The following is a 109,342-nucleotide window of genomic DNA, read 5'->3' as shown; positions in this document are numbered from 1 at the left end:
AAACTTCTCTCCCTTTCGGTACGTTGATGTTGTGCGCGCGACCCTTTCAGGGGCGACGCGTGCGGGCAAGGCCGCGGTCGGAAATCAAAGCGAACGCCGATCGAACAGGTGGTGTCGTCATTGTGCGCATCGCAAACGAAATCCTCTCGCGATTCGAATGAGTAGGCCCTCCTGCCCGCTAATGTCCGTTCCGGCGAGGTTGATCGGGATCGCGTCGGCCAGATCGCACTCGAGACCAAGGTCGACCGCCCGTCCGGCTGGCCGGAATCGATACTGGCCGCAGCGACAGGCCGTTGTAATGTCGCGATCGTTTCATCGCGCTCGCAATCGTGCATATCCTCGCGCCCACGCCTCGACCCTGTCATCGTGCCGCATTCATCTTCGACCAAGGAGGAAAAGCCTCGTGAACTCATCGCGACTGACCGCCCCGATTCTGCTGGCTGCCGCGGTGGCTATAGCCGGCTGCGACAGCGCCGCGTCCTCGCAGAAAGCAGCTTCGAGTGCGATGCCAGCCAAGCCGCCGGTGCTGACGCCGCCGGCGAATCGATCGCCGGCGGCGGTGGTCACGCTGGCGGATTATCGCCACGACGATCTGCTGTGGGAGAATGACCGGACGGCGCACCGCATCTATGGTCATGCGCTCGAAGCGGTCGAGCCGCCTTCGGGCTCCGGTATCGACAGCTGGGGCAAGCAATATCCTTGGCCATTCGCCGATCGCCAGCTGCGCACCGGCGACCAGCACGGCTATCACGGCGAAGGGTTGGACTTCTACAATGTCGGCACCGGCCGCGGAGCGGGTGGGCTCGGCATCTGGCACGACAACAAGCTTTGGACCTCGCGTAACTATGTCGCGCATCGCGTGCTTGCGAGCGGCGGCGACGCCGCCGATTTCGAAGTCGACTATGCCCCCTGGCCGGTCGGCGTCGATCGCCAGGTGAGCGAGACGAGGCGGTTCACCCTGCCGCTCGGCACGCATTTCACGCGAATGGTCTCGACGCTCTCGTCCGACCGCCCCGAACCCTTGCTGGTGGGGATCGGCATCGGCCGGCGGACGACCGGGCCCGACGGCGGCGAGGTGACGATTGATCGCGCTGGGGGGCTGATGACCTGGTGGGGACCGGACGATGACGCGCATGGCCGGATGGCGATCGCGCTGCGCGTCGATCCGTCGGCTATCGTCGAGGTGCGCGATGACGCCGACAACCATCTGATCATCGTCCGTGTCACACCGGGGACGCCGCTCGTCTATTATTCCGGCTCGGCGTGGAGCCGGGGCGCGGGCGGCTTCGACACTCGCGAAAAGTGGAACGCCTACGCCGCCGGGGAGCAACTCGACTTCAGCGTGCCGGCGCCGGCGACGCAGTGATCGCGTCGTTCAGCTTCGTCCGACCATGCCTTTCACAGCCGGGATAATTGCCCGATGTTCGACGCCAGCCAAAGGAGGATGCTAGGACAGCAGGATCGACGCGCCGTTGACCGCCTCGGCATCGTCGGAGATCAGGAAGGCCACGACCTTGGCGATCGCCTCCGGTCGCACCCAATCGACGGGATCGGCATCGGGCATGTCGCGCCGGTTGGCAGGGGTGTCGATGATGGTGGGCAGGATCGCGTTCACGCGCACGCATGCCCCTTTCAGTTCCTGCGCCAGGCTTTCGGTCAGTGCGCGAACACCGGCCTTCGACGCGGCATAGGGGGCCATGCCGACGCCGGGCTGGGTCGCGCCGGCGGCCCCCACATTGACGATGGCGCCGCCGTTCGTGGTGAGATGCGGCAATGCCGCGCGGCAGGAGACCGCCGCGGTGCGGACGTTCATCCGGTACATCAGGTCCCAATTGGCGACCTCGCCGCTCTCGACCTTTTCCCAAAGGAAGCCGCCCGCGACGTTGACCACCGCGCCAATGCCACCCAGCGAATCGGCGATCGTTCGATACGCCGCGGCGACCGCCGACGGATCGGTCAGGTCGACGCCGGCGCAAGCCAGATCGCCCCCTTCCCTCGGTTCCGAAAGGTCTACTATGGCAACTCGATGGCCCCGCGCCCGCAATTCGGCCGCCACCGCCTGGCCCAGCACGCCCGCGCCGCCCGCGACGATCACCGCGCCCATCAGACGATCGCCATCGCGTTGGACGGCGATCCCACGCCGCCGCGCATGTTGAGCGGCATCGAGGTGAAGAAGCCCGCGTAGCTGCCGCCCGCGGCGCAATCGTCCGCCAGCGCTTCCAGATCGAACATCTCGCCCAGCTTCATGCCGAGCCGCGCGATCGACAGATGCAGGCTCATCGGCTTGCCGGTGATCGGAAAGACCTCGACCGTCACATTGTCAGCGGCGACCGCGGCGACACGCCGGTCCCAAAGCAATTCCCACATATCCTCTCCACCCGACAGACCCGAATAGGTGCGGTCGCGGAACAGCGATAGCCGTTCGGCGGGCGCTGCGTCCAGAAAGGCGCGCAGCCAGCCGGTGCGCACCAGCAAACGTCGCCGCGCTGCAGTTCGGTCCCGGTCCGGTCGAGGCATGCGATGACGGCCTCGGCGCTCGCGACATGCCCGTCCACCACCATCCAATCGCGTCCCGTCGCGGCGAAGCACCTTTAATGCAGCACTATATTTTAGCCTTCGGCCACGTGTGACAAAGTACAATTCCTCTCACCCGCTCCAGCACAACATCTCGCTGATCTGAATCGACCCTCGCTGTTCGACCGGCGGCGAAAGCGTGGTGCGCTTTCGGCAGATGGGCCGCGACGCAAACCATATTGCCAAAAGATAGCTTTATAGTATTACAGTTTTTGCCGCCCGACATCTCGGCGGGCGAGCTTGCCCGAGGGAGATATTGGCTCGCGATGGTTCGCGCATCCCACACGACCTGAAGCGCATGGAGACCCGGCGCCTCGAATATTTCCTGCACATCGCCGATGCCGGCAGCATCAGCAAGGCGGCGCAGAACCTGGAGATCGCCCAGCCGGCCATGAGCCGCCAGCTCGCCATTCTGGAACATGAGCTTCGTTGCCAGCTGGTGGAGCGCTCCCCGCATGGGATTCGACTGACCGAAGCCGGCCGATCGCTCTATACCCGCGCCCAGATCATCGTCCGGCAGGTTTCCGGCCTCAGGTTCGACGTCGGCGTGGACGGCGGCGGCCTCACCGGATCGGTGGCGATCGGCCTGCCGCCAAGCCATGAGCGGTTCATCGGGATCGCGCTCGTCGCCGAAACCCTTGCCCGCTATCCCCAGATCAGCCTGCAGGTGAACAGCGGGAGCAACCTGCTGGCGCAACTCCACGCCGGGACGATCGATCTCGCCCTCGCGCCGGTCGAGAGCGCCGATGCGAGCGTGCAGGTGACGCGGCTGTTCCGCGAGGAGTTGGTCCTCGTCCAGAGCGCGGGCGCGCCGCCACCGCCGACGGACATCGCCGCGCTCGCTGAGCTGCCGTGGATCGTGACGCGCGCGCAGAGCGCGGTGCACGGCGTGCTGGCGACGATCTTTCAGGGCAGCGACTTGCAGCCGCGGATCGCTGCGGAGATCGGCTCGCTCGCACTCGTCCTGCAAGCCGTCCAGCGGGGCCTTGGCGTCACCGTTCTGCCCCGCGCGGCGATCCTGCCCGAGCTCGCCCGCGGCGAAGTATCGGTAGCGCCGGCGGCTGATCCGCCGCCCTGCCGCATAATGTCGCTTTGCCTGCGCCGCGGATCGACCTCGATCCGCAGCGTGGCCGCCGTCGCCGGGCTGATCGAGGAACTCGTCAAGCGCGAATGCGGGGCGGCGACGGGGGTCGATCGGCCGCGCGTACTGCTTTCGCCATAGCCGCCGGGGGCCACGCGCCATGCGCATACCCCCATAGCCTTAACGTGTTGGGCAAGGCCGGATCGGCCATGTCACACCTCCTCGCGCCAGGACCCGAACGGGCGCGGCTGACCCGGACCGGAGGCGCATGCGACGCCAGCGGCCGGCACATCGGAGGAGAGGAGCACCGATGATGAAAGGATTGTGCACGCCGCGCAGGCGCACCCGCCGCGCGCTCGCGCTGACGACGGCCGCCCTGATGTGCGGAGCATCGGGAACTGCGTTGGCCCAGGACGCCGCCCAGCCGGCCGCCGGCGTGAACGCGCCGCCGCAGGACATTGCCGAGCCAACGCCCGAGGAAACGACCGCCGAGGATATCATCGTCACCGGCAGCCGGATCCGCGGGGTCGCCCCGGTCGGCTCGAGCGTGATCACCCTCGGCTCCGAAAGCCTCGAGAAGACGCCGGCGACCAACGTCGTCGACCTGCTGCGCCGCGTGCCGCAGGTCTCCGGCGCGGGCATCAACGAATCGGTCAGCGGGGTCGTCGGCCCCGGCGTTTCATCGAGCAACGCGACCCGCACCGGCGCGATCAACCTGCGCGGCGTCGGCCCCAAGGCGACGCTGGTGCTGTTCGGCGGCCAGCGGCTCGCAACGTCGGGTTTGAACGGCGCGCAGACCGACCCGGCCAGCATCCCGTCCTCGGTGCTCGAACGTGTCGAGGTTGTCGCCGACGGCGCTTCGGCGATCTACGGCTCCGACGCGGTGGCCGGCGTGGTCAACTTCATACCGCGCACCCGTTATGACGGCCTCGTCGCGCGCGCGCGCCTGTCGGAAGCCGACGATTATTCGCAGCGCCAGCTTTCGATCATGGGCGGCGTCGATTGGGACAATGGCGGCCTGATCGTCGCGTTCCAGCATGATTACAACTCGCGGCTGCGCGGGGTCGATCGCGACTATTACCGCTCCGACCTCACCGATCGCGGCGGCGACGATTATCGCAGCCAGCAGTGCAACCCGGGCAACATCATCGTCGACGGGATTCCCTACGCGATCCCCGAAGGCGGGGTGACGAGCGCCAATGCGGACCAGCTCGTGCCCAACACCCGCAACCTGTGCGAGGTCTACCGGCTGGGCGACATATTGGGGCAGCAGGAACGCAATGCCGGCTATGCGAGCATCACCCAGGAGCTGACGCCCGGTCTCTCGGTCTTCGCGCGTGGCTTCTATGCGGAACGGCGCTTCGACGCGAACGACACGCAGCAAGGCTCCACCAGCAGCGTCGCCAACCTGACGGTGCCCAGCACCAATCCCTATTTCGTCGCGCCGCCAGGGACCGATCCCTCGTCGGTCGTCGTCCAGTATTTCTTCGGCGCGGATGCGCCGCTCGCCTTCAGCGGCCTCAGCAAGTCGCACCTCGCGACGATCGGCGCGGACCTTGAGCTCGGCGGCACATGGAAGGTGTCGACGACGGCGAACTGGGCGCACAGCTCCGATGTGGTGAACGCGTTCTTCGCCCTGCCCGCGGCGTTGACCGCGGCGCTCAACAGCACCGATCCGGCAACGGCGTTCAATCCCTTCGGCGGCGGCAACAGCCAAGCCGTGCGCGACGCGGTGTTCTCGAGCTATTTCAACTCGCGCCCGCGCAGCAGGATATTTTCGAGCCAGGCGGAGCTAAGCGGCACGCTGTTCGACATTTCCGGCGGCGCGGTGCGGCTGGCGGCCGGGTTCGACTATACCCGGATGCACTTCCGCGGTGAGAGTAACCGCGGAACCCAGGCCGCGCCCGTCACGACGGTGGCGCAGAACCAGCGCAGCATCCATTCCGGCTATGCGGAGCTTTACGTTCCGCTCTTCGGATCGGCCAATGCCACGCCGGGGTTCGAGCGCCTGGAGCTGTCGCTCGCCGGCCGGTACGACGACTATTCGGACGTCGGCGGCACCTTCAATCCGAAGTTCGGGGTGAACTGGTCGCCGGTGCGCGACCTGACCTTCAAGGGCAGCTACGGCACGTCGTTCAAGGCGCCCTACCTCAGCGATACGCTGTCGCCGAAATCGGGGGCCGCGCTGGTCGTCACGACCCAGCCCGATCCGAGTTCGCCGACCGGATCGAGCACGGGCCTTCAGATCAACGACGGCAATCCGGGCCTGAGCCCGGAGGAGGCGACCACCTGGACGATCGGCGCCGAATGGCGGCCCACCAGCGACCTCACGCTGACCGCCACCTATTTCAACCTCGATTACACCGGCCAGATCACGGCGCCCGCAATCAATACGGTGCTGGTCAACCCGCTCTTCGCAGGCACGGTGATCCGCAACCCGACGCAGCAGCAGGTGGACGATCTGATCGCCAATTCCGGGCTTCGGATCAACGGCGTCCTGCCCGCGCAGGTGGATTTCATCTTCGACGGTCGGCCGTCGAACCTGAGCGCCACGCAGGCGGCCGGCTTCGATTTCGTGCTGAGCTACGACAAGCGGCTCGACTGGGGTGATATCTACGCCTCGGTCGGCGGGACGCTGGTCACGCAGTACGATATCAAGGTGACCGACGCCGCGCCGGCGCAGAACGTGCTCAACACCATCTACTATCCACCGCGTTTCCGCTTCAACGCGGATGCCGGCTGGTCGAACGCCGGCTGGGCGGCATCGGCGACGCTCAGGTTCCTGAACGGCTACACCAACAACCTCGTCACGCCGGACGAGAAGATCGACGCGAACGCGACGCTCGATCTGCGCGTCGGCTACGAATTCGAACAGGGATCGCCCTGGCTCGAAGGGCTGGGCGTCAGCCTGGAGGTCACCAACGTGTTCGATACCGACCCGCCGTTCGTCAATATTCAAGGTGGTGTTGACGCGAGTGCGGCGAGCCTGTTCGGCCGCATGTTCACCCTGGTTCTGGAGAAGAAATTCTGATGACGATCGGCCGAAATACCATGCGCGAGCGGCTGCGATGAAGGCGCTGGAAGGCGTCCGCGTGCTCGACTTCACGCACGCGATCTCCGGACCGACCTGCACCGGCATGCTCGCCCTGCTGGGCGCAGAGGTGATCAAGGTCGAGAAACCCGGCGTTGGCGATTCATTGAGAAGCTATACCGAGCATGCCGGCCCGCCGCTGATGAGCACGCCGTTCGGCGCGGTGAACAACGGCAAGCGATCGATCGTCGCCGATCTGAAGCACCCCGCCGCGCGCGAGGTGCTGCTGCAGATGGCCGAAACGGTCGATATCGTCGTCGAGAATTTTCGCCCCGGCGTGCTCAAGAGGCTGGGCTATGGCCCGGATGTGCTGCGTGCGCGCAATCCCCGGCTGATCTACGCCTCCATCACCGGCTTCGGCCAGACGGGCAGCCTACGTAACTGGGGCGCCTACGACCATATCGTCCAGGCGATGTCGGGCCTGGCGATGCTGAACGCCGCGGTCGATGGACCGAAGATGATCGGCATTCCGCTGATCGACGCGTTCAGCGGCTATGTCGGGGTGATGGCGATCCTCGCCTCGCTGCAGAAGCGGCATGTGACCGGCGAGGGCGAGACGATCGACGTCGCCATGCTCGATTCCGCGCTGCGGCTGATGAACACCAACGTCTCGACCTATTTCTGGACGGGCGTCGCGCCGAAATCGATGGCCAACCGTGGTTTCCGGCTGGTCGCGACGTCGGAATTCTACCAGACGCGCGACGGCTGGATCGCGCTGGGCGCCAATCACCAGGATCAGATCAAGGCGTTCCTCGATGTCGTCGGCCATCCCGAGATCCTGGATGATCCCCGCTTCGCGACGCACAAACTGCGCGTCGAAAATTATGATGCGCTGAAGGCGTGGCTGACCGATTTCTTCCTGACGCAATCGGCCGAGGAGCTTGAGCCCCGCCTGGCGGCGGCGAAGGTTCCCGTATCGAGGATCCGCGATATCGAGCAGATCGCCAGCCATCCGCATTTCCAGGAGCGCGCGCTGTTCCACGAGGCGGAGATCCCCGGATCGGACAAGCCGCTGGTCGCCGTCGGCCCCGGCTTCCTGCTCGAAAGCGGGCCGATCGAACCGGGGCCCGTGCCGCGCCTGGGCGAAAGCACCGATGCGGTGCTGGGCGAGCTCGGCATCGCGCCGGATGAGATCGCCAGGCTTCGCGAGGAGGGCGCCTTCGGGTGACGGACGCGCCGATCGTCGAGACCGCCGCCGGGCGCGTGCGCGGCGAACGGATCAATGGGATGCTCTGGTTCCGCGGCATTCCCTACGCCCGCGCCGAGCGCTTTCAGGCTCCCATCTCCGTAACTCCCTGGGCCGGCGTCCGTGACGCGTTGGCCTATGCGCCAAGCTGCCCGCAGCCGATGCGCGGCCGTCCCGATCGGCCGCCGCCGATCTGGGTGGACGGTCGCGAGATCGGCACCGATGAGGATTGCCTCGCGCTGAACATCTGGACGGCGGAGGCGGCGGACCATTGCCGGCGACCGGTCATGGTCTGGCTTCATACCGGCGGGTTCGGCAGCGGCTCGGGCTCCGCGCCGTTGTTCGAGGGCGATCGGCTGGCGCGTCGCGACATGGTGGTGGTCAGCCTCAATCACCGCCTCGGCGCGCTCGGGTTTCTCGATCTCGAGTCGTTCGATCCGGCGTTCGCCGGCGCCGCCAACGCCGGGATCGCCGACATCGTCGCGGCGCTGCGCTGGATCAGGGACAATATCGCGGCATTCGGCGGCGATCCCGAACGCGTCACCCTGTTCGGCGAATCGGGCGGCGCGCTGAAAATCTCGACGCTGCTCGCGATGCCCGATGCCGTCCCGCTGTTCCACCGCGCGATCATGCAGAGCGGGCCGAGGGTGCGGCATCTCGATCGCGATCGCGCGCGGGCGGCGACCGAAGCGCTGTTCGCGCAGCTCGATCTTCCGCTGGGGGACATCGAAGCGCTGCGGGCGCTGCCCGCCGATGCGATCGTCGCTGCGGCGGCGCGCGTGACGAAGGCGATGCCGTCGCGCGGGCCGGGTTTTCCCGGCATATTCAGCCCGGTGGTCGATGCCGCGCTGATCCCGCGCGATCCCTTCGCCCAGGGCGCGCCCGCCATCTCCGCGCATATCCCGCTGATCATCGGCTACAATCGCACCGAAGCGAGCTATTTCTCGCGAATGGGCTTCGGTCCCAACGATCCGGCGATGGAATGGGACGAGGTGCGGCGCCGCCTCGCGCCGGTGCTGCGCGATGGCATGGAGCCGTTGCTCGCCGCGTGGCGTGGCGCGGCGCCTGGGCTTTCGCCGTTCGAGACCTACCTCGCCATCTTTACCGAATTCCCGACCGGACACTTTGCCCGCACCATCGCGGCGCGGCGTGCCGCGGCCGGTTCCGCTCCGACCTATCTCTACCGCTTCGACTGGGCGACCGACGCCTGGGGATCGGTCGGCCCCAGCCCGCACATGATCGAGTTGCCCTTCGTGTTCGATGCCGTCGACCGCGCGCCCGAGATGGTCGGTCCGGCAACGGACGACACGCGCGCGATAGCGGCCGACGTCAGCGGCGCCTGGCGCGCCTTCGCCGGGACCGGAAGCCCCGCCGCCGAGGGGCAGCCAGCCTGGCCCGCCTATGACGCGGCGACCCGCCGCCGCATGCACATCGACCGCCGATGGAATGTCGGCCCCGACCTTCATCCCGATCTTGCCGCCGCGCTCGACAGCGCGCTGGACCTTACTCCCGAAAGGCCGTCATGACCGATCCCCAAGCAGGAACGCCCACCGCCCTGTCCGGCATCCGCGTGATCGATTTCTCCCGCTTCCTGCCGGCGTCCTATGTCGGATGGCTGATGGCCGACATGGGCGCCGACGTCATCCGCATCGAGCATCCGCGCGAACTCGCCAAGCAGACCTTCGTCGCCGGCGCAGCGGGCGAGAGCGAGGCCGCCTTCCACCGCCGCCGCGCCTTGCAGACCCAGGCGCGCAACAAGCGGAGCGTGCTGCTCAACCCCGGCAATGAAAAGGCGCGCGAGGCGATCCACCGGCTGATCGAAACCGCCGACGTGCTGGTCGAGGACTATCGTCCCGGCACGCTGGCCAGGATGGGCTATGGCTGGCCGGAGATGCAGGCGCTCAACCCGCGGCTGGTCTACACCTCGGTGTCGTTCACCGGGCAGACGGGGCCATATGCTGGGCGCGCCGGCCACGATCCCGCCGCGCTGTCGCTCGCCGGCGCGCTGTCGCGGCTGAACGGCCTGCCGACGCCCACCATGCCGGGCCTGCAGGTCGCCGATGTGCTGTCCGGGTCGCACGCGACGATCGCGACATTGATGGCGCTGATGGCGCGCGATCGCACCGGCCGGGGCCAGCGCGTCGACGTGGCGATGAGCGACGCCTCCGCACCGCTGATGATGGTGACGATGGCGCGCAACCCGGATGCGTCGAAGCTCGGCCCTCCCGATGCCAGATGGCAGCCGAAGGGCGGCGTATGGGAGTGCGCCGACGGCGGCTATATCTGCACCACCGACATGGAGACGGCGTATTGGCGGCGCTTCTGCGACCTTGTCGATCGCCCGCACTATGCCGACCTCCAGCACGCGACCGATCAGCACCCCGCGATGCAGCAGGACTTGAAGGCGATCTTCCGCACCAGGCCGCGTGACGAATGGGCGGCGATCTTCGCCGAGGCGGACACCCAGGCCATGCCCGTCCTCTCGCTCGCCGAAGCGATCGCGAACGAGCATAATCGCGCCCGGGGCGTCTATGTCGACGTCGCCCATGGCGATGAGACGCTGATCCATGTCGGCACGCCGTTCCATCTTTCCGACACGCCCGGACGCGTGCGGCACGCGGCGACGCTGCCCGGCGCGCATACCGAGGAGATTCTCGACTCGCTGGGGCTGAGCGCGGCGGACATCGACGCGATCCGCGCCGAAGGCGGGTTCGATGGCTGACGCGGCGACCCGTCTGCCGCCAACCCCGCGCGAACGTTGGACGCGCTATCAGTGGTTGGCGATCGGGCTGCTGTTGCTGGTCAACATCTCCAGCGCGCTCGATCGTTACGCGCTGTCGAACCTGCAGGAGCATCTGAAGGTCGACCTGCAGCTCACCGACACGCAACTTGGTTTCATCGCAGGCCCGGCCTTCTCGCTGTTCTACACGCTGTCGGCGATCCCGATCGCGCGGCTGGCCGAACGGGTGAACCGCGCGCGGCTGCTCGCCGCGGTGCTCAGCTTCTGGTCGGGGGCGACGGCGCTTTGCGGCGCGGCGACGGGCTTCGTCTCGCTGGCCTTGTGCCGGATGGGCGTCGGCATGGGCGAAGGCGGCTGCCACCCGATCAGCCAGTCGACCATCGCGGACAGCTTCGCACCGCGCCAGCGCGGATCGGCGATGGCGATCTACGCCGCCGGCCCGCCGATCGCCGCTATCGTCGCCCCCGTGCTCACCGGCGCGGTGGCGCACTGGTTCGGCTGGCGGGTGGCGTTCCTCGCGGTCGGCTTGCCCGGACTGGCCCTGGCCGTCGTGCTATGGGCGATCCTGCGCGAGCCGCGCCACGCCGCCGGTCACGTCGCCCGGCCGGTCCAGCCGCTGCTGGCCGATCTGGGATGGGCGTTCCGCAACCGCGCGTTCCTGTTCATCTTCATCGCCGGCGCGTTCAACGGCATCGGTATCACCGGCATCGGCGCCTTCACCACATCGTTCGTGATGAGGACGCAGGGTTTCAATATCGCATCGGCGGGGCTGGTCGTGGGCGCGCTCGGCGCGATGGGGCTGGTCGGCACCTTCCTCGGCGGATGGCTGGCGGATCGCTTCGCGGATTCGCGCGGGCGATCCTATGTTCTCGTCTGCGCGACGGGCGCGCTCCTCTCATTCATCTTCTATCTGATCGCCTTCAGCATGAGCGCGTGGCCGCTGGTCTTGCTGGGCCTGCTCAGCGCCAACCTGGCGACCGACCTGAAGAACGGTCCCAACTTCGCCGCCATCCAGAATATCGTGCCTTCCCACATGCGGGCGACCGCCGCAGCGATCTTCACCGTCGCGTCGAACGTCATCGGTATGGGACTGGGCGCGTTGCTGGTCGGCCTGCTGAGCGACGCGCTCACCGCGCAGATGTTCGGCGACGCTTACGGCGCGTTCACCACAGCCTGTCCGGGCGGCCACGCGCCGGCCGGCGCGACCGCAGCCCTCGCAGATGCGTGCCGCACCGCATCGGCCGAAGGGCTGCGGCTGGCGCTCGGCCTGGTCACCACCTCGTTCCTCGGCGCGGCCTTCTTCTTCTGGCTGGCCAATCGCCATTGCACGATCAACGAGGAGTGATCGCGGCCTTCAGCCGAACAGCAGGCGCGCGGCGTTTCCCTTCAGGATCGGTTCGCGCAGCTCCGGCTTGAACCCCGCCTGGTCGAACGCCGCGATCCACTTGTCGGGCGGGATCAGGGGAAAATCGCTGCCGAACAGGAATTTGTCGCCCAGCTGACCGTTGGCGTAGGTTACGATCTGCTTGGGGAAATAGCGCGGCGACCAGCCCGACAGATCGATGAAGACATTGGGCTTGTGCAGCGCCATCGACAGCGATTCGTCGGTCCACGGCCAGCCGGGATGGGCAAGGACGATCCGGATGTCGGGAAAGGCGACCGCGACCTCGTCGACCAGCATCGGCTGACCGTATTTCAGGCGGATGCCCCCGCCGCCCGGCATGCCGGCGCCCAGCCCCGAATGGCCGGTGTGGAAGATCGCCGGCAGCTTGTAATGGTTGATGACCTCGTACAGCGGCCAGGCCATGCGGTCGCCCGGGTCGAAATTCTGCAGCGGCGGATGGAACTTGAAGCCCTTGACCCCATGCTTCTCGATCAGGTCGCGCGCCTCGATCGCGCCGCGCTTGCCCTTGTGCGGGTCGATCGAGGCAAAGGCGATCATGATGTCGCCGTTCGCCGCCGCGGCTTCGGCGATCTCCTCGTTGCGGATGCGCTTGACGCCGGTGCCCGCCTCCATGTCGACGGTGAACATGACGAAGCCGATATTGCGCTCGCGATAATGCGCGATCGTCTCGGGGATGGTCGGACGGCGACGCTCGGCCTTGAAATAGCGCGTGCTGGCGTCGAGGAACTCGCCGAAGATCGGGTCCTCCGGATCGTGGCACGACACCTCGGCATGGACGTGGATGTCGATCGCCGCCAGCTTGTCCACGTCCATCGCTCGCCTCCTATCCGGCGAGGATCAGCGCATCGAGCGCGACCGCGCCTTGTCCTTCGGGATAGACGACGACCGGATTGAGGTCGATCTCCCGGATCGATGGTGTGCCGGCGAGCACGCGGCCAAGCACGCCGATGAGGCGCGCCGCCGCGTCGATATCGAGCGCGGGCGACCCCCGATAGCCGTCGAGCAGCACCCCCTGCTTGAGCAGGCGCAGCTCGGCGACGATCGCCTCGTGCGTCAGGTCGTGCGGCAGCAGCCGGACGTCGTGCAGCAGCTCGGCGGTGACACCGCCGAAGCCGACCAGGATCACCGGCCCCCATTCGGGATCGTTGCGCGCGCCGACGATCAGTTCCAAGCCCCGCGCGCCCATCGCCTCCACCAGCGCGCCGTCGAGCGCAATCGACGCGTCATAGGCGGAGACGTTGGCGAACAGCCGTTCCCACGCTCCATGCAGCGCGACATCATCGGCGATGTTGAGGATGACGCCACCGGCGTCGCTCTTGTGGCTGAGCGCGGCCGCCTGCGCCTTCAGCACCACCGGATAGCCGACCCGTCCGGCGATCGCACGCGCCTCTTCCACGGTCGCCGCGAAGCCGCCCGGGGGGAAGGCGAGACCGAGCGGCGCGAGCAGCGCCTTGGCCTGATATTCGGGAATGACCCTGCCGGCCAGCAGCGCCGCCGGCACCGGATCGATCGCCGCTCTCGCCTGCCCCCGCCGGCCCGCGTCGGCGAGACGCGCCAGCGCCCGGAACGCGCGATCCGGCGACGGGAAGTAAGGCACGCCCAGATTCCGCAGCCCGGCGATATATTGGGCCGGCACCGACGCGCCGTCATCGAGCCCAGCGAAGATCACCGGCTTGGTCGGCGACAAGGCGCGGATCGCCTCAATGATCGGCTCGAACTTCAGCTTCGAGGTGGCGATGTCGGTCTGGATAATGCCGAGCACGATCGCGCCGTAACGGTCATCGGCCAGCAGCGGCGCCAGCGTGCGCCGGTAGAGATCGGGATCGACCAGCGCCTGCGCGGTCAGGTCCATCGGGTTCGATACCGGGATGAAATCGGGGATCGCCGCGCGCAGCGCTTCGTGCGTCGCATCGGCGGGCGCGGGCAGCGGCAGCCCGATCGTCTCGCACAGGTCGAGCGTCAGCGCCTTGAACGCGCCCGATTCGGTCAGCACGGCGGCGCCTGAGGCCGAGACCCCGCCGCAGCGGACGGTGAGATCGACGACGTCGCCCAATTCCTCCAGCCCGTCGACCAGCACGACGCCGGCATGCTCGACCAGCGTCTTCATCACCTGCCAGTCGCCGGCCATCGCGCCGGTATGCGTCGCGGCCGATTCGCGGGCGGCGCTCGATTTGCCGGGATGCAGCAGCACGATCGTCTTGCCGAGCGCCCGCGCGCGTTCGGCGAGCGCAAGGAAGCGCTTGGGCTGGCGGAACTGCTCGACGATCATCGCGATCACGCGCGTGTGATCGGCCTTGAGCAGATACTCGATATAATCCTCGGCGCCCGACGCCGCCTCGTTGCCTGTCGACACGGAGATGGAGATGCCTAGCCGCTTGGCCATCAACGTGGTGCCGAGCACCACGGCCATCGCGCCCGACTGGGAAACGATGCCCACGCCGGGCCGGTCTCCGAGCCGCTCCGCCGGCGTCTCGACGAAGGTGAGCGCGACGCCATCGACATAGTTGGTCATGCCGAGGCAGTTGGGCCCCTCGATCACCATGCCGCTCTCGGCCGCAATGCGCGCCACCTCGCGCTGCGCGGCGAGGCCCTCCTCGCCCCCTTCGGCGAAGCCGGCGGCGAAGATCACCGCGGCGCCCACGCCGCGCGCCGCGAGCGCGCGCACCGTATCGAGCACCGCCGCGCCGGGGATCGCCAGCACCGCTGCGTCGATGCCTTCGGGCAGGTCGGCGACCGAGCGCAGGCACGGACGCCCGGCCAGCGTCTCATGCTTCGGATTGATCAGGTGGATGTCGCCGTCGAAACCGTGGCGCTCAAGATTGGCGAGCACCTGATTGCCGAGCGCGCCCGGCCGCTCCGACACGCCGAGGATGGCGACCGAGCGGGCCTTGATCAGCCGATCGAGCGAGCGGGTCCGCGGCGGCGCGATGGTGGCGGCATCCATGATCGTTCAGGCCGACTGACGGCTCTTGTCGTACACGCCCAGCCCAGGCTTGTAGCTCTTTTCGTCGATGAACTGCCGGATGCCCTCCTTGCGCCCTTCGTTATCGTAGCTGTTGGCCGCCTCCTGCGCGCGGATCAGATAATCCTCGGCCTCGTCATAGGGCAGGATCGACACCCGGCGGACCGCGTCCTTGGTCGCCTTGAGCGCGACCGGATTTTTCTTGAGCAGCGCCTTGGCCACGGCGGTCACACGCTCCTTGAGCGCGGTGAGCGGATGCGCCTCGTTGACCAGGCCCCATTCGGCGGCGGTCTTGCCGTCGATATTCTCGCCCATCATCGCGTGGTACATCGCCTTGCGGAAGGGCATCAGCTCTACCGCCACCTTGGTCGCACCGCCGCCGGGCAGGATGCCCCAGTTGATTTCGGACAGGCCGAACTGCGCTTCCTCGGCGGCAAAGGCCAGATCACACGAGAATAGCGGGCCATAGGCGCCGCCGAAGCACCAGCCGTTGACCATCGCGATGGTCGGCTTCTGATACCAGCGCAGCCGCCGCCACCAGCCATAGGCCTCGCGCTGCGCCCGGCGCGTGCCGCCAAGACCCTGGGCTTCGGTATCGCGAAAATATTCCTTGAGGTCCATGCCCGCGCAGAACGCCTCGCCCTCGCCCGTCAGCACGAGCACGCCGACATCGTCGCGATATTCGAGCGCATCGATCACCTCCATCATGTCGCGATTGAGTGTCGGGCTCTGCGCGTTGCGCTTCTCGGGACGATTATACTTCACCCACGCGATGCCGTCCGCGACATCATAGGCGACGACGCCGTTGCTACTCAGTTCGGTCATGCAATTTTTTCCTGTTCAGATCGGGTAGTGGCCGGGCTGGGTTTCGATCGTGATCCAGCGCAGCTCCGTGAAAGCGTCGATGCCGGCCTTCCCGCCGAAGCGGCCGTATCCGGAGGCCTTGACGCCGCCGAACGGCATCTGCGCCTCGTCGTGCACGGTCGGGCCGTTGACATGGCAGATGCCCGACTTGATCTGCCGCGCGACCTTCAGCCCGCGCGCGGTGTCGCGGGTGAAGACCGAGGCGGAGAGCCCGTAATCGGTGTCGTTGGCGAGTTCGATCGCGTGCGCCTCGTCCCTCGCGCGCACGATCGCCACGACCGGCCCGAAGCTTTCGTCGCGGAACAGCTTCATCGCCGGCGTCACCTTGTCGATGACATGCGCGGGCATCAGCACGCCGTCCGCCTCGCCGCCATTGACCTGCACCGCGCCGCCCTGCAGCGCGTCGTCGATCAGGCCGCGCACATGGTCGACCGTCTTTAGGTCGACCACCGCGCCGAGCGGCGTCTTACCCTCGCGCGGGTCGCCGACGGGCATGCCGCTCACCTTTTCCCCGAACTTCGCGACGAATTCGTCGGCCACCGCGTCGACGACGATGATCCGCTCGGTCGACATGCAGATCTGGCCCTGGTTCATGAAGGCGCCGAACGCCGCCGCCTTGACCGCCTCGTCGAGATCGGCGTCATCGAGAACGATGAGCGGCGCCTTGCCGCCCAGTTCCAGCAGCACGGGCTTCAGATGTTCGGCCGCGCGCCTGGCGATGATCTTCCCGACCGCGGTCGATCCGGTGAAGTTGATGCGCTTGATCTCCGGATGGTCGATCAGCGCGCCGACGATCCCGGCAGCATCCTCCGGCGCATTGGTGACGATGCCGACGGCCCCGGCCGGCAAGCCGGCCTCCGCGAACGCCTCGGCGATCAACGCGTGCGTGCGCGGGCATTGTTCGCTCGCCTTGAGCACGACGGTATTGCCGCAGGCGAGCGGCACGGCGACCGCGCGGACACCCAGGATGATCGGCGCGTTCCAAGGGGCGATGCCGAGCATCACACCGACGGGTTCGCGCAGCGCCATCGCGATGCAGCCCGGCTTGTCCGAAGGAATGACCTCGCCGCCGATCTGGGTGGTGAGCGACGCCGCCTCGCGGATCATGCCCGCCGCCAGCATCAGGTTGAAACGCGCCCAGCCTTCGGTCGCGCCGATCTCGCCCATCATCGCATCGACGAACTGATCGGCCTTGGCTTCAAGCGCGGCGGCCGCCTTGGTCAGCAGCGCGCGCCGTGCATTGGGCCCCATTGCCGACCACGCCGGAAACGCAGCCGCGGCTGCCTCGACCACCGCATCGGCGTCCGCCACGCTCGATGCCCGCGCCGTGCTCGCGATCTCACCGGTCACGGGACTGATCCGCGTAAAGGTCGGTCCTTCAGGTTCCGCCAGCGCCGCCATAATCCTCTCCATCGCTGATTGTTATGTGAAATAGCGTAATAGCGTAAAGGCGACAAGTGGCAAAATAGGCAATTGTTTTCAGGGCATCGGTGGCGGCTGGATGTTTGCGATGATCATGCCGGCAGGCGGAATCGGGCCCGCCGCCACGCTTCCCGCTCCTGCCTATTCGGGGTCGAGCAGCCGGTGGTAGATCTTGTCGAGCGCGTTCATGAACGCGTCGAGCTCGGCGGGCGTCAGCGCCTCGCGCGCGGGCCGCTCGTTCTCCTGCGCCCGCGCCATCAGCCCGTCGAGCGCTTCGCGGCCGGCGGCGGTGGCGACGATGCGATGGCGGCGGCGATCGTCGGGGTCCTTGGCCCGTCCCGCCCAGCCGCGCCGTTCGAGATCGTCCATGATCCCCACCAGCGAGGTCTGGTCGAATCCCCCGACGCGCGCGAGATCGATCTGCGAGATGCCGGGATTGGCGACGATCAACGCAAGCGTGGTGAACTCGCCGGGCTTCAGTCCGTCGCGCCAGCCGCCCGCGCGGAACGACTCGGTCATATGGTTGCGAATACGCCGCAGCCGGAAGACGATCACGTCCCGCAGCACGCCGATGTCGTATTCGCCCTGCCCCCGTGACGCGTGGCTCGGCACGAGATCGTTGAGCCCGGTGGTCACGCCGCGATTCGCTCCTCGATGAAACGACCGACCTTAGCGATCATCGCGTCATTGTCCCACAGGCGAGAATCGACCATGCTGGCGGTCAGCTCCAGCGTCGGGATGCCCGCCTGTTCCAGCGCGAGCTGGCAGATCTTGGTGCCGAACGAGCTCATCCGGTCGCCGATCGGCACCAGGACCACTGCGCCGTCGCACTGATAGTCCTTCGCCTGCTGGACGATCCATTCGGCCATCCAGCCGGGCAGATGAAGCTGCTCGTTCATGCTGATGTGCCGCGCCGCCAGCGCGCGGAGCGGATCGACCCCGTCGTCGAAATATTTGCGATACCCGTCCGACAGGAAGTTCGAATACATCGACCACACAAAGGTCGCGCCGTGGCTCTCCTCGAAGGCGCGGTAGAAGCCGGTGTTGAACCACAGGCCGTTGTTGACCCACAGCAGGCGGACCTTCTCGTTCGGGCAGATCGCATAGCCTTTATCGATCCGCTCCTCGATCTCGTCGCAATAGGCGGTCAGATGATCGACCGCCCACTGCCCGCCGCGATTCCATGTCGCGGCCATGATGTTGGTCAGCTGCTCGGGCAGCGACACCGGCACCGGCTTGGTCCCGCCGATCAGCCGCTTGGCGCGATCGACCTGCTCACCGGCCTGGTTGACCAGATGCATCACCTTGCGCAGCTCCTCGGGATCGAGCGCGCGATGCGTCAGCGCCTCGGTGAGCGCGATCACGCCCTTCAACTGCTCGACCTGGAAATCCAGCCGGTCGGAGCCGTAGAGTTCCTCCCAGCCGTGCTGGTTGCGGTCGAACCACGGGCTGCCGAGATCGGCGAGCGACGAGCTGTCGAGCGAAACCAGCGGCACGTCCCCGCCGAAGGCGCGCGCCCATTGCTCGCCGATCTTCTGTCCGAAATCGCCGCGCAGCCGTTCGAGGATCATCAGCGGCTTCGGCAGGCCGCCATAGGGTGCGCGGTCGCGGTCCCCGTCCAGCGTCGTCATGAACGGCAGCGATCCGTAACGCGGCAGGCCGTCATGATAGCCGAGCTTGTCCATCAGCCCGAAATAATAGGGCGAGAGCTGCTTGGCGGAGATGATCGCCGAATACCAAGGCAGCGAGATCACCGGAATGTCGAGCGCGTGGAAGATCTCATGCGGAGTCACCGCCTCGGCGATCACATAGGGCGCGCCGCCGGCGATCACCTCTTCGCGGAAGCGCGCCTGCCCGGCCTTCTGATAGGCATTGGCGGCATGGGTCGCGGCCATCCGTGTGTCTTCGGTCATGCCGGCACCTTCGCGATCTGGCTGAGGAAATCGGAGATCGCGGCGCGCTGGTCCTCGGCCGGCGGATCGAAATAGGGTTGGCGTTTCAGGAACAGCGACGGGATGCCTCGCGCCTCGAGCAACTGGCGCTGGTCGGGATATTCCCAGCCCAGCGTGTCGTCCCATTCATCGTGGAAGAAGATCACGCCATCGATGGCCGCCTCTTGCGCCAGTGCGATGAAATGCGCGTCCTGATCGGCCTGCGGATGCACGCGGGGACCCAGAATATGTCGTTGATAGTGACCGGCGAGCGCCTCCCAGGGCGCGTCGTTCTCCGCGACCAGCGCGCGGAAGGTCGGGTCGCCGGCGACATGATCGTGCGCGACGACGCGGCCGCCCGCCGCCTCGATCAGCGCGGTGACGTGCGGGTCGCTCTGCGGACTGCCCTTAAGGAGCAGGCGTGGGGCCGATGGCAGCGGTTCCGGGGGATCGGCAGCCAACGCGTCGAGCGCGGCGATCGCGTCCTCGGGCGCGAGCACGGACGCGGCGCCGATCACCTTGAGCGCATCGATTCCGTCGAGCCGGGTCTCGCCGCGCCACAAACTGCTCGCCGCCTGGAGCGCCGACCGCAGCCGGTTGCACAGTCTTATCGCCTCGGCGAGCGCACCGTCGTCGACCGGCCGGCCGCCGAGCGTCTCCAGCCGCTTCGCGAACGACCGCATGCGCGATTCGTCCCAGCGCGCGGTCAGCCAGTGCGGCGATTGGAGCAGGTCGAACAGATAGGTTTCGGGAACCGGCGCATCCGGTTCCCAGCGCGGCATCTCGCGCAGGAAGTAATAGAGCTGCAGATAGACTTCGGACGTGCGCGGGATCACCACCAGGTCGGCGAAATCGAAATCGCCGGTGAGCATCGATCCGAAGATCGAGCGCACCTCGCCGTCCATATATTCTTCCATGTAGCGATCGGCGATGGATGCGCGGCGTCCCGGATCGCCGACCAGACGGACAGGATCGAGACCGACGGCGACGATCAGTTCGACAGGCACGGAATTGAGGAAATAGCCGACGATCGTCGCGCCCGCCGCCTTGCGCCGACGCGCCTCGCCCAGACGATCGTCATAGGCCGCGGTCAACCGCGCCAGCGCTTCGGCGCCGGTCATGCCGACACCATGACGACGAGCTTGCCCAGCGCGCCGCGCGTGGCGATGGCGTCGATCGCCTCGGGCGCGTCCTCGAAAGCGAAGCGGCGCGTGATGCGGGGGTGAAGCTTGCCTTCTCCGTAGAGCGCAATCAGTTTGCGGGTGTTGGCGGCGGCCACTTCGGGTTCGTTCGCCTGGAAACCGCCATTGAACACGCCGACGATCTCGCACCCTTTGAGCAACGGCAGATTGAACGGAAGCGCGGGTATCCCGGCGGTGAAGCCGACCACCAGATAACGCCCGCGCCATCCCATCGCGCGCAGCGCCGGCTCGGCATAGTCGCCGCCGACAGGATCATAGACCACGTCGAATCCCTTGGGCGCGGCCGCCTTGAACGCCTCGCCCAAAGCGCGCGAGGCGCTCTTGTCCAGCGGTCCCGAGGGATAGACGATGCCGTCGTCCGCGCCGCATTCTCGCGCGAACGCCACCTTCTCCTCGCTCGACGCCGCCGCGACGACGCGCGCGCCGGACGCCTTGGCGATCTCAATCGCGGCGACCCCGGTGCCGCCCGCTGCGCCGAGGACGAGCACGGTCTCACCCGCCGCGAGCCGGGCGCGTTGCCTGAGCGCGTGATAGGAGGTGCCGTAGGTGAACAGGAACGCCGCGCCTTCGTCGAACGGCATGGCGCCGGGCATCGTGATGCATTTGTCCGCCGCCACCACGACCTGCTCGGCAAGGCCGCCCCAGCCGGTCCGCGCGATGACGCGGTCGCCGGCAGCGAAGCCGTTGACGCCATCGCCCACGGCGCTGACCACTCCGGCCACCTCGCCACCGGGCGCGAAGGGACGCTGCGGCTTGAACTGATAGAGATCGCGAATGATGAGGCTGTCGGGGAAATTGATGCCGCACGCGCGGACATCGACCAGCAGTTCGCCCGGCCCGGGAAGGGGCGGATCGACCTGCGCGATGGCGAGGGCGTCGGACCCGCCGACTTCGGTGCTGTGCCAGATCCTCATTTCCTGTCTCCAACTGCCGCGATCGCCTGAACCGCCACGCGCAGCGCCGCGACGAGCGCGATCGGTTGATCGACCATGATGTGATGGCGCGCGTGCGGGATCGCGATCGCGATCGGACAGTTGCGCAGCCGCGCCTGCATCGCCTGCGCGGCTTCCGCGCGGACCAGCAGCGATTCCTCGCCGAAGATCAAGGCGACCGGCACATCGACGCGCTCCAGCAGCGCGTCTGCCCCGGTCCGGTCCATCGTCGCCCACAGCGTCGGATCGAACTTCCAGGTCCATCCCGCCTCGCCATGGGCGTCGGCTTCCATCCAGCGCAGCGACGTGCGCGCGAGATGGTCGACCACTTCCGGCCATTGGCTGTCCTGTTCGGGGGCGAAGCGATAGCGCGCCAGCGCGTCGGCCAATTGCGGATAGCGCCGCGTCGGCGCGCCGCGCGTCGTCCAGCGCGGCTTGCGGTCGGGCGGCGGCACGAAGCTGTCGACCATGATTCCGCCGGCTATGCGGTCGGCATGATGGGCGCCGACCTGCATCAGCGGCATGCCGCCGAACGAATGCGCGATCGCCACCGGCTTGACCGAAGCGCGATCGAGCCCGGCGGCGGCGATCGCGTCGCACGCCTCCGCTCCGAACGTCGGAAGGTCGTACGCCTCGCGCCAGCCGGACCCGCCCATGCCAGACCAGCTGATTGCGGCGCAGCGATAGTCCCGCGCGAAATAGGGGGCGATGAAGCTCCACCAGTCCGCGTGCGCGCCGTTGCCGTGCAGGAACAACAGGCCGGGCTTGCCGATCTCGCCCCAGGTCAACAGTTCGATGTCGACCCCGCCCGATGCGAATGTCGATCGGCTGGGCTCTACCGCTATCGCTTCGGCGAACCAGGCGGACGCCTCCGGCCGCTCCCCTCGGAAGCGGCCGAGAAGCGATCCGTCATCCGCATCCGTCGTCGGGTCGGCTTCCTTGTCGTCGGTTGCGGTCGCCATCCTCAACTCAGAACTTCTTCGTGACGGTCAGATTGACGAAGCGGCCGAGCGCGCTCGCCTGCCCCGGATCGAAGCCGTTCTGGATGTTCACGAACGGCGCGCGTTCGTTGAAGAAGTTGGTGCCGTCCAGGCTGATCTCCAGCCCTTCCAGCAGGCCGCTGTCCTGCTGGAATTCGTACCCCAGGTGGAAATCGACCGTGGTCAGCGATTCGACCCGCTGGACCGGGCTCACCAGAACATTGTTGTAGCCGTTGAGATAGTTGACCGTGACCTCGACCGAAGCGCCGGCGTTGGACCAGCCCACCGATCCGCGCGCGCGGAAGTCGACCGGGAAGTTGATGTTCGATTTCTGCTGCTCGAGCGGCGCGTCGGGGCTGATCGCCACCTTGTAGTTGAACAGATAGGTGCCGTTGAGGCCCAGGCCGAACTCGCCGACATCGGTGTCGATGTCGTAGAGCAGGTTGAAGTCGACGCCGTCGGTCTGGATCGACCCCAGATTCCGCGCCTGGCCGTTATAGAAGAATCCGACCACCGGCGGACGGATGCCCGCGATGGTGAAGCCCTGATCAAGATAGGACTGGATGAGCTCGTCGCTCGGGTTGCGCGTCACGACGAAGCTGTAGTTCGGATCGAGCAGGCTGTTCGCGGTGCGCGGCGGGAAACCGATTACGTCGCTGTAATCGATGTTGAAATAGGTCGCCGAGAGAAGCAGCCCGGGCGTGCTGCGCGGGCTGAACTCAACGGTGCCCGACCATGTCGTCGCCTTTTCCGGCGTGAGATCCGGATTGCCCGCGTTGAGCGACAGGCCCACGCTGCTGCCGGTCGGCGATTCGGGATCGAGCCAGGTGACGACCGCGAGACCCGCGCCCGTCCGCAACAGCGGCAGGTCCTGCAGGTTGGGCGCGCGGAACGACTGGCCGTAGCTGCCCTTCAGCACCAGCCCGTCCACCGGAGACCAGTTGACGCCGAACTTGGGATTGGTGGTCGAACCGACATCGCTATAATCGTCGATGCGCCCGGCGATCGACAGGTCGAGCCGCTCGAACCCCGGAACCGCGTTGCCTGAGCCGAAAATGGGGATGAAAAGCTCGCCATAGGCGGACTTCTGGTTACGCTCCTGCTTCTGATAGAGCAGGTTCGGGCTGTCGATCCTGCCCATCGCCGACCCGCCGTCGATCGTATAGCGAATGAACTCGGCCCCCACCGCCAGTCGCACGTCGCCGCCGGGCAGGCTGAGCAGCGAGCCGCTCAGATTCACCTGGCCGCCGCGCGTGCGGTTGATCGCATAGGGATTGAAGATGCCGACGAAGATCGAATCGAGCACCGCCTGGCTGTTGCCGCCGCCAAAGGGATTGAACGCCGCCGCCGGATCGGTGCTGCCGAGCGCCGCGTTCAGCGCGCCTGAATCAATCCGCCGCGTCACCTGCGCGCTGTCGTCGACGCCGTAGAAGCCGGAGATGTTGAACTCCCAGTCCTGGGAAATCTCCCACTCCAGCCCGCCGCTGAAGCGCCTGTCGCGCGTATAGCCGGTCTGGTTGATGAGGCCGAGCTCGCGTGTGAAATCATATTCGACCGTCACGCTCGCGGGATTGGTTCCCGGCGGCGCGACGAAATAGGGATTGCGACTTGGTACGCTGAGGTTGACCAGATTGGATGTCGATCCCTGCTGCAGCGCCTTGGCTTCGTAGCTGCGGTTGCTGAACAGCACCTGCGCGTTGAGCGTCAGCCCTTCGGCGATCTCCTGGTGCGCGTTGAACACGAAACTGTCGCGCGTCTCGGAGGGCAGAATGTCGCCGAAGCGCAGATTTTCGCAATAGTTGCGCGTTCCGGGTATCAGCAAGGCCGCAGTCTCCGGCGTCACACCGCCAACCGGGATCGCGTAGGACCTGCCACCCGTGACGATATTGCCCGGGTTGCACTGGCTGTTGCGATAGTCGTTACCGCCGAGCCCGGTCAGGTCCGAACGGATGTAGCTGCGCTCGCCGCCGTTGAGATTATCGGTCTCGGTATGCTCGTAGGAGAGGGCGAAGCCGCCCGTGCCCCACCGCTTGCCGACAACTGCGCCGGCCTGGGCAAGCCAATAATCTTCTGCAAGACCGCCGCGGGCGCGGACCATGACGCCGTCATAATCACGGCGCGTGATGAAATTCACCACGCCGGCGACAGCATCCGATCCGTAGATCGCCGACGCCCCGTCCGCCACCACCTCGACGCGTTCGATCGCGATCGCCGGAATGGCATTGGGATCGATGTAGTTGCCCGAAACGCCGCTCGACGGCAGGCGCTGGCCGTCGAGCAGGGTTAGCGTCGCGCCCGGCCCCAGGCCGCGCAGGTTGATCGAGCTGCCGCGAGTGGTGTTGGTGCCGCCCTGGCCGGACACCGTGGGCGACGAGGCGTCGACGCCGAAGCCCTGCACCTGCGGAATCTTGCGGAGGAAGTCGGTCACGGTCGCGGTCGGCTGCCGCTCGAGCTGCTCGGCGCCCACCGCGATCACGTTCGAACCCACAGGCGCGATGCCGCGGATGCGCGAACCCGTCACGATGATGCCGGCCTCCTGCGGCGGAGCGGCGTCGCCCTCGACGCCCTGAGGATCGACCGTGGTCTCCGGCGCGACGTCCTCCTGCGTCAGCGGCGCGGGCTGCGTCGTCGCGGGGGGCGCCGCCTGATCGGCCGGCGCCGGACTGGTCTGGGCGAAGGCCGACGTGCCGGCCAACAACAGGGACGCCGGAACCATGAAACGGTGAGCCATCTTCCTATCCTCCCCCGCCGGACCGGCGGCTGCAGCGCTCTTTGTGAGCGTCGAGTTGGTTATAACTAGAAACAGTTTGCCATGTAAAGGGTTTGCTGCTCAGATGAAGGCGAAGGAGAGACACATGGCGGATTCAGACGTTCTGATCGTCGAGCGCCGCGGCACGGTGGCGCTGTTGCGGATGAACCGGCCCGATGCGCGCAACGCCGTGAACGAGGCGTTGCGGCATGCGCTGATCGCGGCGATCGAAAACGCCGCTGCGGACGAAACGGTGCGGGCGCTGGTGCTGACCGGGGAAGGCTCCGCCTTTTCCGCCGGCGGCGACATCGCCGCGATGAAGGCCCGGCTGGAACGCGATCCCGGCGCGGTCGCCGCCCAGGGATGGCTGCACCAGCGTCGCAACACGCACCGGCTGGTGACGCTGCTCGCGAGCATCGAGAAGCCGGTGATCGCGGCGGTCAACGGGGCAGCCGCCGGCCTTGGCGCCGATCTCGCGATCGCGTGCGATCTGGTGATCGCCTCGGATCGCGCCAAATTCGCCTACAGCTACATCCTGCGCGGCCTGATCCCCGATGGCGGCGGCATGTTCCTGCTGCCCCGCAGGATCGGGCTGGCGCGGGCCAAGAACCTGATCTTCACCGGCCGCACCGTCCTTGTGCACGAAGCGTTGGCGATCGGCCTGGCCGACGAGATCGCCGCGCCCGACGTGTTGGTCGATACTGCGGTGGAGCGCGCGGCCGCCTATGGCGCCGGATCGCCGGTGGCGCTGGGGCTTGCCAAGTCGATCCTCAACCATAGTCATGAAACGTCGCTCGACGACGTGCTCTCGGCGGGCGCGGCGGCGCAGGGCATCTGCTACGCGAGCAGCGAGCACCGCCAGTCTGTGACCGATTTTCTCGCCGGAAAGCGCTAGGCCGTGCGCGGCGCGGTCGCCACCTTCGCGCGGACCAGGCCGGCGATCGTGTCCAGGGTCGGCGTGTCGAGGCCGGCCGCCCGCGCGAAGAGCTGCGGCGCGGTAACGAGCCCGTCGACCTCCTGCGCGCGTCCGCGCTCGTAATCCTGCAGCATCGAGGATTTGTGCCCGGGCGACGGCCCGTGGTCGTCGATCGCGCAGGTGACGCCATGCGCCGCCGCGATCGCCACCGCCTCCGCGCCCAGCCGATCGATCACCGGCCTGAGGTCGGGATCGTCATAGACCTCGCGCGAGGTCCGCTCGGTCAGGAAGGCGAGCAGCGACACGCGCATATTGGCGATCAGCTTGTCCCAGATCCGCGCGCGAAGGTCATCGGTCGCGGGCGATTCGATGCCCGCCTCCTCCAACATGCCGCGCAGCATCGCGATACGCGGGCTGGTGGAGTCGTCGATCTCCCCGATGATCAGCCGATTGCGCCGCGGCGAATTGTTCTGGACCACGCCGGGCGCGGCGAGATCGTTGGAGGAATAGATCACCCCGCCGATCACGCGTTCCATCCCGATGCGATCTGCGAGCAGCGCCGGGTTGAGCAGCGACAGGTCCGGCGGCGCGCGGCGCGCGACGTCCAGGCCGCTCGCATACCACCAGGGCACGCCGTTTTGCGCGAAGATCACCGGGGTGTCCGGGCCGAGCAGCGGTGCGATCCGCTGGGCGACTTCGGGAAGGGCGTGTGCTTTGAGGGTGACGATCACGACGTCCTGGGGGCCGAGATCGGCCGGATCGTCCGACGCGGCGACGCGCGCGGTCAGGCGCTCGCCGGCGCGGATCAGGGTCAGGCCGTCGGCGCGGATCGCGGCCAGGTGCGCGCCGCGGGCGACGACCGACACCCGGTGCCCCGCCGCCGCCAGCCGCACCGCGAAATGCCCGCCGACCGCGCCGGCGCCGTAGACGCAGATCCTGAGCGCGCCGTCAGCGGCGGGCACGCTGCGCCTCCCATTCGGCGTCGCTTCGCTTCAGCAGATCCTCGACGCCCGAGTTGCGCAGGTGCCGCCCGCCATCGAGCACGACCATCTCGCCGTTGATATAGTCGGCGGCGGGCGACAGCAGATAGGTGGCGAGGTCGGCAAGCTCGTCGGGACGCCCCGGCCGCTCCAGCGTATTGTCGCCCGGAGCCTCGGGCTCGCCCTCCCGGCCCGCCGCCACCTTGGCCATGAAGCCGGCGGTCGGAATGGTCCCCGGCGCGATGGCGACCAGCCGGATGCGCTTCGACGCCCATTCCACCGCGAGGCTCTTGGTCATGGCGAGCACGCCGGTCTTCGACACGACCGTCGGCACGGTGAAGCCCCGCCCGGTGATCGCCGCGGTCGACAGGATGCTGAGCACGCTGCCGGGCCGGCCGGCCGCGATCCACCGCTTGCCCGCCGCGAGCGTGCAGTAGATCGAGCCGTGAAGCGAGGTGGCGAGCACCGCGTCGAATGCGCGGTGCGACAGATGCTCTGACCGGGCGACGAAGATCGCCCCGGCATTGTTCACCAGCGAATCGACCGGGCCGCCCGCCCAGGCGGCGTCGAACAGCGCGTCGACATCGGCCGGATCGCGGATGTCGCAGCGGATGGCGTCGACGCGAGCTCCCGTCGCCGCGGCGATGCGCTCGCCGGTCTCGCGCAGCACCTCCTCGCGGCGGCCGCACAGGACGAGGCTCGCGCCCAGCCCGGCGAAGCGCTCGGCCATCGCCGCGCCAAGCCCGGTGCCGCCGCCGGTGATGAGGATGCGTTTGCCCGCCAGCAGACCATCGGCGAACATCAGACCGCCCCCGCGGCGCGCAGCGCCTCGATCCCGCCGGCATCATAGCCGAGCCCGGCGAGTATCTCGTCGGTGTGCTGGCCCAGCGTCGGCACGGCGCCCGCCTCCAGCCTGCCGCTGCCGAGCTGGAAGCCGGGGCCGACCAGCTTCAGCGGATCGTCCGCGCCGGGAAGCTCGGCATCGAGGAAGATCTCGCGTTCCTTGAAATGCGGATGATTGAGCACCTGGCCGAGGTTGCGGACGAAGGCGACCGGGACGTGCGCGGCCGCCAACCGCGGTTCGATCTCTTCGCCATTATGCTCGCGGAAGATGTCCGACAACGCCATGCGTAGCTCCTCATGGTTTCTCACCCGTGACTTGTGGTCGGCGAAGCGCTCGTCCTGCAGCAGCGACTCGCAGTGCAGCACCCGGCACATCGCCTCGATCTGATGCTGGTGATTGGCGCCGATCGCGATGTAGCCGTCCGCCGTGCGATAGGTCTCCGAGGTCGCGACCAGGCGATAGCCGCGATTGCCGGTGCGGCCGCGCACCTCTCCGGTGTAGAAGTAGGTCGGGATCGCGCCGCCCATCAGGCTGAACGCGCTGTCGAGCATCGCCACGTCGACGAAATCGCCCTCGCCCGTCTTGTCGCGGCGGTGCAGCGCGGCGAGCAGGCCGATCACCGCCATATAGCCGCTGAACGTGTCGATGATCGGAAAGCCGACCTTCATCGGCCCGCCGTCGGGATCCCCGTTCATCCACATGATGCCGGACATCGCCTGGACGATATGGTCATAGGCGGTCCAGTCGCGGAACTTGCCGGTCTGCCCGAAGCCGCTGATCGAGGCGTAGACCAGCCCCTTGTTGACCTGACGCAGCGTATCGTAATCGAGACCCAGCTTGGTGGCGACGCCGGGCCGGAAATTCTCCACCAGCAGATCGCTCCGTTCGGCGAGCTTCAGGATCACCTCGCGCGCCTCCGGCTTCTTGAAATCGAGCGTGATCGACTTCTTGCCGGTGTTGACGCCCGCGAACGGGACGCTCATCCCGGCCATGCCGGCATGTTCGGTATAGTGGCGGAAGTCGTCGCCGACCCCCGGCCGCTCCACCTTGACGACGTCGGCGCCAAGCAGCGCCAGCATGTTGGTGCAGGTCGGCCCCGACAATGCGTGGCTGAGATCAAGCACGCGGACCCCTTCAAGCGGCTTCATGCGTCCATCTTTTCCTTGTTCTTTTCGAGGGCATTCTCGATGAAATCGACAACGAGCGCGCGCATGCGATCGTCGTTCCAGCTGCGCGCATCGACCGGATCGACCGGCAGATCGAGCACCGGCACGCCCGCATCGCGCAGCGCGCGCGTGATGAAGGCGATGCCGCGATTGGAATCGAGCTGGAGCGCGCCGGACACGCGGTGCTCGCGCGCCTCGTGCACCGCCCATGCGCCGCCGAGCGGCGGAATCCACATCTGCTTGGCGAGCACCGTGTAGCGGCTGGCGAGCGCGCGGATCGGATCGCGCGCGCCGTAGCGCAGATACCCGTCGCTCGCGATCGACAGATAGTTGGAGCGGACGAAGACGACGCCGTGGCTGTCCTCGAAGCTGTCGAAGAAATCGAGCTTCTGCCACAGCCCCGCGCCGACATACATCAGCCGGTGGCGCTCGTTGGGGCAGACCCATGCTTCCGCATCGGCCAGCGCCTTCACCTCGGCGTGGAACGCCGCCGCCTGATCTAGCGCCCATTGGCTGCCGCGATGCCACTGGATGCCCATCGTCTGGCTCATCACCTCGCCCAGCCGCGCGGGCAGCTTGGGCGAATCGACGATGATCCGGCGGATCGCGTCGAAATGCTCCTCCTGCCGGTTCACCCGATCGACGATCCCGGCGAGCCGGTCGCGGTCGAGCTTCCGTCCCGCGACGCGTTCGGCCAGGCGCACCACCTCTTCGAACTGCGCGGCCATCATGTCGATGCGGTCGGTCTCGTCATAATCCTCCCACTGGCGGCGCTGCATCGACCACCATTCGGGATGCATCACCCGCATCGCGGGCTGGTCGAGACCGAGATAGGGAATGCCCCACATCCGGGCGAGCTCGGCCGCGCCGCCACCGCCTTCGTTGGTCGTCACCACCGCGGAGGCCCTGGGCAGCCCGCCCCAGGGCTTGTCGGGATGATCCGGATCGAGCACCACGCCCAGGCCGAGCGCCATGTAGCGCCTGAGCCCGTCATGATAGCCGTGCGCGCTCATCACGTTCGAGAAATGCGCCGACTGGCGCCGCGCGGCGACCAGGCCCGAATACCAGGCATCGGTGATGTAGAGCAGGTCGAGCGCCTCGAAGATCTCGTGCGGCGCGATCGGGCTGGTCAGGATATAGGGCTCGCCATCGGCGACCCGCGCCTGGAGATCGGCATACCATTGGCGCTGGTGCGCGCGCAGGCTGTGCGAGACCTGGAGCTGGGTGACGCGCTCGGGGCGCTGGCGCTCGCCGCTCATGCCGCCGCCTCCCGCCCCAGCGTCGCGACGAATCCCGCGACCGCCGCCGTCACCGAAGCGGGATCGGCCCGCGGATCGTCGCGCAGCAGCAGCTGCGGCAATCCCAGCCCGGCGGCGCGATCGCGCAGGCCGGGATAGTCCCAGCCGAACCGGCGGTCGCCGGGCGGGACCGCGAACACCACGCCGGCGATGTCGTCGCGCGCCATCGCCGCCTCGGCCCAGGCGAGCCGCGCCGAGCGCGGGCTGACGTCCGGGCCGCAGGCGATCGCATGGAGATCGTCGAGCAGCGCATCGAGCGGATCGTCTCCCGCCGCGATATCGGGCGTCGCGGCGCGCGCGCCCCATTCGCTGTCTTCCGCGACGACGACGACGCCCGCCGCCTCGATCGCACGATGAAGCGCGCCATCCTCCGCCGGGTCGCTCGCGAGGAGCAGCAGGCGCGGGCCGGATGGCGGCGAAAGCCCCTCGACCCACGCTTCCGCCTGGTCGGCAAACGTCTCCGGGCCGAGGACGTGGCTGGCGGCGATCATCGCGACCGCATCCGCGCCGCCCAGCAAGCCGGCGTCGCGCCGCCGCTGGACATCGCGCAGCGCCGCCCTGCGCCGGTTGGCGACGGCGATCGCACGTTCAAGCGCGGCGGATGTCGGCACGACGCCGATCGCGCGCGCGACCGCTTCGGCCAGCCGTTCGAGCCGCTGGCGGTTATAGGCGCGCAGCGACGCCTCGGCGCTGGGCACGAGATCATGCATGTGCAGCGGTGGAACCCCCTCCGCGCCCAGACGCACCGCCTCCTTCAGATAATAATAGAGCCATTCATGCGGCCGCGTGATCACCAGCAGATCGGCGAAGGCGAGCCCGCCACCCAGCGCCTGCTCGATCAGCGCGCGCATCTCGGCCGATTCGGCCGTTCCGACAAGATCGTCCGCCGCCGGGGTGGCGCCGCCCGCATCGGCCACGATCCGCACCGGCATCGCGCCGCACGCCAGAACCAGCTCGATCGGGACACCCGGACCGACCACGGCGACGACCGCACGCCCCGCCGCCTTCGCCGCGCGCGCCGCCGCCATGCGATCCACCGCCGCCATGTTGATGCTCTCCGCCATCGGCTCTCCCGTCATAGTTTGCCAAGGTGATGATTGGCAACACAACTGGTTATATCTTGAAACATTTATAGCCTTGCGCGCGGCGCACATCAAGCTAATATTCAGGTCAACTTAATAACAGATGGGCGGAGAACGATGGTTGAAGGCGCGGCGGGACCCCTGGCGGGGGTCCGAATCCTCGATCTGACGCGCGCGCTGGCCGGCCCCTTCGCCACCTTGCTGCTGGGCGGCCTCGGCGCGCAGATCGTCCGCATCGAGGAGCCCAAGGGCGACGGGCGCGAGAACGCCCCCTTCCTGGGCCGCGACGGCGCCAGCCTGAAGCGCCTGCACGACGACGACGTGGCGATCGGCCATCTGATCCGCCATCGCGGCAAGCGTTCGATCACGCTCAACCTCAAGCATCCGGAGGCGAAGGGCATCTTCGCCCGCCTGGTTCCCCATTTCGACGTGGTGGTGGAGAATTACACGCGCGGCACCGCCGAGCGCCTGGGCGTCGGCTACACCGCCGCCCGCGCCGCGCGCGAGGACATCGTCTATTGCTCGATCAGCGGGTTCGGCCAGGAGGGCGCGCCCGGCGGCGGCAAGGCGATGGACGGCATCATCCAGGCGATGAGCGGGATCATGCTGACCAGCGGCGACGAAGGCGATGCGCCGGTCCGCATCGGCGTGCCGTTCGCCGATCTGAACACGCCGTTGTTCGCGGTGATCGGCATCGTCTCCGCGCTCTTCCACCATGCCCGCACGGGCGAAGGGCAGCATATCGACGTGTCGATGCTGGGCGCGCTGAGCGCGCTGCAGGCGTCCGAGCCGTTCAAGCTGCTCGAGGAGCTCGGCATACCGATGCGCACCGGCGCAACGGTGCCGCGCCTGACCCCGTTCGGTGTCTATCCGGCGAGCGACGGCGATGTCGTCATCTGCTGTTCGGGCGACCGCAACTTCAAGCGGCTGGCGATCGCGATGGACCGCGTGGACCTGGAGCATGATCCGCGCTTCGAGACGCAGGTCGCGCGCATCCACCATTATCGCGAGCTCGACGCGATCGTCGGCGGCTGGACCAGGGCGCGCGGGCGCGAAGAGGTGATCGCGCGGCTGGAGGCGGAGGGCATCGCCGCCGCGCCGGTGCGATCGCCCGACGAGGCCAACCGCGATCCGCGCGTGCTCGCCCGCGGCGAGGTGATCGAGCTGGCGCACCCCGTTCACGGGCGCACCGCCGAGGTGTTCGGCCCGGGCGTTCCCATCGTCTTTTCGGCGACGCCGGCGCGGATGGCGGCCGCGGGCGCGCCGCTGGGCGCGGACAACCAGGCGATCTACGGCGACATGCTCGGCCTGGGCGAGGACGCGATCGCGCGGCTCCGCGCGGAGCAGGCGATCTGAAGGCGGCCGGGCATATGGCGACGACCGATCAGGCGGCCCCGGACGCACCGTCCGCCGAAACCGCGACGGCGCAGCCGCCCGCGAAATGGAGCCGGTATCAGGTCTGGCTGCTCGCCGTGCTCGTCATGGTCAGCGTGTGCAACACGATGGACCGGGGCATCGTCTCGCTGCTGCAGGAGGCGATCAAGACCGACCTGAAGCTGAGCGACGCGCAGCTGGGCCTGATCAGCGGCCCCGCCTTCGCCCTGTTCTATTCGATCGCCGGGCTGCCCGTGGCGCGGCTGGCGGAGCGCGCCAACCGCCCCAACCTGCTCGCGCTCGCGGTCGCCTTCTGGTCGTCGATGACCGCGCTGTGCGGGTTCGCCGTCAACTTCGTCCAGCTCGCCCTGCTGCGCGCAGGCGTCGGCATCGGCGAAGGCGGGGCCAATCCGATCAGCCACTCGCTGGTCGCCGATCAATTCTCCGTGCGGCAGCGCGGCATCGCCATGGCGGTGCTGTCGGCGGCGACGCCGATTTCGGGCATCATCATCCCGCTGACCGCCGGCGTGATCGCGCATTTCCACGGCTGGCGCATCGCCTTCATCGCCGCGGCGGTGCCGGGGCTGATCCTGGCGGTCGTTCTCAAGCTGACGATCCGCGAGCCGCGGCTGGCCGATCCCGAGCGGCCGCGCCCGTCGCATTTCGCCGCCGATCTCGGCTGGCTGGCGCGCAATCGCGCGTTCGTCTTCGTGTTCCTCGCCGCGGCGTTCAACGGCATCGGCATCCAGGGGACGGGCATCTTCACCACCTCGTTCCTGATCCGCAACCACGACCTCGACCTCGCCCAGGCGGGGACGGTGATGGGGGCGATCGGCGGGGTCGGGCTGCTCGGCACCTTCATCGGCGGCTATCTCGCCGATCGCTTCGCCGATTCGCGCGGGCGATCCTATGTCCTCGTGCCCGCGGCGGGCGCGGTGCTGTCGTTCCTGTGCTTCATGTTCGCGTTCCGGCTGGGCGCGTTCGCGCCGGCGCTCGCCGCCCTGCTGCTCGCCAACGTCGCGACCGATCTGAAGAACGGCCCCAATTTCGCGGCCGTGCAGAACATCGTCCCGTCGCGGATGCGCGCCACCGCGGCGGCGATGTTCTTCCTCGCCGCGACGGTGGTGGGCATGGGCCTCGGCGCAACGCTGGTGGGCGCGATGAGCGATCTCGCCGCGAGCGGCGCCTTCACCGCCGGCGATTATGGCGCGCTGTGCCGCGGCGGGCACGCCGTCGCTGGGGCGGCGCCGGGGGTCGAGGCGGCTTGCGTGGACGCCTCGGCGGCGGGGCTGCGCATCGCGCTCGGCATCCTGCCCTGCACCTTCCTGTTCGCCGCGCTGTTCTTCTGGCTCGCCAGCCGCACGATCCGGATCAACGAGGAATGAGCGCGCTCGCGCTCCTCCGCGCCGCGGCGGCGGATCCCGAGGCGGCGGCGCGCGCGCACAAGGCGGCGGGCGGGCGGGTGATCGCCTTTCTGTGCGACAATGTGCCGAGCGAGCTGATCGCGGCGGCCGGGGCGTTTCCGCTGAGGCTCCACGGTCGCCCGGCGATGCGCACCCGCGCGGCCGAGCGGCTGATCGACACGCTCTATCCGCCCGACGTCACGCAGCGCCCGCCCTTCGTCGCCTCGATGCTCGACATGCTGATCGACAGGGTGGTCGACTTCGTCGACGCGGTGATCGTGCCGCACAATCGCAACGCGGTGCAGGCGATCCACCGCGAGCTGAACGACGCCGCCGCCGAGCACGGGATCGGCGTGCCGAGGACATGGTATCTGGACAAGGCGTGGTCGCCGGACGCCGCCGGCCGGGCCTATGACCGCGCCGCCATTCTTGGGTTGCACGAGCGCCTCGAAGCCTTCGCCGGGCGGGCGATCCCCGATGCCGACCTGGCCGCGGCGATCGTCGACGGCAATGCGGCCAGGGCGATGGTCGGGCGCATCTCCGCGCTGCGCGGCGCCGAAATCCAGGGAAGCGACGCGCTCCAGCTGATCGCGGCCTTCTGGGCGCTGCCCCACGCGCGGTTCGCCGAGCTCGCCGCCGCGGCGCTCGGCGAGCTCGCCCCGCCCCCGCCCGGCCCCCGCCTCTATCTGGGCGGCAGCCCGCAGGATCATACCGGCCTCTACACGCTGGTCGAGCGCCTGGGCGCGACGATCGTCACGGAGGATCATTGCTGGGGCGTTCGCGCGGCCGACGGAATGCTGCCGGCGGACGTCGCTCCGCTCGACGCGATCGCCGCGCGCTTCCAGGACTTTCCCGCCTGTTCGATCCGCTTTCCGCTGCAGCGGACGATCGACGCCAACCTGGCGCGGGCGCGCGCGGCGCGCGTCGACGCGGCGATCTTCGCCGTCGCCGACCGGGACTCGACGCAAGCCTGGGAGACGCCCGAGCAGGTCGCCGCATTCCGCGGCGCCGGCATCCCGACCCTGCACCTGCGCCGCCAGCCCTACGAGCCCGACGGCGCGGCGACCGACCTGATCGGCGCGTTCCTGCAAGGACTGCCGCGATGACGGCCGAAAAGCCCCGTCGCCTGGCGAGCGTCGATGCGATCCGCGCGCACCAGCGCAGCTGGCTTGAGCAGACACGCCGGCGCGTCGCCGCCGGCGAGCCGTTCGCGATCTGCAACGCCGACGATTTCGAGGAGATCTTCACCGCCTTCGACATTCCCGCGCTGGTCATCAACTACTGGAACTCGGTCATCACCTTTTCGGAACGCAAGGGGCCCCATTTCTCCCAGGTGCTGGACGAGGCCGGCTACGAACCGTCCAACTTCGGCATGGGCCTCGCCGCGACGATCGCGCCGGCGGAGGCGCCATGGGGCGGCCTGCCCAAACCGGCGATCATCGTCGGCACGACCCGCGACGAAGCGCAGCTGCGCGTGACCGAGCTTTGGGCGCGCGCGTTCGACTGCGAATGCTATCCGCTCGATTTCAGCTGGGTATCGCAGTTCAGCCATCCCCTGCCGGCCGACTGGTGGGCGTGGCACCGCAGCCGCAGCGGCGAAATGACCGACCCCGCCCGGGTCGATCTGCGTGTCGCCCAGCTTCGCGGCCTGATCGCGCATCTGGAGCGCAAGCTGGGCCGCCGGTTCGATGAAGCCGCCTTCGCCGACATCATGAACCGGCTCAACACCCAGATGGATCGCTGGCGGGAGGCGATGGACCTGATCGCGGCGGCGCGGCCGCTGCCGGTCAGCCTGCGCGAACAGATGGCCGCCTATCAGACCGTCTGGCAGCGCGGCACGCCCGAGAATCTCCAGCTGGTCGAGGATTTCCTGGCGGAGGTCCGCGGCCTTGCCGCCGACGGCGTCGCCGCGCACCCCGAAGAACGCGTCCGCATCTACATGGCGACCAGCGGGAACGACCCGCAGTTCCACGGCCATCTGCGCGAGCGCTGGGGCGCGGCGATCGTCTCCAACCGCTATAGCGCGATCGCCCCGATGTACGCCCGCGATTTCGACGGCGATCCGCTGCGCGCGCTCGCGCGGCGGCAGCTGTTCCTGTTCGACAAGGAGCCCCACTGGGAGGTCCATGAGGCGAAGCGCTGGGGCGCGGAAATCGTCATCGGAATCGAACCCGAAGGCGCCGGCGAGACGCGGTATCGGCGCGTCGTCGAGAGCGCCGGCCTTACCTATATCCCCATTCCACGCGACGGCGACACGCCGGAAATCCGCGAGATTCTAGACCGCGCCCTTACCGCGCACCTCGCCTAGAAGGCAGTCCCACTTAACAATTGACGATTATATAGTATTGAAGCATAACTTACTATCGAACCCGCGCCAGAGAGTCGGGTCGGTTTGGGGAGACGGACATGACTGGAAAGCGTTTCGCGTCGCCATCGCGGTTCTTGATCGGGAGTGCCGTCGCCGTTCTGTCGGCCGCCATCGCCTCAGCGCCCGCGACGGCGCAGGCGGTCGCGGAGCCGGTCCAGCAGGATGTGCCGCCGCCGCAGGAAACGGCTGCGCCGTCGCAACCGGACATCATCGTCACCGGCAGCCTGATCCGCGGCGCGGCGCCCGTCGGTTCGCCGCTGATCGCCGTCGGCCGCGAATCCCTGACGGAATCGGGCACCCTCACCGTCTCCGACGCGCTGAAGGAGGTGCCGCAGATCACCGGCCTGGGCGTCGACGAATCGCACCGCGGCGCGCAGGGCGGATCGTCCAACATCTTCTACAACAACCAGGTCAACCTGCGCTCTATCGGCCCGCAGGCGACGCTGACGCTGGTCAACGGACACCGCGCTCCCTCGACCGGCACGGCCGGATACAGCATCGACCCGTCGATCATCCCGACGCTCGCCGTGGAGCGGCTGGAGGTCGTCGCCGACGGCGCTTCGGCCACCTATGGCTCCGATGCGATCGCCGGCGTCGCGAACATCATCACGCGCAACCGTTTCGACGGGCTGGAGGTGAGCGCGCGGCTGGGCGGCGCGGACGATTACAACGAGAATCAGCAAGGCCTGATCGTCGGCAAGCAATGGGCGAACGCAGGCGTGATGCTGGCGTTCGAGCACAGCTATCATAGCCGGCTCGAGGGCGCCGATCGCCCCTATTTCAGATATGACCAGACCGAGTTCGGCGGACGCGATTATCGCCCGAACCAGTGCAATCCCGGCACCATCCTGGTCGGCGGCGTGCGCTACGCCATTCCGGCGGGCGGCGTCACCCCGGACACCGCGGACCTGCTGGTCCCGAACACACGCAACACCTGCGACGTGTGGAACACCCGCACCATCCTTCCCGAACAGGACCGCATCAGCTTTTTCGGCGCGGCGCACTGGGAACCGACCGAAGGCGTGCGGATCTTCGCCGAGGGCTATTATTACGATCGCCGCTTCAACCTGAGCGCCCCCAACACCACGCCGGCGCAGACGATCACCGTTCCAAGCTCCAACCCGTTCTTCGTGCTGCCGCCCGGCGTCGATCCGGCGACCGAAAGCGTCCGGATCGAATATTACGTCCCCGGCGTCGGACCGCAGTTCGTCCACAAGGGGGGCGCGCGGTCGTGGCAGGCGTTCGGCGGCGTCGAGGTCGATCTGCTCGGCGATTTCCGCGCGACGGTGCAGGGCGCGTACGGCAAGGACAAATCGGAAGCCGAATATCCCCAGCTCAATTCCGCCGCGTTGACCGCGGCGCTGAGCGATCCCGATCCGGCGACCGCGCTCAATCCCTTCGCGTCGGGCATCGGCGGCAACAATCCCGCGACGCTCGCCTCCATTTTCAGCAACTATTTCTACGCGCCCGGCGACACCGAGCAGAAATTCGTCGAGGCCAAGGTGGACGGTTCGCTGTTCATGCTCCCGGGCGGGGCGGTGCGGATCGCGGTCGGCGGCACCTACCGCGAGGAAAGCCTCGTCGCGGGCAGCATCGCCGGGCCGCCGGGCGGGATCAGGACCTCGGTCACCTCCGGCGCGCGCGACATCAAGGCGGTCTATGCCGAGGTGCTGGTGCCGCTGTTCGGCGCGGACAATGCGACGACCTTCTTCAACCGCCTGACACTCAACGCGGCGATCCGGCACGAGGATTACAGCGACGTCGGTCCGACCACCAATCCGAAGTTCGGCATCGAGTGGTCGCCGGTCGCGGGGCTCTCGCTGCGCGGCAGCTACGGCACGTCGTTCCGCGCGCCCTCGCTCGGCGAGATCTACAATCCCAATCCCGCGCTCAACGTGAACAACTTCGTCGATCCGCAATCGCCGACCGGGCGGTCGGACGTGCTGGGGTGGAGCGACAACAACCCGGATCTGAAGCCGGAAACCGCCGAAACCTACTCCTTCGGCTTCGAGCTGGCGCCGACCGGCCTGCCGGGACTGCGCGCGAGCGGCAATTATTTCAACATCGATTACGAAGGTCAGATCGCCCGCTACCTGAACGTCAACACGGTGCTGCAGCAGGAAGCCTTCTTCGCGCCGATCATCATCCGCGAATATTCGCAGGAATTCCTGGATTCGCTGGTGGCGCGCCTGCCGGTCCGCAACGGGGTGCTGCCGGCGAACCCGGTCATCATCGACGCGCGCTACCGCAATCTGGGCGCGCTCAAGGTATCGGGCCTGGACGGCACGCTGAGCTATCGCTTCGACACCGGCATCGGCCAGCTGCGCGCGGCGGTCGCGGGCACCTATTTCCTCAACTACGACGTCGCGATCTCTCCGACGTCGGGTTTCGTCAGCCGGCTGGACACGCTCGACTATCCGCAGCGGCTGAACCTTCGCGGGACGCTGGGCTGGTCGCTCGACCAGCTCAACGCCTCGGTGCAGGTCGCCTATACCTCGCCCTATGACAACACGTCGGTCGAGCCGGTGCAGCGGATCAAGGGCAGCACCGTGACCGACCTGCACCTGGGCTACGAGTTCGAATCGAGCGGCGTGCTGAAGAACGCGACGATCGCGATCGACATATCCAACCTGTTCGACGTCGATCCGCCCTTCGCCGATCTGATCGGCGGCTTCGATCCCAACGTCGCCTCCGCGCTGGGCCGCCGGGTGCTGGTCTCGCTCGGCTGGAAGATATGATCCGCAAGCGCGGCGCGCGGGCTTGCCCGCCGCCGCGCGCGAGGCCACAGTCGAGGCGATGACAGGCCGACGATCACCCGCCCCAAGCAAGTTTCCCGTTTCCCCCGTCGCCTCCGGCAAATCGGGCAGGCGTGCGCGGCCGCTCGGCTTCCCGCGCCCCTTCTACCTGATCGCCCAGCTCAACATGGAGGTGATCAACCGCCTCGAACGCGACATGAAGCCCACCGGCATAACGCCGGCGGTCGGCCGCGTGCTCAACGCGATCGCGACGCGCCCGCATATCTCCTCCTCCGAGCTCGCGCGCATGTTCGGCATCGCGCCGCAATCGATCAAACAGTCGATCCAGCAGCTTGAGGACAAGGGGCTGATCAAGCGCACCACGTCGCGCAACGATCAGCGCGTGCTGGGCGCGGAGCTGACCGAGGCGGGGTGGCGCGCCCGCGCCGGCCAGCAGGAGGCGCTGGTCAAGATGTACGCCGAGGTGTTCGACATATTGGAGCCGGCCGAACTCGACGAGCTGGCGCGGCTGCTGATCAAGGTGCTGCTCAATGCGCGCCCGTCCGCGCTGGAATATTATGCCGACCTGGCGCAGGACGTCAGCCGGGCGAAGGCGCGCAAGGCCACCGGCTGACCGCGAATATTGTTATCCTTGAAAACATAAGATAGCCTTCACGATCAGGCGCATCGAGACGCCGATCGGAGGGCGCGATGACGGGTATCAAAAGGGATGCGGCCGGCGAGGATGCAGCCCGCGCGCCGATGGAAACCGATCTCGCGCCCGCCCGGCGCATGTGGACCGGGCGGCAGATCGCCGTGCTGGCGCTGCTGCTCGCCACCAGCGTGTGCAGCTATGTCGATCGCTACATCCTTCCGCTGCTGCAGGAGGTCATCAAGCTAGAGCTCAGCCTGTCGGATTCGGCGCTCGGGCTCGCGACCGGGCCCGCCTTCGCCATGTTCTACGCGCTGTCGGGGGTGCCGGTCGCGCGGCTGGCCGAACGGTTCGACCGGCGCAGGCTGCTGGCGGCGGCGGTGGGATTCTGGTCGCTGATGACCGCGCTCAGCGGAACCGCCACCTCGCTTTTCACCTTGGTCGCGTACCGGTTCGGGGTCGGCGCGGGCGAAGGCGGCGGCGTGCCCACCAGCCATTCGCTGCTGTCGGACCATTTCCCGCGCCACCAGCGCGGCATGGCGATGGCGGTGCTGAGCATGGGCGCGCCGATCGCCGGAATATTGATGCCGCTCGTCGGCGGCTATGTCGCGCATGTCTGGGGATGGCGCGCGGCCTTCTTCGTGCTCGGCGGCGCGGGCCTGATCCTAGCGCTGGTCATCCTGGTCACGTTGCGCGATCCCCGCGTCGAGGGCGCGGCGCCGCGGCCCGAGGCGGCCAACTTCCGGACCGATCTCCGCTGGCTGTTCGGTAGCCCGGCCTTCGTCTGGCTGTTCGTCGCGGGGGCGCTGATGGGGATCGGCCAGGGCGGGTTCGGCACCTTCCTTCCCTCCTTCCTGATGCGGGTCCACGCCCTCGACCTGGTCGAGGCCGGCGCGGTGCTGGGCATCGGCGGCGTGGTCGGCGTGGCGGGGACGTTCATCGGCGGCTATCTGGCCGACCGGTTCGCGGGCGCGCGCGGCCGATCCTATCCGCTGGTCTGCGCGCTGAGCGGCGCGACGACCGGCGCATGCTATCTGGGCGCGCTGTTCCAGTCGGCCTGGCCGGTCGCCTTCGCGCTGCTGATCGTCGCGAGTTGCACGTCCGACATGAAGACCGGCCCCAACTATGCCGCCGTGCAGAACCTGGTGCCGGCGCGGATGCGGGCGACCGCGGCGGCGGTGTTCATGATCGCCGCCACGCTGATCGGCAGCAGCATCGGCCCGCTGCTGGCCGGCATCGTCTCCGACCTGACCGCGAGCGCCGCCTTCCCCGCCGCGTTCGGCGATTTCTTTCGGGCCTGTCCCGGCGGCCGGGCGCCCGAAGGGTCGGCGGCGATGCTGGTCGAGGCGTGCCGCGCGGCGAGCGCGGGCGGGCTGGAGACGGCGCTGAAGCTGATTGCGCTCGCCTATCTGGGCGCGGCGATCGCCTTCTACCTGTGCAGCAGGCACTTTGCGCCGCATGAGGACGACGCGGCCTGAGATCAGATCACCGCGTCCTTCCGCAGCGCCTCGAGGCGTTCCGCCGTCACGCCGAAGCGGCCCAGCGCGGCTTCGGTCTGCGCGCCCAATGCCGGCACCTCGCCGGGCGCAGCGCGGATCGTGCGGCCGCTGAAGGTCGCCCCGGCGGCGCGCTGCGCCTTGCCGCGCGCCTGCGACCAGACGTCGTGGATCATGCCGGCGTCGTCATAATAGCCGCTTTCCACCAGCGATCGCAGCTGCACCACGGCGGCGCTGGGCACGCCCGCGGCGAGCAGCGCGTCCTGCCATTCGACCGCGTCGCGCGCGGCCAACCGCGCCTCGATCGTCTCGCGCAGCGCTTCGGCATTGGCATCGCGCGCGGCCGGGGTGGCGAAGCGCTCGTCGTCGAGCAGCGAGGGCGCGCCCAGCACCTCGGCGAGCTTGCCGAACCAACGCTGGTGCGCCGCCATCACGAACACGCGCCCGTCGCGCGCCTTGAAGCGGCCGACCGCCGGCCGCCGCTTGACCTTGCCGACCCGTTCTCCGGACAATTGCTGGGCGAGCCCCGAGGAGGCGAGCGTCAGCGCGGCGTCGGCCATCGTCACCTCCAGCCGCCGCCCCTCGCCCGTCCGGCGCTGCTCCAGGATCGCCGACAGGATCGCGATCACCGCGCTGGTGCCGGAGAAGATATCGAGCATGCCGATGCCGAGATCGCGCGGATCGGCGTCGTCGTCCAGATACATCGCGCTGAGGCCGGCGGCGGCCTGCACCGACCATTCGACCGCCGGCCACGCCGCGCGCGGACCCGAAGCGCCGAAGCCGCTGATCGAGCAATAGACGAGCTTCGGATTGGCGGCGCGCAGCACGTCCCAGTCGACGCCCAGCTTGCGCGCGGCGTCGGGACGGAAATTCTCGATCAGCACATCGGCGCCGCGCGCCAGATCGTGGAGCAGCGCGCGACCCGCTTCCTGCTTGAGATCGATGGTGACCGACTGCTTGCCGCCGTTCACCGCATCGAAGGTGTCGGGCGCGAAATCGCGGAAGTCGTCGCCGACCCTGGGCGGTTCGACCTTGACGATCTCCGCGCCGAGCAGGCCCAGATGATAGGTGCAGAACGGCCCCGCCAGCGCATGGGTGAGGTCGAGGATGCGGACGCCCTTCAGCGGTGTCATGGATGGCTCTCCTTGGTCTGGCCGGCCGCGCCGCGCAGGCGATCGACCAGCGATGCCGGATCGGCAGGGATGGCGTCGCCGCGCCAGCCGACATGCATGTCCGGCCGCGCGACGACGAAGCGGTGGCGATAGCTGTCCGGCAGTGTCTCGTTCGATAGATCGAGCACAGCCAGCGGCATGCCGACGGCCCGCGCCGCATCCGCCAGGCGCGCGGCGTCCGCGAGACCGGCCGCTTCGGTCACCAGCACGGCGTGATCGGCGCCGATGCGATCGTACAGCGCGGCCCCGGCCGCCAGCGGCAGATGCGGCAGGCGGCATCCGGGCACGGTCGACGGGGTATAGTCGGCCATCGTGTAATCCGGCGGCGCGTCCTCGTCATAACCGATGATCGGCGAGCTATCGTAGAAATAGCCGAAATTGAGCCCTGCGCAGGCGAATTGCTGGACGTTGAGGCGATAGGCCGCCTCACCGACGCGCGCGCGCGCGGCCGCGCCTTCCGGCGTGTCCTCCTCGATCTCCTCCGGCAGCGTGGTGCGTTCGCGGATCGCCCGTTCGGCATGGCTCATCGCGAAGCGCGACACCTGCTCCGTGATCGGCTGACGTTCAGCCACATAGGCGTCAAGGATCCCGGCGGGCGCCCACCCGGCGATATGCGCGGCGAGCAGCCAGCTGAGCCCCAGCCCGTCGGCGATGCCCGCGTTCATGCCATAGCCGCCATAGGGCACCCACAGATGCGCGGCGTCACCGCATAGGAATATCCGGCGGTCGCGGAACCGATCGGCGACGAGGCGCCGGCCGACCCAATCCTCCTGCCTGAGGATCTCATAGGGCTCGGCCGGACCGACGCCGAGAATGGCGCGCAGGCAGGCGTCGCGATCCACATCGTCCTCCACCTCGTGCGGCAGCAGATAATTGTGGACCAGCCATTCCTCACGCCCGTCGATCGCGAGCACGGTTCCGGCGCGCTCGGAATTGTAGCAATAGGTCATCCACGCCGGCGGGCGCGGCACCTGCGCAAGCAGGCCGGGCATGCGGATATGGCTGCTCTGCACGCGCTGGATCACCGCGTCGCCCCGCAGCTTTCCGCCGATCGCCTTGCGCACCATCGACCTGCCGCCGTCGCAGCCGATCAGGAATCGCCCGCTGAGGGTCCGCTCGTCTCCCGCGGCTAGATCGCGGATGGCGGCGCGCACGCCGTCGGCGTCCTGCTCGACCGAAAGCGCCTCATGACGGTTGAGGATGCGGACGCCCGGCGTCGCGACGACGTGGCGGAACAGGATCGGCTCGAAATAGATCTGGTTGATGCGGTGCGGCGGCTCGGGCGTCGGCCAATCGACATCGGGACCGACCGGATCGCCGCGCCTGCCGTCGCGCGACGGGATCGGGATGCGCGCCATCTCCCGACCGATCATCCGCGTGCGAAAGGCGATGTCGTGCGGAAAGTCATGGGGCAGGCCGGCATCGCGGACCTCGTCGGCGATGCCGAACCGGCGCAGCGCCTCCATGCTGCGCGCGGAGATGTGATTGCACTTGGCGCTCGGCACCTCCGCCGGCCGCCGCGTCTCGATGACGATCACGCTCGCGCCGCGCCGGGCGAGATCCATCGCGGTGACCAGGCCGACCGGCCCGCCCCCGATGATCAACACGTCGGCATGGTGGCTCATATCCGCAACCTCCGTGGATCGCGAAAGCGGAAGATCGTGACCGCGAGCGCCGCGGCGGCGAACACCAGCGAGATGCCGAAAATGGCGGGATAGCCCGCCCACAGCATCAGCGCGCCGCCGGCAAGCGGCGAAAGCGTGGCGAGCGCGCCCTCGACGGTGGTCGAGATCGCCAGGCGCATCGGCAGATCCTCGCGCGGGCCGAATTCGAGGACGATCAGGAGCGAGCTCATCAGATATCCCGAGGACGCCCCGCCGAGACCGAGAAAGGCGACGAACAGCCAGGCGAGGTCGTCCGACGAGAGCAGCACGACGGTCGCCATGACGCTGAGCGACAGCGACGCGATCAGCGGCGCGCGAAAGCCATGGCGGTCGCCCAGCTGGCCCCAGATCGCGTTGGCGATCATGTCCGCGCCCAGGAAGGCGAACGACAGCAGCCCGACCGTCTTCCCGTCCAGCCCGTGCGCCTGCCCGGCGAACAGGATGTAGAAGGGCGCGGCCAGCCGCGAAGCCATCGTCAGCGACTGGATCAGCAGGAAGGTCTGATAATTGGGATCGCTGCGCACCATGCCGGGCATGCGGCGGATGCGCGCGAGCAATGTGTCCGGCCCGGCCCGCGCGGGGGTGTGCGGCTCGCGCATCACGATCAGCGCGGCGAGGCCGAGCGCGGTCAGCACGAACGACAGGAGGAAGACCATCGAATAGCCGTCGTCACCGCCACCCTCACCGATCAGCAGGCGGCCGGCGGCGTAGGACGTGACCGCGGCGAGCCCACCGCCGCAGACATTGCGCCAGCCCTGAAGGCGGCCGCGCCTGGCGAGCGGAATCACCTTGCCGAACAGGGCCTGGAACGCGACGCGCTGCGCCCCCGTGAAGAAGCCGATCGCGAAGATCAGCACCAGCGCGGCGAACACCTGCACCGCGCCCCTCAGGAAAAACCCCGACAGCGCGAGCAGCAATATCTGGAGGCACATCAGGCCGCCGATGACGAAGGCGCTGGGGCGGACCTGGGTGCTTCGTTCCAGCCGCGCGGCGCCCGCTATCGGCGACAGCATCGTTCCGAGGTAGAGCAGCGAGGCGCCGATTCCGACGACCAGCGTCGATTGAGTAAGCGCAAACAGATAGGCGGGAACGAAGGTGGGCGCGAACACCAGCCGGAAACCAGTCATCCCCAGCATGCCATGGGCGAAATGCGCGGCGTAGTTGCGCGGCAGGTCGCGTTCGATCTGCGCCTCGAACGCCGCATCGTCCCACGCCGGACGCGGGCTTTCCACCAACGGATCGGGGGTGCTCGAAGGCGACATCGCGCGCCTATATCAATAAGTATGACTGCATAACAAGACGGATATAGAATGCTATGTCAAAAAACCATTTTCAAAATGATTGGTTATGTCTCTTGACAATTTGTCGCGCAGAGCCTCCAATCGCCCCGCCGTCCGGGAGAGGCGGCTGGAGAGGATAATGGCGCGCAATCAGTTCTGGATGACCGAGCGCATCCGCGTGAGGTTCACCGAGGTCGATCGGCAGAGCATCGTCCAGAACGGCGCCTATTTCACCTATTTCAGCGTCGCGCTGAACGAATATTTCCGCGCGCTGCCGTTCGATCGCGACGGCGAGAATCCGGGGGCCGGGTTCCACGTCGTCAGCGCCGAGATCCAGTACCGCGCGCCGCTGCGCTTCGACGAGCTGTTCGACATCGGCGCGCGCATCTCGCGCGTCGGCAGGTCGAGCTTCACCATGGCCTACGAGATTTTCCGCGCGGATGGCGAGGACGCCATCATCACCGGCAGCCAGGTCTGGGTGAACACCGATCAGACGACGCGCAAGGCGACGCCACTGCCCGACAGCTTCCGCGACCGGGTCGCCGCGGCGGAGAAGCAGAATGTCGAGTTCGCCTGAGGTCACGGCAGCGGAGCCCGCCCGCACCGGCTGGCGGATGTGGACGCGAACGCAGGTCTATGTGCTGCTGCTGCTCATGCTGCTCAACATGTCGAACTATCTCGACCGCGGCATCATCTCCATCCTGCAGGAGCCGATGAAGCACGATCTCGGGCTGCAGGACTGGCAGCTCGGCATGATCAGCGGACCGGCCTTCGCGCTGCTCTATTCGGTGGCGGGGATCCCGATCGCCCGGTTCGCCGACAGGTCAAACCGCATCACCCTGCTGTCGATCGCGCTCGCCGTCTGGTCGACGCTGACCGCCGTCTGCGGCCTCGCCACCAGCTTCGCCCACCTCGTGCTCGCGCGTATCGGCGTCGGCGCGGCTGAGGGCGCGTGCACGCCGACCAGCCATTCGCTGATCGCCGACACCTTCGAGCCGCGCCAGCGGGGACTGGCGCTGTCGATCCTGACCACCTCGATCCCGGTCGCCCAGCTCATCGCGCCGCTGATCGGCGGGGTGGTCGCGATGACGCTGGGGTGGCGTGCGGCGTTCGTCATCGTCGGCCTGCCGGGCCTCGCGCTCGCGCTGCTGCTGTGGCTGACGGTGCGCGATCCGCGCCATGCCGCGAAGGCGGAGCCGGCCCAGCCCAGGAACTTCTTCGCCGACATGCGGACATTGTTCGCCAAGCGGTCATTCTTCTGGCTGTTCGTCGCGAGCGCCTTCATGGGCATGTCGATCACCGCGACCAACGCCTTCACCGCCTCCTACTTCCTGCGCCAATACCATTTCACGCTCGCCGAAGTCGGCGCGCTGATGGCTGCCGGGCTGGGAATCGCGGGACTGACGGGCACCTTCCTCGGCGGATGGATGGCGGATCGCTACGCGGGCAGCCATGGCCGGTCCTATCCCTGGACCTGCGCGTTCGGGGCGGTGCTCGCCAGCCTGTTCTTCGTCATCGTCTTCACCGCCGACAATTGGCTCCTGGCGATCCCGTTCCTGCTGCTTGCCAACATCTCCACCGATCTCAAGAACGGCCCGAACACCGCGGTCGCGCAGAACATCGCGCCGCCCGGCATGCGCTCGACCACATCGGCGGTGATGATGCTCGCCGTCGTCGCGATCGGCGCGACGCTGGGCCCGCTCATCATCGGCACGGTCAGCGACATCGCAGCGGCGCGCGCCTTCCCCGATCTGCTGGGCGATTTCGTGGCGATGTGCCCCGGCGGCAAGCCGATCGCCGGCGGAGCGGCCTCGCTCGGCGAGGCATGCGCCGCCGCGTCGGCGCAAGGGCTGCGCACCGCCCTGCTGATCCCCTGCGTCACCTATGTGCTGGCGGGGGCGAGCTTCTACATGTGCGGCCGCGTGATCGAGGAACCGCTGGAGAAATGACGCTCACGCTCCACTGGTCGCCGCGCTCGCCCTTCGTGCGCAAGGTGATGGTCGCGGCGCACGAGCGCGGCGTCGCCGATCGGCTGACTTTGGTGCGCAGCGTCGCGATCACCACCGATCCCAATCCCGCGCTGATGGCGGCCAACCCGCTCAACAAGATTCCGACGCTCGAGCGCGATGACGGTCCGCCGCTTACCGACTCGCGCGTGATCTGCGAGTTCCTCGACACGATCGGCGACGCGCCGCCGCTGATCCCGGAGGGCGAAGCGCGGTGGCCGGCATTGCGGCGGCAGGCGATGGCGGACGGCCTGACCGACCTCCTCGTGCTGTGGCGCGGCGAGCGCGGCCGCCCACAGCCGTCCCGGCCCCATCTGGACGCCTATCGCGTCAAGGCCATCGCCACGCTCGATCGCCTCGAGCTGGAAGCCGTCGAGTTTCCCGCCCGGCCCGACATCGGCGACATCGCCGTCGGCTGCGCGCTCGCTTATGCCGACTTCCGCTTCGCCGACCTGGCGTGGCGCGGCGGCCGACCGCGTCTGGCGTCCTGGCAGGCGGGTTTCGATGCGCGGCCGGCGGCGCAGGCCACCGCCATTGTCGACGACGAGGCCAAGCCGATGGCGCCCGCCTGATGCCGGGGCCGCTGGAACATATCACCGTGCTCGATTTGAGCCGGGTGATGGCGGGGCCCTGGGCCGGCCAGATCCTGGCCGATCTCGGCGCAAAGGTGATCAAGGTGGAGCGTCCGCATGAGGGCGACGACACCCGCGCCTGGGGCCCGCCCTTCCTTGCCGGCGACGAGGGGCCGGGCGGCACGTCGGGCTATTTCCTGAGCGTCAATCGCGGCAAGCGTTCGGTCACCGCCGATATCGCCTCCGCGGAGGGCCAGGCCTTCATCCGCGGGCTCGCGGCCGATGCCGATATCGTGCTCGAGAATTTCAAGGTGGGCACGCTGGCCCGCTACGGCCTCGATCATGCGAGCCTGTCGGCGATCAATCCGCGGCTGATCTACGCATCGATCACCGGGTTCGGGCAGGATGGGCCGCGCGCGACGCAACCGGCCTATGACTTCATCATCCAGGCGATGAGCGGGCTGATGAGCATCACCGGCCGCGCCGACGACGAACCAGGCGGCGGGCCGCAAAAGGTCGGCGTGCCGATCATCGACATCATGACGGGCATGTATGCGGCGATCGGCGTGCTCGCCGCACTCGAACGGCGGCGCGAGACCGGCCGGGGCGATCATATCGATCTGGCGATGCTCGATGTCGGCGCCGCCTTCCTCGCCAACCAGGCGATGAACCATCTGCTGACCGGTGCAGTGCCGCGGCGCACCGGGAACCGCCATCCCAACATCCAGCCGCAGAACGTCTATCCCTGCCGCGAAGGCCATCTCGCGCTCGCGGTCGGCAACGACCGGCAGTTCGTGAAGCTGACCGAAGCGCTTGGATGCGCCCACCTCGGCGGCGATCCGCGCTTCGCCACCAATGCCGCCCGGGTGCGCAATCTCACCGAGCTGGAGCCGCTGCTGATCGACGCCTTCGCCGCGCGCTCCGCAGAGGACTGGCAGGAGGCGCTCGACACGGCCGGCGTCCCAGCCTCGCGGATCAACAGCGTCGCCGACGTTTTCGCCGAACCGCAGGTCCGCCACCGCGCCATGGTGCGCCAATTGCCGCACGGATCGGGCGCACAGGTTCCGAGCGTCGTCAGCCCGCTGCGCTTCGCCGGAGCGCCGCTCGCCTATCGCAACGCCGCGCCGCGGCTGGGCGAGGACGATCAGGACCTGGCAGGCTGACGATGGCGCGGATCACGCTCTACGAGAATCTCGCCGACCCGACGCCCGAGCAGCGCGCGATCCACCAAGCCATTCTTGACGGGCCCCGCGGCAAGCTGGTGGGGCCGCTGCGCGCAGTGCTGCGGGTGCCGGCGCTCGCCGGCCCGTGGCAGGAAATCGGCGCCCATCTGCGCTACCGGACCGCCTTGACCCCGCGCCAGTCCGAGCTGGTGATCGTGACGGTCGCGCGGCACTGGTCGAGCGAGCTGGAATGGCAGATCCATGCGCGCGAGGCGGCAGCCACCGGGATCGATGAGCGCGTCATCACCGCGATCCGCGACCGATCGCCGCCGCCGTTCGGCGACGCGCTTGAGGCGGACCTTCACGATTTCACCGCGACGCTGCTCGCGCGCGGCGACGTCGCCGACGCTCTCCACGCCCGCATCACGGCGGCGATCGGCGAGCCGGCGATGGTCGAGCTGGTGGCGTTGATCGGCTATTATTCGATGGTCGCGCTGATGCTGAACGCCCAGGCGATCCTGCCGCCCGACGGCGCCCGTCCGCTGGCCGAGAGCGACCGGCGATGAGCGGCTGGCCGATGCCGACGACGCCCGCCTTCACCGCGCCGCCGGGGGCGTGCGACTGCCACACCCATATCTTCTCGCCCGGCGCGCCGACCGAGGGCGCGCCGGCCTATCCCCTTCCCGCCGCGCCCTTTGCCGCGCATCGCGCGGTGCTCGAAGCGGTCGGGCTGGCGCGCGGCGTGATCGTCCAGCCTTCCGCCTATGGCAGCGATCACCGCGTCCTCGTCGACGCGCTGGCGCGATCGAAGGGCCGGCTGCGCGGCGTGGCCTTGCTGGACGGGGACAGCGACGAGGCCGAATTCGACAGGCTCGATGCCGCGGGCGTCACCGCCGTGCGCTTCGTCGAGGCGCGCGTGCCCGGCACCGGCGCGCGCTATCCGGGCAATGTCGCCATCGCACAGCTCGACGCCCTGCGTCCCCGGCTCGCCGCGCGTGCCTGGCATGCCGAGGTCTGGGCTTCGCTCACCGACGCCGCCGCGATCTGCGACGAACATGGCGGGCGCGGCGTTCCGATCGTGCTCGATCATCTCGCCGGGGCATCGGCCGAGACCGATCCGGACGATCCCGATTTCAGGCGCGTCCTGCGCCATGTCGCCGCGGGCGCCGTCTGGGTGAAGCTGGTGCTGTGCCGCACCGCGCGGCGGCTGGAGGACGCGCTGCCCGCACGCCGGCTGCAGGACGCACTGATCGCAGCGAATCCGGCGCGGCTCGTCTGGGGCACCGATTTCCCGTTCATCCGCAAGGGCGAGGACGCGCCGGACGTCGCCCGTCTGCTCGATCTGATCGCCGACTGGGCCGGACCGCACGCGGGCGCGATCCTGTCCGCCAATCCCGCGGCGCTTTACCGCTTTCCCACTATCGAGGACTGACTGCATGGCTGGAATTCGTATCGAGCAGGACGGACGCATCGCCCATGTGATCATGGACCACGCGCCGGTGAACGCGCTCACGTCCGCGCTTTACGCCGAGCTCGGCGACGTGTTCCTCCGCATGGTCGCGCGCGACGACATCAGCGTCGTCGTGTTGCGGTCAGGATGCGAGAAGGCGTTCTGCGCCGGCAAGGATCTGAAGGAGTTCCTGGGCGCAACGATCGAGGACGATCCCGCCAGCGCCTATAATGTCCGCCGCACGTTCGAGGCGATCCGCCACTGCCCGATCCCGGTGATCGCCGCCGTCGATGGCCCCGCGCTGGGCGCCGGATGCGTCATCGCCGCCTGCGCGGACATCCGCATCGCATCGACCCGCGCGCGCTTCGGCATGCCGGAGATCAATGTCGGGCGCTGCGGCGGCACTGCGCATGTCGGCCGCCTCGTCCCGCAAGGCGCGATGCGGCTGATGTGGTTCACCGGCGATCCGATCGACGCGGCGGAGGCATATCGCATCGGCCTGATCGACCAGCTGGTCGAGCCCGACGCCCTTTCCGGTGCGGTCGACGCGCTCGCCGCCAGGATCGCCGCCAAGAGCCCGCTGGGCCTGCGCGTGGGCAAGAAATCGATGAACGAGGCCGAGGAGCTGCCGGTCGATATCGGCTATGCGCACGAACAGCGCTATTCGACGCAACTGATGCGCAGCGACGACGCCCGCGAGGCGACCCGCGCCATCGTCGAGAAGCGCCCGCCGGTCTTCACGGGCAAATGACCGATCGTCGCGGCGCACTGAAGGCGGCGGCCGGAGCGCTGGCCGCGGCGGCCGTCGCGGAAGGCGCGGCGCAGCCCGCCCGCTGGCGTCCCGAGCCGGAGCAACGCCCCGCACGCCGTCACGCGATCGACGTCGGCGGCACGCGGCTCGATTGCTGGGATACGGGCGGCCCCGGCGAGGCGGTGGTGCTGCTCCATCCCAATACCGGCAGCAACGCTGTCTGGGGCTATCAGCAGCCCGTGTTCGCCGATGCGGGATACCGCGTCATCGCCTATTCGCGGCGCGGCCGAGGGCTGTCGGAGCCGGGATCGGTGGACACCCCGGGAACCGCCGTCGACGACCTGTTCGCCGTACTCGATGCGCTGGAGGTGGAGCGCTGCCACCTGATCGGATCGGCCGCCGGCGGATTTATCGTGCCCGATGCGGCGCTGAGCCGGGCCGAGCGGCTGCGGACGATCACCATCGCCTGCAGCCTTGCCGGTATCGTCGAAGAGCGTTGGCGCAGCGACAGCGCCATGCTCACTCCGCCCGGGTTCCGGCAGATGCCGCCGGATTTCCGCGAGCTGTGCGGTTCCTACCGCTTCGCCAATCCAGCGGGCCGCGCGCGCTGGATCGAGCTGGAGCACGCCGCCACCGCATCGGGCCGACGCGTTGACCAGCCGGCGCGGAACCGGATCGATTTCGCCGCGCTTGGCCGCATCACCGTTCCCGCGCTGATCGTCACCGGCGACGCCGATCCCTATCTTCCCCCGGCACGCGCGCGGGCCTTGGCCGCGATGATACCGCGCGCGCGATCGGCGGTGATCGCCGAGGCCGGGCATTCGGCCTATTGGGAGCAGCCGGACGCGTTCAACCGCACGGTGCTGGATTTCCTCCGCGCCCATGCGGGACGAGGCTGAGGGTCAGGCTTCCTTCGCCTCTATACGGCTGAGCATGGCGATCAGCGCCGTCCTCTCCTTCGCCGAAAGATCGGCGAGGAGGCGCGCTTCATGCGCTTCGATCAGCTTCACGCATTGGGCGACTATTTTCCGGCCGGCCGGCGTCAGGGTGAGCGAGAAGGCGCGGCGATCATCGGCGGCGACCTCGCGCAGGACGAGGTCGCGATCGACCAGCTCGTTGACCAGGCTGACCATGTTGGCCCGCTGGATGCCGAGCGCGCGGCCGACATTTCCCTGATTGATTCGCGGGTTCGCGGCGATGATCGACAGAATGCCGAACAGCACCTGCCGCATGCCCGTTCCCGCCAGGGCGCGCGCGAAATCGTTGGCGAAGACCGACGAGGCGCGGCGCAGATGATATCCGGCCAGGTCGTCAAGAATGCCGAGGGCGATATCGTCGCCATTGCCCGCCCGCGTAGCTATACCCCTGCCCTCCATTGGCGATCCAGGCGGCGACTATAGCGCAAGCGCCCGCGCCCTCAAGCGCTCACCGTCCGTCGGCGCATGCCGAGCAGCGCGATCGCCGCCAGCGCCGATCCCATCGCCATGAGGATCGCCACCGTCGGCAGGCCGTAGCCGGCGGCGAACAGGAAGCCCGCCAGCGCGGGAGCAAGCGCCGATCCCCCCCGCCCCACACCGATGACGAACCCCGTCGCGGTCGCACGGACCCCGGTGGGGAATGTCTGGGCGATCAGCGCGTAGAGCCCGACCACGCCCGCATTGGTGGCGAAGCCCGCCAGCGCGGCGACGGTCGACAGCGCGGCGAGATCGGTCTGCGCGCGGCCGAACACGATCACCAGCGCGGTCGAGAGCAGCATCGCGACGATGGTGAGCGCGAGCAGCCGGATCTTGCCCGTCAGCAGCCCCAGGATCAGCGAGCCGGTCGCGCCGCCGATGCTCGCCCACACCAGCACGCCCGCGGCCTCGGGCGGCGGAAAGCCCATGTCCACCACGATCTTCGGAATCCATTTGAGGATGAAGTAGAAGGTCATGATGTGCGCGAGATAGGCGAGCGTGAGCAGCACCGTCGGGCGCACCAGCACGGGCGAGAAGAGATCGATCAGCGGCGCCTTGCGCGCCGCCGGCTCCGGAGCGGGCAAGACATCGACCGGCGGGTGACCCATCCGCGCGAGCGCCGCGTTGATCCGCTCGAGCGCATCCGGCGGGCGCTGGTGCATCAGGAAGGCGACGGACTCGGGCGCGCGCCACAAGACCAGCGGGATGAACAATATCGAACAGGCCGCGCCGAACACGAACACCGCGCGCCAATCATATATCGACAGCAGCACGGCGGAAATCGATCCGCCGATAATGGTGCCGACCGGATAGCCCGCCGCCATCAGCACCACGGCGAGCGAGCGGTGCTTCGCATTCGCCGCCTCCGCCACCGCCGCGTTGGTCGCGGCGAGCATGCCGCCGATGCCGAGCCCGGTCAGCACGCGCCATGCCGAGAGCATTTCCACGCCGTTCGCGCTCGCGGCGCCAAGCATGCCGACGGTCATCAAGGCGAGACAGGAAAGGATCGTCGCGCGCCGTCCAATCCGATCGGCGATGCCGCCGAGGAACAGCGATCCCACCGCCATGCCGATCAGCTCCATCGACAGCACGATGCCCAACGCCGCGCGGTCGATCCCCCAGTCCGCGGCGATTCCGGGAGAAGCGAAACTGATCGAGAGCACGTCGAACCCGTCGAGCGCGTTCAGCCCGACCATCGTCGCGACGACGCCCCATTGGAAGCGCGACATCGGTTCGCGGTCGATCACCGCGCGCGGATCGGTAGCCATATCCCCTCCAAGGCTCTCCGGTTTGTTATGTCCTTTAACAAGTTCAGCGATAGATGCGCGCGAGCATTTCCTCAAGCGCCGTCAGCTCGGCGTTGTTGAACCGTCCCTTCAGCCATGCCTCATGCTCGGCGATCGCGGTCTTCGCCTGAGCCAGCAGCGCCTCGCCCGCGCCGGTGAGACGGAATGCGATCCGCCGTCCATCGGTGGTGGAGGGGCTGCGCGATACGAACCCGCGCTTCTCCAGGCCATGTACCAGCGCCATCGTCGTCGCCCGGTCCATGTCGAGCGCGCCGGCCAGGTCGGTCTGGGCGAGGTCGGGATGATCCCCGGTCAGCCACAGCACCGACACCTGCTTCTGCGTCAGCCCCAGTCCGGCGAAATGCTCCCCGAAGTGCCGCTGCACGGCGCCATGCGCCCGACGCAGCCTCAGCCCCAGATTCCTGTCGAGTTCGCCGCGGGAGATTTTCGCCATCAGGCCGCCTCGGCCTCGACCAGCCGCTTGATGATCGCCCGCGCCCGAACGCTGCCCTGGTCCATCGAATAGCCGCGCAGCTTCATGTCGGGGTTGACCACGATGCTGCGCTGCTGCGCCTCGAGCACCTCGACATCCTCGTCGAACACCTGGCCCTGCTGCGCCTTGAACCGCGCGGTGAAGCCGGCATCGTCGATGTCGAAGTTGCGCGCCATGCCCCAGAAATAGTGAGTCGTGGTTTCGGTCTCGGGCGTCATGGCATCCACCACGAAACCGCGCACCCCCGAATCGTGCCGCTCGATCGTATCCCCCGCCTCGCTCGGCGAAACCCCGACATCGATCAGCACCGATGAGGGCGGCAGGAAGTGACACACCTGCCAGCGATCGACCGGTCCCGCCGATTTGAGCGCGTCGCGCCAGAAGGGCGGCGGCTCGATTCCCGGCATCCAGCGCCGCACGAGCACCTCCTCGCCGTCCACTACCGTCTCGATCGGCGCCTCGGTGATCTCGTGCTGCCCGATCGACCCCTGGTGCACCCAGGTCTCGTGGGACAGGTCCATGAGGTTATCGATCACCAGCCGGTAATCGCAGGCGATGCGATTATACCCGCCGTCGAACGTCCAGCCCGGTGCGCTGCACGGCCAGAAATCGGGGATCAGCGCCGGATCGGCCTTGGCAGCCTCGCCGATCCACACCCACACGAAGCGATGCTTCTCGACCACCGGATACAGCGTCGCGCACACCGCCTTGGGCACCTTTTCCGACCTGATCGGCATCTCGGTCGCGCACCCGTCCGGCCCCAGCAGCAGCCCGTGGTAGCGGCAACGCACCGAATCGCCTTCCTTGAACCCCATCGACAGCGGCAGCAGCCGGTGCGGGCAGGCGTCTCGCATCGCCACCACGCTGCGGTCCAGCTTGCGATAGAGCATCACCGGCTCGCCGCAGAGGGTGCGCGCGATCGGCGCGCGGTCAACCTCCGAATCCCATGCGGCGACATACCAGCGGTTGGTGATCCAGGTCATTGCCTTCTCCATCATGCTGCAGTATCGATCGTCGCAGCATTTTGTATGTAACACTTACAAATGTCGCAAGGAGAATCCGGATGCCCACGCCCCCCTTCCGCGCCGACCATGTCGGCAGCTTCCTCCGCCCCAAGGCGCTGATCGACGCCCGCGCCGCGTTCAAGGCGGACAAGATCGACGCCGCCGCGCTGCGCGTGGCCGAGGATGAGGCGATCCGCGGCGTGGTCAAATTCCAGGAGGAGCTCGGCCTTCGCGGCATTACCGACGGCGAGTTCCGCCGCACCTATTTCCATACCGATTTCCTGCTCCAGCTCGATGGCGTGGAAGAGGCCGGCGGGACCGCGGTGCATTTCCATCAGCATGGCGGCAAGGAACTGGAATATGCGCCGCCGATAATGAAGATCACGGGCAAGGTGGCGCATGTCCACGACATCCAGCGTCGCGATTATGAGTTTCTGGCAAATGCGACGCGCGCGACGCCCAAGGTGACGATCCCGTCGCCGACGATGCTGCACTTCCGCGGCGGCCGCGAGGCGATCGATGTTGCCGCCTATCCCGATCTCGACGCATTCTACGCCGATCTGTCGGCCGCCTATCGCGCGGAGATCGCCAGCCTCGCCGAGGCCGGCTGCCGCTACCTCCAGCTCGACGACACCAACCTCGCCTATTTGTGCGACGCGACCCAGCGTGAGAATGCCCGGAAGCGCGGCATGGATCCGGACGCGCTGCCGCGCCTCTATGCCCGCATCATCAACGACGCGATCCGGGACAGGCCCGCCCAGATGACCGTCTGCGTGCATCTGTGCCGCGGCAATTTCCGTTCGTCATGGGCGGCCGAAGGCGGTTACGAGCCGGTCGCCGAGGTGCTGTTCAACGAACTCGCGGTCGATGGGTATTTCCTCGAATATGACGATCCGCGCTCCGGCGACTTCGCGCCGCTGCGCCATGTGCCGAAGGGCAAGAGGGTGGTGCTGGGCCTGGTCACCACCAAGCTGGGCGCACTCGAGGAAGCCGACGACGTCAAGCGGCGCATCGACCAGGCCGCACGGCACATGCCGCTGGAGCAGATGGCGCTTTCACCGCAATGCGGCTTTTCCTCCACCGTTCACGGCAACGACATCGCGATCGAGCAGCAGGCGGCGAAGCTGCGGCTGGTGATCGATGTGGCGCGGGACGTATGGGGCGATATCTGAGGCCCCTGCCTACGCCGCTTCGAGCTCTTCGTCGGGCAGCAGCTCGGTGTCGATCTGCGCCTGCGCGCCCGCCGGGTAGCGCGCGCCGCTGATCGCGCCCGGCGCGAAAATCTCCTCGATCTCACCGAGCGCCGCCTCGTCGAGCGAGATCGACGCCGCAGCGACATTTTCCTCGAGATGCGCAATCCGCCGCGTGCCGGGGATCGGCACGACGTGATCGCCGCGCGACAGCAGCCAGGCGAGCGAGAGCTGCGCGGGCGCGATGCCCAGCCTTGCCGCGAGCGCATCGAAACGGTCGACCACCGCCAGATTGTGGCGCAGGCGATCGCCCATGAAGCGCGGCATGGTGAGGCGAAGATCATGCTCGGTGTAATCGTCGCCGCGGACCGCGCCGGCGAGCAGCCCGCGCGCGACCGGCGAGAACGCCACGAATGCGATCCCCAGCCGCCGGCAGGTCTCCAGCACCGCGACCTCGGGATTACGGACGGCGGGCGAATATTCGCTCTGCACCGCCGCGATCGGGTGAATGGCATGCGCCCGCTCGATGGTGGCCGCCGACATCTCCGAAAGGCCGATCGCGCCGATCTTGCCGGCTTCCTTCGCGCGGACCAGCGCGCCGACCGAGTCCTCGATCGGCACACGCCGGTCGAGGCGGTGGAGATAGAGAAGGTCGATATGATTGGTGTTTAGACGTTCGAGCGAGCCGTCCAAGGTGCGTGCGATGGCTTCGGGCGAACCGTCGAGCCCGCGCTTGCCGTCATAGACGTCGAGAACGCATTTGCTCGCCAGGGTGAATTCGGCGCGGCGGTGCATCACCGATCTGGCGATCAGCCGCTCGTTCTTGCCGAAGCCGTAGAGCGCCGCGGTGTCGAGCAGCGTCACGCCCAGATCGAGCGCGCGGTTGAGCAGCGCCGCGCCGTCCTCCTCAGAGGGCGGCACGCCGTAGGCGTGGCTGAGGTTCATGCAGCCGAGGCCGATCGCGGAGACGCTGAACGGGCCGAGCGGGCGGGTCGGAAGATCGGTCATAACGGCAACCCCACATAGTTTTCCGCGATCGCGGTCTGCATCGCGCGCGAGCCGGCGACATAATCGAGCTCGGCGACCTGCATGCGGTGCTCGAACGCGCCCTCATCCGGAAAGCGGTGCATCAGCCTGGTCAGCGACCAGCTGAACCGCTCCGCCTTCCATATCCGCTCCAGCGCTCTGGCCTGGTAGCCGGCGAGGCCGCTCTCGTCATCCCGGGCGAGCCGGGCGATCAGCGCATCGGCGAGATAGACGACGTCGGACGCGGCGAGGTTCAGCCCCTTCGCCCCGGTCGGCGGCACGATATGCGCGGCGTCGCCGGCGAGGAACAGCCGCCCGCGCCGCATCGTCTCGAACACATAGGAACGCAGCGGCGCGATCGATATCTCGAGCGCCGGGCCGCGCACCACCGGCCGGTCGGCGAGCGGGGTGAAGCGACGTTCGAGCTCGTCCCACAGCCGATCCTCGGGCCAGTCCTCGACCCGATCGGTCAGCGGCACCTGGATATAATAGCGGCTGCGCGTGCGCGACCGCATCGATGCGAGCGCGAAGCCGTCCGCGGTGTTGGCGTAGATCAGTTCGGGATGGCATGGCGGCACGTCGGCGAGGATACCCAGCCAGCCGAACGGATAGGCGCGCTCGAACTCGGCCCCGGCACCGATCGCCTTGCGCGAGGGCCCGTGGAACCCGTCGCAGCCGGCGATGAAGGCGGCGTCGAGCCGCCGCGCCGCGCCGTCCGCGACATAGGTGACGAAGGGCGCGTCGCTTTCGATGTCGTGCAGCTCGACATCCTTCGCCTCGAATATGATCTCCAGCCCGCGCTCGGGCGCGGCCTCTATCAGATCGCGTGTGACTTCGGTCTGCCCGTAGACGGTGACGTGCTTGCCGGTCAGCGCCTTCAGATCGACGCGGATGACCTGATCGTCGGTCGCCAGGTTGAAGCCGTCCTCGACCAGCCCTTCCGCGTTCAGGCGCGCATCAATGCCCAGCCGGCGCAGCAGATCGGTGGTCACCGTCTCCAGCACCCCCGCGCGAATGCGGCTTTCGACATAGGCGCGCGACTGGCGTTCGAGGATGATGCAGTCGATCCCCTCCGCGCGCAGCAAATGGCCGAGCAGCAGCCCGGCCGGGCCGGCGCCGATGATCGCGACCCGCGTTCGCGCCGGCTTCGTCACGCCGCCGCCAATTGCTGTTCCAGCTCGCCGAGCACGCGGTAGCAGGGCAGCACCTGCGCCACGCTGGAGTTCGGCTCGCGCCCTTCGCGGATGGCGGCGACGAACTCGCGGTCCTGCAGCTCGATGCCGTTGTTCGACACCGCGACGCCGGCGAGATCGACCGGTTCCTCCCTGCCCGTCACCAGATCGTCGTAGCGCGCGATCCAGGTGCCGGTGTCGCAGATGTAGCGGAAGAAGGTGCCGAGCGGCCCGTCATTGTTGAACGACAGGCTGAGCGTGCAGATCGCGCCGCTTTCTGCCTTCAGCTGGATCGACATGTCCATCGCGATGCCGAGATCGGGATGGACCGGCCCTTCGACCGCGTTGGCCTTGACGATGGGTCCGGCCTGATAGGCGAACAGATCGACCGTGTGCGCGGCGTGGTGCCACAGCAGATGATCGGTCCAGCTGCGCGGCTCGCCCTTGGCGTTCATGTTCTGGCGGCGGAAGAAATAGGTCTGGACGTCCATCTGCTGGACGCGCGCCTCGCCCCCCGCGAACTTCGCATGGAGATACTGGTGGCTGGGATTGAAGCGCCGCGTGTGTCCGACCATGCAGGTGAGCCCGGTTTCCTGCTGCTTCTTCAGGACCGCCTCGCTGTCCGCCCAGCTATCGGCGAGCGGGATTTCGACCTGGACGTGCTTGCCCCCGTCCATGCACTGGATCGCCTGCGCGGCGTGCATCTGCGTGGGCGTGCAGAGGATCACCGCGTCGACATCCTGCTGCAATGCCTCGGCAAGGTCGGTGCAGGCATGGCCGATGCCGTATTTCGCGGCGACGGCCCGGGTCGGCTCCAGCCGGCGGCCGACGAGGCTGACGACCTCGACGCCGTCGATGTTCCTCAGCCCGTCCAGGTGCTTTTCGCCGAATGCGCCGGCGCCGGCGAGGGCGATCTTCATGGCTTGCTCTCCGTAGAATTCGGTGCGCCGGGGCGCAGCACGATGTGCCCGACCGCGGTGTTGCTCGCCGGGACGTGGTAGAAGCGATTGAGCTCCTCGGCATGCTCGCCGAGCGCGCCGCGCATGATGAGCCACATGACCAGCTCGATCCCTTCGCTGCCCGCCTCGCGCAGATATTCGATATGCGGCATGTGCCTGAGCGCCGCCGGATCGGCCGTCAGCCTGTCGAGGAAGGCGGTGTCCCACGGCGTGTTGATCAGGCCGGCGCGCGGCCCCTGGAGCTGGTGGCTCATGCCGCCCGTCCCCCAGATCTGGACGTTCAGATCCTCCTCGAAACTCTCGACCGCGCGCGCGATCGCCTCGCCCAGCGCCCAGCAGCGATTGCCCGAGGGCGGCGGATAGGTGACGACGTTGACCGCGAGCGGGATCACCCTGACCGGCCACGCCTCCGGCTGGCCGAACATCAGGCTCATGGGCACGGTCAGGCCGTGATCGACGTCCATCTCGTTGATGATCGTCATGTCGAATTCGTCGAGGATCAGGCTCTGCGCGATGTGCCAGGCGAGATCGGGATGCCCCTTGACCACCGGCACCGGCCGCGGCCCCCAGCCTTCATCGGCCGGCGCGAATTCCTCGCCGCAGCCGATCGCGAAGGTCGGGATGATCCGCATGTCGAAGGCGGAAGCATGGTCGTTATAGACCAGGATGACGACGTCGGGCTTTTCCGCGGCCTCGAACGCCTTTGCCCAGTCATAGCCGGCGAAAACCGGCTTCCAGTAATCGTCCCCCGTCTTGCCGTTGTCGAGCGCGGCGCCAACGGCGGGGATGTGGCTGGTGGCGATGCCGGCGGTGATGCGGGCCATCAGCATTTCTCCCTGATCGAACGGACGCCCTCGGGCGAGCGGCCGCCGGCGATCATCATCGCCTGATAATCCTCCGGGCTCATCCCCGTCATCGTGCCGACCGCCTGGAGGAAACTCTTGCCGTCGGTCGAGAAGACCTTGGCGAGGAAATAGATGTTGCCCCCCAGATCGAGGCAGCGGTTGTAGTCACGGTCGAGGATCGCCTGCTTCTGCTCCCCGCTGAGCTTCCATTCGTCGAGATAGGCGCGTTCGTCGGCCTTGAAGCGGGCGCGGTTCTCCGGCTTCATCAGGCTCATCGCGAACTGGTTCATGTGATAGCCCTGCCGCGCGCGCTTCGCGGTATAGACGCGCGTTCCGGGGATATCGTCGAACTCCGCCAGATAGGCGTGGATGTCGCGCGGTGCGTTCATGCCGCCTGCTCCTCAGGCCAATAGAGGCGCATCGGATTGTCGACGAGCAGCTTGCGCCGCAGCTCGGCGGTGGGCGCGATGCGCGGGATCATGTCGACCAGCCAGCCGTCATCCGGCATGTGGCCGACCATGGCGAGGTTGGGATGGGGCCAGTCAGTGCCCCAAAGCACGCGATCGGGGAAGCGTTCGACCACGCTGCGCGCGAACGGCACGAAATCGTCATAGGTCGGCGGGCCGGACTTCGACAGCCGCTCGGGACAGGTCACCTTCGACCAGACATTCTCCCGCTCCATGAAGCGCAGGAACTGCGCGAACTCGGGGCCGTCGGCGGATTTCGTGACGTCGGGCCGGCCCATGTGATCGACCACCACCGTCGTCGGCAGCGAGGTGAAGAAATCCCATTTCTCGGCGAGGTCGGCCGCCTCGAAATAGATGACGATGTGCCAGCCGAACTCGGCGATCCTGTCGATGATAGCCCGATAATAGGCATCGGGCTTGGGATCGACGAGACGCCTGACATAGTTGAACCTGACCCCGCGAACGCCGGCTTCGTGCATCGCCGCAAGCTCGTCGCGGGTGATGTCGGCGCCGACCGTCGCGACGCCCCGCGCCTTGCCCTCCGAATGGATCAGCGCATCGACCATCGCGGCGTTGTCGGTCCCGTGGCAGGTCGCCTGGACGACGACGTTGCGGCTGAAGCCGAGCAGGTCGCGCAGTGCGAAGAGCTGCTCGCGCCCCGCGTCGCACGGCGTGTATTTGCGCTCGGCCGCGTAGGGGAAGGCGTCGCCGGGGCCGAAGACGTGGCAATGCGCATCGACCGCACCCGGCGGCGGCGTGTAGGCCGGCCTGGTCGGGCTGGGGTGGAAGGGCAGCCAGTCGGCGTCCATGGCGAAGGCGCTCATGCAATCCTCCCCACTTGTGGGGAGGGGGACCATCGCGCAGCGATGGTGGAGGGGGTAGGCCGGCAAATGTGAGGCTGCGTCGGGAGGCACGCCCCCTCCACCATGCTTCGCATGGTCCCCCTCCCCGTGCCGGGGAGGAACTGAAGGAGCCCCTTCACAGCCCCCGCGCCTTCAGCTTCGCGTCGAGCCGGGGGAATACGCGGCGGGCATTGCCCTCGTAGATCGCGTGGCGCTGTTCGTCGGTGATCGGCAGCGCGTCGACATAGCGCTTGGTGTCGTCGAAATAATGGCCGGTGGTGGGATCGATCCCGCGCACCGCGCCGACCATCTCGCTGCCGAACAGGATGTTCTTCGTCTCGATCACGCCGGCCAGCAGATCGATGCCCGGCTGATGGTAGACGCAGGTGTCGAAGAACACGTTGTTCATGACATGCCCGTCGAGCGCCGGCTTCCTGAGCATGTCGGCAAGCCCGCGATAGCGGCCCCAATGATAGGGCACGGCGCCGCCGCCGTGCGGGATGATGAACCGGAGCGTCGGGAAATCGGCGAACAGATCGCCTTCGACCAGCTGCATGAAGGCGATGGTGTCGGCGGCGATGTAATAGGCGCCGGTCGCGTGCATCGCCGGATTGCAGCTGCCGGAGACATGGATCATCGCCGGCACGTCCAGCGCGACCATCGCCTCGTAGAAGGGATACCAGAAGCGGTCGGTGAGCGGCGGATGCTCGAACCGGCCGCCTCCGGGATCGGGGTTGAGGTTGCAGCCGACGAAACCCAGTTCCTCGACGCAGCGGCGCAGCTCGGCGATCGATCCCGCCATGTCGGCCCTGGGGCTCTGCGGCAGCATGCAGACGCCCGCGAAGGTCTCGGGATAGAGACCGACGCAGCGCGCGATCAGATCGTTGTTGGCGCGCGCCCAGGCGATCGCCACCGCCTCGTCCCCCACATGCGGCGCCATCGCCGATGCGCGGGGGGAAAAGATCGTCATGTCCGCGCCGCGCTCGCGCAGCAGCCGCAGCTGGTTCGCCTCCAGCGTCTCGCGGATCTCGTCGTCCGTGATGGCGGGATAGGCGGGCGGCCTCTCGCCCGATTTGAACGCGGCCTTCTGCGCCTCGCGCCATTCGGAATGGGCGGCGGGCGCCGTGGTGTAATGGCCGTGGCAATCGATGATCAACGTCATGCCGCGCGCTCCCTGACCACCACCGGGCGAAGCGCTGCGAGCTTGGCGTCCAGCCCCTGGGGCGACGCGATGCCGAGACCGCCGATGGCGCGCTGACGCGCCGCGGCCGCCCGGCTCATCGCGCTGCCCGCGCCCAGCGTGTCGAGCATCGCCACCGCCTCGTCCATCTCCGCCGCGCGCCGCGCGCCGTGGACGATCATCCGGTCGAGATTATAATCGAAGCGCCGCGCCCAGTCGGCGCCCGGCCAACTCGCATCGAGCGAGGCAATCACCGCATCGCGCACGCCGGCGGCTTCTGCGGCGAGCACGCATTCGGCGGAAAGCGCCTCGATCCCCTTGACCATGATCGACCGGATCAGCTTGATCGCCGACGCCGCGCCAACCGGGCCATCGACAACGCTCACGCTGGCGAAGCCGATCGCGCGCAGCAGGGCTGCCCCCTCGGCTGCGTCGGGACCGCTCGCCAGCAACGGCACCGCGGCGCGCGCGGGATGGACCGGCGCCATCACCGCGACGTCGACATAGCGCCCGCCGCGCCGCGCGATCGCCTGCGCGGCGGCGCGCTTGGTGCCCGGGGCGACGCTGTTCATGTCGAACCAGAACGCATTCGTCGCGATGCCCTCGGCCGCCTCCGCCGCGGCGAGCGCCTGATCGGCCGTGACCAGAGACAGCGCGGCGTCGGCACCCGCCAGCGCGTCGCACGGGGACGCCTGCCCGGCCACGGCGTGCGAGGCGAACTCGGCCTGCTTGGCGGCACGCGTCTCCGCCGCGTCGGTCTTACGGTCATAGGCCGAAAGCGTGCCGGCCAGGGCGCCGGCGAAAGCTTGTGCGGCCTCGCCGAAACCGATCAGGGCGATGCGTCTCTCCATGTCGCGACTATCGCTCAGGGCACCGAACCGTCGCCAATCGGAACTGTCCGTCCGTTATCCAATTTCCGGAATTATGTCGTTCGGACGTATTCCTCGACGAGATCGACGAAGCGGGCCTGCAGCAGCGAGGGACGCCAGCCGGCGCGCGTGGTGAGCCCGATCGTCCGCCGCATCTCGCCGCGCGGCGGGCCGATCGGCGTCAGCAGCCCCGCCTCCACCTCCAGCGCGATCTGATCGGGCGAGAGCAGCGTCAGGCAATCGCTGTCGAGAAGGATGCCGCGGATCGTCATCACCGATCCGCACTCGATCGGCGCGGGCGGCGGAGGTCCTCCCGCGAACAACGCGCGCCAATGTTCGCGCAGCGGCGTGCCCGCCGATCCGACGATCCAGGGATAGCGGGCGAGCGCCGCGCGGTCGGGAACGTCGTCCCCGACGAGCGGATGCCCGGCCCGCGCCACCACCGCCAGCCGGTCTTCGAACAACGCCTGCTGTTCGAGGCCGACGGGTCCGGGCGGCTCGCGCAGGGCGCCGATCATCAGATCGATGACGCCGTCGCGCAGCGGCTCGACCAGCTCGCGCCACGATCCCTCGACCACGTCGACCGTCGCGCGGGGGGCGGCGCGGATCAGCGCGGCGATCGCCGCGGGCAGCAGCAGGGCGCGCGACAACGGCATCGCCCCGATGACGATGCGCCCGCCGAAGCTGGTGTCCGGGCTGAGCGCGGCGATTCCCGCGTCGATCTCGGCGCGCGCAAGGCGGATGCCGCGGGCGAGCCGTCTGCCCTCCCTGGTCAGCACTACCCCGCGTCCGCGCCGTTCGACGAGCGGCAGCGCGCCGAGCTGTTCAAGATCGCGCACCGCGCGGTGCAGCGCGGGCTGGGACAGGCCGGTGGCGCGCGCCGCCTCGACGAAGCTGCCGGCCTGGGCGAGCGCGAGGAAGGCGCGCAGCTGCGTCGCGGTCATCAGCCGATCGGGCCGGGTGAAGCCGCGTCCGCCGCGCGCCGCGCCGCGAACCGCATCCGCCAGATGCGCGAAGGCGAGATCGATCCGCTCGCTGAGCCCCGCCCCTTCCTCGGTCGCGACCATGCCGTCGGACCGGCGCTCGAACAGCCGCGCGCCCAGCTGCCGCTCCACCTTGGCCAACCCTTGCGTCAGCGCGGGCTGCGACAGGCCGGTCGCGCGCGCCGCCGCGCTCATGCTGTTGCGCCGCCCGATCAGCGGGATCGCGCGCAGGTGGCGCAGGTTGAGATCGAACATGTCGTTCATCGCCCTCCTATAGCGAAAACTTATCGCCCGGCGGCAAATTCCGATTTCCGCGCGCGAACGGCTGCTGGCAGGATGCGACCGAAGGAGACGGGCATGGCTGGACGGGTGGTGCGCACCATCGCGCGGGCGAAGGACGACGTGATCGACGGGCTCGCGGCGCTGGGCGTGGCGACCGTGCATGAGGCGCAGGGCCGCGTCGGGCTGCTCGCCAGCCGCATGCGGCCGATCTATCCCGGCGCGCGCATCGCCGGCAGCGCCGTGACGATCTCGGCCCCGCCGGGAGACAACTGGATGGTGCATGTCGCGATCGAGCAACTGACCGCTGGCGACATATTGGTGCTGGCGCCGACGAGCCCGTGCGAGGACGGCTATTTCGGCGATCTGCTCGCCACCTCGGCGATGGCGCGCGGCTGCTGCGGGCTGGTGATCGATGCGGGCGTGCGCGACGTGCGCGACCTGACCGAAATGGGCTTCCCGGTCTGGTCGAAGGCGGTGTTCGCGCAAGGGACGGTCAAGGCGACGCTCGGCAGCGTCAACGTGCCGATCGTCTGCGCGGGCGCCGCGATCGATCCGGGCGACGTCATCGTCGCCGACGACGACGGCGTCTGCGTCGTCCGCCGCGCCGATGCCGAAGCGGTGCTCGACGCCGCGCGCAAACGCGAAGCGGCCGAGACGGACAAGCGCGCGCGGCTGGCGGCTGGCGAGCTCGGGCTCGACATCTACGACATGCGCGGGCGGTTGGAGGCGATGGGGCTGCGCTATGAGTGACGGCGTGCCGTGCATGTGGATGCGCGGGGGCACGTCCAAGGGCGGCTATTTCATGAAGGAGGATCTTCCCGCCGACGATGCCGCGCGCGACGCCTTCCTGCTTCGCGTAATGGGCTCCCCCGATGCGCGGCAAATCGACGGGATGGGCGGGGCCGACCCGCTGACCAGCAAGGTCGCCGTCGTATCGCGATCCGAACGCCCCGGAATCGACGTCGATTACCTGTTCCTGCAGGTGTTCGTCGAGCAGGCGCTGGTGAGCGATCAGCAGAATTGCGGCAACATCCTTGCCGGCGTCGGTCCCTTTGCCATCGAACGCGGGCTGGTCGCGGCGGCCGATGGAGAAACGCGCGTCGCCATCTTCATGGAGAATACCGGGCAGATCGCGGTCGCCACCGTCCAGACTCCCGGCCGCATGGTCAGCTACACCGGCGACGCGCGGATCGATGGCGTTCCGGGCACGGCGGCTCCGGTGCCGCTCGCATTTCGCGATACGGCAGGATCGTCGTGCGGCGCCTTGTTGCCCACTGGCAACGTGGTCGACCAAATCGACGGGATACCCTGCACGCTGATCGACAACGGCATGCCCTGCGTTGTGTTCAAGGCGGCCGATGTCGGCGCGACCGGCTATGAGGACCGCGATACGCTCGATGCCGCGGACGATCTGAAGGCGAGGATCGAATCGATTCGGCTTCAGGCCGGACCGCGCATGAATTTGGGCGACGTGTCGGATAAGTCCGTTCCCAAGATGATGCTGGTCGCGCCTCCGCGAAGTGGCGGCGCGGTGACCGTTCGCAGCTTCATCCCCAAACGGGCCCACGCGTCGATCGGCGTGCTGGGGGCGGTCAGCGTGGCGACCGCATGCATGCTCGAAGGCTCACCTGCCGCCGCGGTGGCCAACATTCCAGCCGGCACCCGGAAAATCGTGCCGATCGAACACCCTACGGGTGAAATGAGCTGTGTGCTCACCGTGAACGATGAAGGATCGGTGGTCTCTTCGGCCTTGCTGCGAACCGCCCGCAAGTTGATGGATGGCTATGTCTTCATTTGATGCGGCCGCGCTTCCTCTGTCCTTAGATTTGGCGTTTCGTACTGCCGCGTCACTGAGCATCGAGGCCTCCGCAAATACAGTATCGAAGACCTCTCGGCGGATCGGAGGCTCGCGAACAGCTTCAATCGACTTATAGATTGAAAACGTCGATCTTCTGCGGAAACAGTCAATCCCCCAAGCCTGTTGCGAACCGCCACGCGGGGTGAATGGCGGAGAGGGTGGGATTCGAACCCACGGTACCCGCAAAGGCACAACGGTTTTCGAGACCGCCCCGATCGACCACTCCGGCACCTCTCCGCGAGGTTTGGCGGGGCCTGGGAAGGCGCCGCCGGGTCATGAGGGCGCGGCCTTAGCCCAATCGCGCGGCGCTATGCAAGCGGCCGCTTGTGCCTTCATCGCGATGACTTAAATAGGACGCATGAAGGCCCAGCACCGCATCATCGAAACCCCTGTCGCCCCGCCCGTATCGCACGCGCGCTTCGCGATCGGCGCGGTCGTGCGCCACCGGTTGCTGGCGTTTCGCGGGGTCATTTTCGACGTCGATCCGGTCTTCGCCAACACCGAGGAATGGTACCAGTCGATCCCCGAAACGATGCGGCCGAGCAAGGATCAGCCCTTTTACCATCTGCTCGCCGAGAACGCCGAATCGAGCTATGTGGCCTATGTCAGCCAGCAGAATCTGGTGATGGACGATGATGGCGAGCCGGTGGATCATCCGGCAATCGACAACCTGTTCGACTATGAAGGCGGCCGCTATCGGTTGAAGGCCGGTCACCGCCACTAAATGGCGGCCGGAAAACCGCTCAAGCGCGGTTGACAGAATCGCCGCACTTGCCTAGCAGCCACGCTTTCCCGCGCCGGTTCCGGCAACCCTTGTTGGTGCGCGTGCGGGTTGGAAGCAGTTTCGAAGGTAATTGACAGCCATGTTCGCAATCGTGCGCACGGGCGGCAAGCAGTATCGCGTCGCCGCCGGAGACAAGATCGTCGTCGAGAAGCTGGCCGGAGAGGCCGGTGACAGCGTCTCGCTGGGCGACGTCCTGCTGGCCGGCGACGGCGGCGACATGAAGGACACGAAGGGCCTGACGGTTTCCGCCGAGATCATCGCCCAGGCGAAGGGCGAGAAGGTCGTCGTCTTCAAGAAGCGCCGCCGGCACAATTACCGCCGCAAGAACGGCCATCGCCAGCAGCACACCATCCTGAAGATCCTGGCGATCGGCGAAGAGAAGAAGAAGGCCGCCCCGAAGACGGCGAAGGCCGACGAGGCGGCGCCCGCGCCGGTGACCGCCGAGGCCACGCCCGTGGCCGCGAAGCCCGCCGCCGAAAAGAAGGCCGCGGCGCCGAAGAAGGACGCCGCCCCCAAGGCGGCAGCGACCGAAAAGAAGCCCGCGGCGAAGAAGCCTGCGGCCAAAAAGACCGACGCGGAGTAATTCGAGATGGCACATAAGAAAGCAGGCGGCTCCTCGCGCAACGGCCGCGATTCGGCCGGCCGTCGCCTCGGCGTGAAGAAGTTCGGCGGCCAGGAAGTGGTCGCGGGCAACATCATCGTGCGCCAGCGCGGCACCAAATTCTATCCGGGCGCCAATGTCGGCATCGGCAAGGATCACACGCTGTTCGCGCTGACCGACGGCCGTGTCGCGTTCCACACCGGCAAGCTTGGCCGCAATTTCTGTTCGGTGGAAATTATGGCCGCGGCGGCCGAATAATCGGGCAACCAACCGGGTTGCCCACCAGGGTGACCCGGGGTTCCGCAATCGGAATCCGAAACAAGGGAGCGGGTCACCCCGGCTCCCTTTTTTCATGCTCCCTCCACGCTGACTGTCGCGCCCTTGTCACCCAATGCCGGCAAGGCGCGCGCAACGACCGGGAGAGTCATGATGTTCGTGCGTACCGAGAGGCTGTTGTTGAGACCGGGCTGGGCCGAGGACGCCCCTGCCCTGGCCAAGGCGATCGCGCGCGAGGATATCGTGCGCAACCTTGCCCGGGCGCCGTGGCCGTACCGTCCCTATCATGCCGAGGAGTTCCTCGGCATGGCCAAGCCGTTCCGCTTCCCCTCGCTGCTGGTGTTCGAGCGAACCGACGGCGCACCGCGCCTCGTCGGCAGCTGCGGCATCGGCAAAACCGACGAGGGCGGCGCGGAGCTTGGCTATTGGATCGCGGTCGACAGCTGGGGCCGGGGCTATGCAACGGAGGCGGCGCGCGCCGTCGTGGCCGCCGCGCGGGGTCTGGGACATCGGCGGCTGGAGGCCGGGCACTTCATCGACAATCCGGCATCTGGCCGAGTGCTGGAGAAAGTCGGCTTCCGCGCGACGGGACAGATCGTGCGCCGCTTCTCGCGCGGTCGCGCGGCCTCGGCCAAGTGCGCGACCTACACGCTCGACCTCAGCGAGGGCGATCGAACCGGCGACGACGACGTGCGCATGGCGGCATAGCTTGAATGCCGCGCCGATCCCGCTAACCGGTCAGGGATGGACCAGACCCATATCCTCCTGACCGGCAGCTCGCGCGGGATCGGCGCGGCGATCGCCGCCGCGCTCGACCGCCCCGGCGTGCGCCTGCAAGGCCATGGCACCGCGAGCGGTATCGCCGCGGATTTCGCCGATCCCGCCGCTCCGGCCGGATTGTGGACGCGGGCGCTCGACGCGCTTGATGGCCGCATCGACGTGCTGATCAACAACGCCGGTCTGTTCGAGGCCACCCCGCTCGATCTCGACCATGGGGACTGGGTAGCCGGCTGGGAGAAGACGCTGCGGATCAACCTGACCGCCGCCGCCGAGCTTTGCCGGCTGGCGGTACGCCACTGGCAGGATCGCGGTACCGGCGGCCGCATCGTCAATATCGCCAGCCGTGCGGCCTATCGCGGCGACAGCCCCGCCCACTGGCACTATGCCGCCGCCAAGGCCGGCATGGTCGGCATGACCAAGACGATCGCCCGAGGCTATGCGCGCGAGGGCATCCTCGCTTTCGCCATCTGCCCCGGCTTCACCATGACGGGGATGGCCGAGGACTATCTTGAAAGCCGCGGCGGCGAAAAGCTGCTATCCGACATCCCGCTCGGACGCGTCGCCATGCCTGACGAAGTGGCGAGCGCCGCCCGCTACCTGGCGCTGGAGGCGCCTGGATCGATGACCGGCGCAGTGATCGACATCAACGGAGCGAGCTATGTCCGATAGCTGGAAGCTCAGCCTGCCCTGCACCCGCGCGGAGGCCGAAGCGATCGAGGTGGATATGGGCGAGATCGCGATGCTCAAGCCGCCTCCGGTGCTGATGACCAGCGAGGAGGTGAGCGACGATCCCGAACGCTGGCGGCTCGACGCCTATTTCGACAGCAAGCCGGATTCGGCGACGGTGGCGGCGATCAAGGCGCTTGTACCGTCTGCGCGCAGGCGCGCGGTGCGGGCGGAGCGCGTGGCCGAACAGGATTGGCTGACGCTCAGCCAGGCAGGGCTGAAGCCGCTGACCGTAGGCCGGTTCCACGTCCACACCGCCGCCGATCCGGGCACGCCGCCGCCCGGCGCACGGCTGTTTCGCATCGAGGCGGGGCTGGCCTTCGGCACCGGCCAGCACGAGACGACCAGCGGCTGCCTCGCCATGCTCGACCGGCTGAAGCGCACCGGCGCGCGGGTGGAGAACCTGATCGATCTCGGCACCGGCACCGGTCTGCTCGCGTTCGCCGCGATGCATCTGTGGCCGCGGGCCTATGCCACCGCCACGGACATCGATCCGGTCGCGATCGACGTGACGGCGGAGAATGCCGGCGTCAATGGCGTGCGGCTGGGCCAGCGGCCCGGCAGCCTCGCGCTCGCGGTGGCGCCGGGGATCGTGCATGAGGCGATCCTGCGCCGCGCGCCCTACGATCTCGTGATCGCCAACATCCTGGCCGCACCGCTGATCGAGCTGGCGGAGGATTTCGCGAGCATCGCCGCCTCGGGCGGTCAATTGATTCTGGCGGGCCTGCTGAAAACCCAGGCGGCGGCGGTGGCGCGGGCCTATCGGCGGCAGGGCTATCGATTGGCCGCACGGATCGATCAGGGCGACTGGGCGATCCTGCGGATGGTGAAACGGCGGTAGGCCGCCTATTTCGCTTCCTCAGCGGCCGCCGGCGCGGCATCGATGGCGGCCTTGAGCCTGGTCAGCTGCTCGGTCAGCACGCGATCGACCAGCGGGGCGAAGGTCTCGCCGCCCTGGCGCATATAACCGCCCACCAGGTAGCTCATCGTGATGGTGGTCGCGCCGCCGCCCTCGCCCGGATCGACCTTCCAGGTCATCGTACCGGTGACCGCTTCGGCCTGCAGCGGCCCAAGCGCGCCGACCATGCGGATCATCCGCGGCGGTTGGACATAGACGATGTGCGCGTGCTCGATCGATCCCTTGTCCGGAGTGCGCTCGCAAAAGCAGCCGGTCGCCTGGGCATCGAGATAGAGCTTGGCGGCGTCGCCCGAATAGGTGTGCTCCGGGTTCCACCAGCGCTGGGGGCTGCGCAGCACCTCCCACGCCTGTTCGACGGGAACGGCAACGGTGACGGTCGATTCGATCTCGAAGCCCGCAGGCGTGGCCTGCTTCACTTCGGCGGCGGCCGGTGCGGCCAGGACCAACCCGGCGGCGGCGATCAATTTCATGGCGAATCCCCTGACCCGAACGGAACTAGAATAGCCGCGGCGGATCAACTGTCGAGGATCGCGTCGATCGCCTGGTGAACGGTGGCGATGTCGGCCATGCCGTCGACGCGGCGGACCAGCCCGCGCGCATCGTAGATCGGCAGGATCGGCGCGGTCTTCGCACGGTATTCGGCCATGCGGGTGCGCACGGTTTCGGCATTGTCGTCCGGCCGGCGCTTGAACTCGGTCGATCCGCAGACGTCGCACACGCCTTCGGCGCGGGGCTGCTTGTGCCTGTCGTGATAGCCTGTGCCGCAACTGGCGCAGGTGAAGCGGCCGGTGATGCGATCGACCAGCGCATCCTCGTCGACCTCGAGCTCGATCACGCAATCGAGCGCGCGGCCATGTTCGGCGAGGATCAGGTCGAGCGCCTCGGCCTGCGCGGCGGTGCGCGGATAGCCGTCGAAGATCGCGCCCTGGGCATCGTCCATCGACGCCAGCCTGTCGCCGATCAGCGCCGAGACGATCGCGTCCGAGACGAGCTCGCCCGCGTCCATGATCGCCTTCGCCTTGAGGCCGACCGGCGTGCCCGCCTTGACCGCGGCGCGCAGCATGTCGCCGGTCGAGAGCTGGACCATGCCGCGCTCCTCGACCAGCCGGCCGGCCTGGGTTCCCTTCCCCGCCCCCGGCGGACCCAGCAGGATGATGTTCATGCCGATGTTCCCCTGACCCCAATCTTCACGATCATCGCGCATATGACCTATCGGCGCGAACCTTTGAGCTTCGCCTTCTTGATGAGGTCGCCATATTGGTGGGCGAGCAGGTGGCTCTGGATCTGGGTGACCGTGTCCATCGTCACGTTGACGACGATGAGCAGGCTGGTGCCGCCCAGATAGAAGGGAATGCCCGCGCGCGCGATGAGATATTCGGGGATCAGGCAGATCAGCGTCAGATAGGCCGCGCCGACGACGGTGATCCGCGTCAGGACATGATCGAGATAGGCCTCGGTGTTCTTGCCCGGCCGGATGCCGGGGATGAAGCCGCCGTGCCGCTTCAGATTGTCCGCGGTCTCCTCGGGATTGAAGACGACGGCGGTGTAGAAGAAGCAGAAGAAGATGATGCCCGCGCCGTAGAGCGCCATGTAGAGCGGCGTGCCGTGCGTCAGATACTGGTTGAGCGTGATGACGAAATCGCCCCAGGCGCTTTCGCCGGGGGTGGTCTGGCCGGCGAACTGGGTGATGGTCAGCGGCATCAGCAGCAGCGACGAGGCGAAGATCGGCGGGATCACGCCGGCGGTGTTGATCTTCAATGGCAGGTGGCTGCGATCGGCCTGCATGTGGCCGCGCTGCGTCTGGCGCTTGGGGTACTGGATCAGCACGCGGCGCTGGGCGCGCTCCATGAAGCAGATGAACAGCACCAGCCCGGCCGCGACGGCGACGATGCCCGCGATCAGGATGGGAGACATGGTGCCGGTGCGGCCGCCTTCGAACAGATTGGCGAGCGTCGTGGGCAATTGCGCGACGATCCCGGCCATGATGATCAGCGAAACGCCGTTGCCGATGCCCCGGCTGGTGATCTGTTCGCCCAGCCACATCAGGAACATGGTGCCGCCGATGAGCGAGATGACCGCGGCGATGCGGAACAGCATGCCGGGCTCGACCACCGCGGCGATGCCCTGGCTGGCGCCGAACGCCTCCAGCCCGACGGCGATGAAATAGCCTTGGATCGCGGTCAGGCCGACGGTGCCGTAGCGGGTGTACTGGTTGAGCTTCTTGCGCCCCGCCTCGCCTTCCTTCTTGATCGCGGCGAGCGTCGGCGAGAGCGAGGAGGCGAGCTGCACCACGATCGACGCGGTGATGTAGGGCATGACGCCAAGCGCGATGAGGCTCATCCGCTCCAGGCTGCCGCCCGAGAAGGTGTTGAAGAAATCGAGCACGCCGCCGCGCGTGCCTTCATAGAGATTGGCGAGCGCGGTCGGATCGACGCCGGGCAGCGGCACGAAGCTCAGCAGCCGGAACACCACCAGCGCGCCCAGCGTGAACCAGATGCGCTTCTTGAGCTCGGTCGCCTTTGAAAAATTGGCCAGGCTGATGTTGGTGGCCATCTGATCGGCTGCGGATGCCATGTCGGTCTAAATTCCCGGAAACGAAAGCGGCGGAGCAGCGTTATTCACGCCCCCCGCCGCCATATAGGGTCCGAACCGCGCTTGTCTAAGCCCGTTTCGACAAAAGGATCGGCGGTTGATCACCGTGATCGTCATGGGCAGCTGCACCCAATCGCAATTTTCCCTACGGCAGAACCTCTGCACCCGTCGCCCCGGACGTGTTCCGGGGCCCATCTCACCACAAGCTCGATTTCCGCCTGGGGCACGATGGATGCCGGAACAAGCCCGGCATGACGATCGGGGGTGATGCAGATCACCATCCGCCGTATCCGGGTTACTTCTTCGCCGCCGCCTTCTTGGCGTCGCGGGTCTTGCCCTTCTTGGCGGCGGCCAGCTCGGCGCGCGGGGTGAACTGGATCACCTCGACCGAACCGCCGGCCTTCTCGACCGCCTCGACCGCGCCCTTGGACGCGCCGGCGACGAGGAAGCTGAGCTTCGCGGTCAGCTCGCCCTTGCCGAGCAGGCGGACGCCGTCCTTGCCGCCGCGCGCGAGACCGGCGGCCTTCAGCGCGGCGTGGTCGATCGTGCCCTTGGCGTCGAGCTTCTTGGCGTCGACCGCCTTCTGGATCGCGCCCAGGTTCACCTCGGCATGGTCCTTGGCGAAGATGTTGTTGAAGCCGCGCTTCGGCAGGCGCATGTGGAGCGGCATCTGGCCGCCCTCGAAGCCCGCGATCGAGACGCCTTCGCGGCTCTTCTGGCCCTTCTGGCCGCGCCCGGCGGTCTTGCCCTTGCCCGAGCCGATGCCGCGCCCGACGCGCATCTTGCTCTTGCGCGCGCCCGCATTGTCCTTGAGTTCGTTCAGTTTCATTGCACTCGCTTTCGCTTTTGTCGCGCTTTCAAATTAAGCCCCTCCCCTTCAGGGGAGGGGTTGGGGATGTGGGTTAGGGTAGTCTCTGTGAGACCTCCCCCTCTCCCAACCCAGTTTGGGGTAAAAATTACCCCGTAATTTTTAGGTCGTGCCGGGGGCACGACCGACCCCAAACTCCTGAAGGGGAGAGGGCTTATTCGCCCGCTACCGTCACCATGTGGCGCACCTTGCGGATCATTCCGCGCACTTCGGGGCTGTCCTCCAGCTCCGAGGTGCGGTGCATCTTGTTGAGGCCGAGACCGATCAGCGTCGCGCGCTGATCCTTGGTCCGGCGGATGGGGGAGCCCGTCTGGGTTATCTTGAGGGTCTTTTTCTCTTGGGCCACGCTCATTACTCCACGACCGCGGCCGCATCCGCCTCGGCGGTCTGCGAGCCGCCGCGGCCGAGCAGGTCGGCGATCTTCTTGCCGCGACGCTGCGCGACGGACTTGGGGCTGGACTGATCGGTCAGCGCCTCGAAGGTCGCCCGGATCATGTTGTACGGGTTGGAGGTGCCGATCGACTTGGTCACCACGTCCGCCACGCCCAGCGATTCGAACACCGCGCGCATCGGGCCGCCGGCGATGATGCCGGTTCCCGCGGGCGCCGAGCGCACATGCACCAGCCCCGCGCCGAAATGGCCGTTGCCGTCATGATGCAGCGTGCGGCCTTCCTTCAACGGCACGCGGACCATCGCCTTCTTGGCCGCGGCGGTCGCCTTCGAGATCGCCTCCGGCACCTCGCGCGCCTTGCCGTGGCCGAAGCCGACCCGGCCCTTGCCGTCACCCACGACGACCAGCGCCGCGAAGCCGAAGCGCTTGCCGCCCTTCACCGTCTTCGACACGCGATTGATGTGGACGAGCTTTTCGATCAGCTCCTCGCCGCCCTCTTCCGCGCCGCCGCCGCGACGATCGTCACGGCGTCCGCCGCGACCGTCACGGCCACGGCCGCCACGATCGCCGCCACGGCCGCCACGCGGGCCACGGCCGCGCGGAGCGTCTGCTGCGGGCGCATCGGCGGGAGCGCCGGGCTGCGACTGGATTTCGGTTACGTCGGACATATCAGAACTCCAATCCGCCTTCGCGCGCGGCTTCCGCCAGCGCCTTGACGCGACCATGGAACAGGAAACCGCCACGATCGAACACCACCTGCGTCACGCCGGCGGCCTTCGCCGCATCGGCGACGCGCTTGCCGACATCGGCGGCGGCTTCGGCGGTCGCGCCGGCCTTGCCGCGCACATCCTTGTCGAGCGTCGACGCCTGGGCGAGCGTCCTGCCCGCCTCGTCATCGATCACCTGCGCATAGATGTGGCGGCCCGAACGGTGCACCGACAGGCGCGGACGGCCGGCGCCGCGGGCGCGCAGCGCCGTGCGGTTGCGCCGCCGGCGCTTTTCGAAAAGTGAAAGACCCTTGGCCATTACTTCTTCTTCCCTTCCTTGCGGAAGATAAACTCGCCAGCGTACTTGATGCCCTTGCCCTTGTACGGCTCGGGCTTGCGCCAGCGGCGGATTTCGGCGGCCAGCTGGCCGACCTTCTGCTTGTCGGCGCCCGAGATCTCGACCGTGGTCTGATCCGGGGTCTTGACCTCAAGACCTTCGGGAACCTCGATATCGACATCATGGCTGTAGCCGAGCTGCAGCTTCAGCTTCCTGCCCTGCGCATTGGCGCGGTAGCCGACGCCCGAAATCTCCAGACGCTTCGAAAAGCCGTCGGTCACGCCCGTCACCAGGTTCTGCACCAGCGTGCGGTGCATGCCCCAGAAAGCGCGCGCGCGCTTGGTGTCGTTCGCCGGCTTGACGACGATCTGGCCGTCTTCGACGCCGTAGCTGATATCGTCGATCATCGACATGCTGAGCGTGCCCTTCGGCCCCTTGACCGAGAGCTGGCTGCCTTCCTTCGACGCGGTCACGCCCGACGGGATCGCGACCGGCTTCTTACCGATGCGGCTCATCAGAACACCTCCGCCAGCACTTCGCCGCCGACATTCTGCTCGCGCGCTTCGGCGTCGGAGAGAACGCCCTTCGGCGTCGAGACGATCGTGATGCCCAGGCCGTTGCGCACGCGGGGCAGTTCCTGCGAGCCCGAATAGACCCGGCGGCCGGGCTTCGAGACGCGGGCGACATGCTGGATCGCGGGCTGGCCCTCGAAATATTTCAGCTCGATGCGGATGCCGGCCGCGGGGCCCATCTGCTCTTCGCTGTAGCCACGGATATAGCCTTCGCGCTGCAGCACGTCGAGCACGCGGGCGCGCAGCTTCGACGCGGGCGACAGGACGCTGTCCTTGCGCGCGCGCTGGCCGTTGCGGATGCGGGTGAGCATATCACCCAGGGGATCGGTCAAAGCCATCTTCGCTAATCCTTACCAGCTCGACTTCGTGACGCCCGGGATCAGGCCCTTGTTGGCCAGATCCCTGAGCTGCACGCGGCAGAGGCGGAACTTGCGGTAATAGGCGCGCGGGCGCCCGGTGAGCTCGCACCGGTTGCGGATGCGCGTCGGATTGCCGTTGCGCGGAATCTCGGCCAGCTTGAGGCGCGCGATCAGACGCTCGGTATCGTCGAGCGACTTGTCGGCGGCCATCGCCTTCAGCTTCGCATAACGGCCGGCATATTTCTTCACCAGCTTCTTGCGACGCTCGTTCTTGTTGATCGAACTCAGTTTCGCCATGGACTTAAGCTCTCTTTTCTTTCTCTTCTCCCCCTCCCCATCAGGGGCGAGGGTCGGGGAGAGGGGCGGTGCCCCAGACCCCTATTCTTCGTTGCAGGAGAGGCGCCTCACTGCCCCTCTCCCTTCGCCGCTTCGCGGCTCTTCCCTCTCCCCTGAAGGGGAGTGGGTTGTATTCACGCGGCCTTCTTTTCTTCTTCGGCCTGCGGGAAGGGGAAGCCGAACAGGCGGAGCAGCTCGCGCGCCTCGTCGTCGGTCTTCGCCGTGGTGGTGACGATCACGTCCATCCCGCGCAGCTGCGTCACGCTGTCGTAGCTGATCTCCGGGAACACCAGCTGCTCCTTCAGGCCCATGGCGTAGTTGCCGCGGCCGTCGAACGACTTGGGGTTCAGCCCGCGGAAATCGCGCACGCGCGGCAGCGCGATGGTGACCAGGCGATCGAGGAACTCGTACATCCGATCGCGGCGAAGGGTGACCTTCACGCCGATCGGCATGCCTTCGCGCAGCTTGAACTGCGCGATCGACTTTTTCGCCTTGGTGATCACCGGCTTCTGCCCGGCGATCAGCTCCATCTCGGCGGCGGCCTGCTCGACCTTCTTCTTGTCCTGGGTCGCCTCGCCCACGCCCATGTTGAGCACGATCTTTTCAAGGCGCGGCACTTCGAGCGCGTTCTTGTAACCGAACTTGTCGGTCATCGCCTTGACGATCTTGTCGTCATAGATCTTGCGGGCGCGGGGCTTGTAGCCGCCCTGATCCTCTTTAGCCATTGATCGTCTCCCCGGACTTCACGGCCACGCGGACCTTCTTGCCGTCCTTGGTTTCAAAGCGGACGCGGGTGGGCTTGCCATCCTTGGGGTCGGCGATCGCGACCTTGGAGATGGCGAGCGGCGCCTCGACGCGCTCCAGCCCGCCCTGCGGATTCGCCTGGCTGGGCTTCCTGTGGCGCGTGGCGATGTTCACGCCCGAGACCACGACCTTGCCGTCCTTCGGCATCGCGCGGGTGACCTCGCCGGTCTTGCCCTTGTCCTTGCCGGACAGGACGACGACCTTGTCGCCCTTCTTGATCTTCGCGGCGCCCATCACAGCACCTCCGGCGCGAGCGAGATGATCTTCATGTGCTTCTTGCCGCGAAGCTCGCGCACCACGGGTCCGAAGATACGGGTGCCGATCGGCTCCTCGTTCTTGTTGACCAGCACGGCGGCGTTGCCGTCGAAGCGGATCGTCGACCCATCCGGACGGTGGATGTCCTTCTTGGTGCGCACGATCACCGCACGGTGGACGTCGCCCTTCTTCACGCGGCCGCGCGGTGCTGCTTCCTTGATGCTGACGACGATGATGTCGCCGACACCGGCCGTGCGGCGCTTCGAGCCGCCCAGCACCTTGATGCACTGCACCCGCTTCGCGCCGCTGTTGTCAGCGACCTCGAGATTGGACTGCATCTGGATCATCGATCCGGTTCCTTCCTACATGGGGTGGATACCGACCCAACCCCGCCTTGCTTCAAAGCCCTCTCCCCCACTTGCGGGGAGAGGGTTGGGAGAGGGGGAGTGTCTCACCGAGCTTGCGCCCGTGACCGCCCCTCTCCCCGGCCCGCTCCCCCTGAAGGGGAGAGGGAGAATTACGCTTCCGCCGCGACCTCCGCGGGGGTGGCGTGGGTGTTCACCCGATCGACCACCTTCCAGGTCTTGAGCTTCGAGATCGGCGCGGTCTCTTCGATGCGCACGGTCTCTCCGGCCTTGTATTCGTTCGCCTCGTCATGGGCGTGGTACTTCTTCGAGCGGCGGATGATCTTGCCGTAGAGCGGGTGCTTCACCTTGCGCTCGACATTCACCACCACCGTCTTGTCGGTCTTGTCCGAGACGATGATCCCGGTCAGCACGCGCTTCGGCATGTCTAAATCCTTACTTCGCGGCCGCGTCGCGCGAGCGAGCGGTCTGCAGAGTCTTGATGCGGGCGATGTCGCGACGGACCTGGCGCACGCGGGCGGGCTTCTCGAGCTGGTTGGTCGCCGCCTGGAAGCGGAGGTTGAACGCCTCGCGCTTCAGCTCGCCCAGCTGCTCGTTCAGCTGATCGTCGCTCTTGGTCTTCATGTCCTCGTGCCTTTTGGCCATCTCACTCGCCTCCCAGGTGCGCGGTGTCGCCGAGGCGGGCCACGACCTTGGTCTTGATCGGCAGCTTCATCGCCGCGCGGCTGAACGCCACCGCCGCGATATCGCCGGGAACGCCGTCCAGCTCGAACAGGATGCGGCCGGGCTTGACCCGCGCCGCCCAGAATTCGGGCGAGCCCTTGCCCGAGCCCATGCGGACCTCGGCGGGCTTGGACGAGACCGGCACGTCCGGGAACACGCGGATCCACAAGCGCCCCTGACGCTTGATGTGACGCGTGATCGCGCGGCGGGCCGCCTCGATCTGGCGCGCGGTGATCCGGTCCGGCTCCATCGCCTTCAGCCCGTAGGAGCCGAAGTTGAGGCTGGTGCCGCCGGGCGCCTTGCCTGAGATCCGGCCCTTGAAGGCCTTGCGGAACTTGGTCTTCTTTGGTTGCAGCATGTCCTAATTCCTCAGCGGGCCGGGCGGACGCCGGACGTCTGCGCTTCCATCATCAGCCGGTCCTGCGCGAGCGGATCATGGCCGAGGATCTCGCCCTTGAAGATCCACACCTTGACGCCGCAGACGCCGTAGGCGGTGTGCGCCTCGGCCTCGGCATAGTCGACATTGGCGCGCAGCGTGTGCAGCGGCACGCGGCCCTCGCGATACCATTCGGTGCGCGCGATCTCGGCGCCGCCGAGACGGCCGCCGCAGTTGATCCGGATGCCCTCGGCGCCGAGACGCAGCGCCGACTGCACCGCACGCTTCATCGCGCGGCGGAAGGCGATGCGGCGCTCGAGCTGGTCGGCGACGCCCTGCGCGACGAGCTTGGCGTCGATCTCCGGCTTCCTGATCTCGACGATGTTCAGCGACACGTCGGACGAGGTCATCGCGCCGAGGGTCTTCCTCAGCTTCTCGATGTCCGCGCCCTTCTTGCCGATGATCACGCCGGGGCGCGCCGCATAGATCGACACGCGGCACAGCTTGGCCGGACGTTCGATGACCACCTTGGAGATCGCCGCCTGCGGCAGGTTCTTCAGGATGTACTTGCGGATCTTCAGGTCTTCCAGGAGGAGACGGCCATAATCCGCGCCTTCGGCGAACCAGCGGCTGTCCCACGTCCGGTTGATCTGAAGGCGGAGCCCTACGGGATTGCTCTTCTGGCCCATTATGCGTCTTCCTCTTCGCGCACGACGATGCGCACGCGGCTGAACGGCTTCAGGATGCGCGTCGACTTGCCGCGGCCGCGGGTGGCGAAGCGCTTCATCGTGATCGACTTGCCCACGCTCGCCTCACGCACGATCAGCGCGTCGACGTCGAGATTGTGGTTGTTCTCCGCATTGGCGATCGCCGAGGCGAGCACCTTGCGGACGTCGGTCGCCATCGCCTTCTTCGAAAAGGCGAGGATGTTGAGCGCGTCACCGGCCTTCTTGTTGCGGATCAGCGCCGCGACAAGGTTCAGCTTCTGCGCCGAGCCGCGGACCTGGGTCGCGACCGCCAGCGCTTCCTTCTCGCCGACGCGGCGGGGGGCTGCCTGCTTGCTCATTTAACGCTTGCCCTTCTTGTCGGCGGCGTGGCCGGGGAAGAAGCGGGTGGGCGCGAACTCGCCCAGCTTCATGCCCACCATGTCCTCGTTGACCGAGACCGGCACGAACTTGCGGCCGTTATAGACGCTGAAGGTCAGGCCGACGAAATCCGGCAGGATCGTCGAGCGGCGCGACCAGGTCTTGATCGGCGCGCGCGCGTTGGTTTCCTGCGCGGTCTGCGCCTTCTTCAGGAGATGCAGGTCGACGAACGGACCTTTCCATACGGAGCGGGCCATGATTACCTCTTCTTCTTCGCGTGACGCGAACGGATGATCATCTTGTCGGTCGCCTTGTTCGACCGGGTGCGCGCGCCCTTGGTCGGCTTGCCCCACGGGGTGACCGGGTGACGGCCGCCCGAGGTGCGGCCCTCACCGCCGCCGTGCGGATGGTCGACCGGATTCTTGGCGACGCCGCGGGTCAGCGGGCGCTTGCCCATCCAGCGGCTGCGGCCGGCCTTGGCGAAATTCTGGTTCGCATTGTCCGGGTTGGAGACCGCGCCGACGGTGCCCATGCAATTGGCATGGATGTAGCGCTGCTCGCCCGAGTTCAGGCGGACCATCACCATGCCGCGATCGCGGCCGACGACCTGGGCGTAGGTGCCCGCCGAGCGAGCGATCTGGCCGCCCTTGCCCGGCTTCATCTCGACATTGTGGACGATGGTGCCGACCGGCATCTGGCCCAGCTCCATCGCGTTGCCCGGCTTCACGTCGGTCTTCTTGCCCGCGACGACCTTGTCGCCGACGGCGAGGCGCTGCGGCGCGAGGATATAGGCGAGGCGGTCCTTGCCGTCCTCACCCGCGCCATAGTTGACCAGCGCGATGAAGGCGGTGCGGTTGGGATCGTACTCGATCCGCTCGACGGTGCCGTCGACGTCCCACAGGCGGCGCTTGAAATCGACGATGCGATAACGCTGCTTGTGACCGCCGGCGATGCCGCGCGACGTGACATGGCCCTTGTTGTTGCGACCGCCGGTCTTGCGCTTGCCCTCGGTCAGACCCTTGACCGGACGGCCCTTGTACAGCGCCGAACGGTCGATCAGGATCAGGCCGCGCTGCGCGGGGCTGGTCGGGTTGTATTGCTTGAGCGCCATCGCCTCAAATCCCCGTCGTGACGTCGATGGACTGGCCTTCGGCCAGCGTCACGATCGCCTTCTTCATGTCGATCCGGGTATAGTCCCGGCCCTTCCACTTCTTGGTCTTGCCCTTCTGGACGAGCGTGTTCACGCCGGTGACCTTGACGTCGAACAGCGCCTCGACCGCCGCCTTGATCTGCGGCTTGGTCGCGTCGCCGGCCACCTTGAACACAACCGCGTTGTGCTCGCTGAGCAAGGTCGACTTCTCGGTGATGTGCGGCGCGCGAACGACGTCATAGTGACGCGCCTCGACCGCGGTCTTCTGCTTCTTAGCCATTGAAGCGCGCCTCCAGCTTTTCGACCGCGGCGCGCGTCAGCACCAACGTGTCATGCTTCAGGATGTCGTAGACGTTGGCGCCGGCGGCGGGCAGCACGTTGACGCCGGCGAGGTTGCGCGCGGCGAGGAACCCGTTGCCCTTATCACCGCCGCCGTCGATCACCAGCGCCGTCTTGCCGACGCCGAGCTTCTCGAACTGGCCCTTCAGCTCCTTGGTCTTGCCGACCTCGAAGCCGTCGAGGACGATCAGCGAACCGGCCTTGGCGTGGCTCGACAGCGCCATCTTCAGGCCCAGCGCGCGGATCTTCTTGTTCAGCGACGGATTGAAGTCGCGAACGCGGGCGCCGTGCGCCTTGCCGCCGCCGACGAACACCGGCGCGCGGCGATCGCCGTGACGGGCGGTGCCGCCGCCCTTCTGGCGGCCGAACTTCTTGCCGGTGCGCGCGACATCGGCCCGCTCACGAGTGCCGCGCGCGGTGGCGCGACGCTTTTCGAGCTGCCAGGTGACGACGCGGTGCAGGATGTCGGCGCGCGGCTCGACGCCGAACACCTCATCGTTCAGCTCGATGTCGCCCGCCTTGCCCTTGGCGTCGAGGGTCTTGGTAGAAAGCTTCACTTGTCAGCCCTCCTGGCCTTCGGTGGCCTCGGGAGCGGCCGCGGTTTCGGCGGGCGTCTCGGCAGGCGCGTCGTTGCTGTTGGCGGCGGCCTTCAGGCCGGCGGGGTACGGCGCGTCCTTGTGGCGCGCGACCTTCACCGCATCCTTGACGACCAGCCAGGTGCCCTTGTGGCCAGGCACCGATCCCTTGACGAAGATCAGGCCACGCTCGGCATCGGTCGAGACGATCTCGAGATTCTGCTGGGTGCGCTGACGGTCGCCCATATGGCCGGCCATCTTCTTGTTCTTGAACACGCGGCCCGGATCCTGGCGGTTGCCGGTCGAGCCGTGCGAGCGGTGCGAGACCGACACGCCGTGCGTCGCGCGCAGGCCGCCGAAGTTCCAGCGCTTCATCGCGCCGGCGAAGCCCTTGCCCTGGGTGTGACCCTGGACGTCGACCAGCTGGCCCGCGACGAAATGGTCGGCCGAGATCTCGGCGCCCACGTCGAGCAGCGCGTCTTCCGCCACGCGGAATTCCTTGAGGATCGCCTTGGGCTCGACCTCCGCCTTGCCGAACATGCCGCGCTGCGGCTTGGCGACGTTCTTGGCCTTCGCCACGCCGGCGCCGAGCTGGAGCGCGACATAGCCGTCGCGATCGGCCTCCTTACGGCCGACGACCTGAAGGCCGTCGAGCTGCAGGACCGTCACCGGCACATGCCGGCCATCGTCCTGAAACAGGCGGGTCATGCCCATCTTCTTCGCTATCACGCCTGTGCGCATGATGCGTATTCCTTCCAAACAGAGGCTCCTTCGGGTTTCCCCAGCCGGAGCGTGCCAACGAAAAGGCCCTTCAGCGATGCCGCCGAAGAGCCAGCCCAAATACAAGCGCCCCCGTCAGGGCCAGGTTTTTCCGCTTCGTAAAGCGAAAGACGGGGACTCAGGCGCCAGCATGCTGGCCGGTATCCCTATGTCGGAGCGGAACCCTTGCCCACTCGTCGCCCCTGCGGAGGCAGGGGCCGCTAGGTTGCTCTCGCGGAGAGCGGCCCCCGCCTTCGCAGGGGCGACGCGATTCGCGCCGGAGGCAGGCCTTTAGGCGAGTTTGATCTCGACATCAACACCCGCTGCCAGATCGAGCTTCATCAGCGCATCGACCGTCTGCGGCGTCGGCTGCACGATGTCGAGCATGCGCTTGTAGGTGCGCACCTCGAACTGCTCACGCGACTTCTTGTCGATGTGCGGGCCGCGGTTCACGGTGAACTTCTCGATGCGGGTCGGGAGCGGAATGGGACCACGGATGAGCGCGCCGGTGCGCCGCGCGGTGTCGGCGATGTCGCCGGTCGCCTGATCGAGCACGCGATGATCGAACGCCTTCAGGCGAATGCGGATATTGCTGTCCATGTCCCTACCGATGCGAAAGAGCCGCCTGCCCGGGGGCAGGACTGAAATCAAAAGCTTACATAAAATGGCAACCGCCCGATTCCCGGTTGGGAATCGGGCGGTGCGGGTGCGCCTATATTAGGCGGAGATGCTGCTGACAACCCCCGCGCCGACGGTGCGACCGCCTTCGCGGATGGTGAAGCGCTGGCCCGGGTCCATCGCGATCGGGGCGATCAGCTTGACGCCCAGGTTCACGTTGTCGCCCGGCATGACCATCTCGGTGCCTTCCGGCAGCTCGATCGTGCCCGTCACGTCGGTCGTGCGGAAATAGAACTGCGGACGATAGTTGGCGAAGAACGGCGTGTGCCGGCCGCCTTCATCCTTCGACAGCACATAGACTTCCGACTGGAAATCGGTGTGCGGCTTGATCGAGCCGGGCTTGGCCAGAACCTGGCCGCGCTCCACCTCGTCACGGCCGACGCCGCGGATCAGCGCGCCGATATTGTCGCCCGCCTGGCCCTGATCGAGCAGCTTGCGGAACATTTCCACGCCGGTGACGGTGGTCTTGCGGATTTCCGGCTGGATGCCGACGATCTCAACTTCCTCGCCGACCTTGACCACGCCGGTCTCGACGCGGCCGGTCACCACGGTGCCGCGACCCGAGATCGAGAACACGTCTTCGATCGGCATCATGAACGGCTTGTCGAGCGGGCGATCCGGCTCCGGGATCGACTCATCGACCGCCGCCATCAGCGCCAGCACGGCTTCCTTGCCGATATTGTCGTCACGGCTCTCCAGCGCGGCGAGCGCCGAACCGCGGATGATCGGAATGTTGTCGCCATCGAAGTCGCGCTTCGAAAGCTCCTCGCGGATCTCCATCTCGACGAGCTCGAGGATCTCCTCGTCATCGACCTGGTCGACCTTGTTGAGGAACACGACCATGGTCGGCACGCCGACCTGCTTGGCGAGCAGGATGTGCTCCTTGGTCTGCGGCATCGGGCCGTCGGCGGCCGACACCACCAGGATCGCGCCGTCCATCTGCGCGGCGCCGGTGATCATGTTCTTCACATAGTCGGCGTGGCCGGGGCAGTCGACGTGCGCATAGTGGCGATTCTTGGTCTCGTACTCGACGTGCGCGGTCGAGATGGTGATGCCGCGCTCACGCTCTTCGGGCGCCTTGTCGATATTCTCGAAATCGACCTTCTCCGACAGGCCCTCTTCGGCGAGGACCTTGGTGATGGCAGCCGTCAGCGACGTCTTGCCATGGTCGACGTGGCCGATGGTGCCGATGTTGAGGTGCGGCTTGTTCCGCTCGAACTTTGCTTTCGCCATTGCTTTCCTACCTTCTGGACTCGATTTCGCTGCGCCTTGGGGCCACGCGCGAACGCGGCCCCTTAGCGAGTGTTTCGCCTTAACGCCACCCCTTGCTGGGGCCGACAGCGGAGTAAATCCACTGTCGTCGGACCTCGGGCGATGCCGAGGCCGTCCGGCCTTTCGACTGAGGGGAGCTAAGCGAGCTTAGCTCCTCCGCCTCAGGCCAGCTTCGCCTTCACTTCGTCCGCCACATTCTGCGGCACTTCGTCGTAATGCGAGAACTGCATGCTGTACTGCGCGCGGCCCTGGGTGAACGAGCGGAGCTGGTTCACATAGCCGAACATGTTGGCCAGCGGCACCATCGCCTCGACCACCTGCGCGTTGCCGCGGCTGTCGGTGCCCTGAATCTGCCCGCGGCGGCTGTTCATGTCGCCGATGACATCACCCAGATAATCCTCCGGGGTGACGACTTCCACCTTCATGATCGGCTCCAAGAGCTTGATGCCGGCCTTCTGCGCGACTTCGCGCATCGCGCCGCGCGCGCAGATCTCGAACGCCAGCGCCGAGGAGTCGACGTCGTGATAGGCACCGTCGGTCAGGTGGACCTCGAAATCGATGATCGGGAAGCCGATCAGCGATCCCGTCTCGGCGGTCTCGCGGAAGCCCTTCTCCACCGACGGGATGTACTCGCGCGGGATGTTGCCGCCCTTGATCTCGTCGAAGAACTGGAAGCCGGAGCCGCGCTCGCCGGGCATGACCGACACCTTGACGCGGCCGAACTGGCCCGAGCCGCCCGACTGCTTCTTGTGGGTATAGTCCACGTCGACCGGCTTCGCGAGATATTCGCGGTACGCCACCTGCGGCGCGCCGACATTGGCCTCCACCTTGAACTCGCGCTTCATGCGGTCGACCAGGATCTCGAGATGGAGCTCGCCCATCCCCTTGATGATGGTCTGACCCGATTCATGGTCGGTCGAGACGCGGAACGAGGGATCCTCGGCGGCCAGGCGGTTGAGCGCGAGGCCCATCTTCTCCTGGTCGGCCTTGGTCTTGGGCTCCACCGACAGCTCGATGACGGGCTCGGGGAACTCCATCCGCTCGAGGATGATCGGCTTGTCCGACGCGCACAGCGTGTCGCCGGTGGTCGTCTCCTTCAGCCCGGCGATGGCGACGATGTCGCCGGCATAGGCCTCGTCGATATCCTCGCGGCTGTTCGCATGCATCAGCAGCATGCGGCCGATCTTTTCCTTCTTGTCCTTGACCGAGTTGAGGACGGTGCCCTTCTCGAGCTTGCCCGAGTAGATGCGCGCGAAGGTGAGCGACCCGACGAACGGATCGTTCATGATCTTGAACGCCAGCGCCGAGAAGGGCGCGGAGTCGTCCGCCGGACGCGAGTCCTTGGTCTCGCCGTCGAGCTTGACGCCCTCGACCGCCGGGATGTCGAGCGGGCTCGGCAGGTAATCGACCACCGCGTCGAGCAGCGGCTGCACGCCCTTGTTCTTGAACGCCGAGCCGCACAGCACCGGGACGAACGAGAAGTTGAGCGTGCCCTTGCGGATCAGCTTCTTGAGCGTCGCCGTGTCGGGCTCGGTGCCTTCGAGATAGGCCTCCATGACATCGTCGTCCTGCTCGACCGCCATCTCGATCAGCTCGGCGCGCGCCGTCGCCGCCTGGTCGGCCAGCTCGGCGGGGATGTCCTGATATTCGAACTTCGCGCCCAGCGATTCCTCGAGCCAGATGATCGCGCGGTTCTCGACCAGGTCGACCAGGCCCTTGAAGCCCCCTTCGATGCCGATCGGCAGATAGAGCACCGCCGGGCGCGCGCCGAGGCGGTCCTTGATCATGCCGACGCACATGTCGAAGTTCGCGCCGGTGCGGTCGAGCTTGTTGACGAAGCACATCCGCGGGACGTTGTACTTCTCGGCCTGGCGCCACACGGTCTCCGACTGCGGCTCCACGCCGGCGACACCGTCGAAGCAGGCGACCGCGCCGTCGAGCACGCGCAGCGACCGCTCGACCTCGATCGTGAAGTCGACGTGGCCGGGGGTGTCGATGATGTTGATCCGGTGATCGTTCCAGAAGCAGGTCGTCGCGGCCGACGTGATCGTGATGCCGCGCTCCTGCTCCTGCTCCATCCAGTCCATCGTCGCGGTGCCTTCGTGCACTTCGCCGATCTTGTAGGACTTGCCGGTGTAATAGAGGATGCGCTCGGTCGTCGTCGTCTTGCCGGCGTCGATATGCGCCATGATGCCGATGTTGCGATAGCGCTCGAGCGGATGGCTGCGGGCCATGATCTCAAATTCCTTAGCAATGTGGGGAGCCGGATGGCCGGCCCCCCAGATATAGGAAGCCTGGGTTACCAGCGGTAGTGGCTGAAGGCGCGGTTCGCTTCCGCCATGCGGTGCGTGTCCTCGCGCTTCTTCACCGCGTTGCCGCGGTTGTTGGCGGCGTCCAGCAGCTCGCCCGACAGCCGCGCCGACATGGTGTTCTCCGAACGCGCGCGCGCGGCGGCGATCAGCCAGCGGATCGCCAGCGCCTGGGCGCGCTCGGGACGCACCTCGACCGGCACCTGATAGGTCGCACCGCCGACGCGGCGCGACCGGACCTCGATGCCCGGCGCGATGTTGTTCAGCGCATCGTGGAACACGCCGAGCGGATCCTTCTTGGCGCGCTGCTCGACCGTGTCGAGCGCGGTGTAGACGATGCCCTCGGCGACGGACTTCTTGCCGTCCAGCATCACCGAATTCATGAACTTGGAGAGGATCTGATCGCCGAACTTGGGATCAGGCAGGATTTCCCGCTTTTCGGGACGACGACGACGAGCCATCTGATTTTCCTTTGAATACTTCAGCCATATGGGGCCGCATGCGCGGCCGGCTTACTTCGGACGCTTGGCGCCGTACTTGGAACGGGACTGGCGGCGATCCTTGACGCCCTGCGTGTCGAGCACGCCGCGCAGCACATGATAGCGCACGCCGGGAAGATCGCGCACACGCCCGCCGCGGATCAGCACGACGCTGTGTTCCTGCAGGTTGTGGCCCTCGCCGGGGATGTAGCTGATCACCTCGCGCTGGTTCGACAGGCGGACCTTGGCCACCTTGCGCAGCGCCGAGTTCGGCTTTTTCGGGGTCGTCGTATAGACGCGGGTGCAGACGCCGCGCTTCTGCGGGTTCTGCTCCATCGCAGGGACCTTGGACTTGGCCTTCTGCGGATCGCGGCCCTTGCGGACCAGCTGGTTGATCGTCGGCATTGAAGCCTTCACCTTTCACATGGTTACTTTGCCGCGGCCCGATCTTTCAAACGACAATCGACCCGGGTGCTTCGCGGCCCCCAGGCCCAATGCTGCTGCGGCAATGTTCAAGCTGCCCGATTCGCGCGGCAAGCGGGCGCAAAAGGCCCACCCACCCTTGTCGGGCAGGCGGGCCTATAGACGCGCGGCCCCGCACGGTCAACCGCGGCGAGGCCTCGGGGTTGTCGGCTATTGGACCGAGGTCATCGCGTTCTTCTGCTCCTCGGTCAACTGATCGGCGTCGACATCCGAATCGTCGATCGCCTCTTCCTTCTGCTCGCCGATCGCCTCGAGATTGTCGGCCTGCTGATCGAGCATGTCCTCCTGCGCCGGCGTCGCGGCGTTATCGGCCATATCCTCGAGATTGTCCGCGGCGGCGTCGTAATTCTCCTCGGCGCGATCGCCCAGGGCGTCGTCGCCGTCACCGCCGCAGGCGGCAAGGGGCAGCGCGAGCGCGGCGAGGATGATGGCGGTGCGTTTCATGGGAACTCCTCCTGATGGGAGGGCATCAATCGACGGATCGCGCCATTGTTCCGGCGAACCGACCAAGGCCCATGCGTTCGGCCTCCGTCATGGCCTCGGCAAACGACGAACTGCCCTGGCCTGTCCGTGAGGCGAATGTTGCGACGCAACGAACCGCGCGACCGGACATTCACCATGACAATCCGTCGGCCAGCAAGTGCCAGACGAGCAAGGGTCGCACCAACTATGTCCTCCACGTCGCGCCGCCGCCCGCAGGCCATTCGATGAGCGACATCCTCGCCAGACAGCAATCGACCCGAGTCGAAACCGGTCCGTTCGCAACACCTTATCCGCGCACCGACCGAATGGTGTTCCAGCTCGGCATATTGCTGCTCGTCGCGTTCCTGTTGCGCGTCTGGCAGTTCGGCAACCCGGTGCTGCATGTCGACGACCAATTCTATCTGCTGATGGGCGACCGGATGCTGCAGGGAGACCTGCCCTATGTCGACATCTGGGACCGCAAGCCCATCGGACTGTTTCTCATATACGCCGCGATCAGGCTGCTGGGCGGCGGCGGCATCGTCGAATATCAGATCGTCGCGACGCTGTTCGCGACGGCCACGGCGTTCGTCATCGCCCGCATCGGCATGCGCATCGGCAGCACGTTCGGCGGCGTAAGCGCGGGGATCGCCTATTTGTGCTGGCTGATGCTGTTCGGCGGAGATGGCGGCCAATCGCCGGTTTTCTACAATCTGTTCATGGCCGCTGCCGCATTGAAGGCGATGACGGCGCTGGCGGAGACTTCTCCCGCGCCGCGCGACCTGGCGAAGGACGGGGCCGTGGTGATGCTGCTCGCCGGGAGCGCGATGCAGGTGAAATACACCGCGCTGTTCGAAGGCATATTCTTCGGCCTTGTGCTCATGTGGGCGGCATGGCGCGTGTTTCGTCGCCCGGCGCCGGTTCTGACGCTCGCCGCCGCCTGGGTTGCCATTGCGCTCGCGCCGACCGCGTTGGCATGGGCGGTTTATGCATGGCTGGGCCACTCGGACGCATTCTTCTTCGCCAATTTTCTCTCGATCTTCGACCGGCCGCCCTCCCCCACGCGCGACCTCATGTCCCGGCTTGGTCTGATGGCGATGTACAGCGCGCCGCTATGGCTTTGCGTGATCGCGGTCATGCGCGGCCGCTTCTATTCCGGCGCCACCCTGCCGACCGCCGGCGCGCGCACCTTCGTCCTCGCCTGGCTTGCCGCCGCGACCTTGGGCCTGCTGATCTTCGGCACCTATTACGATCACTATTTCCTGCCGGTGCTGGTGCCGTTGACGGCGGCAATCGCCCCGCTGATGGGCGCGCCCGGAACCGGCATGAACCTGTTTGTCCTCAACGGACGCCAGGTCACCACTCCATTGATCATCGTCATGGCGATCCCCGCGCTGATCATGACCAAGATCCAGATCTACGACAACATCAAGTCGCGCGGCGACGGCAGCGGGATCGATCGCATCGCCGAAGTCGCGGCGCCTCGATTGGGAGATGGCTGCCTGTTCGTTTTCGACAATGAGCCGATCCTCTACTACAAAACCAACTCATGCCTGAATTCGCCATATGCGTTCCCGCCGCACCTCAGCAGCGTGTGGGAGGATGACGCGACCGGCGTGAACACGCTGGAAGAGGTTGGCCGCATTCTCGCGCGCAAGCCGCCGGTCATCGTCACCAGCGCCGAGATCGAGAACGAGCCCAACCTGTCCACGTGGCGGTTGGTGCGCAGCGCCATTGCCCGCGATTACCGGCTCATCCATTCCGAGCCGATCGGCTATCGCACGCGCGTGGTGTACGAGCGCCTGCCCCGAAGCTGACCTGCGGGCCCGATCGAGCATTCCCCTCGCCATCCCCGTTTGCGCTGCTATCAGAGCCGGAGACGCTTATCTGACGCCGGTGGGGTTTCGCACGGCATGTTTCGCCTGATCAAGGCCCGGCATGGCCGGGCGCTATGGCTGTTCTTCGCCATCGCCGCACTGGCCGCGGCGCTGCCGCTGACCGTGGTGACGCTGCCGCCGCTGGTCGATGCGCCAGGCCATCTCGCGCGTATTTCGATCGCCGTGCAGCAGGCAGCCGATCCTTCCGTGATGGCCGACTATGTCGTCGTCCACCCGCAGATCGTGCCCAATCTGGCGATCGACGCACCGGTGATGCTGCTTGCCCCGTGGGTGGGAGTGATAAGCGCCTTCTGGCTGATCACCCTACTGACGCCGATCATGATGGTCGGGGCGCTCGCGCTGGTCGTCCGCGCCTGGAACCGCGACGGCGCGGCGGGGATCGGCTGGGCGCTGCTGTTCGTCTGGTCCAGCCCGTTCATGTGGGGCTTCATCAACTATTGGCTGGCGACCGCTCTGGCGCTGATCGGTTTTGCCGGCTGGAAGTTGCTCGATCCGAAACCGCGCACGCGCGAAGCCCTGTTCTGGGCGGCCATCCCTTTCGTGTTCCTGGCCCACGCCATCGCCGGCTGTCTGATGGTGATGCTGATCGGCATGTGGGAGCTGGGCCGCGCGACGGGCGCGCTCGGCTATCGTCCGGTTCCGATCGCGCGCGAACTGCTGACGCGGTGCCGTCCGCTGATCGCGATCCTGCCGCTGATCGCGTGGTGGCGGCTGTCGGGCACCAGCGTCGAGGGTGAGCAGGGCGACGGGACCCATTGGTCGCTGCCGTCCAAGTTCGAGGAACTGGCGGCGATCCTGCGGGACCAGCACATGGTCTTCGACATCGCCTGCGTGCTCGCGGCGATCGGCGTGATCATCCTGGGCTGGCGGCGCGGCGCGCGGTTCGCAGGCGGGACGGGCTGGCCGATCGCCGCGGTGTGGATCGCCTATATCGTGCTGCCGTTCAGCACGGAGGGCGGTTCCTACCTCGACATGCGGCTGGCGCCGGTGGGGCTGATGCTGGCGCTGGCGCTGCAGGATTGGCGGGGCGTTGCGCCCGGCACCGCCCGCGCGATCCTGTTCATGGGGGTCGCGCTGTTCGCGCTGCGGCTGGCGATCACCACCCATGCATTCGTCGGCTATGAGGCGGCCAACCGATCCACGCTGTCGGCGCTGAACCATGTCGAGCGCGGAGCGAGGATCATGGCATTCACCGAACGATCGTGCCGGCAATGGCCGCACGCCGCCAACAGCCACATCCCCAGCATGGCGGTCCATTACCGCCAAGCCTGGATCAACAGCCTGTGGGACGTGTCAGGGCTGCACGCGACCGAGGTGATCTATCGCCCCTCGCCCATCTATTATCACGACCCCTCGCAGCATATCTGGCCGCCCGATTGCCCCAATGTCGGGCGCGACATCACCGATCTGCGCGGCGGGCGGTCGGTACGCGAGGTGCTGATGACATTGCCGCCCGATGGCTACGACTATCTCTGGATATCGGGTGACCGGCTGACGCCGGCGCAGGCGAGAGGCCGCTTCACGGAGATATGGAGCGACGCCAATGGCGCGCTTTATCGGCGGCTCGACTCGCGCGCCTTGACCGGCTTGAGCAGCGCGGCGAGCAGCAGCGCCCAGCCCAAGCCGACGAGCCAGCCGGCCGCCACGTCGCTCGGCCAGTGAGCCGCCAGCCACACGCGTGAGACGCCGACCAGCAGGATGGCGATCGCCGCCGCCGACCAGATCGCGCGGCGCTGCATCCTGCGCCACCAGATCACCGAGGCGACCAGGGCGATCGCGGTGAACACCGCGGCGGCGTTGGCGGCATGGCCGCTGGGCAGCGCATGGCTAGCGCCGACCGCGACGAGTTCGCCCGCCCCGTCGGGACGAGCCCGGCCGAACATGGGCTTGAGCGCCCAGGCGTTGAGCGCCCATATGCCGAGCGTGGTGTAGAGAATGTACGAAGCCGCCCGGCCGAAGCGCCGCCAGACGAGATAGGCGAAGAACGCCCCAGCGATGGCGAGGCGCCGCGGCCAATCGCCGAGCCAGGTCGCCCAGCGCATCGCCTCGGTCGCAAGCGGCATCGCCTCCGCCGACGGTCTCAGGCGCTCGATCGCCCAGCGGTCCGCACCGACGATCACGCCGGTCCAGGCAAGCGCGATCACGATCGCCGCCGCCAGCCAGCACAGGCTGCCGATCAGGAGCAGGCGGCGGATGACCGGGTCCGCGGGCAATCTCGTCATTTCAGCGGGTCATGCCCCCAGTTCATCAGCGAATAGCGCCAGCGCGAGCCCGGAATCCGGTGCTCCTCGTGCGGCCCCTGCGCCAGATGGCGCCTCACATAGCCGACAACCTTGCGCATGTGCGCATAATCGGCGCCGGTAAGGTCCGCCTTCCTCTTGCGCTTGATCTCGACGATCCGGCGACCCGAGGCGTGGCCGACACTTTCGCCACCGTCGGGCTTGTAGCCGACCTTGCGGCTTTCGTCGGTCTCCAGCCACTTCTCGATCTCGGACGGGCTCATGTTGACCGCCTGGGCGAAATCCTTCCACACCCGCTCGTGATCGTCCTTGTCGGCCATTCATCCGCTCCCTAGTCCTGCCGCCAACGCGAAACGATCGCGCGCGGTTGCGAGGGAGAAGAAGAATGAAGATGCCTGACCTTCCCCTGGACGGCGGCTGCCGCTGCGGCAAGGTGCGTTTCCGCATCAGCGCGCCGCCGCTGATGGCGATGGCGTGCCACTGCACCGGCTGCCAGCGGATGACCGCCAGCGCCTTTTCCACCACCGTCATGGTGCCGGCGGACGGGTTCGCGGTGACCGCAGGCGAGCCGGTGATCGGCGGGCTGCACGGCGAGCAATCGCATCATCATCACTGCGACTGGTGCAAGAGCTGGCTCTACACGACCTTCGACATGCCCTTCGTCAACGTCCGCGCGACGATGCTGGACGATGCGACCTGGTTCGCGCCCTATATCGAATCCTACACCAGCGAGGCGCTGCCCTGGGCGAGAACCGGCGCGGCGCACAGCTTTCCGCAGTTCCCCGCAAGGGAGGAATACGGCCCGCTGATGGCCGAGTTCGCCCGGCAGCGTTGAGGCCGGAATGACGGCGTTGGAGCGCGCCGCCATCCCGACCAGCCCTACATGCCCTGCATGCCTTCAAGCATCGTCAGGTGGCCCTGGATCACGGGGGCGGTTTCGGAGGCGAAGGTCTTCAGCGCCTCGTCGTCGCCCGATGTCGCATAGCCCTGCATCGCGGCGAGCGCCTTCTGGTGCGCGGCGAGCTGCTGGGTGTGATAGGCCGTGTCGAACGCCGCGCCGCTGGCGGCCTCCAGCGCATCGATATTCGCCTGCTGCTCCGCGTTCATCGTCGGATCGGGCGTGATCGAGCCGGCCGCGCTCTTCAGCTTGGCGGTCGATGCGGTGTGGTCCTTCACCATCTGCTCGGCGAAGCTCTTGAGCTCGGCCGACTGCGCCTTGTCGACGGCGAGCTTGGAGGAGGCGATCTCATAGGCGTCGCTCGCTGCGGCGGTGTCGGCGAACGCCTGCGCGGTCATCGGCATGGCCATGGCGTCGTTCGCCATCGCATTGTCGGTCATGCCCATATCGCCGGCCATCGGATCGGCCATCGCATCGTTGTTCATCATCGCGCCGTCATTGGCCGTATCGGGCGCACCGCAACTCGCCAGCGCGAAGGCCGAAGCCAGGGTGATGAGAGCAGACTTCATGATTCTTCCTCCTGTCGGGAAAGCGGGAACCGCGCGCTCGCGGTCCCTGTTCCATTCCCGGCCGGAGTTTCTTGTTGATTCAAATCAAGTTCAGATGTGCAGCGCCCGCCCATAGGCGGCGAGGACGCTTTCGTGCATCATCTCGCTCAAGGTCGGGTGCGGGAACACCGTGTTCATCAGTTCGGCCTCGGTGGTCTCCAGCGTCTTGCCGACGGCGTAGCCCTGAATCAGCTCGGTGACCTCGGCCCCGACCATGTGCGCGCCCAGCAACTCGCCGGTCTTCGCGTCGAACACAGTCTTGATGAAGCCCTCCGCCTCGCCCAGCGCGATCGCCTTGCCGTTGCCGATGAAGGGGAAGGTGCCCGCCTTCACTTCATAGCCGGCCTCCCTGGCCTTGGCTTCGGTCAGGCCGACCGACGCGACCTGCGGATGGCAATAGGTGCAGCCGGGAATGTTGCGCGGGTCCATCGCATGCGGGTGCTTGCCGGCGATCGCCTCGGCGGCGATCACGCCTTCGTGGCTCGCCTTGTGCGCCAGCCAGGGCGGCGCGGTGATGTCGCCGATGGCGTAGAGACCGTCGACATTGGTCTTGCAGTCCGGGCCGGTCTTGAGGAAGCCGCGATCGGTTTCGACGCCCAACGCCTCCAGCCCGATATTCTCGGTATTGGGGACGATGCCGATGGCGACGATGACATGGCTGAACTCGGCATTGGCGACCTTGCCGTCGCGGTCCTTGATCGCCGCACGCACGCCCTTGTCGCTGACGTCGAGCTTGTCGACGCCGGCCTTGGTCATGATCGTCATGCCTTGCTTCTTGAGCGCTTTCTCAAGGAAGGCGGAGACATCGGCATCCTCGACCGGCACGATCCGGTCGAGCATCTCGACCACGGTCACCTCGGCGCCCATGTCATTGTAGAAGCTGGCGAACTCGATCCCGATGGCGCCCGATCCGATGACCAGCAGCTTGGTCGGCATCTCGGGCGGTGTCATCGCGTGGCGATAGGTCCAGACGCGCTTGCCGTCGGCCGGCGTCGCGGGCAGGTCGCGAGCGCGGGCGCCGGTGGCGAGGATGATGTTCTTGGCCGCCAGCTCGGTGGTCTTGCCGTCCTTGTCCGTGACACTGAGCTTGCCTTTGCCGGTCAGCTTGCCCTCGCCCATATGCACGGCGATCTTGTTCTTCTTCATCAGGTGCGTGACGCCCTGGTTGAGCTGCTTCGCAACCCCGCGCGACCGCTTGACCACCGCCTCCAGATCGGCGCTGATCTTCTCCGCGGCGAGGCCGTAATCCTTGGCGTGCTGCATGTAATGAAAGATCTCGGCCGAGCGCAGCAGCGCCTTGGTCGGGATGCAGCCCCAGTTGAGGCAGATGCCGCCGAGCAGCTCCCGCTCGACGATCGCGGTCTTGAGGCCAAGCTGCGACGCGCGAATCGCCGCGACATAGCCGCCGGGCCCGGAGCCGAGGACGATGAGATCGTAGGTATCAGGCAAGATAGTTGCTCCCTAAGTGGCCGGGGCAGGCTGGAAGGTGAGGAAAGTGAGGGTAGGTGCCCCCTGGTTCGCCCTCTCCCGGAACCGGTGGATCGAACCCCGGCGCAGCAGGCAAACAGAAACGAAGGCCGTCATATCCAAACGCTGCCCGTCGAAATCCAATTAGGACAGCGAAAAATTTGGCCCAGCGACAGAATCACGATCCGAGACCGCCAATCACCCGCGGCCGCCGCTCTTCGTCGATCGCGACGAAGGTGAAGCGCGCTTCGGTGACGCGCGCCTGTTCCTCTTCGTGGCGATGGCGGTGCCACGCCTCGACGGCGATGGTCATCGAGGTGCGGCCGACCTTGACCAGTTCGGCATAGACCGACACCTCGTCGCCCACCGAGACGGGCGCGTGGAACTGCATGCCGTCCATCGCCACCGTCACCGCCCGGCCCTTCGAATAGCGCGCGGCGACGAGGCCGGCCGCCATGTCCATCTGGCTCATCAGCCAGCCGCCGAAGATGTCGCCATACGCATTGGCGTCGGCGGGCATGGTGGTGACGCGGATCGCGGGCGCGCCCTGGGGTGGCAGGTCAGCCATGCGCGGGATCGTTGCGGATCATCCGGACGCTCCCGTCACAGGATCGTCATAACGGCCGGTGGCGTTCACCGGCCGCCTTCCACAAACCTGATATTGCTTGTTGTCCATACCGGTACGCCAACGCCAAAAAAGTCTCGATCCTTCGACCATATCCCAGCTTCCAAAGCCATGGCGGATGCTAGAACCGCCCAATCCTCCTGCCCATTTTCCAATCGTTCACGCGCGCGCCCTTCGAACGGCACAAAAGCCTCCAGGGGAAGGATATCGACGAAAGCGGCGGCTTGCGTCATCAGTTCGTTCACGCTTTCCGGACGGAGATGCCGGAGGACGGCCTGTACCTCGATCCATTGTATGACGGGGACGAAAAGCTCCACTCCCCTCCCAGCGATGTCCTCCAATGTCGGTAACGATCGGCCAAGTAGCGCAGAAAGAATGATATTCGCGTCAACGACCAGCGCGGTCATCAAGCGGCTCGCCCCACGGATCAAGACCAATGCCCGCCAGCATATCTTCCAAGTCCACGCCTTTGGCCTTCATATCCGACTGCCATCTTCTGATGGCCTCGGCAGCCCTTTTAACTTTCTTCGGATCCTTGGGCTTGCGGGGAAAGTAGCTCGCGACCTCGCGGCCGTGGTGCGTCACGATAACCGGTTCGCCAAGTTCGGTCACCTCGCTGATGCGCTCGCGAAATTCCTTGATGCCCATCTTCATGGCCGCACTCCAAAAGTGTCACTTTTGGTGACACAATCCTCGAATGTGGTCAAGCGACCATCGCCAGCGGGCTTTCCACCAGCTCCTTGAACAGCTTGAGCATCTCCGCGCCGTCCGCGCCGTCGATCGCGCGGTGGTCGAAGCTGCCGGTGGCGGACATCACCGTCGCCACGCCGAGCGCGTCGTCGACGATATAGGGCCGCTTCTCGCCCGCGCCGACCGCGAGGATCATGCCCTGCGGCGGGTTGATCACCGCATCGAACTGCTTGATGCCGAACATGCCCATGTTGGAGATGCTGGCGGTGCCGCCCTGATATTCCTCGGGCTTGAGCTTGCCTTCCTTGGCGCGGCCGGCGAGCTCCTTCATCTGGGTCGAGATCTTCGAGACCGAGATATTGGCGGCGTCGCGGATGATCGGGGTGATCAGCCCGGTGGGGGTGGAGACCGCGACCGAGATGTCGGCGCGGCCGTATTTGATCAGCTTGTCGCCGGCATAGGTGACGTTGCACTTCGGGCTCGCCTCGAGCGCGACGGCCAGCGCCTTGATCAGAAGATCGTTGACCGACAGCTTCACGCCGCGGCTCTCCAGCCCCTTGTTCAGCTCCGAGCGCAGCTTGAGCAGCGCGTCGAGGCGGACGTCCACGGTCAGGTAGATGTGCGGGATGGTCTGCTTGGCCTCGGTCAGGCGGCGCGCGATGGTCTTGCGGATGTTGGAGAGCTTTTCCGCTTCGTGCGGGATGGTGTCATCGAACCACACGGCCTTGGCCTCGCCGACAGGTGCGGCGGGAGCCGGCTGCGCCGCGGGCGCGGCTTCGGCGGGCTTCGCAGCGGGTGCGGCGCCGGGCCCCTCGACCCCGCTCGGGACAGGCCTGGCGCCTTCGACGTCGGCCTTGACGATACGGCCGCCCGGCCCCGAGCCCGCGACGGCGGAAAGGTCGACGCCCTTCTCCGCCGCGATGCGCTTGGCCAGCGGGCTGGCCTTGACCCGCTCGCCATCGGATCTGGGTGCCGACGCTTCAGCCTTCGGCGCCTCAGCCTTTGGCGCCTCAGCCTTTGGCGCGGGCTTCTCTTCGGCGGGCTTGGGCTCAGGCGCCTTGGCTGCAGGCGCTTCCGCCTTTTTCGGCGCTTCGGCGGCGGAGACGTCCTCACCCTCTTCCGCCAGCAGCGCGATCGGCGTGCCGACCTTCACCCCGTCGGTGCCCTCGGCGACCATGATCCTGGCGATCACGCCCTCGTCAACCGCCTCGAACTCCATCGTCGCCTTGTCGGTCTCGATCTCGGCCATGATGTCGCCGGACTTGACCGTGTCGCCCTCCTTCACCAGCCATTTGGCGAGCGTGCCCTCCTCCATCGTCGGGGAAAGCGCGGGCATCTTGATCTCGATCGACATGGGCCTGGGGAGTCCTTCATGGCGGGCAGGTTTGCCGCTCCTTCGTCCCTGACGCGCGGACGGTCAAGGGTGGAGACCTTGCCAGCGCGCCTCGACCGGGCCAGTTATGCGCTTCAGGGGGAATGACACGGCATGCGCACCTATCTGGTGGTGATCGACGAAAGCCCGGAGGCGGAAATCGCGCTGCGCTTCGCCGCGCGGCGCGCGGTGAAGACGGGCGGCGGGGTCGAGATCCTGGCGCTGATCCCGCCACAGGAGTTCATCGCCTTTGGCGGGGTGCAGGCGACGATCGAGGACGAGGCGCGGCAGCGTGCGGAAGCACTGGTCAGCCGCGCGGCGGGCACGCTGATGGACGAGGCGGGATTGCGCCCGTCGGTGGTGGTCAAGCAAGGCGAGCCGGTCGCGACCGTGCTCAAGCGGCTGGCCGACAACGACCAGATCGCGGCGCTGGTGCTGGGCGCGGCGCAGTCCGGCCCGCCCGGTCCGTTGATCGCGCACTTCGCCGGGGTCGATGCGGGCAAGCTGCCCTGCCCCGTGATGATCGTCCCCGGCAATCTCGACAAGGATGCCATCGACCGGCTGAGCTGAGGGTCCAATTCGTCGCCCCTGTGGAAGCAGCGCCTCGGTCGGCAGGCACGCGGCCGGTGTGCCACAAACTCGGCGGCCCCCGCCTGCGCGGGGGCGACGGGTACGCAAAAGGGCCGCCGCATCGCTGCGACGGCCCTCCGGTGCGCGCGTCTTCCCCACCCCAGAGTCGCAGCGCTCAGCTCATTTGGTCATGCGGATGACCTTGGATTTGGGCTTGGGTTTCCAATGCTTCTTCTTCGGCTTCCAGGTCGCGGCCGGCTCGGCGTGGGGGCAGCAGCCGGCATGGACGGTGACCGTCGTCGTCGTGGCGGGCGGGTAGTAATAGCCGTTCGCGACCGTGCCGCCCGCGGGATAGGCGACGCCGTTGATGATCACCTGCGATCCCTGGTGGATAATCGCCGGATTATGCCCCGGCGCATGCGGCGGCGGACCACCTTCGTGCGGCGGCGGATAGGGCGCGCCGGCGGGGCGGTACTCGCCGTCGAAGCTGCCCGAATAGCTGTAGGGCCGGCCATCGTCATACTCGCCGGTCCAGGTGCCCTCCCAGGTCCCTTCATAGGCGGGCGGCGGGGGCGCGTGGCGCGGATCGGGGTAATCGCGGTCGTCATAGCCGCCTTCGTAGCGGTCCCACTGGATATCGCCGCGGCGATCGATCACCCGGCCTTCGCGGTCGATCAGCACCGCATCGTCATAATAGCGCGACCAGGCATAGCCGGGCTGCGGCGCGGGCAGGCCGTAGGGCCGGTAGGCGATCACATAGCGCGGCGCGATCCAATAGGCCGGCAGCCGATAGCCGGGCACGACGACACGGTAGCCGCGCCAGCCGCCGGGCGCGAACCAGCCGGCGTGCCAGCGGCCGCGGATGCGGTGACCCCAGCGATGGCGGTGATGACCGGACGGCGCCTTCAACTGCGCGTGCGGCACATGGGTCCAGCGCTGCTGATCGGCCGCCGAGTCGCCCGCCACTGCCGCAGCCGGCGCGACCAGCGTCAGCCCCGCCGCGATCGTCGCAAATCCAAGGATCCGCATGGTAAATTCCCCTGTTCGTCACCTGCCGAGGCGAGGGCCTCCGCCCTTGCGATCTTTACGGTTTCTTAACATTTCCGCAGCGGACGCGCCACGCGGGGGAGTCGGGTTTCTGTCCCGTAATCGGTCAGGCGAGACGCGGGGCGAGCCGCGCCATCAGCGCCTCGCAGCCTTGCCGGTCCTGCGCATCGAAGCGGTCGGGATCAGGGCTGTCGAGGTCGAGCACGCCGATCAGGCGACCGTCGTGAACGATCGGCACCACCAGCTCGGACCGGCTCGCCGCGTCGCAGGCGATGTGGCCGGGAAAGGCGTGGACATCGTCGACGCGCTGCGTCTCCCGGCTCGCCGCCGCGGCGCCGCACACGCCCTTGCCGAAGGGGATCCGGATGCACGCCGCCTTGCCCTGGAACGGGCCGAGCACCAGCTCTTCGCCGACATTGCGGTAGAAGCCGGCCCAGTTGAGATCGGGTAGATATTCCCAGATCAGCGCGGCGACGTTGGCCATGTTGGCGATCGCATCGGGCTCTTCGGCGGTGAGCGCGTCGAGCGCGGCGAGGAGATCGCGGTAGAGCGCGGGCTTGTCGGCGGTGGTTATGTCGAACTGGTACATCCTGATCTCCGTCGCCCCTGCGAAGGCAGGGGCCGCTGGGTTTGTGCACTTCCGAACTTTGTTCATGCCGCCTGAGGCCCCTGCCTTCGCAGGGGCGACGAGTTTTAATCCAGCACCACCCGCCCCCGCCCCGCCTTGACCGCGCTGCGGCCCTTCTTTTCGTCTACGCGCCGCGCCTTGGCGGCCTTGCTTGGCCGCGTTCTGACCCGCTTGGCGTCGCGCTTGTGCGCATCGGCGATCAGCGCGGCGGCGCGCTCGCGGGCGTCCTGGCGGTTGGCGTCCTGCGTGCGGAAGCGGCGGGCGACGATCAGCAGTTCGCCATTCGCGGTCATCCGGCTGCCGGCGAGACGCTTGAGATTGGCATAGGCCCAAGGCTCCAGCCCCAGCCGGAACACGTCGACGCGCAGCTGCACGGCGGTCGCGACCTTGTTCACATTCTGCCCGCCGGGGCCGGTCGCGGCGAGGAACTTCTCCTCCAGCGCCTCTTCGGGGAGCTGGAAATCAGCCATCGAAGCCGGCCTTCGCGAAGCTGGCGGGGAGCGGCGCCTGGGCCTCGACCGCCGGCTTGCCGTCGCGCGGGAGGACCAGCTTCAGCGCGTGAAGCAGCATCGGGCCCTGGCCGCCGCCATAGACGGGATCGCCCGCGATCGGCGCGCCGAGCCCTTCGGCGGCGTGGACGCGGATCTGGTGGGTGCGGCCGGTCTCCGGCCGGAACTCGACCAGCGCCCGGCCGCCCGAACGCGCCAGCACGCGCCAGCGCGTCACCGCCGGCTTGCCCCCGGCGTCGCCGACCATCCGCCAGCCGGCGCGGGGACTGGAGACCTTGGCGAGCGGCAGGTCGATCGTGCCTTCGTCCCCCTCGGGTTCGCCCGCGAGCACGGCGCGGTAGGTCTTTTCGACCAGCCCCTGTTCGAACGCCTGCTGGAAACGGGCATGCGCCTTGGGGTTGCGCGCGAGCAGCAGGCAGCCGCTGGTGTCGCGGTCGAGCCGGTGCACCGGCGTCGGCCAGCGCTTGAACCCGAAGGTGAGGCCGGCGAGATGGTTCTCGACCGAGAGCGATCCGTCGCGCGGGCGATCAACGGGAAGGCCCGCGGGCTTGTCGACCACGATCGCCTCGCCATCGATGAACAGGACATGGTCGGACAGCATGACGTGAAACTCGTAAGCGCGCGACGGGTTATGGAGCGGACGAACGACATGGGTGAAGCGGGCGCGATGGGCAAGCTCAAGAACGGATTGATGACGATCGCGGCGCTCGCCGCCTCGCCCGCGCTGGCGCAGCAGCTCTGCCCGACCGCGACCTCGCAGCCGCAGGCGGACGGGCGGATGTTCAACCACCTGCCCTATGCCGAGACCAACGGCGCGATCATGCAGCCCGCGCCGCCCAGCATCTCGCCCGACGGATCGTGCAAGGTCCACCCGGCGATCGTCGCGGACCTGATGCGCATGGCGGCGGACGCCGATCGCGATCCGATGATCGCCGGGCAGCTGCGCGCGCTCTCCTGCTGGCGCGGCACCGAATATCAGCGGATGGTGTTCTGCAACGGCATCCATATCGGGCTGATGCAGCGCGCGCAGACCTCCGCGCCGCCGGGCTATAGCGAGCATGCGACGGGCTATGTGATAGATTTCGGCACCGCCAATCCGGGCGACTGCCCCAATATCGAGGGCTGTTTCGCCGCGTCGCCGGTCGGCCAATGGCTGCTCAAGAATGCGCCGAGATACGGCTTCGAGCTGTCTTTCCCCGCGGGTTCGAAGCAACGCGTGACGTGGGAGCCGTGGCACTGGCGCTGGGTCGGCACCAGCGGCGGCGTGCCGGGCGCGGCGTCTGCCCGGGCGGTGTTCGCACGGGCGCGGGCGGAGTATCCGGCCAGTCCGTCGCCCCAGGAAGCGCCACTGGTGATCCGCGTGATGAGCCAGCCGGAGAACCCCAATGCCGGCAAGCCGCCGCCCGCGCCGGAGGAGAAGCGCAAGCGGCGGCGGTAACCATTCGTCGCCCCTGCGCAGGCAGGGCCGCAGTCGGCATACGCTATGCTGGATGTGCCACAAGCCCAGCGGCCCCTGCCTGCGCAGGGGCGACGATCTCGCCCTACCCCGCCAGCTTCGCCGCCGTCTCGGCAATGCGCTTGCCCTGGTAGCGGGCGCCGTCGAGCTCGACGGCGCTGGGCTGGCGGCTGCCGTCGCCGTCGGCGATGGTCGACGCGCCGTAGGGCGATCCGCCCTTGACCTCATCGACGCCCATCTGGCCCCTATAGCCGTAATCGAGGCCGACCACGGTCATGCCGAAGTGCAGCAGGTTGGTGATGATCGAGAACAGCGTCATCTCCTGCCCGCCATGCTGGGTCGCGGTGGAGGTGAAGGCGCCGCCGACCTTGCCGTGCAGCGTGCCCTTCATCCACAGTCCGCCCGCCTGATCGAGGAACGCGGCCATCTGGCTGGGCATCCGGCCGAAGCGGGTGGGCGCGCCGATGACGATCGCGTCGTAATCGGCCAGATCGTTGATGCTCCCGATCACCGGGTGGGTATGATCGGCCTTGAAGCCGGCCGCCTTGACGACTTCGGCCGGCGCGGTTTCGGGGACGCGGAGGATGTCGACCTCCGCACCCGCCGAATGCGCGCCTTCGGCGACGGCGTCGGCCATTTGCGACAGGTGGCCATAGGAGGAGTAATAGAGAACGAGGACTTTGGTCATGGGTGAATGCTCCATAGGTCCGTTCGCTTCGAGCGTGTCGAGATGCGTTTCTCGACTTCGCTCGAAACGAACGGGATTGGGGAATCAGCTTGCGTCGACCAGCACGATTTCCGCATTTTCCTTGGCGGTGATCGTCACGGTCTGGCCGCCCGAGAGCGCCGCGCCGTCGCGGGCCTTGAACGGCACACCATCGATCTCGATCGCACCGGTGGCGGGGACGAGATAGGCGTGGCGGCCCTCGCCGACGCTGTGGGTCAGGCTCTCGCCCGCCTTCAGCGTCGCGCCGAGCACGCGGGCGTCGGCGCGGATCGGCAGCGCGTCGCCATCCTCGGCGAACCCGCTCGCCAGCACGGCGAACTGGCCGGCCCGCGCATCCTTGGGAAAGGGTTTCATCCCCCAGCTCGGCGCGCCGCCTGACGAACGCGGCTCGATCCAGATCTGGAACAGGGTCGTGGTCTCGGGCTCAAGATTATATTCGGCGTGGCGAACGCCCGTGCCGGCGCTCATCACCTGCACGTCGCCCGCTTCGGTGCGACCCTGATTGCCCATCGAATCCTGATGGGTGATCGCGCCTTTGCGGACATAGGTGATGATCTCCATGTCGCGGTGCGGGTGCGGCGGGAAGCCGCTGTTCGCGCCGATCTCGTCATCATTCCACACGCGGATCGCGCCCCAGCCCATACGGGCGGGATCGTGATAATTGGCGAAGGAGAAGTGGTGGCGGGCGTTCAGCCAGCCGTGATCGGCATGGCCCAGGCTTTCGAATTCACGTTTGTCGATCATGGCGACCTCCATTGCTCAAGGCCAAGATAGGCGGCATGATTGGTGCGTAAATAGAAACAGGCGAAACGGATCGTTTCATGAAACTGCCCGACCTCGAAGCCTGGGCGATCTTCGCCTGCGTCAACGAACACCGCTCGTTCACGGCTGCGGCAAATGCGCTCGGCACGTCCAAGGCGACGGTGTCCAAAGCCATATCGCGACTGGAAGCGCATCTGGGCGCCGCCTTGTTCCATCGCACCTCGCGCCAACTGACGCTGACCCAGGCCGGGGCCCAGCTCGCGCCGCGGGCCGCCGCGATCCTGGCGGAGGCGATCGGCGCCGAGGAGGCGGCGCGCGACGAGGCGAGCGCGCCTTCGGGCCTGGTCCGCATCGCCGCGCCGATGAGCTTCGGCCTGAAGCATCTCGGCCCTGCGCTGGCGGACTTCATGGCGGCGCATCCGGGCATCACGCTCGACGTCCACCTGTCCGACGAGCGGGTCGACATCATCGCCGGCGGGTTCGACATCGCCATCCGCATCGCCGCGATGCCCGACAGCTCGCTGCGCGCCCGGCGGATCGGCGGGGTCACGGGTCATATCGTCGCGGCGCCGACCTATCTGGATCAGCACGGCCGCCCGCAGCACCCCGCCGACCTCGCCGATCATGCCTTCTTCAGCTACGCCAATGCGCCCAATGGCGGGACGCTCGAGTTCACCCGCGCGGGCGGCGAGAAGGCCACGATCCGCCCGACCGGCCCGTTCCGCGCCAATAGCGGCGACCTGTTCCTGCCGCTGCTGCGCGCCGGGCTGGGCATCGCCATGCTGCCCGATTTCATCGTCGACGACGATCTGGCCGCCGGCACGCTGGAGCGCGTGCTGCCCGGCTGGGCGACGATGAGCGCGGCGGGGCTCCACATCGTCAGCCCGCCCAGCGATCCGCGGCCCCGCCGCGTGACCCTGCTGATCGACTTCCTCGCCGAACGGCTGAAGCGCCTGTGCGGGACGCGGTGACGGCCGGCGCGACTCGGCCTGCAACCTGCCCTAAGACAAAATTAACCTTTTGCGTTCAGAGGTCATTTGGTTAATGACTTGCGTCAAGCGCGCCGAGGGAGCGCGCGTACGAAACTGGGGGTTGCTCATGCGCGTGCTGCTGATCGAGGACGAGCCGACCACGGCCAAGGCGATCGAGCTGATGCTCTCGACCGAAGGCTTCAACGTCTACAACACCGATCTGGGCGAGGAAGGCCTCGATCTGGGTAAGCTTTATGATTACGACATCATCCTGCTCGACCTGAACCTGCCGGACATGCACGGTTACGACGTGTTGAAGCGCCTGCGCGTCGCGAAAGTGCAGACCCCGGTGCTGATCCTCTCGGGCAATTCGGAGATGGATTCGAAGGTGCGCAGCTTCGGCTTCGGCGCCGACGACTATGTCACCAAGCCGTTCCACCGCGAGGAGCTGGTGGCGCGCATCCACGCCGTCGTCCGCCGTTCCAAAGGTCATTCGCAGTCGGTCATCCGCACCGGCAAGCTGGCGGTCAACCTTGACGCCAAGACCGTCGAGGTCGACGGCGCGCGGGTCCACCTGACCGGCAAGGAATATGCGATGCTGGAGCTGCTTTCGCTCCGCAAGGGCACCACGCTGACCAAGGAGATGTTCCTGAACCATCTCTACGGCGGGATGGACGAGCCCGAATTGAAGATCATCGACGTGTTCATCTGCAAGCTCCGCAAGAAGCTGTCGAGCGCGTGCGACGGCGAGAACTACATCGAGACCGTATGGGGCCGCGGCTATGTGCTGCGCGAGCCCGAAGAGGCGCAGACCGCCGCGGTCGCCTGACCGAAACTTCCCTGGGGGCGCGAAGAGGGCCGCGGTTCCGACAAGGAGCCGCGGCCTTTTTCATACCTCCCCGGCACGGGGAGGGGGACCATGCGCAGCAGGGTGGAGGGGGAGCGCCACGGGCGATGCGCTTGCGGCCAGCCCCCTCCACCACGCCGCTTCGCGTCGCGGTCCCCCTCCCCGTTCCGGGGAGGTATTTCAGCTCACCGCTTGAACATCCGTTTGCCGCCGACCCAGGTCTCGTTGGGCCGCATCGCGCGGAGCTCGCCGGGTGACGCCAGCAGCGGATCGTTCGCCAGCAAGAGGAAGTCCGCCTGCATGCCCGGCGCCAACCGGCCGACCTTGGTCTCGGCGAAGCTGGCATAGGCCGCATCGATCGTGAACGCCTTGAGCGCCTGCTCGCGCGTCACCGCCTGCTGCGGATACCAGCCGCCGGGCGGCTGTCCCTGAGCGTCGACGCGGCTGATCGCCACCGCCCAGCCGACGAAGGGATTGGGGTTTTCGACCGGATAGTCCGATCCGAACGCCAGCCGTCCGCCGCCGTCGAGCACGCTGCGCCAGGCATAGGCACCGACCAGCCGATTGGGCCCGAGCCGCGCCTCGGCCATGCGCCAGTCGCTCGTCTGGTGGACCGGCTGCATCGAGGCGATCGTCCCCGCGCGCGCCAGCCGGGGAATGTCCACGGGATCGACGATCTGGGCATGCTCGATGCGCCATCTGAGATCGCCTTTGTAGGTCTGCGACAGCTCGTCGATCGCGTCCAGCGCCTGGCTGTTGGCGCGGTCGCCGATGGCGTGGATCGCAACCTGGAACTTGTCCATCGCCGCGCGGCTCATCTGGTTCTGCAGCTGGTCGTCGGTGAGGAAGCCGAGCCCGGTTTCCTTGGGCGCATCGGCATAGGGCGCCTTGAGCCAGGCCCCGCGCGAGCCGAGCGCGCCGTCGGCGTAGAGCTTGACCCCGCCCATGCGCAGCCGATCGCCATAGAGCCAGCGCGTCGGGCCGTTGCCGGCGATGGTGGTCAGCGTGTCGAGGCTGTCGGCATAGCTGAAGATGCGGATGCGCAAGCCCCCGGCATCGCCCAGCCGGCGGATCGCCGCCCAATCCTGCGGGCTGGTGCCCATATCGGCGGTGGCGGTGACGCCGCTCGACAGCAGGATGTCCTGCGCCTTGACCAGCGCCGCGTCGCGCTCGCGCGGGAGCGGTTGGGGCACCGCCTTCTGGACGAGCTGCATCGCGGCATCGACGAACACGCCGCCGGGCGCGCCGGCGGCGGTCTTCTCGATCCGCCCGCCCGCGGGCGAGACCGACTTGGCCGTCACCCCCGCCGCGCGCAGCGCAGCGCTGTTGGCCCAGCCGGCATGGCCGTCGACGCGCTCAAGCCAGACCGGGCGGTCGGGCACGACCGCATCGATATCGGCGGCGGTGGGGAAACGGCCGAGCCCCCATGCCTCCTGGTTCCAGCCGCGCCCGACGATCCAGCTGCCCGACGGGTTGGCGTCGGCCCAGGCCTTGATCGCCGCCTGCGCCTCTGCGAGCGATTTCGTGCCGGAGAGATCGAGGCTGGTCGCCTGGAAGCCGAGGCCGAGGACATGGCCGTGCGCGTCGATCAGGCCGGGGATCAGCGTCTGCCCCCTGCCGTCCTCGCGCCAGTCGAGCTCCTTGGGCCGCTTGTCGCGCCGGTCGAGCAGCGCCTTCACCTTGCCGTCATCGCCGATGACGAGGCCGGTGAAGCGCTGGACGCGGCCCTGTTCGTCCAGCGTGATGCCGTTGACGTTGTCGATCAGGCCATCGGCAAGCGCGGGAGTGGCGAGGAGGAGGGCCAAGATCGTCGCCCCTGCGAAGGCAGGGGCCGCTGGGTTTGTGGCAAATCGACTGCGGCGCGTGCGGCCAGCGGCCCCCGCCTTCGCGGGGGCGACGGTTGAAAAGATGCTCACTTGGGCAGCCTCCGCACCAGCGCGCTCGTATCCTGGCGGCTTCCGCCCATATTCTGCACCTCTTTGTAGAATTGATCGACCTGCGCGGTCATCGGCAGCGCCGCGCCGTTGCGATTGGCCTCGTCGAGCGCCAGCCCCAGGTCCTTGCGCATCCAGTCGACGGCGAAGCCGAAATCGAAGCGGTCCTCGCTCATCGAATGCCAGCGGTTGACCATCTGCCAGCTTTGCGCCGCGCCGCCCGAGATCGCCTCGAACACCTTGGCGAGATCGAGCTCGCTGGCCTGGGCGAAGCGCAGCGCCTCGGACAGACCTTGCAGCACCCCGGCGATGGCGATCTGGTTGACCATC

At 67.5% G+C, this 109,342-nt stretch carries 117 protein-coding genes and 1 tRNA gene (1 of these 118 only partly in view); 39 read left to right on the top strand and 79 right to left on the bottom strand.

Annotation, left to right across the window (positions count from 1 at the left end):
• The first annotated feature begins 505 nt into the window (after positions 1-505).
• Positions 506-1,366 (top strand): DUF4861 family protein, encoded by an 861-nt coding sequence (locus tag D1610_RS04000; protein ID WP_118862784.1) that lies wholly within the window; start codon positions 506-508, stop codon positions 1,364-1,366.
• Positions 1,367-1,447: 81 nt separating this feature from the next.
• Here D1610_RS04000 and D1610_RS03995 read toward each other — a convergent pair whose 3' ends face one another.
• Together D1610_RS03995 and D1610_RS03990 are read right to left on the bottom strand one after the other, a co-directional pair.
• The gene (locus D1610_RS03995; RefSeq protein ID WP_118862783.1) at positions 1,448-2,104 is read right to left on the bottom strand and encodes an SDR family oxidoreductase; all 657 of its coding nucleotides are present in this window, start codon (positions 2,102-2,104) and stop codon (positions 1,448-1,450) included.
• Complete coding sequence (locus tag D1610_RS03990; RefSeq protein ID WP_118862782.1) at positions 2,104-2,475, bottom strand: cyclase family protein; 372 nt, start codon at positions 2,473-2,475, stop codon at positions 2,104-2,106. The genes D1610_RS03995 and D1610_RS03990 overlap by 1 nt, the downstream gene beginning before the upstream one ends.
• Before the next feature lie 397 nt (positions 2,476-2,872).
• On the opposite strand from D1610_RS03990, the gene D1610_RS03985 reads away from it, so the two are divergent.
• From D1610_RS03985 to D1610_RS03960, 6 genes are all read left to right on the top strand, one after another.
• Positions 2,873-3,796, top strand: a complete 924-nt coding sequence (locus D1610_RS03985) for a LysR family transcriptional regulator (RefSeq protein WP_118862781.1) — start codon at positions 2,873-2,875, stop codon at positions 3,794-3,796.
• A gap of 169 nt (positions 3,797-3,965) precedes the next feature.
• Complete coding sequence (locus D1610_RS03980; protein ID WP_182466686.1) at positions 3,966-6,686, top strand: TonB-dependent receptor domain-containing protein; 2,721 nt, start codon at positions 3,966-3,968, stop codon at positions 6,684-6,686.
• Between the two features lie 37 nt (positions 6,687-6,723).
• Positions 6,724-7,914 carry a CaiB/BaiF CoA transferase family protein gene (locus D1610_RS03975; RefSeq protein ID WP_118862779.1) on the top strand — a complete coding sequence of 397 codons (1,191 nt, stop codon included), beginning with the start codon at positions 6,724-6,726 and terminating at the stop codon, positions 7,912-7,914.
• Positions 7,911-9,458: a carboxylesterase/lipase family protein gene (locus tag D1610_RS03970; protein ID WP_118862778.1), complete on the top strand. Its 1,548-nt coding sequence runs from the start codon at positions 7,911-7,913 to the stop codon at positions 9,456-9,458. The genes D1610_RS03975 and D1610_RS03970 overlap by 4 nt, the downstream gene beginning before the upstream one ends.
• Positions 9,455-10,654: a CaiB/BaiF CoA transferase family protein gene (locus D1610_RS03965; protein ID WP_182466685.1), complete on the top strand. Its 1,200-nt coding sequence runs from the start codon at positions 9,455-9,457 to the stop codon at positions 10,652-10,654. Before D1610_RS03970 ends, D1610_RS03965 begins: the two co-directional genes overlap by 4 nt.
• On the top strand, positions 10,647-12,017 hold the full coding sequence (locus D1610_RS03960) for a spinster family MFS transporter (RefSeq protein ID WP_118862776.1): 1,371 nt from the start codon (positions 10,647-10,649) through the stop codon (positions 12,015-12,017). Before D1610_RS03965 ends, D1610_RS03960 begins: the two co-directional genes overlap by 8 nt.
• Positions 12,018-12,026: 9 nt before the next feature.
• On the opposite strand, the gene D1610_RS03955 is transcribed toward D1610_RS03960, so the two are convergent.
• The 10 genes from D1610_RS03955 to D1610_RS03910 form a co-directional block, all read right to left on the bottom strand.
• Positions 12,027-12,890, bottom strand: a complete 864-nt coding sequence (locus D1610_RS03955) for an amidohydrolase family protein (protein ID WP_118862775.1) — start codon at positions 12,888-12,890, stop codon at positions 12,027-12,029.
• A gap of 10 nt (positions 12,891-12,900) precedes the next feature.
• On the bottom strand, positions 12,901-15,021 hold the full coding sequence (locus tag D1610_RS03950; RefSeq protein ID WP_118862774.1) for an acetate--CoA ligase family protein: 2,121 nt from the start codon (positions 15,019-15,021) through the stop codon (positions 12,901-12,903).
• A 6-nt stretch (positions 15,022-15,027) separates the two neighbouring features.
• Positions 15,028-15,864: a p-hydroxycinnamoyl CoA hydratase/lyase gene (locus tag D1610_RS03945; protein WP_118862773.1), complete on the bottom strand. Its 837-nt coding sequence runs from the start codon at positions 15,862-15,864 to the stop codon at positions 15,028-15,030.
• Positions 15,865-15,879: 15 nt separating this feature from the next.
• Positions 15,880-17,304: an aldehyde dehydrogenase gene (locus D1610_RS03940; protein ID WP_118862772.1), complete on the bottom strand. Its 1,425-nt coding sequence runs from the start codon at positions 17,302-17,304 to the stop codon at positions 15,880-15,882.
• Between the two features lie 162 nt (positions 17,305-17,466).
• Positions 17,467-17,961, bottom strand: coding sequence for a MarR family winged helix-turn-helix transcriptional regulator (locus tag D1610_RS03935; RefSeq protein WP_118862771.1), 495 nt, complete (start codon positions 17,959-17,961; stop codon positions 17,467-17,469).
• Positions 17,958-19,238, bottom strand: a complete 1,281-nt coding sequence (locus tag D1610_RS03930; protein ID WP_182466684.1) for a 2-hydroxyacyl-CoA dehydratase family protein — start codon at positions 19,236-19,238, stop codon at positions 17,958-17,960. The genes D1610_RS03935 and D1610_RS03930 overlap by 4 nt, the downstream gene beginning before the upstream one ends.
• On the bottom strand, positions 19,235-20,377 hold the full coding sequence (locus D1610_RS03925) for a 2-hydroxyacyl-CoA dehydratase subunit D (protein ID WP_118862989.1): 1,143 nt from the start codon (positions 20,375-20,377) through the stop codon (positions 19,235-19,237). The genes D1610_RS03930 and D1610_RS03925 overlap by 4 nt, the downstream gene beginning before the upstream one ends.
• On the bottom strand, positions 20,374-21,372 hold the full coding sequence (locus tag D1610_RS03920; RefSeq protein ID WP_118862769.1) for an NADPH:quinone oxidoreductase family protein: 999 nt from the start codon (positions 21,370-21,372) through the stop codon (positions 20,374-20,376). Before D1610_RS03920 ends, D1610_RS03925 begins: the two co-directional genes overlap by 4 nt.
• Positions 21,369-22,352: an alpha/beta fold hydrolase gene (locus tag D1610_RS03915; protein WP_118862768.1), complete on the bottom strand. Its 984-nt coding sequence runs from the start codon at positions 22,350-22,352 to the stop codon at positions 21,369-21,371. The genes D1610_RS03920 and D1610_RS03915 overlap by 4 nt, the downstream gene beginning before the upstream one ends.
• A 7-nt stretch (positions 22,353-22,359) precedes the next feature.
• Entirely contained in the window at positions 22,360-25,101 is a 2,742-nt protein-coding gene (locus tag D1610_RS03910) for a TonB-dependent receptor plug domain-containing protein (RefSeq protein WP_118862767.1), read from the bottom strand.
• Between the two features lie 124 nt (positions 25,102-25,225).
• Between D1610_RS03910 and D1610_RS03905 the strand changes: the two genes are divergently transcribed.
• Positions 25,226-26,014 carry an enoyl-CoA hydratase/isomerase family protein gene (locus D1610_RS03905; RefSeq protein ID WP_118862766.1) on the top strand — a complete coding sequence of 263 codons (789 nt, stop codon included), beginning with the start codon at positions 25,226-25,228 and terminating at the stop codon, positions 26,012-26,014.
• On the opposite strand, the gene D1610_RS03900 is transcribed toward D1610_RS03905, so the two are convergent.
• The 5 genes from D1610_RS03900 to D1610_RS03880 are packed head-to-tail and all read right to left on the bottom strand — an operon-like array spanning position 26,011 to position 31,387.
• Entirely contained in the window at positions 26,011-26,997 is a 987-nt protein-coding gene (locus tag D1610_RS03900; protein ID WP_118862765.1) for a ketopantoate reductase family protein, read from the bottom strand. The two genes, D1610_RS03905 and D1610_RS03900, sit on opposite strands and share 4 nt — an antisense overlap.
• Entirely contained in the window at positions 26,984-27,817 is an 834-nt protein-coding gene (locus D1610_RS03895) for an SDR family oxidoreductase (protein WP_118862764.1), read from the bottom strand. The genes D1610_RS03900 and D1610_RS03895 overlap by 14 nt, the downstream gene beginning before the upstream one ends.
• Entirely contained in the window at positions 27,817-29,007 is a 1,191-nt protein-coding gene (locus D1610_RS03890; RefSeq protein WP_118862763.1) for a CaiB/BaiF CoA transferase family protein, read from the bottom strand. Before D1610_RS03890 ends, D1610_RS03895 begins: the two co-directional genes overlap by 1 nt.
• Positions 29,004-30,284, bottom strand: coding sequence for a 2-hydroxyacyl-CoA dehydratase family protein (locus D1610_RS03885; RefSeq protein WP_118862762.1), 1,281 nt, complete (start codon positions 30,282-30,284; stop codon positions 29,004-29,006). Before D1610_RS03885 ends, D1610_RS03890 begins: the two co-directional genes overlap by 4 nt.
• Positions 30,281-31,387, bottom strand: a complete 1,107-nt coding sequence (locus tag D1610_RS03880; RefSeq protein ID WP_182466683.1) for a 2-hydroxyacyl-CoA dehydratase family protein — start codon at positions 31,385-31,387, stop codon at positions 30,281-30,283. Before D1610_RS03880 ends, D1610_RS03885 begins: the two co-directional genes overlap by 4 nt.
• Before the next feature lie 135 nt (positions 31,388-31,522).
• On the opposite strand from D1610_RS03880, the gene D1610_RS03875 reads away from it, so the two are divergent.
• From D1610_RS03875 to D1610_RS03845, 7 genes are all read left to right on the top strand, one after another.
• A complete protein-coding gene (locus tag D1610_RS03875; RefSeq protein WP_118862760.1) occupies positions 31,523-32,761 on the top strand; it encodes a CaiB/BaiF CoA transferase family protein in 1,239 nt (412 codons plus the stop codon).
• Between the two features lie 14 nt (positions 32,762-32,775).
• Positions 32,776-34,164, top strand: coding sequence for a spinster family MFS transporter (locus tag D1610_RS03870; protein ID WP_118862759.1), 1,389 nt, complete (start codon positions 32,776-32,778; stop codon positions 34,162-34,164).
• On the top strand, positions 34,161-35,288 hold the full coding sequence (locus D1610_RS03865; protein ID WP_118862758.1) for a 2-hydroxyacyl-CoA dehydratase family protein: 1,128 nt from the start codon (positions 34,161-34,163) through the stop codon (positions 35,286-35,288). Before D1610_RS03870 ends, D1610_RS03865 begins: the two co-directional genes overlap by 4 nt.
• A complete protein-coding gene (locus D1610_RS03860; protein ID WP_118862757.1) occupies positions 35,285-36,490 on the top strand; it encodes a 2-hydroxyacyl-CoA dehydratase family protein in 1,206 nt (401 codons plus the stop codon). Before D1610_RS03865 ends, D1610_RS03860 begins: the two co-directional genes overlap by 4 nt.
• A 134-nt stretch (positions 36,491-36,624) precedes the next feature.
• Positions 36,625-39,288, top strand: a complete 2,664-nt coding sequence (locus D1610_RS03855) for a TonB-dependent receptor domain-containing protein (protein ID WP_222926923.1) — start codon at positions 36,625-36,627, stop codon at positions 39,286-39,288.
• Positions 39,289-39,346: 58 nt separating this feature from the next.
• Positions 39,347-39,919: a MarR family winged helix-turn-helix transcriptional regulator gene (locus D1610_RS03850; protein WP_222926922.1), complete on the top strand. Its 573-nt coding sequence runs from the start codon at positions 39,347-39,349 to the stop codon at positions 39,917-39,919.
• A 77-nt stretch (positions 39,920-39,996) separates the two neighbouring features.
• Positions 39,997-41,415 (top strand): spinster family MFS transporter, encoded by a 1,419-nt coding sequence (locus D1610_RS03845; protein ID WP_222926921.1) that lies wholly within the window; start codon positions 39,997-39,999, stop codon positions 41,413-41,415.
• Between the two features lie 2 nt (positions 41,416-41,417).
• On the opposite strand, the gene D1610_RS03840 is transcribed toward D1610_RS03845, so the two are convergent.
• Genes D1610_RS03840 through D1610_RS03830 form a run of 3 tightly spaced genes read right to left on the bottom strand, consistent with a single transcriptional unit; the run spans position 41,418 to position 45,531 of the window.
• The gene (locus tag D1610_RS03840; protein WP_118862754.1) at positions 41,418-42,566 is read right to left on the bottom strand and encodes a CaiB/BaiF CoA transferase family protein; all 1,149 of its coding nucleotides are present in this window, start codon (positions 42,564-42,566) and stop codon (positions 41,418-41,420) included.
• Positions 42,563-44,230, bottom strand: coding sequence for an FAD-dependent oxidoreductase (locus D1610_RS03835; RefSeq protein ID WP_118862753.1), 1,668 nt, complete (start codon positions 44,228-44,230; stop codon positions 42,563-42,565). The genes D1610_RS03840 and D1610_RS03835 overlap by 4 nt, the downstream gene beginning before the upstream one ends.
• The gene (locus tag D1610_RS03830) at positions 44,227-45,531 is read right to left on the bottom strand and encodes an MFS transporter (RefSeq protein WP_118862752.1); all 1,305 of its coding nucleotides are present in this window, start codon (positions 45,529-45,531) and stop codon (positions 44,227-44,229) included. Before D1610_RS03830 ends, D1610_RS03835 begins: the two co-directional genes overlap by 4 nt.
• A 157-nt stretch (positions 45,532-45,688) precedes the next feature.
• On the opposite strand from D1610_RS03830, the gene D1610_RS03825 reads away from it, so the two are divergent.
• From D1610_RS03825 to D1610_RS03790, 8 genes are read left to right on the top strand one after another with little or no spacing between them, the layout of a single operon-like run.
• Entirely contained in the window at positions 45,689-46,126 is a 438-nt protein-coding gene (locus D1610_RS03825; protein WP_182466682.1) for an acyl-CoA thioesterase, read from the top strand.
• On the top strand, positions 46,110-47,498 hold the full coding sequence (locus D1610_RS03820) for a spinster family MFS transporter (protein ID WP_118862750.1): 1,389 nt from the start codon (positions 46,110-46,112) through the stop codon (positions 47,496-47,498). Before D1610_RS03825 ends, D1610_RS03820 begins: the two co-directional genes overlap by 17 nt.
• Entirely contained in the window at positions 47,495-48,127 is a 633-nt protein-coding gene (locus D1610_RS03815; protein WP_118862749.1) for a glutathione S-transferase family protein, read from the top strand. The genes D1610_RS03820 and D1610_RS03815 overlap by 4 nt, the downstream gene beginning before the upstream one ends.
• Positions 48,127-49,290: a CaiB/BaiF CoA transferase family protein gene (locus D1610_RS03810; RefSeq protein WP_118862748.1), complete on the top strand. Its 1,164-nt coding sequence runs from the start codon at positions 48,127-48,129 to the stop codon at positions 49,288-49,290. The genes D1610_RS03815 and D1610_RS03810 overlap by 1 nt, the downstream gene beginning before the upstream one ends.
• 2 nt (positions 49,291-49,292) lie before the next feature.
• A complete protein-coding gene (locus tag D1610_RS03805; protein WP_118862747.1) occupies positions 49,293-49,856 on the top strand; it encodes a carboxymuconolactone decarboxylase family protein in 564 nt (187 codons plus the stop codon).
• Positions 49,853-50,722 carry an amidohydrolase family protein gene (locus tag D1610_RS03800; protein WP_118862746.1) on the top strand — a complete coding sequence of 290 codons (870 nt, stop codon included), beginning with the start codon at positions 49,853-49,855 and terminating at the stop codon, positions 50,720-50,722. The genes D1610_RS03805 and D1610_RS03800 overlap by 4 nt, the downstream gene beginning before the upstream one ends.
• Positions 50,723-50,726: 4 nt before the next feature.
• Complete coding sequence (locus tag D1610_RS03795; RefSeq protein WP_118862745.1) at positions 50,727-51,491, top strand: enoyl-CoA hydratase/isomerase family protein; 765 nt, start codon at positions 50,727-50,729, stop codon at positions 51,489-51,491.
• A complete protein-coding gene (locus D1610_RS03790; protein WP_118862744.1) occupies positions 51,488-52,390 on the top strand; it encodes an alpha/beta fold hydrolase in 903 nt (300 codons plus the stop codon). The genes D1610_RS03795 and D1610_RS03790 overlap by 4 nt, the downstream gene beginning before the upstream one ends.
• Positions 52,391-52,393: 3 nt before the next feature.
• Here D1610_RS03790 and D1610_RS03785 read toward each other — a convergent pair whose 3' ends face one another.
• Genes D1610_RS03785 through D1610_RS03770 form a run of 4 tightly spaced genes read right to left on the bottom strand, consistent with a single transcriptional unit; the run spans position 52,394 to position 55,707 of the window.
• Complete coding sequence (locus D1610_RS03785; RefSeq protein ID WP_118862743.1) at positions 52,394-52,867, bottom strand: MarR family winged helix-turn-helix transcriptional regulator; 474 nt, start codon at positions 52,865-52,867, stop codon at positions 52,394-52,396.
• 41 nt (positions 52,868-52,908) lie between these two features.
• Entirely contained in the window at positions 52,909-54,213 is a 1,305-nt protein-coding gene (locus D1610_RS03780; RefSeq protein WP_118862742.1) for an MFS transporter, read from the bottom strand.
• A 43-nt stretch (positions 54,214-54,256) separates the two neighbouring features.
• Positions 54,257-54,685, bottom strand: a complete 429-nt coding sequence (locus D1610_RS03775) for a Saro_0803 family transcriptional regulator (protein WP_118862741.1) — start codon at positions 54,683-54,685, stop codon at positions 54,257-54,259.
• Positions 54,685-55,707 (bottom strand): aromatic ring-hydroxylating oxygenase subunit alpha, encoded by a 1,023-nt coding sequence (locus tag D1610_RS03770; protein WP_118862987.1) that lies wholly within the window; start codon positions 55,705-55,707, stop codon positions 54,685-54,687. The genes D1610_RS03775 and D1610_RS03770 overlap by 1 nt, the downstream gene beginning before the upstream one ends.
• A gap of 80 nt (positions 55,708-55,787) precedes the next feature.
• Here D1610_RS03770 and D1610_RS03765 point away from each other — a divergent pair, with 80 nt between their 5' ends.
• Positions 55,788-56,900: a 5-methyltetrahydropteroyltriglutamate--homocysteine S-methyltransferase gene (locus D1610_RS03765; RefSeq protein ID WP_118862740.1), complete on the top strand. Its 1,113-nt coding sequence runs from the start codon at positions 55,788-55,790 to the stop codon at positions 56,898-56,900.
• A gap of 9 nt (positions 56,901-56,909) precedes the next feature.
• Here the strand turns inward: D1610_RS03765 and D1610_RS03760 are convergent, their stop codons facing one another.
• The 9 genes from D1610_RS03760 to D1610_RS03720 form a co-directional block, all read right to left on the bottom strand.
• Positions 56,910-57,926, bottom strand: coding sequence for an aldo/keto reductase (locus tag D1610_RS03760; protein ID WP_118862739.1), 1,017 nt, complete (start codon positions 57,924-57,926; stop codon positions 56,910-56,912).
• Positions 57,923-59,098 carry a 4-hydroxybenzoate 3-monooxygenase gene (pobA, locus tag D1610_RS03755; protein WP_182466681.1) on the bottom strand — a complete coding sequence of 392 codons (1,176 nt, stop codon included), beginning with the start codon at positions 59,096-59,098 and terminating at the stop codon, positions 57,923-57,925. The genes D1610_RS03760 and pobA overlap by 4 nt, the downstream gene beginning before the upstream one ends.
• Complete coding sequence (locus D1610_RS03750) at positions 59,095-60,036, bottom strand: Gfo/Idh/MocA family oxidoreductase (protein ID WP_118862737.1); 942 nt, start codon at positions 60,034-60,036, stop codon at positions 59,095-59,097. Before D1610_RS03750 ends, pobA begins: the two co-directional genes overlap by 4 nt.
• The gene (locus D1610_RS03745; protein ID WP_118862986.1) at positions 60,033-60,899 is read right to left on the bottom strand and encodes a class III extradiol dioxygenase subunit beta; all 867 of its coding nucleotides are present in this window, start codon (positions 60,897-60,899) and stop codon (positions 60,033-60,035) included. The genes D1610_RS03750 and D1610_RS03745 overlap by 4 nt, the downstream gene beginning before the upstream one ends.
• Positions 60,899-61,309, bottom strand: a complete 411-nt coding sequence (gene ligA, locus D1610_RS03740; RefSeq protein WP_118862736.1) for a protocatechuate 4,5-dioxygenase subunit alpha — start codon at positions 61,307-61,309, stop codon at positions 60,899-60,901. Before ligA ends, D1610_RS03745 begins: the two co-directional genes overlap by 1 nt.
• Positions 61,306-62,211 carry an amidohydrolase family protein gene (locus D1610_RS03735; protein ID WP_118862735.1) on the bottom strand — a complete coding sequence of 302 codons (906 nt, stop codon included), beginning with the start codon at positions 62,209-62,211 and terminating at the stop codon, positions 61,306-61,308. Before D1610_RS03735 ends, ligA begins: the two co-directional genes overlap by 4 nt.
• 154 nt (positions 62,212-62,365) lie before the next feature.
• Entirely contained in the window at positions 62,366-63,391 is a 1,026-nt protein-coding gene (locus tag D1610_RS03730) for an amidohydrolase family protein (protein ID WP_118862734.1), read from the bottom strand.
• Positions 63,388-64,260 (bottom strand): NAD(P)-dependent oxidoreductase, encoded by an 873-nt coding sequence (locus D1610_RS03725; RefSeq protein ID WP_118862733.1) that lies wholly within the window; start codon positions 64,258-64,260, stop codon positions 63,388-63,390. The genes D1610_RS03730 and D1610_RS03725 overlap by 4 nt, the downstream gene beginning before the upstream one ends.
• A gap of 71 nt (positions 64,261-64,331) precedes the next feature.
• The gene (locus D1610_RS03720; protein ID WP_118862732.1) at positions 64,332-65,525 is read right to left on the bottom strand and encodes a LysR family transcriptional regulator; all 1,194 of its coding nucleotides are present in this window, start codon (positions 65,523-65,525) and stop codon (positions 64,332-64,334) included.
• Between the two features lie 93 nt (positions 65,526-65,618).
• Between D1610_RS03720 and ligK the strand changes: the two genes are divergently transcribed.
• Positions 65,619-66,293 carry a 4-carboxy-4-hydroxy-2-oxoadipate aldolase/oxaloacetate decarboxylase gene (gene ligK, locus D1610_RS03715; protein WP_118862985.1) on the top strand — a complete coding sequence of 225 codons (675 nt, stop codon included), beginning with the start codon at positions 65,619-65,621 and terminating at the stop codon, positions 66,291-66,293.
• A complete protein-coding gene (locus tag D1610_RS03710) occupies positions 66,286-67,341 on the top strand; it encodes a 4-oxalomesaconate tautomerase (RefSeq protein ID WP_118862731.1) in 1,056 nt (351 codons plus the stop codon). The genes ligK and D1610_RS03710 overlap by 8 nt, the downstream gene beginning before the upstream one ends.
• Before the next feature lie 207 nt (positions 67,342-67,548).
• Here D1610_RS03710 and D1610_RS03705 read toward each other — a convergent pair.
• Positions 67,549-67,638: transfer RNA gene (locus tag D1610_RS03705), tRNA-Ser, on the bottom strand.
• A gap of 121 nt (positions 67,639-67,759) precedes the next feature.
• Here D1610_RS03705 and hspQ point away from each other — a divergent pair.
• The 6 genes from hspQ (at position 67,760) to D1610_RS03675 (ending at position 71,409) form a co-directional block, all read left to right on the top strand.
• The gene (hspQ, locus tag D1610_RS03700) at positions 67,760-68,125 is read left to right on the top strand and encodes a heat shock protein HspQ (RefSeq protein WP_118862730.1); all 366 of its coding nucleotides are present in this window, start codon (positions 67,760-67,762) and stop codon (positions 68,123-68,125) included.
• Positions 68,126-68,264: 139 nt separating this feature from the next.
• Positions 68,265-68,768 (top strand): 50S ribosomal protein L21, encoded by a 504-nt coding sequence (rplU, locus tag D1610_RS03695; protein WP_118862729.1) that lies wholly within the window; start codon positions 68,265-68,267, stop codon positions 68,766-68,768.
• Between the two features lie 6 nt (positions 68,769-68,774).
• Positions 68,775-69,044 (top strand): 50S ribosomal protein L27, encoded by a 270-nt coding sequence (gene rpmA, locus D1610_RS03690; RefSeq protein ID WP_118862728.1) that lies wholly within the window; start codon positions 68,775-68,777, stop codon positions 69,042-69,044.
• Between the two features lie 168 nt (positions 69,045-69,212).
• Positions 69,213-69,770: a GNAT family N-acetyltransferase gene (locus D1610_RS03685; protein WP_245941968.1), complete on the top strand. Its 558-nt coding sequence runs from the start codon at positions 69,213-69,215 to the stop codon at positions 69,768-69,770.
• Between the two features lie 36 nt (positions 69,771-69,806).
• Positions 69,807-70,511: an SDR family NAD(P)-dependent oxidoreductase gene (locus D1610_RS03680; RefSeq protein ID WP_118862727.1), complete on the top strand. Its 705-nt coding sequence runs from the start codon at positions 69,807-69,809 to the stop codon at positions 70,509-70,511.
• The gene (locus tag D1610_RS03675) at positions 70,501-71,409 is read left to right on the top strand and encodes a 50S ribosomal protein L11 methyltransferase (protein WP_118862726.1); all 909 of its coding nucleotides are present in this window, start codon (positions 70,501-70,503) and stop codon (positions 71,407-71,409) included. Before D1610_RS03680 ends, D1610_RS03675 begins: the two co-directional genes overlap by 11 nt.
• Positions 71,410-71,414: 5 nt before the next feature.
• On the opposite strand, the gene D1610_RS03670 is transcribed toward D1610_RS03675, so the two are convergent.
• From D1610_RS03670 to D1610_RS03530, 29 genes are all read right to left on the bottom strand, one after another.
• Positions 71,415-71,957 (bottom strand): SRPBCC family protein, encoded by a 543-nt coding sequence (locus D1610_RS03670; protein ID WP_118862725.1) that lies wholly within the window; start codon positions 71,955-71,957, stop codon positions 71,415-71,417.
• 44 nt (positions 71,958-72,001) lie between these two features.
• Complete coding sequence (locus D1610_RS03665) at positions 72,002-72,649, bottom strand: adenylate kinase (RefSeq protein WP_118862983.1); 648 nt, start codon at positions 72,647-72,649, stop codon at positions 72,002-72,004.
• 47 nt (positions 72,650-72,696) lie between these two features.
• Positions 72,697-74,061, bottom strand: a complete 1,365-nt coding sequence (gene secY / locus D1610_RS03660) for a preprotein translocase subunit SecY (protein WP_118862724.1) — start codon at positions 74,059-74,061, stop codon at positions 72,697-72,699.
• 313 nt (positions 74,062-74,374) lie between these two features.
• Complete coding sequence (gene rplO / locus D1610_RS03655; protein ID WP_118862723.1) at positions 74,375-74,908, bottom strand: 50S ribosomal protein L15; 534 nt, start codon at positions 74,906-74,908, stop codon at positions 74,375-74,377.
• Between the two features lie 193 nt (positions 74,909-75,101).
• Entirely contained in the window at positions 75,102-75,293 is a 192-nt protein-coding gene (gene rpmD / locus D1610_RS03650; RefSeq protein ID WP_245941967.1) for a 50S ribosomal protein L30, read from the bottom strand.
• Between the two features lie 5 nt (positions 75,294-75,298).
• Complete coding sequence (gene rpsE / locus D1610_RS03645) at positions 75,299-76,006, bottom strand: 30S ribosomal protein S5 (protein ID WP_118862721.1); 708 nt, start codon at positions 76,004-76,006, stop codon at positions 75,299-75,301.
• Position 76,007: 1 nt separating this feature from the next.
• The gene (rplR, locus tag D1610_RS03640) at positions 76,008-76,364 is read right to left on the bottom strand and encodes a 50S ribosomal protein L18 (protein ID WP_118862720.1); all 357 of its coding nucleotides are present in this window, start codon (positions 76,362-76,364) and stop codon (positions 76,008-76,010) included.
• On the bottom strand, positions 76,364-76,897 hold the full coding sequence (rplF, locus tag D1610_RS03635) for a 50S ribosomal protein L6 (protein WP_118862719.1): 534 nt from the start codon (positions 76,895-76,897) through the stop codon (positions 76,364-76,366). Before rplF ends, rplR begins: the two co-directional genes overlap by 1 nt.
• Entirely contained in the window at positions 76,897-77,292 is a 396-nt protein-coding gene (gene rpsH, locus D1610_RS03630) for a 30S ribosomal protein S8 (RefSeq protein WP_118862718.1), read from the bottom strand. The genes rplF and rpsH overlap by 1 nt, the downstream gene beginning before the upstream one ends.
• A gap of 12 nt (positions 77,293-77,304) precedes the next feature.
• Positions 77,305-77,610, bottom strand: a complete 306-nt coding sequence (gene rpsN, locus D1610_RS03625; RefSeq protein WP_118862717.1) for a 30S ribosomal protein S14 — start codon at positions 77,608-77,610, stop codon at positions 77,305-77,307.
• A 173-nt stretch (positions 77,611-77,783) separates the two neighbouring features.
• Complete coding sequence (gene rplE, locus D1610_RS03620) at positions 77,784-78,374, bottom strand: 50S ribosomal protein L5 (protein ID WP_118862716.1); 591 nt, start codon at positions 78,372-78,374, stop codon at positions 77,784-77,786.
• Positions 78,367-78,687 carry a 50S ribosomal protein L24 gene (gene rplX / locus D1610_RS03615; protein ID WP_118862715.1) on the bottom strand — a complete coding sequence of 107 codons (321 nt, stop codon included), beginning with the start codon at positions 78,685-78,687 and terminating at the stop codon, positions 78,367-78,369. Before rplX ends, rplE begins: the two co-directional genes overlap by 8 nt.
• On the bottom strand, positions 78,687-79,055 hold the full coding sequence (gene rplN, locus D1610_RS03610) for a 50S ribosomal protein L14 (RefSeq protein ID WP_118862714.1): 369 nt from the start codon (positions 79,053-79,055) through the stop codon (positions 78,687-78,689). The genes rplX and rplN overlap by 1 nt, the downstream gene beginning before the upstream one ends.
• A gap of 170 nt (positions 79,056-79,225) precedes the next feature.
• Entirely contained in the window at positions 79,226-79,498 is a 273-nt protein-coding gene (gene rpsQ, locus D1610_RS03605; RefSeq protein ID WP_118862713.1) for a 30S ribosomal protein S17, read from the bottom strand.
• Between the two features lie 10 nt (positions 79,499-79,508).
• Complete coding sequence (gene rpmC, locus D1610_RS03600; RefSeq protein WP_118862712.1) at positions 79,509-79,718, bottom strand: 50S ribosomal protein L29; 210 nt, start codon at positions 79,716-79,718, stop codon at positions 79,509-79,511.
• 1 nt (position 79,719) lies between these two features.
• Positions 79,720-80,154 carry a 50S ribosomal protein L16 gene (rplP, locus tag D1610_RS03595; RefSeq protein WP_118862711.1) on the bottom strand — a complete coding sequence of 145 codons (435 nt, stop codon included), beginning with the start codon at positions 80,152-80,154 and terminating at the stop codon, positions 79,720-79,722.
• Positions 80,155-80,165: 11 nt separating this feature from the next.
• On the bottom strand, positions 80,166-80,861 hold the full coding sequence (gene rpsC, locus D1610_RS03590) for a 30S ribosomal protein S3 (protein WP_118862710.1): 696 nt from the start codon (positions 80,859-80,861) through the stop codon (positions 80,166-80,168).
• Positions 80,861-81,238, bottom strand: coding sequence for a 50S ribosomal protein L22 (gene rplV, locus D1610_RS03585; RefSeq protein WP_118862709.1), 378 nt, complete (start codon positions 81,236-81,238; stop codon positions 80,861-80,863). Before rplV ends, rpsC begins: the two co-directional genes overlap by 1 nt.
• Positions 81,239-81,514 carry a 30S ribosomal protein S19 gene (rpsS, locus tag D1610_RS03580; RefSeq protein ID WP_029936458.1) on the bottom strand — a complete coding sequence of 92 codons (276 nt, stop codon included), beginning with the start codon at positions 81,512-81,514 and terminating at the stop codon, positions 81,239-81,241.
• Between the two features lie 2 nt (positions 81,515-81,516).
• The gene (gene rplB / locus D1610_RS03575) at positions 81,517-82,368 is read right to left on the bottom strand and encodes a 50S ribosomal protein L2 (protein WP_118862708.1); all 852 of its coding nucleotides are present in this window, start codon (positions 82,366-82,368) and stop codon (positions 81,517-81,519) included.
• Between the two features lie 4 nt (positions 82,369-82,372).
• Positions 82,373-82,687, bottom strand: a complete 315-nt coding sequence (locus D1610_RS03570; protein ID WP_118862707.1) for a 50S ribosomal protein L23 — start codon at positions 82,685-82,687, stop codon at positions 82,373-82,375.
• Complete coding sequence (gene rplD, locus D1610_RS03565) at positions 82,680-83,303, bottom strand: 50S ribosomal protein L4 (protein ID WP_118862706.1); 624 nt, start codon at positions 83,301-83,303, stop codon at positions 82,680-82,682. Before rplD ends, D1610_RS03570 begins: the two co-directional genes overlap by 8 nt.
• A gap of 3 nt (positions 83,304-83,306) precedes the next feature.
• Positions 83,307-84,062: a 50S ribosomal protein L3 gene (rplC, locus tag D1610_RS03560; RefSeq protein WP_118862705.1), complete on the bottom strand. Its 756-nt coding sequence runs from the start codon at positions 84,060-84,062 to the stop codon at positions 83,307-83,309.
• A gap of 309 nt (positions 84,063-84,371) precedes the next feature.
• Positions 84,372-84,680: a 30S ribosomal protein S10 gene (rpsJ, locus tag D1610_RS03555; RefSeq protein ID WP_007406109.1), complete on the bottom strand. Its 309-nt coding sequence runs from the start codon at positions 84,678-84,680 to the stop codon at positions 84,372-84,374.
• 117 nt (positions 84,681-84,797) lie between these two features.
• Positions 84,798-85,991 (bottom strand): elongation factor Tu, encoded by a 1,194-nt coding sequence (gene tuf, locus D1610_RS03550; protein WP_118862704.1) that lies wholly within the window; start codon positions 85,989-85,991, stop codon positions 84,798-84,800.
• Positions 85,992-86,191: 200 nt separating this feature from the next.
• The gene (gene fusA, locus D1610_RS03545; RefSeq protein WP_118862703.1) at positions 86,192-88,264 is read right to left on the bottom strand and encodes an elongation factor G; all 2,073 of its coding nucleotides are present in this window, start codon (positions 88,262-88,264) and stop codon (positions 86,192-86,194) included.
• Positions 88,265-88,329: 65 nt separating this feature from the next.
• Positions 88,330-88,800, bottom strand: coding sequence for a 30S ribosomal protein S7 (rpsG, locus tag D1610_RS03540; RefSeq protein WP_118862702.1), 471 nt, complete (start codon positions 88,798-88,800; stop codon positions 88,330-88,332).
• Positions 88,801-88,851: 51 nt separating this feature from the next.
• Positions 88,852-89,223, bottom strand: a complete 372-nt coding sequence (gene rpsL / locus D1610_RS03535; RefSeq protein WP_118862701.1) for a 30S ribosomal protein S12 — start codon at positions 89,221-89,223, stop codon at positions 88,852-88,854.
• A 228-nt stretch (positions 89,224-89,451) separates the two neighbouring features.
• Positions 89,452-89,745, bottom strand: a complete 294-nt coding sequence (locus tag D1610_RS03530) for a hypothetical protein (protein ID WP_118862700.1) — start codon at positions 89,743-89,745, stop codon at positions 89,452-89,454.
• 71 nt (positions 89,746-89,816) lie between these two features.
• Between D1610_RS03530 and D1610_RS03525 the strand changes: the two genes are divergently transcribed.
• Together D1610_RS03525 and D1610_RS03520 are read left to right on the top strand one after the other, a co-directional pair.
• Positions 89,817-91,580 carry an ArnT family glycosyltransferase gene (locus D1610_RS03525; protein ID WP_118862699.1) on the top strand — a complete coding sequence of 588 codons (1,764 nt, stop codon included), beginning with the start codon at positions 89,817-89,819 and terminating at the stop codon, positions 91,578-91,580.
• A 96-nt stretch (positions 91,581-91,676) separates the two neighbouring features.
• A complete protein-coding gene (locus D1610_RS03520) occupies positions 91,677-93,323 on the top strand; it encodes a hypothetical protein (RefSeq protein ID WP_118862698.1) in 1,647 nt (548 codons plus the stop codon).
• Here D1610_RS03520 and D1610_RS03515 read toward each other — a convergent pair.
• Positions 93,215-93,883, bottom strand: coding sequence for a phosphatase PAP2 family protein (locus D1610_RS03515; RefSeq protein ID WP_118862982.1), 669 nt, complete (start codon positions 93,881-93,883; stop codon positions 93,215-93,217). The two genes, D1610_RS03520 and D1610_RS03515, sit on opposite strands and share 109 nt — an antisense overlap.
• A complete protein-coding gene (locus D1610_RS03510) occupies positions 93,880-94,221 on the bottom strand; it encodes a DUF3140 domain-containing protein (protein ID WP_118862697.1) in 342 nt (113 codons plus the stop codon). Before D1610_RS03510 ends, D1610_RS03515 begins: the two co-directional genes overlap by 4 nt.
• 71 nt (positions 94,222-94,292) lie before the next feature.
• Between D1610_RS03510 and D1610_RS03505 the strand changes: the two genes are divergently transcribed.
• The gene (locus tag D1610_RS03505; protein ID WP_222926920.1) at positions 94,293-94,736 is read left to right on the top strand and encodes a GFA family protein; all 444 of its coding nucleotides are present in this window, start codon (positions 94,293-94,295) and stop codon (positions 94,734-94,736) included.
• 44 nt (positions 94,737-94,780) lie between these two features.
• Here the strand turns inward: D1610_RS03505 and D1610_RS03500 are convergent, their stop codons facing one another.
• The 6 genes from D1610_RS03500 to D1610_RS03475 form a co-directional block, all read right to left on the bottom strand.
• Positions 94,781-95,368, bottom strand: a complete 588-nt coding sequence (locus D1610_RS03500; protein ID WP_118862695.1) for a DUF4142 domain-containing protein — start codon at positions 95,366-95,368, stop codon at positions 94,781-94,783.
• 90 nt (positions 95,369-95,458) lie between these two features.
• A complete protein-coding gene (gene lpdA, locus D1610_RS03495) occupies positions 95,459-96,856 on the bottom strand; it encodes a dihydrolipoyl dehydrogenase (protein ID WP_118862694.1) in 1,398 nt (465 codons plus the stop codon).
• Positions 96,857-97,052: 196 nt separating this feature from the next.
• Positions 97,053-97,442 (bottom strand): acyl-CoA thioesterase, encoded by a 390-nt coding sequence (locus tag D1610_RS03490; protein WP_118862693.1) that lies wholly within the window; start codon positions 97,440-97,442, stop codon positions 97,053-97,055.
• 65 nt (positions 97,443-97,507) lie between these two features.
• Positions 97,508-97,906 (bottom strand): PIN domain-containing protein, encoded by a 399-nt coding sequence (locus D1610_RS03485; RefSeq protein WP_118862692.1) that lies wholly within the window; start codon positions 97,904-97,906, stop codon positions 97,508-97,510.
• Positions 97,887-98,153 (bottom strand): hypothetical protein, encoded by a 267-nt coding sequence (locus tag D1610_RS03480; RefSeq protein WP_118862691.1) that lies wholly within the window; start codon positions 98,151-98,153, stop codon positions 97,887-97,889. Before D1610_RS03480 ends, D1610_RS03485 begins: the two co-directional genes overlap by 20 nt.
• Before the next feature lie 49 nt (positions 98,154-98,202).
• Positions 98,203-99,543 (bottom strand): pyruvate dehydrogenase complex dihydrolipoamide acetyltransferase, encoded by a 1,341-nt coding sequence (locus tag D1610_RS03475; protein ID WP_118862690.1) that lies wholly within the window; start codon positions 99,541-99,543, stop codon positions 98,203-98,205.
• Between the two features lie 132 nt (positions 99,544-99,675).
• On the opposite strand from D1610_RS03475, the gene D1610_RS03470 reads away from it, so the two are divergent.
• Positions 99,676-100,131 carry a universal stress protein gene (locus tag D1610_RS03470; protein ID WP_118862689.1) on the top strand — a complete coding sequence of 152 codons (456 nt, stop codon included), beginning with the start codon at positions 99,676-99,678 and terminating at the stop codon, positions 100,129-100,131.
• A 180-nt stretch (positions 100,132-100,311) separates the two neighbouring features.
• Here the strand turns inward: D1610_RS03470 and D1610_RS03465 are convergent, their stop codons facing one another.
• From D1610_RS03465 to D1610_RS03450, 4 genes are all read right to left on the bottom strand, one after another.
• Positions 100,312-101,160, bottom strand: coding sequence for an RcnB family protein (locus D1610_RS03465; protein WP_118862688.1), 849 nt, complete (start codon positions 101,158-101,160; stop codon positions 100,312-100,314).
• Between the two features lie 124 nt (positions 101,161-101,284).
• The gene (locus D1610_RS03460; protein WP_118862687.1) at positions 101,285-101,767 is read right to left on the bottom strand and encodes a GAF domain-containing protein; all 483 of its coding nucleotides are present in this window, start codon (positions 101,765-101,767) and stop codon (positions 101,285-101,287) included.
• Positions 101,768-101,871: 104 nt separating this feature from the next.
• Positions 101,872-102,276: an alternative ribosome rescue aminoacyl-tRNA hydrolase ArfB gene (arfB, locus tag D1610_RS03455; RefSeq protein WP_118862686.1), complete on the bottom strand. Its 405-nt coding sequence runs from the start codon at positions 102,274-102,276 to the stop codon at positions 101,872-101,874.
• Positions 102,269-102,916, bottom strand: coding sequence for an RluA family pseudouridine synthase (locus tag D1610_RS03450; protein WP_118862685.1), 648 nt, complete (start codon positions 102,914-102,916; stop codon positions 102,269-102,271). Before D1610_RS03450 ends, arfB begins: the two co-directional genes overlap by 8 nt.
• A 48-nt stretch (positions 102,917-102,964) precedes the next feature.
• On the opposite strand from D1610_RS03450, the gene D1610_RS03445 reads away from it, so the two are divergent.
• Entirely contained in the window at positions 102,965-103,753 is a 789-nt protein-coding gene (locus D1610_RS03445) for a M15 family metallopeptidase (protein ID WP_222926919.1), read from the top strand.
• A gap of 103 nt (positions 103,754-103,856) precedes the next feature.
• Here the strand turns inward: D1610_RS03445 and wrbA are convergent, their stop codons facing one another.
• Both wrbA and D1610_RS03435 read right to left on the bottom strand, forming a co-directional pair.
• A complete protein-coding gene (gene wrbA, locus D1610_RS03440; protein WP_118862683.1) occupies positions 103,857-104,459 on the bottom strand; it encodes an NAD(P)H:quinone oxidoreductase in 603 nt (200 codons plus the stop codon).
• Positions 104,460-104,543: 84 nt separating this feature from the next.
• Positions 104,544-105,242, bottom strand: a complete 699-nt coding sequence (locus tag D1610_RS03435; protein ID WP_118862981.1) for a pirin family protein — start codon at positions 105,240-105,242, stop codon at positions 104,544-104,546.
• Positions 105,243-105,319: 77 nt separating this feature from the next.
• Between D1610_RS03435 and D1610_RS03430 the strand changes: the two genes are divergently transcribed.
• Together D1610_RS03430 and ctrA are read left to right on the top strand one after the other, a co-directional pair.
• On the top strand, positions 105,320-106,231 hold the full coding sequence (locus D1610_RS03430) for a LysR family transcriptional regulator (RefSeq protein WP_118862682.1): 912 nt from the start codon (positions 105,320-105,322) through the stop codon (positions 106,229-106,231).
• A gap of 127 nt (positions 106,232-106,358) precedes the next feature.
• On the top strand, positions 106,359-107,060 hold the full coding sequence (gene ctrA, locus D1610_RS03425; RefSeq protein WP_118862681.1) for a response regulator transcription factor CtrA: 702 nt from the start codon (positions 106,359-106,361) through the stop codon (positions 107,058-107,060).
• 203 nt (positions 107,061-107,263) lie between these two features.
• On the opposite strand, the gene D1610_RS03420 is transcribed toward ctrA, so the two are convergent.
• Both D1610_RS03420 and D1610_RS03415 read right to left on the bottom strand, forming a co-directional pair.
• On the bottom strand, positions 107,264-108,883 hold the full coding sequence (locus tag D1610_RS03420) for an amidohydrolase (RefSeq protein WP_245941966.1): 1,620 nt from the start codon (positions 108,881-108,883) through the stop codon (positions 107,264-107,266).
• Positions 108,884-108,990: 107 nt separating this feature from the next.
• Positions 108,991-109,342 carry the final stretch of an NAD(P)-dependent oxidoreductase gene (locus tag D1610_RS03415; protein WP_118862680.1) on the bottom strand. The gene runs 515 nt beyond the window's last position, so only the last 352 of its 867 coding nucleotides appear in the window; its start codon lies beyond the right edge, outside the window; the stop codon is at positions 108,991-108,993.

This window comes from Sphingomonas gilva, from assembly GCF_003515075.1.
Lineage (GTDB): Bacteria > Pseudomonadota > Alphaproteobacteria > Sphingomonadales > Sphingomonadaceae > Sphingomonas > Sphingomonas gilva.
The sequence above is the reverse complement of the archived record's forward strand: the minus strand, read 5'-3'. Positions and strand labels throughout refer to the sequence as shown.

What these genes read in the sequence shown, in the direction of transcription:
- D1610_RS03880 (WP_182466683.1), bottom strand. Translation starts at nt 31,387, where the DNA reads ATGGCGGAGAGCATCAACATGGCGGCGGTGGATCGCATGGCGGCGGCG.
- D1610_RS03430 (WP_118862682.1), top strand. Translation starts at nt 105,320, where the DNA reads ATGAAACTGCCCGACCTCGAAGCCTGGGCGATCTTCGCCTGCGTCAAC.
- D1610_RS03805 (WP_118862747.1), top strand. Translation starts at nt 49,293, where the DNA reads ATGGCGCGGATCACGCTCTACGAGAATCTCGCCGACCCGACGCCCGAG.
- rplN (WP_118862714.1), bottom strand. Translation starts at nt 79,055, where the DNA reads ATGATCCAGATGCAGTCCAATCTCGAGGTCGCTGACAACAGCGGCGCG.
- D1610_RS03460 (WP_118862687.1), bottom strand. Translation starts at nt 101,767, where the DNA reads ATGTACCAGTTCGACATAACCACCGCCGACAAGCCCGCGCTCTACCGC.
- D1610_RS03960 (WP_118862776.1), top strand. Translation starts at nt 10,647, where the DNA reads ATGGCTGACGCGGCGACCCGTCTGCCGCCAACCCCGCGCGAACGTTGG.
- D1610_RS03925 (WP_118862989.1), bottom strand. Translation starts at nt 20,377, where the DNA reads ATGACCGGCGCCGAAGCGCTGGCGCGGTTGACCGCGGCCTATGACGAT.
- tuf (WP_118862704.1), bottom strand. Translation starts at nt 85,991, where the DNA reads ATGGCGAAAGCAAAGTTCGAGCGGAACAAGCCGCACCTCAACATCGGC.
- D1610_RS03995 (WP_118862783.1), bottom strand. Translation starts at nt 2,104, where the DNA reads ATGGGCGCGGTGATCGTCGCGGGCGGCGCGGGCGTGCTGGGCCAGGCG.
- D1610_RS03780 (WP_118862742.1), bottom strand. Translation starts at nt 54,213, where the DNA reads ATGGCTACCGATCCGCGCGCGGTGATCGACCGCGAACCGATGTCGCGC.
- D1610_RS03725 (WP_118862733.1), bottom strand. Translation starts at nt 64,260, where the DNA reads ATGGAGAGACGCATCGCCCTGATCGGTTTCGGCGAGGCCGCACAAGCT.
- D1610_RS03485 (WP_118862692.1), bottom strand. Translation starts at nt 97,906, where the DNA reads ATGACCGCGCTGGTCGTTGACGCGAATATCATTCTTTCTGCGCTACTT.
- D1610_RS03950 (WP_118862774.1), bottom strand. Translation starts at nt 15,021, where the DNA reads ATGGATGCCGCCACCATCGCGCCGCCGCGGACCCGCTCGCTCGATCGG.
- D1610_RS03720 (WP_118862732.1), bottom strand. Translation starts at nt 65,525, where the DNA reads ATGAACGACATGTTCGATCTCAACCTGCGCCACCTGCGCGCGATCCCG.
- D1610_RS03895 (WP_118862764.1), bottom strand. Translation starts at nt 27,817, where the DNA reads ATGTTCGCCGATGGTCTGCTGGCGGGCAAACGCATCCTCATCACCGGC.
- D1610_RS03745 (WP_118862986.1), bottom strand. Translation starts at nt 60,899, where the DNA reads ATGGCCCGCATCACCGCCGGCATCGCCACCAGCCACATCCCCGCCGTT.
- D1610_RS03965 (WP_182466685.1), top strand. Translation starts at nt 9,455, where the DNA reads ATGACCGATCCCCAAGCAGGAACGCCCACCGCCCTGTCCGGCATCCGC.
- D1610_RS03920 (WP_118862769.1), bottom strand. Translation starts at nt 21,372, where the DNA reads ATGAGGATCTGGCACAGCACCGAAGTCGGCGGGTCCGACGCCCTCGCC.
- D1610_RS03830 (WP_118862752.1), bottom strand. Translation starts at nt 45,531, where the DNA reads ATGTCGCCTTCGAGCACCCCCGATCCGTTGGTGGAAAGCCCGCGTCCG.
- D1610_RS03825 (WP_182466682.1), top strand. Translation starts at nt 45,689, where the DNA reads ATGGCGCGCAATCAGTTCTGGATGACCGAGCGCATCCGCGTGAGGTTC.
- rplO (WP_118862723.1), bottom strand. Translation starts at nt 74,908, where the DNA reads ATGAAACTGAACGAACTCAAGGACAATGCGGGCGCGCGCAAGAGCAAG.
- D1610_RS03930 (WP_182466684.1), bottom strand. Translation starts at nt 19,238, where the DNA reads ATGACCGAAGACACACGGATGGCCGCGACCCATGCCGCCAATGCCTAT.
- D1610_RS03870 (WP_118862759.1), top strand. Translation starts at nt 32,776, where the DNA reads ATGGCGACGACCGATCAGGCGGCCCCGGACGCACCGTCCGCCGAAACC.
- D1610_RS03520 (WP_118862698.1), top strand. Translation starts at nt 91,677, where the DNA reads ATGTTTCGCCTGATCAAGGCCCGGCATGGCCGGGCGCTATGGCTGTTC.
- rpsE (WP_118862721.1), bottom strand. Translation starts at nt 76,006, where the DNA reads ATGTCCGACGTAACCGAAATCCAGTCGCAGCCCGGCGCTCCCGCCGAT.
- rpsQ (WP_118862713.1), bottom strand. Translation starts at nt 79,498, where the DNA reads ATGCCGAAGCGCGTGCTGACCGGGATCATCGTCTCGGACAAGACCGAC.
- rpsJ (WP_007406109.1), bottom strand. Translation starts at nt 84,680, where the DNA reads ATGGACAGCAATATCCGCATTCGCCTGAAGGCGTTCGATCATCGCGTG.
- D1610_RS03915 (WP_118862768.1), bottom strand. Translation starts at nt 22,352, where the DNA reads ATGGCGACCGCAACCGACGACAAGGAAGCCGACCCGACGACGGATGCG.
- rplP (WP_118862711.1), bottom strand. Translation starts at nt 80,154, where the DNA reads ATGCTGCAACCAAAGAAGACCAAGTTCCGCAAGGCCTTCAAGGGCCGG.
- hspQ (WP_118862730.1), top strand. Translation starts at nt 67,760, where the DNA reads ATGAAGGCCCAGCACCGCATCATCGAAACCCCTGTCGCCCCGCCCGTA.
- D1610_RS03505 (WP_222926920.1), top strand. Translation starts at nt 94,293, where the DNA reads ATGCCTGACCTTCCCCTGGACGGCGGCTGCCGCTGCGGCAAGGTGCGT.
- D1610_RS03790 (WP_118862744.1), top strand. Translation starts at nt 51,488, where the DNA reads ATGACCGATCGTCGCGGCGCACTGAAGGCGGCGGCCGGAGCGCTGGCC.
- D1610_RS03910 (WP_118862767.1), bottom strand. Translation starts at nt 25,101, where the DNA reads ATGGCTCACCGTTTCATGGTTCCGGCGTCCCTGTTGTTGGCCGGCACG.
- D1610_RS03450 (WP_118862685.1), bottom strand. Translation starts at nt 102,916, where the DNA reads ATGCTGTCCGACCATGTCCTGTTCATCGATGGCGAGGCGATCGTGGTC.
- D1610_RS03760 (WP_118862739.1), bottom strand. Translation starts at nt 57,926, where the DNA reads ATGACCGATCTTCCGACCCGCCCGCTCGGCCCGTTCAGCGTCTCCGCG.
- D1610_RS03770 (WP_118862987.1), bottom strand. Translation starts at nt 55,707, where the DNA reads ATGACCTGGATCACCAACCGCTGGTATGTCGCCGCATGGGATTCGGAG.
- D1610_RS03525 (WP_118862699.1), top strand. Translation starts at nt 89,817, where the DNA reads ATGCGTTCGGCCTCCGTCATGGCCTCGGCAAACGACGAACTGCCCTGG.
- D1610_RS04000 (WP_118862784.1), top strand. Translation starts at nt 506, where the DNA reads ATGCCAGCCAAGCCGCCGGTGCTGACGCCGCCGGCGAATCGATCGCCG.
- rpsC (WP_118862710.1), bottom strand. Translation starts at nt 80,861, where the DNA reads ATGGGCCAGAAGAGCAATCCCGTAGGGCTCCGCCTTCAGATCAACCGG.
- D1610_RS03860 (WP_118862757.1), top strand. Translation starts at nt 35,285, where the DNA reads ATGACGGCCGAAAAGCCCCGTCGCCTGGCGAGCGTCGATGCGATCCGC.
- rplE (WP_118862716.1), bottom strand. Translation starts at nt 78,374, where the DNA reads ATGGCTAAAGAGGATCAGGGCGGCTACAAGCCCCGCGCCCGCAAGATC.
- D1610_RS03710 (WP_118862731.1), top strand. Translation starts at nt 66,286, where the DNA reads ATGAGTGACGGCGTGCCGTGCATGTGGATGCGCGGGGGCACGTCCAAG.
- D1610_RS03890 (WP_118862763.1), bottom strand. Translation starts at nt 29,007, where the DNA reads ATGAAGCCGCTTGAAGGGGTCCGCGTGCTTGATCTCAGCCACGCATTG.
- rplX (WP_118862715.1), bottom strand. Translation starts at nt 78,687, where the DNA reads ATGGGCGCCGCGAAGATCAAGAAGGGCGACAAGGTCGTCGTCCTGTCC.
- D1610_RS03850 (WP_222926922.1), top strand. Translation starts at nt 39,347, where the DNA reads ATGACAGGCCGACGATCACCCGCCCCAAGCAAGTTTCCCGTTTCCCCC.
- D1610_RS03980 (WP_182466686.1), top strand. Translation starts at nt 3,966, where the DNA reads ATGATGAAAGGATTGTGCACGCCGCGCAGGCGCACCCGCCGCGCGCTC.
- D1610_RS03775 (WP_118862741.1), bottom strand. Translation starts at nt 54,685, where the DNA reads ATGGCGAAAATCTCCCGCGGCGAACTCGACAGGAATCTGGGGCTGAGG.
- fusA (WP_118862703.1), bottom strand. Translation starts at nt 88,264, where the DNA reads ATGGCCCGCAGCCATCCGCTCGAGCGCTATCGCAACATCGGCATCATG.
- D1610_RS03865 (WP_118862758.1), top strand. Translation starts at nt 34,161, where the DNA reads ATGAGCGCGCTCGCGCTCCTCCGCGCCGCGGCGGCGGATCCCGAGGCG.
- D1610_RS03815 (WP_118862749.1), top strand. Translation starts at nt 47,495, where the DNA reads ATGACGCTCACGCTCCACTGGTCGCCGCGCTCGCCCTTCGTGCGCAAG.
- D1610_RS03955 (WP_118862775.1), bottom strand. Translation starts at nt 12,890, where the DNA reads ATGGACGTGGACAAGCTGGCGGCGATCGACATCCACGTCCATGCCGAG.
- D1610_RS03470 (WP_118862689.1), top strand. Translation starts at nt 99,676, where the DNA reads ATGCGCACCTATCTGGTGGTGATCGACGAAAGCCCGGAGGCGGAAATC.
- D1610_RS03680 (WP_118862727.1), top strand. Translation starts at nt 69,807, where the DNA reads ATGGACCAGACCCATATCCTCCTGACCGGCAGCTCGCGCGGGATCGGC.
- rplF (WP_118862719.1), bottom strand. Translation starts at nt 76,897, where the DNA reads ATGAGCCGCATCGGTAAGAAGCCGGTCGCGATCCCGTCGGGCGTGACC.
- D1610_RS03685 (WP_245941968.1), top strand. Translation starts at nt 69,213, where the DNA reads ATGATGTTCGTGCGTACCGAGAGGCTGTTGTTGAGACCGGGCTGGGCC.
- rpsS (WP_029936458.1), bottom strand. Translation starts at nt 81,514, where the DNA reads ATGGCCCGCTCCGTATGGAAAGGTCCGTTCGTCGACCTGCATCTCCTG.
- rpsN (WP_118862717.1), bottom strand. Translation starts at nt 77,610, where the DNA reads ATGGCGAAACTGAGTTCGATCAACAAGAACGAGCGTCGCAAGAAGCTG.
- D1610_RS03675 (WP_118862726.1), top strand. Translation starts at nt 70,501, where the DNA reads ATGTCCGATAGCTGGAAGCTCAGCCTGCCCTGCACCCGCGCGGAGGCC.
- D1610_RS03570 (WP_118862707.1), bottom strand. Translation starts at nt 82,687, where the DNA reads ATGGCTAAGAAGCAGAAGACCGCGGTCGAGGCGCGTCACTATGACGTC.
- D1610_RS03765 (WP_118862740.1), top strand. Translation starts at nt 55,788, where the DNA reads ATGCCCACGCCCCCCTTCCGCGCCGACCATGTCGGCAGCTTCCTCCGC.
- rplB (WP_118862708.1), bottom strand. Translation starts at nt 82,368, where the DNA reads ATGGCGCTCAAGCAATACAACCCGACCAGCCCCGCGCAGCGCGGCCTG.
- secY (WP_118862724.1), bottom strand. Translation starts at nt 74,061, where the DNA reads ATGGCATCCGCAGCCGATCAGATGGCCACCAACATCAGCCTGGCCAAT.
- D1610_RS03875 (WP_118862760.1), top strand. Translation starts at nt 31,523, where the DNA reads ATGGTTGAAGGCGCGGCGGGACCCCTGGCGGGGGTCCGAATCCTCGAT.
- D1610_RS03465 (WP_118862688.1), bottom strand. Translation starts at nt 101,160, where the DNA reads ATGCGGATCCTTGGATTTGCGACGATCGCGGCGGGGCTGACGCTGGTC.
- D1610_RS03670 (WP_118862725.1), bottom strand. Translation starts at nt 71,957, where the DNA reads ATGAAATTGATCGCCGCCGCCGGGTTGGTCCTGGCCGCACCGGCCGCC.
- D1610_RS03810 (WP_118862748.1), top strand. Translation starts at nt 48,127, where the DNA reads ATGCCGGGGCCGCTGGAACATATCACCGTGCTCGATTTGAGCCGGGTG.
- D1610_RS03975 (WP_118862779.1), top strand. Translation starts at nt 6,724, where the DNA reads ATGAAGGCGCTGGAAGGCGTCCGCGTGCTCGACTTCACGCACGCGATC.
- D1610_RS03475 (WP_118862690.1), bottom strand. Translation starts at nt 99,543, where the DNA reads ATGTCGATCGAGATCAAGATGCCCGCGCTTTCCCCGACGATGGAGGAG.
- D1610_RS03800 (WP_118862746.1), top strand. Translation starts at nt 49,853, where the DNA reads ATGAGCGGCTGGCCGATGCCGACGACGCCCGCCTTCACCGCGCCGCCG.
- D1610_RS03730 (WP_118862734.1), bottom strand. Translation starts at nt 63,391, where the DNA reads ATGACGTTGATCATCGATTGCCACGGCCATTACACCACGGCGCCCGCC.
- D1610_RS03795 (WP_118862745.1), top strand. Translation starts at nt 50,727, where the DNA reads ATGGCTGGAATTCGTATCGAGCAGGACGGACGCATCGCCCATGTGATC.
- D1610_RS03480 (WP_118862691.1), bottom strand. Translation starts at nt 98,153, where the DNA reads ATGAAGATGGGCATCAAGGAATTTCGCGAGCGCATCAGCGAGGTGACC.
- rpsH (WP_118862718.1), bottom strand. Translation starts at nt 77,292, where the DNA reads ATGGCTTTGACCGATCCCCTGGGTGATATGCTCACCCGCATCCGCAAC.
- ligA (WP_118862736.1), bottom strand. Translation starts at nt 61,309, where the DNA reads ATGAACGCACCGCGCGACATCCACGCCTATCTGGCGGAGTTCGACGAT.
- rpsL (WP_118862701.1), bottom strand. Translation starts at nt 89,223, where the DNA reads ATGCCGACGATCAACCAGCTGGTCCGCAAGGGCCGCGATCCGCAGAAG.
- D1610_RS03820 (WP_118862750.1), top strand. Translation starts at nt 46,110, where the DNA reads ATGTCGAGTTCGCCTGAGGTCACGGCAGCGGAGCCCGCCCGCACCGGC.
- D1610_RS03510 (WP_118862697.1), bottom strand. Translation starts at nt 94,221, where the DNA reads ATGGCCGACAAGGACGATCACGAGCGGGTGTGGAAGGATTTCGCCCAG.
- rpmA (WP_118862728.1), top strand. Translation starts at nt 68,775, where the DNA reads ATGGCACATAAGAAAGCAGGCGGCTCCTCGCGCAACGGCCGCGATTCG.
- D1610_RS03785 (WP_118862743.1), bottom strand. Translation starts at nt 52,867, where the DNA reads ATGGAGGGCAGGGGTATAGCTACGCGGGCGGGCAATGGCGACGATATC.
- D1610_RS03435 (WP_118862981.1), bottom strand. Translation starts at nt 105,242, where the DNA reads ATGATCGACAAACGTGAATTCGAAAGCCTGGGCCATGCCGATCACGGC.
- D1610_RS03500 (WP_118862695.1), bottom strand. Translation starts at nt 95,368, where the DNA reads ATGAAGTCTGCTCTCATCACCCTGGCTTCGGCCTTCGCGCTGGCGAGT.
- D1610_RS03445 (WP_222926919.1), top strand. Translation starts at nt 102,965, where the DNA reads ATGGGTGAAGCGGGCGCGATGGGCAAGCTCAAGAACGGATTGATGACG.
- rplC (WP_118862705.1), bottom strand. Translation starts at nt 84,062, where the DNA reads ATGCGCACAGGCGTGATAGCGAAGAAGATGGGCATGACCCGCCTGTTT.
- wrbA (WP_118862683.1), bottom strand. Translation starts at nt 104,459, where the DNA reads ATGACCAAAGTCCTCGTTCTCTATTACTCCTCCTATGGCCACCTGTCG.
- D1610_RS03845 (WP_222926921.1), top strand. Translation starts at nt 39,997, where the DNA reads ATGACGGGTATCAAAAGGGATGCGGCCGGCGAGGATGCAGCCCGCGCG.
- rplR (WP_118862720.1), bottom strand. Translation starts at nt 76,364, where the DNA reads ATGGCCAAGGGTCTTTCACTTTTCGAAAAGCGCCGGCGGCGCAACCGC.
- D1610_RS03905 (WP_118862766.1), top strand. Translation starts at nt 25,226, where the DNA reads ATGGCGGATTCAGACGTTCTGATCGTCGAGCGCCGCGGCACGGTGGCG.
- D1610_RS03835 (WP_118862753.1), bottom strand. Translation starts at nt 44,230, where the DNA reads ATGAGCCACCATGCCGACGTGTTGATCATCGGGGGCGGGCCGGTCGGC.
- D1610_RS03750 (WP_118862737.1), bottom strand. Translation starts at nt 60,036, where the DNA reads ATGAAGATCGCCCTCGCCGGCGCCGGCGCATTCGGCGAAAAGCACCTG.
- rpsG (WP_118862702.1), bottom strand. Translation starts at nt 88,800, where the DNA reads ATGGCTCGTCGTCGTCGTCCCGAAAAGCGGGAAATCCTGCCTGATCCC.
- D1610_RS03940 (WP_118862772.1), bottom strand. Translation starts at nt 17,304, where the DNA reads ATGGCGGCGCTGGCGGAACCTGAAGGACCGACCTTTACGCGGATCAGT.
- rplV (WP_118862709.1), bottom strand. Translation starts at nt 81,238, where the DNA reads ATGAGCAAGCAGGCAGCCCCCCGCCGCGTCGGCGAGAAGGAAGCGCTG.
- rpmC (WP_118862712.1), bottom strand. Translation starts at nt 79,718, where the DNA reads ATGGCCAAAAGGCACGAGGACATGAAGACCAAGAGCGACGATCAGCTG.
- D1610_RS03885 (WP_118862762.1), bottom strand. Translation starts at nt 30,284, where the DNA reads ATGAGCGGCGAGCGCCAGCGCCCCGAGCGCGTCACCCAGCTCCAGGTC.
- D1610_RS03490 (WP_118862693.1), bottom strand. Translation starts at nt 97,442, where the DNA reads ATGGCTGACCTGCCACCCCAGGGCGCGCCCGCGATCCGCGTCACCACC.
- ctrA (WP_118862681.1), top strand. Translation starts at nt 106,359, where the DNA reads ATGCGCGTGCTGCTGATCGAGGACGAGCCGACCACGGCCAAGGCGATC.
- rplU (WP_118862729.1), top strand. Translation starts at nt 68,265, where the DNA reads ATGTTCGCAATCGTGCGCACGGGCGGCAAGCAGTATCGCGTCGCCGCC.
- D1610_RS03840 (WP_118862754.1), bottom strand. Translation starts at nt 42,566, where the DNA reads ATGACACCGCTGAAGGGCGTCCGCATCCTCGACCTCACCCATGCGCTG.
- ligK (WP_118862985.1), top strand. Translation starts at nt 65,619, where the DNA reads ATGGCTGGACGGGTGGTGCGCACCATCGCGCGGGCGAAGGACGACGTG.
- D1610_RS03945 (WP_118862773.1), bottom strand. Translation starts at nt 15,864, where the DNA reads ATGACCGAACTGAGTAGCAACGGCGTCGTCGCCTATGATGTCGCGGAC.
- D1610_RS03735 (WP_118862735.1), bottom strand. Translation starts at nt 62,211, where the DNA reads ATGAGCGCCTTCGCCATGGACGCCGACTGGCTGCCCTTCCACCCCAGC.
- D1610_RS03665 (WP_118862983.1), bottom strand. Translation starts at nt 72,649, where the DNA reads ATGAACATCATCCTGCTGGGTCCGCCGGGGGCGGGGAAGGGAACCCAG.
- D1610_RS03515 (WP_118862982.1), bottom strand. Translation starts at nt 93,883, where the DNA reads ATGACGAGATTGCCCGCGGACCCGGTCATCCGCCGCCTGCTCCTGATC.
- D1610_RS03985 (WP_118862781.1), top strand. Translation starts at nt 2,873, where the DNA reads ATGGAGACCCGGCGCCTCGAATATTTCCTGCACATCGCCGATGCCGGC.
- D1610_RS03530 (WP_118862700.1), bottom strand. Translation starts at nt 89,745, where the DNA reads ATGAAACGCACCGCCATCATCCTCGCCGCGCTCGCGCTGCCCCTTGCC.
- arfB (WP_118862686.1), bottom strand. Translation starts at nt 102,276, where the DNA reads ATGGCTGATTTCCAGCTCCCCGAAGAGGCGCTGGAGGAGAAGTTCCTC.